This window comes from Ruegeria sp. YTSA144 (assembly GCF_059610125.1).
This window is the reverse complement of sequence record NZ_JBXWNA010000004.1, coordinates 229846-318757: the sequence shown is the minus strand read 5'-3', so window position 1 is coordinate 318757 and position 88912 is coordinate 229846. Positions and strand designations below refer to the sequence as shown.

Sequence of the window (88912 nt, the reverse complement as noted above, 5' to 3'; positions counted from 1 at the left end):
CACCCAGCAAAATCAACCATCTTGCCGCCAAGTGCGACGTGAAGGTCATACAAAGGCGTGCGCTTCGGTGTGGTCATTTCTTCAACCTTTCATTCAGCGGGACTGGTCGCGAACGACCATGACAGTGCAATGCGCATTGCGCACGACACGGGCCAGGTTCGGGCCAATCTCGTAGTTCGGGAAATCGCCCTTGGTCGATGCCATGACGATCAGATCAAAGCCTTCCTTGTAGGCAAGCTTCAGGATTTCGCGGTAGACGCTGCCTTCTTCCACATGAACCGGCACGTCGGAAGCATTGGCATGATCCAGAATCGCCTGAACCGCACCCCGCACGTGGTCTTTGGCGCCGGCACCATAGTTGGCGGGCAGGTTCGGCAGCTGGATGATCTCGGGGATGACGGCAACCGCATGCAGTGCGACGTCGTAGAATTTGGCCTGCTCCAGCGCGACCGGCAGGGCCAGTTTCCACGAGCGGTCGTCGGTGTGATCAATGGGCAGCAGGATTTTCGTGGCCATCACGTCTCTCCTCGAGATATGGAATTCTATGTCAAAGGCGGGGGGCCGGGTTGGCCCCCCGTTTTGGTGGGGCCGAGCTTATTCGGCAGGTGTGCCGCCCGGCTCTTCGGACTTGCCGCCCGAGGCGAAGAACTCTTTCGTCAGTTTGAAAACGATCGGGCTCAGCAGCGCCAGGGCGATCAGGTTCGGGATGGCCATCATGGCGTTCAGCGTGTCTGCCAGCAGCCAGATGAAGCCCAGATCCGCAGTTGCCCCGAAGTAGATCATGACGATCCACAGAACGCGGTAGGGCATCAGGGATTTCACACCCAGCAGGAACTCGACACATTTCTCGCCGTAGAACGACCAGCCGAGGATGGTGGTGAAGGCAAAGATCGACAGAGCGATGGCGATCAGATACCCACCGATACCCGGAAGCGACAATTCGAAGGCGTGGCTGGTCAGAGCCGCACCGGATTCACCCGATGTCCATGCCCCCGACGCGATGATTGCCAAACCGGTGATCGAGCAGACGATGATGGTATCGATGAACGTCCCCAGCATCGCGATCAGACCCTGGTTGACCGGACCCTTGGTCTCAGCCGCTGCGTGTGCGATTGGCGCAGAACCCAGACCGGCCTCGTTCGAGAACACACCCCGTGCCACGCCAAAGCGGATGGCGGCCCAGACGGCTGCACCCGCGAAACCACCTTCTGCGGCGGACGGGGTGAACGCATGGGTAAAGACCAGTGACAGCGCATGTCCGATGTTGCCAATGTTGATGAGCAGAACCAACAGGCCTGCGATGATATAAGCAACGGCCATGAAGGGAACCAGCTTACCGGCAACGGCACCGATGCGGGTGATGCCGCCCAGGATGACAGCTGCGGTCAGAACCATCAGAACAACGCCCGTGACCGAGGTGTTGAGACCGAAATTGGATTCCAGGACCTGCGCCACACCGTTGGCCTGCACACCGTTGCCGATGCCGAAGGCAGCAACCGCGCCGAACAGGGCAAATGCAACACCCAGCCAGGCCCATTTCGCGCCCAGACCGTTTTTGATGTAGTACATCGGGCCCCCGACATAGTTGCCCAATTCGTCTTTCTCACGGTATTTCACCGCCAGAACGGCTTCGGCATATTTGGTGGCCATGCCCACCAGGGCGGTCATCCACATCCAGAACAAGGCGCCTGGACCGCCCAGGAAGACAGCAGTGGCCACACCGGCGATGTTGCCTGTACCGATGGTCGCCGACAGCGAGGTCATCAGCGCGTTGAACGGGCTGATCTGCCCTTCGCCCTGCCCTTCACGGCCTTTGAACAACAGGCTGAAGCCCGTGCCGATGCGCAGGATCGGCATGAACTTCAGCCCGACCTGTAGAAAGAAGCCGACGCCAAGAATGAGGACCAGCATCATCGGCCCCCACACGACGCCATTGATGGCCCCTACGATTGAATTCAACGCTTCCATGGTTTCCCTCCCATTTGCGTTTGGTTTATGCCCCAGTCGCGATGGCCCGCTGGCGGGCTTGCTTGAGGGCAGTGAAATCTTCGTCGGCGTGGAACGACGAACGGGTCAGCGGCGTGGCTGACACGTGCAAAAAGCCCTTGGAACGTGCGATCTGCTCCAGTTGGGCGAACTCCTCGGGCGACCAGAACCGGTCAATCGGATGGTGTTTCGGGGTCGGTTGCAGATACTGCCCGACCGTCAGAAAATCGACATGTGCCGCGCGCAGATCATCCATCACCTGACGCACGTCGTTCAGGCTTTCACCCAAGCCCACCATCAGCCCCGACTTGGTGAAAACCTCGGGGTTTGAACGTTTGGCGTCGTCCAGCAGCCGCAGCGAGGCATAATAGCGCGCGCCGGGGCGAACCGTCGGATACAGGTGCGGGACGGTTTCCAGGTTGTGGTTGAACACGTCCGGTGCTGCGTCAAAGACGATATTTGCGGCGTCGCCCTTGCCCAGGAAGTCGGGGGTCAGAACCTCGACCGTGGTGCCGGGGTTCTGCTGGCGTACGGCGCGGATCGTCCGGGCGATATGCTCGGCCCCGCCATCGGCCAGATCATCCCGATCAACCGACGTGATCACCACGTGGCGCAGGCCCAGCTTCTTGACCGCCGCCGCAACCCGGCCGGGTTCGAACGCGTCCAGCGCATCGGGGCGGCCGGTGGCCACATTGCAGAACGAACAGCCCCGCGTGCAGATCTCGCCCATGATCATCATGGTTGCATGGCGTTTGGACCAGCATTCGCCGATATTGGGGCAGGCCGCTTCTTCGCAGACCGTTGCCAGATCGTGCTCACGCATCAGACGCCGGGTTTCGTAATACGCGGCGCTGTCGCCTTTTTTCTTGCGAATCCACGCAGGCTTACGCGGGATCACGCTGTCGGCCTTCTTGGCCTTTTCCGGGTGGCGTGGTCGAAGCTGGATGGTCATCTGGCTGTCCCTCGTTATGCGTGGATTGCGCGGCCCATGGCATCGAGGCAGGCTTCCTTGACCGCCTCGCCCATCGCCGGGTGCGCATGACAGGTTGCTGCAACCTCGGCGACGGTCGCGCCTTTGGTCATGGCCAGTACCAACTCGGCGATCAGATCGCCGCCATGGGCACCACAGATATGGGCTCCGAGGATCTCGCCGTCGGAACCGGCCAGAACCTTGACTGCGCCATCTGTCTCACCCGTCGAACGCGCCCGCGAGTTGGCCATGAAGGCGAATTTGCCGACAACATATTCGACGCCCGCGTCTTTCAGTGCCTCTTCGGTCTGACCAACCGAAGCCACTTCGGGATCGGTGTAGACCACACCCGGCACGGTGTTGTAATCGACGTGACCGGTTTCGCCGGCCAGCATCTCGACACAGGCAACACCGTCCTCTTCGGCCTTGTGGGCCAGCATCGGGCCGGGCACACAGTCGCCAATGGCATAGATGCCGGGCACAGACGTTTGGAATGCTTCATCGACTTCGATGAAACCACGCGGGTTCACGGCCACGCCCAATTCTTCCAACCCAAGCCCGCGGGTGACGGGGCGGCGTCCGACGGCGATCAGAACCTTGTCGGCCTCGATCACCTCTTGCTTGTCCTTGCCGACGCGGTCCACGGTCAGGGTCAGGCCAGCCGCGGTTTTCTCAACCGATTTGAGGGCTCGGCCCAGGTGGAACTTCAAACCGCGTTTGGACAGCGCGCGTTGCGCCAGCTTGGCGATCTCGCCATCGATGCCGGGCAGAACGCGATCCAGATATTCGACCACAGTGACCTTGGCGCCCAGACGTGCCCAGACCTGCCCCAGTTCCAGACCGATGACACCTGCACCGATCACCACCAGATGATCCGGAACGCTCTGCAACGCAATTGCGCCGGTCGAACTGAGGACATCCTGCTCATCAATTTCAATCCCCGGCAGTGAGGTCGGCTCGGATCCGGTCGCGATCAGGATGGTCTTTGTTTCGTATACGCTGTCGCCGACCTTGACCTGACCGGGGGCCGGAATGCTGGCCCAGCCTTCGATCAGATCGACGCCGTTCTTCTTGAACAGGAACGCGATGCCCTTGGTCAGATCACCAACGATCTTGTCCTTGCGCCCCATCATCGCGCCGACATCAATGCTGGCCCCCTCGACCGCAATGCCATGGGAGGAGAGATGTGCAAGCTCGGCATATTTGGCCGAGGAGGTCAGCAACGCTTTGGAGGGGATGCATCCAACGTTCAGACAGGTACCGCCAAGTGCGCCGCGCCCTTCGACACAGGCCACTTTCAGCCCCAGCTGAGCCGCGCGGATCGCGGCAACATAGCCGCCCGGTCCGCCCCCGATAACGATGAGGTCGTAGGTATTCATTTCACGTTCTTTCAGTAGATCGGGTAGTTTGCACAGAGCGCGCGAACCTGTTCGCGGGTTTCCTTTTCGACGGTTTCGTTCCCGTCAGGAGACTGCGCGAGCGCCTCCAGAACATCCCCGATCAGATGGCCGATCTGCTTGAACTCTTCCGGGCCAAAGCCACGGCTGCACCCGGCGGCGGTGCCCAGACGGATGCCGCTGGTGATGGTGGGTTTTTCCGGGTCTCCGGGAACGCTGTTCTTGTTGCAGGTAAAGCCGGCCCGCTCGAGCGCGGCTTCGGCGTCTTTGCCGGTCACGCCGATCGGGCGCAGGTCGACCAGCATCAGGTGGTTCTGGGTGCCGCCGGAAACGATGTCACATCCGCGCGCCATCATGACGTTTGCCAAGGCCGATGCGCTGTCAACGACACGCTGCATATATTCCTTGAATTCAGGCTTGAGTGCCTCGCCAAAGGCCACCGCCTTGCCTGCGATCACATGCATCAGCGGGCCGCCCTGCAAGCCGGGGAATACGGCCGAGTTGATCTTTTTCGCCAGCGCTTCATCATTGGTCAGGATGATGCCGCCACGAGGCCCGCGCAGGGTCTTGTGCGTGGTCGAGGTCACGACATGTGCGTGTCCTACAGGCGAGGGGTGCAGGCCGGTCGCCACCAACCCGGCGATATGAGCCATGTCGGCCAGCAGCCATGCGCCAACCTCGTCCGCGATTTCACGGAATCTGGCAAAGTCGATTTTCTGCGAGTAGGCCGACGCACCTGCGATGATCAGCCTGGGCTTTTCCGCCCGCGCCAATTCGGTGACCTGATCATAGTCGATCAGCCCTGCATCGGTCAGACCGTACTGTACGGGCCGGAACCATTTGCCGGACTGCGCCGGTTTTGCGCCGTGGGTCAGATGGCCACCGGCGTCCAGCGACATGCCAAGAATGGTATCGCCCGGGCTCAGCAACGCCAGCTTGACGGCTCCGTTGGCCTGTGCGCCTGAATGGGGCTGTACGTTGGCATATTCACAGCCAAACAGTTTCTTGAGGCGTTCGATGGCCTCGACTTCGACTTCGTCAACATATTCGCAGCCGCCATAATAGCGGCGGCCCGGATAGCCTTCGGCGTATTTGTTGGTCAATACCGAGCCCTGCGCTTCGATCACGGCCTTCGAGACAATGTTCTCCGAGGCGATCAACTCGATCTGCTCCGCCTGACGCTCTCCCTCGCGTGAGATGGATGCGGCAATGACGGGATCTGCCTCAATCAGCGACGTTTTGAACATGGTCTCCTCCATTTGCCCCGAATCCTCAGTACGAAACTTTGTTTCCTATAGGGGAAATAATGCGCTTTCGGCAACAAAAATCTCTTATTCAAGAAGTTGCGTATATACTGGGAGGCATGTAACCTTTGATAAAACAGGGGAATTCAATGGGCGACGAAGGCCGAAATGATGTTTCCGGACAGGAAGTTCCGGATGAAGGTGAGGCCCTGGGCCGCTCCATCCGCGATGCGCGGCGCGCGAAAGGGTGGACTCTGGAAGAAGCCGGTCGCGCTGCGGGTATCGGGCGGTCGACGCTGTCCAAGATCGAAAACAACCAGACAAAGCCAAGCTTTGACATTGTGCGGCGTCTGACGCAGGCCCTGGATATGAGCACCCCGCAGTTGTTTCTTCAGTCGGGTCAATCCGGCATTTCAGGCCGCCGTGATTTCACTCCGAAAGGCGAGGGGGAAATCAAGGATACGCCCACTTACCTGCATGAACTGCTTTGCCCCGAACTGACCAGCAAGCGAATGCTGCCCTATATCGCGACAATCAAGGCGCGCGACCTGTCGGAGTTCGAGACGTGGATCCGACATTCCGGAGAAGAATTCATGTATGTGCTCAGCGGTGAACTCATCTTCGTGTCTGAACACTACCGCCCTTTGCCAATGAAGGCCGGTGACTCGCTCTATTATGACAGCGGAATGGGGCATGGGTGTATTTCGACCAGCGAAGAAGACGCCAAGGTGCTGTGGGTCTCGCTGGAATAACCTCCGTGGTTTTCCTTGGTTCTTGAGGTAAGCGGGCATCGCCTTGCGCACCCCCTTCAGCCGTCCTACAGGCTTCGGTGGCGAAACGCAGTCGGCGTCTGGCCGAATTCTGCCTTGAATGCCCGCGTCATGGCGCTGGCGTTTTCATATCCGCAACGACCGGCGATTTCGGCGATGGATTGTTCGGTATCTTCTGCCAGATTGCGTGCAAGGTTCAGCCGCAGCCGGCGATACAGCGCTTGCGGCGTGGTTTTGAGTTCCGCCTGAACACGCATTTCGATCCGCTTTTGCGAACACCCGATCTTGCGGGCCAATTCCCTGATCGAAAGAGGTGTTTCAAGGTTCGCCTGCATAACAGCCAGTGCGCGATTGACCAAAGTGTCTTCGGATTTCAGAGGCAAAGGGTAATGATCCTGCCCATTTCGGCTCATCAGAAGATACCCGACTTCCATGGACAAAAGAGGCCCGTGATCCCGCCGGATCAAGGCCGAGGCCAGATCGAACGCGGCCATCGCCCCGGAACAGGTCAGCCTGTTGCCGTCGATGACAAAACGTTCCTGCACCGCATCCACGGCCGGAAAGCTTTCTTCGAACCGGGAAAGTTCGTCCCAGTGAATGGTTGCCCGGTGCTCATCCAGCAAACCGGCGCGGGCCAGCAGCCAACTGCCGGTATCCAATCCGGCCACTTGCCGGTGTTTTTTGGCAGCATCCAGCACGGTACGGGTGGTCGATCGCGTGTCCAGCTTGCGATACCCATAAGACGGCATGACCACCAGAACGTCGCCTTGCTGGTCAGAGATTGAACCATTGGGTGTAACGACAAGGCCGCTGGAACTTTGAACGGGGTCTCCGTCAATGGAACAGAAACACCACGAATACAAAACCTGCCTCGACAGGTTGTTCGCAGCCCTGAGCGGTTCGACCATGTTTGCAAGGCAATGGTTCGAAAACCCGTTGAAGAGCAGAATGTTGTATTGTCGCGTCAAAAAATTCGAATTTGGCATGATCAGGTGTCAACTCTGCATGTCGTGACCATGAGTGATGGCGTTTGGTTGGTCAACCACCGATCCAGGGAACACGCGCCATGCAGTTTGGTCTGACAGAAGAACAGGAAATGATCGTCTCGACGGTCCGCAGCTTTGTTGAAAACGAAATCTACCCGCATGAAGACGCGGTCGAGCGCTCGGGAACCGTGCCTCCTGAGTTGGGCGAGCAGATCAAGCAGAAATGTATCGATCTGGGCTTTTATGCCTGCAACTTCCCCGAGGAAGTCGGTGGTGCGGGCCTGTCTCATCTGGATTTCACCTTGGTCGAGCGCGAGCTTGGCCGTGGATCGATGGCGCTGACGCATTTCTTTGGGCGCCCGCAGAACATCCTGATGGCCTGCAACGACGAACAGCGCGAACGTTATCTTCTGCCTGCCATACGTGGCGACAAGATGGACGCCCTGGCGATGACCGAACCGGATGCGGGGTCGGATGTGCGTGGTATGAAATGCCAGGCGGTGCGCGATGGCGGCGACTGGGTTGTCAACGGATCGAAACACTTCATCTCGGGCGCGGAACACGCGGATTTCTTCATCGTCTTCATCGCGACCGGCGTGGACGAAACCCCCAAAGGCCCGAAGAAACGCATCACCACTTTCCTGGTGGATCGCGGTACGCCGGGGTTCGAAGTGCGCGAGGGCTACAACTCGGTCAGCCACAAGGGCTACAAGAACTACATCCTGTATTTCGACAACTGCCGTCTGCCCGACGCACAGGTTCTGGGCGAGGTCGATGGCGGCTTTGCCGTGATGAATGAATGGCTTTATGCAACCCGCCTGACGGTTGCGGCATTCTCGGTCGGGCGCGCACGGCGCTGCTTTGACTATGCGCTGAACTATGCGGCCGAGCGCAAGCAGTTCGGCCAGCCCATCGGCAAGTTTCAGGGCGTTGGCTTCCAGATCGCCGACATGATCACGGAAATTGATGCCGCCGATTGGCTGACACTCGCCGCCGCATGGCGTCTGGATCAAAACCTTCCATCGAACCGCGAGATTGCCTCGGCCAAGCTCTATGCCTCGGAAACGCTGGCGCGGGTTACGGATGCCACACTGCAAATCTTCGGGGGGATGGGCTTGATGGACGATTTCCCGATCGAACGGTTCTGGCGCGATGCCCGGGTCGAACGCATCTGGGACGGCACCAGCGAAATCCAGCGCCACATCATCAGCCGCGATCTTCTTCGTCCCCTGGGCGCCTGACCATGAACAAAGACCTGACCCGGCTGCTGCGCCCGAAAACCATCGCCGTCATCGGTGGCGGCGCGTGGTGCCAGCAGGTTATTCTGCAATCCGAACGCATGGGCTATGCCGGCCAAATCTGGCCGGTGCATCCCAAAGCGTCGGAAATTGCAGGCCACAGGATTTTTGGCCACATCGAAGACCTGCCCGAAGCCCCGGATGCGGTTTTCATCGGTATCAACCGCCACGCCACCATCGAGGCCGTTCGTGTCCTGTCCAGTATGGGCGCAGGCGGGGCGGTGTGTTTTGCCTCGGGCTTTTCCGAGGCAGTTGCCGAAGATGACACCGGTGGGGACTTGCAGGATCAACTGATTGCCGCAGCCGGAGACATGCCCATTCTTGGCCCGAACTGCTATGGCTTCATCAACGCGCTGGACGGGGCGCTGTTGTGGCCGGACCAGCACGGGGCGACCCCGGTTGACAAGGGCGTGGCGATCCTGACGCAAAGCTCGAACATCTCGATCAACCTGACCATGCAGAAACGTGGGTTGCCGATCGCCTATATGATGGCCTGCGGAAACATGGCCCAGACCAGCCAGGCCGAAATCGCCTCGGCCTTGATCGACGATCCGCGCGTAACCGCGGTGGGTCTGCATATCGAAGGGTTCAAGGACATCCGGCAATGGGAGGCGCTGGCCGCCAAGGCCTATTCCAAAGGCATCCCGCTGGTCGCCCTCAAAGTGGGCGCATCGGAACAGGCGCAGGCGGCCACCATTTCGCATACCGCGTCTCTTGCGGGCAGCGATGCGGGCGCACAGGCCCTTTTGGACCGGCTGGGCATTCCGCGTCTGTCCGCGTTGCCCGACTTTCTTGAAACGCTGAAACTGTTGCACTGCTATGGACCGCTGCCGGGTGGCAGCATCGCTTCGATCAGTTGTTCAGGGGGTGAGGCCAGCCTGATCGCGGATATGGCCGTTGGTACGGGACTGCGTTTCCCGCAGTTGAGCGATGACAAAAGGGCGCGTCTGCGCGACGCGCTCGGCCCCATGGTCGCGCTGAACAACCCGCTGGATTATCACACTTATATCTGGCGCGACGAAGAGGCGATGGCACAGGCATGGTCGGGCATGACGGGTGAAGACATCGACCTGACGTTCTCGATCGTCGACTATCCGACGACGGATCCGACTGACTGGAGTTGCGCGACCCGCGCTGCGTTGAGAGTGCGTGCCGAAACCGGTGCTCGGTTTGCGATTGTTGCGACGCTGCCTGAACTTCTGCCTGAAGACGTCGCGCAGGACCTGATGGCCGGTGGTGTCGTTCCGTTCATGGGTCTGCGCGAGGCACTGGCGGCCACCTGCGCGGCTGGTCAGATCTCGTCCCCGTCCGCGCATCCTGTCTGGTTGCCTGGAACGGCTGAGGCGACCCAAACCCTGACCGAAGGCGAGTCGAAGCAGGCGCTGGCTGAATGTGGCCTGCATATCCCCCGAACCTGCACGGTTTCTGGGCCAGCGGCAGCCCTCGCAGCAGCGCAGGATATGGAAGCCCCCTTTGCCGTGAAAGGTGTTGGGCTTGCGCATAAATCCGAACACGCCGCTGTTCGGCTGGGCATTCAAACCAAAGACGTGGCCAGTGTGGCCGCTGACATCGGCACCGAAGATATCCTGATCGAAGAGATGATCACCGGAACCGTTGTTGAATTGCTGGTCGGTGTCGTCCGTGACCCGGCGCATGGGTTTGTCCTGACATTGGGGGCGGGGGGCGTGCTGACTGAAATCCTGCGCAATACGGCGTCGGTGCTGGTGCCAAGCGCGCCCGAGGACATCCGTGCCGCGCTTGGCAAACTGAAAATCGCCCCGCTTTTGGCAGGCTATCGCGGCCAACGGGCGGCTGATATGGATGCAATCATCGCCGCAGTCGACGCCGTTCAGGCCTATGTCATGCAAAATGCCGACACGCTTGGCGAGGTCGAGATTAACCCGCTCCTGTGCACGCCGGACAAGGCCGTTGCCGTGGATGCACTGATAAGAAAGGCCTGAGATATGGACCCGATCAAAACCCGCCGCGACGGAGCGATCCTTGAGGTGACGCTGGACCGGCCCAAGGCCAACGCCATCGATCTTGTCACCAGCCGCAGGATGGGTGAGGTGTTCGCTGCGTTTCGCGACGATCCAGAGCTGCGCGTGGCCATTCTGACGGGCGGCGGAGAGAAGTTTTTTTGTCCGGGCTGGGACCTGAAAGCAGCGGCCGACGGGGATGCGGTAGACGGGGACTATGGCGTCGGAGGGTTCGGCGGCCTGCAAGAGCTGCGCGACCTGAACAAACCCGTGATCGCGGCCGTCAACGGCATCGCCTGTGGCGGCGGGCTGGAGCTGGCCTTGTCAGCCGACATGATTCTTGCCGCCGATCACGCCACATTCGCCCTGCCGGAAATCCGCTCGGGGACTGTCGCGGATGCGGCCAGCGTCAAACTGCCCAAGCGCATCCCTTACCACATCGCGATGGAGTTGCTGCTTACCGGCCGTTGGTTCGACGCAGAGGAAGCCAATCGCTGGGGTCTGGTGAACGAGATCGTCGCCGCGGATCAACTGATGGACCGCGCCTGGGAACTGGCCCGGCTGTTGGCCTCGGGACCGCCCCTGGTTTATGCCGCTATCAAGGAAATCGTACGCGATGCCGAAGATGCCAAGTTTCAGGATGCCATGAATCGCATCACCAAGCGCCAGCTCAGAACCGTGGACGTTCTCTATGCCAGCGAAGATCAACTGGAAGGCGCGCGCGCTTTCGCCGAGAAAAGAGATCCGGTCTGGAAAGGGAAGTGAACTCTGATCGCAGAACGTGAATTTGCCATTTACTGATCCGCACAGCACGTGCACAGTTAGGCATGCCGTATTTCGAACGAAAACCATATGTTAGTGCATCTCGGGCGGTCAGCCCGATTGCTCCGCAGCCTGACAATCAACCGATTTCCGATATAGCGCGCCGCGTGCTCGACAGGGAACGGGGCCCGCAGCAGCATCTGGACGGTCCGTTCAGGTGCCGCAAAACCTGTCATCCGGGCGGCACCGCCACCATTCTGCTGTCCTTTGAAGCACCGGAAGGCGCGGCCCCTGTTCAGATGCAGTTCGAACCGGGGGATCTGACCAACCCGAACGGTGACATTCTGCCGGCCAACCGCATCAATGTGATCCCGCCACAAATCCAACTTGAACCGGGGGAAGCAACGGATGTTGCTGTTGCCGTCACTATACCCGATCTCACCGAACCCGGTGAATATCATGGCCGGATCGTCTGTACCGGAACGGACCAGACTTCGGTCGTGGTGGTGTTCGAGGTGGCGGGCGCTCAGACCTGACGGGTCACGAGATAGTCCATGAACTGTCCCAGAAACGCGCGCGGCGCGTCTTCTGTACCCGCGAACACCCGCGCGAACTCACTCCGGGCCGAGGCCAGCAGATCATTTGCCGCGTCTTGTGCATAGCGGATGCTGCCGTAATGGTTCATGCGCTCCAGCACCCAGGCGACATCTTGCGTCGACCGGGCATCGCGTGGGTTTGACAGCATCTCGGCCAACCGTGCCTGTTCGGGCTCTTCCGCCTTCAGGCCAAGCTGGCCCAGCATCAGCGTGCGTTTGCCTTCATAGATGTCCCCGCCGATTTCCTTGCCGTAACTGTCCTGAGAGCCGACGAGATTCAAGACGTCGTCCTGAATCTGAAACGCTGCACCCAGGAAAAAGCCAAAGGCATTGAAATCATCCAGATTAAGCGCACCGGACTCGACATCATGTGGCCGCGCAATCAGGGCCCCGATGCGCATCGGGTGAATGAAACTGTACCAACAGGTCTTTTTCAGACACATCCTCAGATAATCTGATGCATCGACGTTCAAACGATTGTCGCGAATCCAGCCAAGTTCCAACGCCTGACCTTCGATGGATTGCTGCAACAGATGGTCGAACTCATCCACCACGCGCATCCCGGTTTCCGGGCCCAACGGTCCCAGGTTCTGACGCAGCAGGCGCAGGGCCAGCGATTGCATCCCGTCGCCGGTATTGATCGCCAGGGGAACCCCAAGCCGCTTGTGCATACATTCGCGCCCGCGCCGGAAATCGCTTTGATCTTCGATGTCGTCATGGATCAGAAAGGCATTGTGCAGCAACTCAAGAACTGCGGCCGAGACCCTCGCATTCTCGCTGTTTCCACCGAAGGCTTCGCATGTCGCCAGTAACAGCGCAGGCCTCAGACCCTTGCCCGAGGTTTCGATGTAATCGCGCATCGGGCCATACAGATAGGCCTGAGGCTCACCCGTCGGCAACAGGCCCAACAGCGTTTCGCGCGCCTGATCCCCGTAGGAGGTCAGGGTTTTCAGAAAATCCTGTTTCGCCGCAGGATCCAAATGCGCGGTTCCGGGTTTCACAGGCTCAGCCCTTCTGGGTGATGATCACGCGACTTTTGTTTTCCCGCGCACCGGATCGTTCCGAACCGGCGCCAAAAGCAGAAAGCGGTGCATCCGAAACGGGCAAGGCCCTGGACAGGGCACCTGATTGACCGCTGTCCCGACCCAGATCATACGCGACATCTTCTGCCAACTCATCCCCCGGGATCGGCAGATCGGCAGTGGGCTCGTAATTCGCGATGAGGTCGAACAGCTCTTTCGGGGGGCAGATCATTCGAAGCGCTTCGGCAATGGCTGGCTCCTCGGTGATACCGCCAGGTTTTGAATATTCCGTTGCCGGTTCTCCTATGGCGGCAAGGGGGCCATCACCGCCACGATCAACTCCTGCCGTGTCCTGACCCATTTTCAGCGCGGCTTCGACCGCGACCGCGAACCGGTTGTCCCACGGAAGGCCAGCCTGATAGCGGGCGTAATCATAGGCCCGCAACGGTTTGAGGATGTCGGGCTCGTGCAGATCCCAAATCTGGCAGGGCTCTGCATCCGATCCACTGCGCTGGAGGATGGCGTTGACGGCACGGCGCGCGGCCTCGTTCGCCCCTTCCATCGTGGCAAGGTCGGTGAAAGTGCGCACGTAATCCGATGCCAGAAAGAAATTCGGGATCAATGTGGCCGCATCCGGGCGCAAGCGCCAGCTGTTGATACGGTTGACCAGCAAGGGTTCGACATTGCTTTGACGCTTGGGGTCGTTCGGGTCTTGAACGATATCGGGATCGAGGAACCAGTAATGCATATCCTCGTCCCGCAGAACGGTTTGGCCATCCACGTTGATGCCGCGCTTGACCTGTTCCCAAACCTCGCTTGCAATCTCTTCCCGGCTGCAATTTCGCGCTGTCTTCCCGTTCAGACCGGGTTTGTCCCATTCGGAAATGTCGATCGACAGCAGGCCTTTGGTCTTTCCTTCAGCCCAGTTGTCGAAATCAATCTGGTGCCAGAACTGTTTTTGCGACACAGCCGTCAAAGCCCATGGGCTGTCGATGAAAATGACGTGGCCATGGGTCAGTTCAACTTCCTTGGTCAGATAGAACTGAATGCCGTTCATCCATTGCACGTCATTGGCCAGCAAGGGCAACTTGGCAAGTGCGGGGTCAACCGCCATCATTTCCGGGGTCACAAGCGGTGCCATGCGTTCAATCGGCATGGCGCTGATGAACCAGTCCCCCGTGACCTGCTTTTCTTTACCATCCTGTTCGACTGTCGCGCCGATAATCCGCCCGTTCCGGCACTCGATTCCGGTGACTTTGGAGTCAAAATTGTACACGACCCCCTTGCTTGTCAGATAATCCAGCCACGGTTGAATCCAGACAAGATTGGTGGGCCCGTTCAGCAGCCTGTTGCAGTGTGGCTCGGGCGTGGCAATGCCCAGCTGAAGCTGAATAGCAATGTCCCCCACTGTCTTCGTGCTTGCCGTCGTGGCCTTGGCGGCCACCAGCGAACGGGTCAGGCCGATGGCAAGGAACTTCTGATAGGCTTCCGAACGGTCCTGCGCGCCGATGAAATCCCACCAACCGATCCGTTCGTATTCGTCGAACCGGCGTTCCTTGCAGGAACTCGCGATCCGCCACATGCAGGCGACAAAATGTTCGACATCCTCATACGCGATCTGGTCCCTCGGCGACAGCGCGAAGGCAATGGTCTTGAAGGCATCCGCAACATCCTTGAGCGTGCGGGGAAACCGTTCCGGGACAATGATGCCGGGCTTGTCGAACTGGCTGACCAGAACCTGAGTGGTCGGGACCAGATTGTCAAAGCATGTGCCCTTGTCGTAATACGGCGTGCGGGTCATCGTGTCGGTGATATGCCGATAAAAGTTCGGAAAGAACCTGAACCCATGTTCGCCGGGCAGCCAGGGGCGTTTCACGCCGGGCGGATAACTGGCCCCATCCATCTCGGCCCATTTCTCCAGTGCCTTGATGTGTTTTGCTTTTGAGCCATGATCCCCTTCACCCTTCATTACGGGGATGCTGCGGGCCTTGCCGCCGGGGATCAGCTGGCGTTCGTGGACTTCGACCTCGAACCCGCGTTCAATCAGTTCGTGCGCGGCGCTCATTCCGGCCACGCCGCCTCCAAGAATGACAACCTTGTCAGGCATCGGAAATTCCTTTCGCGGAATAGACGTCAAAGCGCAGGGTGATGTCTGACAGGCTGGCTTCGCCAATGCCAAAACCCTGCACCCGATTCATCCAGCTGAAATGCGGATTCGAGGTCAGGTAACGCGGCGCAAGCCGTACCGGAGCCGAAGCGGGCAGATTGCCCTTGGCCAAGGCCGCATATCCGTCCGGGCCGAAGTCACACACACCCGTATCTTCGAACAGGATCGGAGCTTTCCCGGTGGACGGTCTGATAAGCGCCTTTGCATGAAGCAGCCCCACGCCATCGGGCCGAACGCGCATCCAGTCTCCTCCGATCGGTTCGATCACCCCTTTCAGATGCGGGCCTTCGACGGTGCCACCTTCTTTGATGGCGAAATGCAGCCAGATCCCATCCGGTGTTTCTCCCGACGGGTGAAAGCTGCTTTCGAACGGCACCACAAATTTGGCAACATGTTCCAGTATCGGCGACGTCACTGCGGTTTTTGTCGGTTCCGGTGCGGCAGGTTGAACTGCTTTTTCCGGCCCGGGATCATATTCGCGCCCTCCCGACGTCAGCACCGGACGCCAGGACAGGGTTTTTTCCTGTGTCACGGACGGCAAAATGGCTGCGAATTGTTGAAACCCGGTTTGCGGGTCTCGCAACACGGGCCACCCGCGAATGGCACGCTCGGGGCCGCCTTCTTCCGAACAGATCAGACGTAGCGAGTCATGCGACGACACGGATGGACCTGCTTCCACCAGTACCCGACTGAGACCGTCTGCGTTGATCGCCTCGGACCAACGCAGGGTAACGCCCCGATCTGTAAACTCGCGCACGACCCGATCTCCGGTCAACAGGTTATCGTGCGGACGGCCTCAGCTTCTTTGATCCTGAGATGGAACTTCTGCTGCACGCGGAAGACGTGCTCGCCCTCGGCAGAGGTTTGCAGGTACTTCACGGCGATATCCGAAGGCACGACGATTTCAACCGGTGCACCCAGCAGGGACACAAGCACTGCCTTGTTCGCGGGCAGGGTGCTGGAACGCAGCAACGGCCCGTCCAGGAACGGAAGAATGCTGTCACGCGGCAGCACCATCGAATTCGGCAGCGGAGTCGTGACCGCACGGAACAGACCATTGCCCATCACACAGGCATAGGGGCCCAGATAGCCATGCGTTTCCAGCTTGCTGATGCCCTCGACGACGGCCTCGAAAACCTCGGTTCCGGTATAGTTCTTTTTGGTCGCGGAATTGGTTTTGCCTTCGCCTGCTTCAAGCAATCCCGGATATTTGCCACCGCCGCTGATCGTATAGATCTGCGGCAATGAGTCGGGCGCGCCGCCAGCGTGTTTGGGGGCCTGTCCGGTGCCGGGTTGACCGTTGAAAATGATGTCATCCTCTACCCGTGCCACAACGGCGGCCGCTCGGCGGAACATGATCTGAGCAGCCGTCAGTTCCGGATCAGCCACCTGTGCGCCTTTCAGGTACACGTTCACCGATACGGTGGTAAGGCGCAGCGTGTCATAATCGTTCACGTCAAGCCGCTGCTTGGATGCACCAGATGAGTTGTCGACCAGATCCAGCTTGTTCAGCGGAACGGACTGCGTGTCAGCGGGCAGCGGTCCGTACAGGGGCAGGAAACTGGCGGCCACCCGGGCGCGCAGTGCCTCGTCATGAACGGCCTTGTTCACGGCGCTCCACTGATCTTCGTTCCAATCCAATGCATCGGTCATTGTAAATCCCTCTCGGTGCTGCTGCCCAATTCGGCGGGGCAGTCAATCTTGTTCATTTTGCTTCTTTCAATCTGTCCAGCAGATCGCGGGCCCGCTGCTCCTGAACAACTCCACGGCAATCCCGGGCAAGCGAAAGCGCTTGTTCCGCCTCGCTGATTGCAGCGTCCAAGTCCCCTTTTGCGGCAAAAGCCTTTGCTCGCACACGGTGATATTCAGGTTTGTTCAACGTCTCGCCGCGTTCCCAGCCGGGAATGCAGACGGCTTCGAGCCGGTCCAAAGCCTGATCAACATCTCCGTGATCAATCATCAACTCAGACAGAACAATCTGATTCTGTGGAAAAGTAAAGTTTCCACCAGATTTGGAGATCAGGTTCATGCATGCCTCGATGCGTTCCGGAACGCCTGCAATATCGCCTTTCCCGGCCTGCGCGAGACCCATATAGATGTCCTGCATCGCGTGAAGGTAAAGAAACCCTTCCTCATCCGCGACTTTTCTGGCTTCTTTCATCGTCACATCAAGCCGGTCCCATTCCCCCGCATAGGGCAGGAACATGCTGCAAGCGCCCATGACGTAGACAAGGTTGGGTGCGTGGTTCAGCGGCCTGCTGACCTCGATGGCTTCCAGGCGCGCGGCCTCGGCTTTTTCGAGCTTTCCCTGCTGCCACAGCAGGCATCCCTGAATGGCCAGCAATGACGCGGCCGTGGAAGACTGGGTCATGGGCATCATGGCCATATCCAGCTCGGGCGTGATCAGGGCGAATGCGCGCTCCAGCTGTTGTTCGCATTCCGCAAATTCCCCGCGGAAGTAATGCGTAAAGCTCAGGGCCCGTGCCGCAAGCACATTTGCGACGGGGTCTTCGGTCATGCCGGCCATCATATCCAGCGCCTGTCCCATTTCCATCGCTCGGTTCATCTGACCGGCAACAAAGAAATGGGTCCAACGGCAGAAGGTTGCGGCGAAAAGCGTCTCGCCGTCGCCCAAAGTCTGGGCCAGTTCCATCGCCCGGGCGGCAGTTTCGCCGACCTGATCGGACGACCACCCGTAGATCGCCATATACGCCGGCAGAATATTCATCTGAACCCGAAGCTCGAAGCCATCGCGATCTGCGTTGGCCTTCATGGTTCCGATGTTGCGCAGGGCGGCCCGGAAAGCGGAAATCGCAGGCAGGTTCGCCAGCCGGGACAACGCCAGTTCACCTGCCGTGACCCAATTCGCAACGGCCTCATCCTTCAATCCGCCGAGATCGCAATGATGCGCGACGGTATCGGGGGCCGGGGTGCCGAATGCGTTGTGACCGTCCAGCAAGGCCCGGGCGATTTTCAGATGCACCTTCTGCCGGTCTTCCCGCAGCAACGAGTTATAGGCCGTATCCTGAACCAGCGCGTGGTTGAACGTGTATGTGGCCGACCCTGAATCGCTGGTGATCAGCACGACGCCAGCGGCCATAAGCTGCATGAGGGCGCTTTCCACATCCATGTCTTCATGCGCGACCGCGTGGATCATCTGAGCGGTGAAACTGCGCCCGATAACCGATCCGAGCTGAGCGACTGGCTTGGCATGTTCCATTCGGTCAAGACGCGACATCAGCGAGTCCTGAAGGGTGGCCGGGACGCTTAGTGTATCCAGAACCTCGGCATTGATCGGGGCATCCTGGGGCAGCTGGTCCAGAACCGCCTTTGTCATTTCTTCGATATACAGCGGCACGCCATCCGCCTTTTCGATGATCTGCCTGATCAGGATGACAGGCAAGCTGTACGGCTCGGCCACGCGCCGGACCAGTTCGGATGCCTCGGTGTTGCCAAGCGGAGACAGATCAATGCGCGCGGCTCGGCTCTCGAAATGTTCCGGAGGTTCGTATTCAGGTCGGTGCGACAGAACCACCAGTACCGGAAAGTTGCTCAAGGCGGATGCAAGCGCATCCAGTACATCCAACGTGGTTGCATCGGCCCAATGAACGTCTTCGACAACCAGCAACAACGTGCCGCGCCTGTCACACAGGCTGCCCAGACTGCGCAGCATCACGTCAAGGGATTTGCGCGCCTTCTTCAACGGGTCGGATTCTGTCGGGGCGCCGGCCTCGACACCTGCCAGATCCAGAAGAACGGGCAAGTCCGCGTCACTCAGCCGTGAGGCCGATTGCACGAAGTCCGAAATCGCAGCCCGGATGCTGTCATTTGATTTATCGCCAGAAACGCGCCTCAGTTCCCCTACGATCGGGTGCAGGGGAAGACTGGTCAGGTGCGGGATGCACTGCAATGTAAAGGGTTTGACCCCTATTGATTCAGACAGTGACTTGATCAGCCTCGACTTGCCGATTCCCGCAGCCCCCCTGACAAGCGCAAGCCGGCCCGAGCCTTTCTGCGCTTCGTTCCAAAGCCGGGTCAGGGTTGAAAGATCGTCATGCCGGGCGACAAGATCGACCGCAGATTGACCCACCCGTGCGTCGAAGCGGCTGGAGGACATGATTTCCGACACCACGCGATAGACTTTGCGCTGATTGTCAAAGCCTTTCAGCTCGTGGCTGCCACGTGGTTCGAATTCAAAGGCACCCTGAGTCAGCCTCCAGGTATCTGAAGAAATGATCACTTCACCCGGTTCGGCCAGCCCCTGAAGGCGGGATGCAAGATTCGCCGTTTCACCCACCAGAAAGTCCTGAGACCCCAGGCTTTTCGAGGAAACGACGCCCACGACTACCATACCGGTCGCAATGCCTGCGCGCAGGTCGAGCTTTTCTCCAAACTCGTTTTCAAGGTTCTGAACGGCCTCGATGGTCTCCAATACGGCTCGTACGGCCCGTTCGGCATCATCTTCCATGGCCTTGGGGTATCCGAAATACACCATGATGCCGTCGCCCTGCCGATAGGCCAGATGGCAGCCGTGCTGTTTCAGGGTGCCGATCGCCGTATCCAGATACAGGTTCATGATCTGCATCAGGTCTTCCGGATCATATCGCTGAGCCAGCCGGGTCGACCCCACAAGATCGCAGAAAACCAAAGTCAGCTGCCGCCGCTCGGCCTTGGACTGGACTTCGGGCCGCTTCGACGCTTCCTGCGATTTCAGCCTGGCCTGCGCCTTTCGAAAGCGCTTCCTTTCACCAACCGTCAACCCGAGATCACGCAGTTCCGGATCCGTCAATTCGTCCAGAATCTCGTCGTCTACGCCCTCTCTCTGAAACAGAGTGGCATAGTCATTCAGATCTGCCAGATGAAGGACTTTTGAAATACGTGGTGATGCCTCAAGGACTCGCGTCATTGTCTTGCGACTCCTTCCATAACTGTCCCCCTGTTTTCCCCTTAATACATATACATAATGTATATGTATAATCCAAAAGTAGAGAGGTATTCATGCTGAATCCATAGCAGGAACAGGCGGCACTGTTAACTTGTTACATTGATTGACCGGTTTACTTCAGAATTTCCACGTCGTCACGCGCATTTCCTTGGAAATCATAAGGTTCAAGTCTCAAGTTGACTTTGTTGGCAAGGTTTCAGGGCGGCCGAACGACCGGATAGGCAGGGCTGCGCCTGACGTCACGTCAAGGCTGACAGAGGTGCAAAAGTGCCGTGGCCGACATGAGATACCGGACAGAAAGGCAGACTCAACCCGAGCACCAGCAAGAAGCCGACGCCCGAACGTGCTTCGAATGGAAACATCTAAGCTCCAGGCGCATCCCGTGTTTTGCCCGGCCCGTTCTGCCCGTTCTGCCCGGGCATCCCGGCACCATGGAAAGCGGCTCAAAGATCTGAGACGAGGCAGGAAACATCCGGTATCTAGGGCGGATCCGGCCGTGGATGAAACCCTACTCCTCGGCCACGGCTTTCACATGGGCCGCAAAGGACGGGGCCAGCATCAGTGCTTTGCACCGCTCGAACCGGTTGGTGGCATAGGCCCAGAAATCTTCGGCGGGGTTTTCATCCGCATGCTGGATCAATCCCCACAGCGTCCACAGCAGGTCGCACATGGCTTTGTAGATCACCATGCGCCCGATCTGAGCCTCGCTCGGCGGGCCGTCGAAATAGGCCGTCAACATTTCTAGTTCCTGTTCGTCGTTCAGCCCGGCTTCGACCGACAGATCACCCAGATCCCAAAGGGCATCGTTCATGCCTGAATACTCGTAATCCACGATCCACATGCGCTGGCCGTCATCCAGAAAATTCTCGCACAGCGGGTCGCAATGACTCGGGACCAATGCTCCGGGTTTGTCCCGCAGCACCTCGCGGATCGGGGCCGCCTCGGCCACGACGTCCGCGTAACCCTCTGGCAGGGTCGCGTTTTTGTCCGCAAGCACCTTCATGTAGTCGTTGATCATCGAAAACAGCTCGAACCGAAACTTGAACGGCTCGGGGGCATCATGAAGCTGTCTCAGCGCCTTACCCGCTCGGGCGGCAGACCCGGGACGCGTCGCAAACATCTCGGGTGTCATCGTGACGATGTCGGGTACGCAATCACTGATCATCACGCCGGATGCCGCGTCTGCCCACAGAACTTCGGGGCCGACCCCGGTTTTCGCCGCCACCCGTGCGTTGTGGATTTCAACCGCGCGGTCGATATAGGCTTCGGTGCCTTCACCGGGGATGCGCACGATCACCGTCCTTGGCCCGCCTTCGACGCGATAGACCAGATTGGTCAACCCGCCCAGCCGCTGGGTGTGAATGTCCGCCTCGGCAAGGGTTTCGAACCCCGCCACGTTGCGAAGGGCCTGAATAATCTCATTTTTTGGTTCATTCTGCATCGCTCTCTCCCTCAGGCTTTCAAACGGCTGTTTGCCGGGTCGTAAAGCGGCCCGTCCACGCGGCGGATGGCGTGGCGTTCGCCGAACACCTCCACTTCGAAATCTGACCCACCAGCCAGTCCCGCAGGCAGATAACCGTAGAGGATGCTCTTGCCGACGGTAAACCCATAGCCACCGCTGCACGCAAGCGAGACTGTTTTGCCGCAATGCAGTATGGTCTCCCCTCCGGTGATCGGCAGCCGCACGTCGGTGATGAATGTACAGAGCCGCCGGTCGGGACCCTTCGCTTTCTGCGCCTCCAGCTCCGGTCGCCCGATGAAGTCCTGTTTGGATTTCAGATGTACCCGCGCGCCAAGGCCCGCTTCGATTGGCGAATAGTCGGGAGTGATGTCGGCGCTCCAATAAAGATAGCCTTTTTCCAGCCGCAAGGACTCGATCGTGCGGTAGCCGATGTCGCGGATGCCATGGCTCTGACCGGCTTGCCAAAGCAGGTCATAGACATGCAGGGCGAACTCGGTCGGAATATGCAGCTCCCATCCCAGCTCTCCGACATAGCCTATGCGGATCGCGCGGACCTTTGCCGTTCCCAAGGTGATCTCTCGGGCCGTTGCAAAGGGAAACGCAACGTTCGAGACGTCTTCTTCCGCAACGGCCTGCATCACATCTCGCGCTTTGGGGCCGCAGATGTTGATGACGGCGCGTGCCGACGTCATTTCGATCAGCTGCGCGCACCCGTCGCGGGGCAGGTGGCGTCGGATCCAGTCCGCGTCATGCACGCCGAATCCGGACCCGGTGACGATGTAAAAATGGTTCCGCCCCAATCGGGTGACGGTGATATCGGCTTCAACGCCGCCGCGATCATTGCACAATTGGGTGTAGATCACCGCGCCATCCGGCTTGTTCATGTTTGAAACGGCGAGGTTTTGAAGGGCCTCCAGCGCGCCGGGGCCGATCAGTTCGAACTTTGAAAAACTGGTTTGATCGATCAGAACGACCCCGTCGCGCGCGGCCTTGTGTTCCTGCTCGGCATAGGCTTTCCAACCCGGAGACAGGAAATCCAACTGATCCACCGGCTCTACACCGGCCGGAGCAAACCAGAGCGGCCGTTCCCAGCCATTCTTGGACCCGAATACGGCACCATGTTGTTTCAGCCGCTCATGCAGGGGCGACAGACGCAGGTTTCTGGCCGTTTCCGCCTCCTGCCCCGGATATCGCATCTTGTAATGATGCGCGTAATGCTCGACCGCGCGGGGATACATGAAGGCGCGCGTGGCGTGATGCGGACTGAACCGGCGCACGTCCAGAGGCCACAGATCAAGACTCGGGCGGCCATCGACAATCCACTCGGCGATCATCTCTCCTGCGCCACCACCTGCCGCGATGCCGTACAGAAATCCGGTCGCCAGCATCAGGTTTCGCAGCTCGGGCGCCCATCCCATGACAAAATCGCCATCCGCGGAGTAAGGGATGGGGCCGTTGATGACCTGCCGGAGTCCAACCGTGTTGACGACCGGCGTTACCTGACCTGCCAGTTCGGCAAGGGGGGCAAACCGCTCCAGGTTGTCGGGCAACAACTGCCGGACAAACGCGCCCGGAATGCCCCTGTCGCCGAACGGCAGCGTGTTGTCCTCATACCCGCCGATCACAAGCCTCCCGCCTGCATCCGGTTTGTAATACACCAGCCGCTCGGGATCCCGCAGGGTTGGCAGGCGTTTTACAAGATCGGGGTCGGGCAGGGGTTCTGTTACGATGTATTGATGCTCGACGGCGCAGGCCGGGACAACGACCCCGAGTTTGGCGGCCAGTTCCCGGCTCCACATTCCGGCGGCCAGAACGACGGTGTCCGCTTCATAATCCCCTTCCGATGTCATCACTTTGGTGATGCGATCGTTGTGGATTTCAAAATCGGTGACCTCTACGGATTGGCGGATCCGGGCACCGTGCATCCGGGCGCCGGTCGCGATTGCCTGACACAGGCCTGCGGGATCGACATGACCGTCCGAGGGGATAAAGGCCGCGCCTTCCAATCCCTTCGCGTCGATATAGGGAAACAGTGCTTTGGCTTCTGCCGCCGAGATTATCTCCATCTCCAGATCAAAGCTGCGGGCCATTGTCGCCAGACGCTTGGCTTCCAGAAGCCGCTCTTTGGTTGCCGCCAGGCGCAGGCTTCCGACTTTCTTCCAGTCGAACTCCATCCCGGTTTCTTCGGCCAGACGATCATACAGCGCCACGGACCGTTTCAGCATCCGCGTCGTGTTGCGTGATGACCGCAACTGCCCGACAAGCCCCGCCGCATGCCAGGTGGCCCCCTCGGTCAGGGACGCCCTTTCCAAGAGAACAACATCCGTCTCACCGGACCGTGCGAGGTGATACGCGATGGAGCATCCGATGATGCCGCCGCCAATGATGAGATGTCTGACCGACTGCGTTGTCATGCGTTCACTCACTTCAGGTGATATGCTGTCATCAAAAATCTCAAAACAACAAAAAGCAACATAAATGTTTGAAAAGTGTTGAAGTAAGTCGCTTGAACAGCGTCATTCTTGCAAGTAACCTGATGAAATCAACAAATAACGCGGCGCTATATGTCGAAATACGAGCAAGAGATTCTCAGCACGGTAAACCTGCATGGGCGAATTTCGGTCATGGAACTGGCGCGCATTCTCCGGGTGTCGGACCAGACAGTAAGGCGAATCGTGAAGCCGATGGTCGCCAAAGGCAGCCTGTCCAAGGTGCATGGTGCATTGGTCAGCACTCAAAACGTGTTGGATCCACCGTTTCTGGCCCGCATGACAAAGAACCGCGCCGCCAAAGTCGCGATAGCCGATGCCGTTGCGGGGCGGATACCGGACGGTTCGGCCATCGCCATCGACACGGGTTCGACCTCGGGCTTCATTGCTCAGGCACTTCGCGCGCGCAAAAACCTCACGGTGGTGACAAATTCGGCCTTCATCGCCGCCACGTTATCGATGGAAGAGGGCAACAGGGTGTTCATGGCGGGTACACAGTTGCGCAACCACGACGGCGCCGCTTTCGACCGGGCCGCTTATGACGTCATCGCAGGGTTCTCGGCCGGAACGGCCATATTGTCGGCATCACTGGTGCATCCCAGCAAGGGCTTCATGGTCTATGATCAATGCGAAGCTGACATGGCCCGCGCGATGTCCGATATCGCTGACCAGACCTTCATGGCGGTTGATTCAACAAAATTCAACGAGGCCCAGACCAGCCCGGCATTGCGCCTGCCCGGGTTGACGGAAAAGGACGTGCTTTTCACCGATCGCACATTGCCCGCAGCCTTCCGGTCCTTGCCCGGAGACGCGGAATTGGTGATAGCGGGCGTGAAAACACAAGCAGACAGCAATTGACTTGGTGACGAAACTGCCCGGCCCGACGTAACAAGCCGGTTCCACCGAAACGGTGAAACCGGCTGTGTTTCAGGCCGTCGCGCCCTTGATGCGAATGGCAGTGCCCAGACTTCCTGCACAGATGCCGACCACAATAGCGATGATCAGTTCCAGTGGCTCTACATGCGCAAACTGGAAGCCTGCAAAAACCAGCGTTTCAAGTACGCCGACTGCGCCGCCCAATGCCGCGCCCAGCCACAGCTTGCGGGTCATCATGCCCAGCGCCAGACCGAGTATGCCGGGCAAGCTCAGGACGTTTCCACCGATGGTTCCAAGTAACTCTAACATCTCTGCCCCCACATCAATTCGAGCTGTTGTTCAGGAAATCGCGGATGTCGTCACCCGTGGCAGCAGCGTGCTCCTGCGCATCTTCCTCTTCCAGTGCGGCAGTCACCTTTTCGTATGTTTCCAGGTAGTTGGGTGGCAGGCTGTGGGCGATGCCCTGGTGGCAATCGATACAGGTCATGCCGCTGTCAATGGCGCGTTGGTGTTCCGACGCGGCGCGTGTTTCCTGAATGGTGAAGTCCATGTAGTCAAAGTTGTGACAGTTGCGGCACTCGCGGCTGTCAGACGCTTTCATCTTCTTCCACACGGCCGAGGCCATCGCCAGGCGATGTTCCTCGTACTTCTCGGGTGTGCTGATCGTGCCCGCCAGTTCATGATAGACGTCCTTCACGGCCATGATCTTGGCTTTGATCTTGTGGTTCCACTCATCCGGAACGTGGCAATCGGAACAGATCGCACGCACGCCCGAGTGGTTGTTGTAGTGGACCGTCTCGCGATACTCGCCCAGGTTCGTTTCCATCGTGTGACAGGACACACAGAACTCTTCGGTGTTGGTCAGTTCCAGCGTCCAGTGAAACCCACCCCAGAACAGGATACCGGCCAGAAAACCGGCGAGGATCAGAAAGCCCGAACTGAACATCACTGCCGGTGTCCAGATCGCGTTCCAGAGGCGACCAAGCAAGCCGCGTTTTTCAGGGGAGTCTGCCATGTCGGTGCTCCTTTCAGTCTTGCGTTGGATCAGTTGCCGGCGGAGGGCTGGAACACGTTGTCGACCAGCGGCGGTGCGTCCGCCTGCGGTACGTGGCACTGATTGCAGAAGTACCGGGTTCCGGCAATCTTATCCAGTTCGTTGCCATCGCGATCCAGGTAGTGGGTCATCGACAGGGTCGGTGCGTTGCGCTCGCCCGCCTTGGTCCAGTCATGACAGGACAGGCATTGGTTGGTCCGAACGTCGATCTGGTATTGTTCGACCGAATGGGGGATCAACGGTGGCTGCTGGCGATAATTGCGCTGCTGCCGCCCTTCGACGTTGCGGTGGATCTGATCCAGTGGCACCGGCTCGTCAACGCCGGCCCCGCGCAGGGATTCGACCTGTGCGGATTGCGCAAGGGCCCATCCGCTCAGCAACACTACGGGTAGAAGGGCAATTCCGCCTGTAACGATTGTTCTTTTCATCTTGGCACTCCCCTAGATAGGTCTGGCAGCGCGCGGCTCAGGCGCGGCAACTGGATCGGAAGGTTGAACGACATGGTCGTCGAACCGGTGAGTAAAGTTGAAGACGTCGACTGCGCAGACATCGATGCAGCGCCCGCAGTTTGTGCAGTCAGGTGACAGGATCAGGGGCGAGCTTCCCGGCTTGCCTTTCAGCGCGGGTGAGATCACCTGGTTTTCAGGACAGACCGCATAGCAATCCATACAGTCATCACAGGCCGTGCGATTGGCTGCACTGACCCGCAGCAGGCTTTTCGACCCGATCAGCCCGTAGAACGCGCCCACGGGGCACAGATGGCCGCACCAGCCATGGCGTGAGACGAATACGTCAAACACGAAGATGGCCGCGATCATGGCCCAGACAAAGCCCATGCCGAATACCAGCCCGCGATGCAGCATGGTGATCGGGTTGACCAGCTCCCACGCGATGACGCCACTCAGGCCCGAGACCAGCAGCACGGTTGCCAGAATCCACAGCCGGGTGCCGCGCTTGGGTTGCCAGCCTTTCGGCAGGTCCAATTTGCGATGCACCCAATTGGCCGCGTCCGTTACCGGATTTATCGGGCAAACCCAGGAACAATAGACACGCCCGCCAATCAGGGCATAGACCACCAGAACGATCAGCCCACCGATCAGCGCGGTCACCTCGGGCCAATGGCCCGCGACGAAGCTTTGCAACAAGATGAACGGATCGGTCAACGGCAACACGCCAAGCGTCAGTGACCCCGCCAAAGTGCCCTCGACAATCCAGATGCCGAACCATGGGCCCAGCAGAAACAGAACCAGAAAGAACAGCTGACTTGCACGACGCATCAGCAAAAAACGATGCGCCCCGATCCACCCTTTGCCTTCAACGGCCTCCTGACCTACGGGCATATGTGTGCGGGCACTCATTGTCCCACCCCCGGCAGATCATATTCCGGCGCAAACCCGCCGGGTGCGGCAAGATTGTCGGTTCCCGGCCCCGGCAAACGGTCGGGCAGATCGATGATCCCCTCGACGACCGGCGCACCTTTGGCGGCCTTTTCCTCCCACCCCTTACGGTAATGCTCTGCCGAGCTGCCGCGCGCCAGCCGGGCAGGCAGAACCTTGATGGCGGCCTCGGGCAGAACACAGCTTTTTTCGCACATGCCGCAACCCGTACAGTGGTCGGCATGGACGGTGGGTATGAATAACGCGTGATGACCCGACCGGGTATTGTGCGCCGTCTCCAAAGTGATCGCCTCGTCAATGACGGGGCAGACGCGGTAACAGACGTCGCAACGCAGACCGAGGAAATTCAGGCAGTTTTCCTGATCGACCAGTACGGCAGTCCCCATTTCGGCGTCGTCTATATTCTCCAGCCCGGGGTCAAGTGCCCCGGTCGGACATGCAGCGACACACGGAATGTCGTCGCACATTTCGCAGGGAACATCCCGGGCGGTGAAGAATGGTGTTCCCGTCGCCACCGCATCCGAGCCGAGCTCGGCCAGTTTCAGGGTATCGTACGGGCAGTCCCGCACGCATAGACCGCAACGGATGCAGGCTGACAGGAACTCTTTCTCCGGCAATGCGCCGGGCGGGCGCAAGGCATCGGCCGGCAGGGCGCGGGCGTCGCGGGCCAGATAGGCCAGCAACGATCCGGCGACCACGCAGCCGCCCGCCGCCCGCGCCGAGTCCTGAAGGAACCGGCGCCGCTGCGGCGAAAGGGGTTTATCGACAAGAGACATGGGAACGACCCCTACGATCCTTTCTGGTTACGCGCGCTCGACTTTACATGCGCACTTCTTGAAATCGGTCTCTTTCGACAGCGGGCAGGTCGCATCCAACGTCAACTTGTTGGTCAGCTGGCTTTCGTCGAACCAGGGCATGAAGACCAGACCGCGCGGCACCTTGTTCCGACCCCGGGTTTCGACACGGCTGGTGACCTCACCGCGACGGGTTGACAGAACAATCTCCTGGCCCCGGCGCAAGCCGCGATCCTTGGCGTCCTGCGGATGCATGTAGACCACAGCGGCGGGGTAGGCGCGGTGCAGTTCCGGCACCCGGCGTGTCATCGACCCTGAATGCCAGTGTTCCAGCACGCGACCGGTGCACAGCCACAGATCGAACTCTTCGTCCGGCTCTTCTGCCGCAGGTTCATAGGGCGCGAAGATGATCTTGGCCTTGCCATCCTTGTGGCCATAGAATTCCACGCCGGCACCCTCGGACACGTAGGGGTCGTAACCCTCGCGGAAACGATAGAGCGTTTCCTTGCCGTCCACGACCGGCCAGCGCAGACCGCGGGCCTGGTGATAGGTTTCGAAGGGTGCCAGATCGTGCGCATGGCCGCGCCCGAAGTTGGCGTATTCCTCGAACAGACCTTTCTGCACGTAAAAGCCGAAATGCTCGGATTCGTCATTGTCAAAGCCTTCGGCGGTTTCCGACAGCGGGAACTTGTCGACGCTGCCATTGGCAAACAGGACGTCATACATGGTCTTGCCGCGGTGCTCGGGCATGGTGGCCAGCAATTCTTCGCCCCAGACCTCTTCGACGGTGAAGCGCTTCGAGAACTCCATCACCTGCCACAGGTCCGATTTGGCCTCGCCCGGGGCCTTGACCTGTTGCCGCCAGAACTGGGTGCGGCGCTCGGCGTTGCCATAGGCGCCTTCCTTCTCGACCCACATGGCGGTGGGCAGGATCAGGTCGGCGGAAACCGCAGTGACCGTCGGGTAGGGGTCTGAAACAGTGATGAAGTTTTCCGGGTTGCGATAGCCCGGATAGCCTTCCTCGTTGATGTTCGGCGCAGCCTGCATGTTGTTGGTGCACTGAACCCAATAGGCGTTCAGATCGCCATCCTTCAGCTTGCGGTGTTGCAGCACGGCGTGGAAGCCGGGCTTGGCCGGAATGGTGCCCGCAGGCACATTCCAGGCGGTTTCGCAAATCTCGCGGTGCTTGTCATTCATGACCACCATGTCGGCGGGCAGGCGGTGCGCAAAGGTGCCAACCTCGCGCGCGGTACCGCAGGCCGACGGCTGACCAGTCAGCGAGAAGGGCGAGTTGCCGGGTTCCGAAATCTTGCCCACCAGCAGGTGCACGTTGTACATCAGCGAGTTCACCCAGGACCCGCGGGTATGCTGGTTGAAGCCCATGGTCCACAGGCTCATCACCTTGCGGTCGGGGTCGGCATATTGCTTGGCCAGACGCTCCAGCTTGTCAGCCGGAACACCGGACAGCTCCGAGGTGTATTCCAGCGTGTATTTCGAAACGGCCTCGGCATATTCCTCGAAGCTGATCGGCTCCAACTTGCCCGAGTTCGGGTTTTCAGCCTCTTGTTGCAGGGGGTTGTTCTCCCGCAGGCCGTAACCGATATCGGTGGCGGTTTTGGTGATGTTGACGTGGTTCTTGACGAACTCTTCGTTCACCGCACCATTCTGGATGATGTAATTGGCGATATAGTTCAGGATCGCCAGATCGGTTTGCGGTTTGAACACCATGCCATTGTCGGCCAGCTCGAACGAGCGGTGTTCGAAAGTCGACAGCACATGCACTTCGCAACCCGGTTTCGTCAGGCGGGTGTCGGTCAGGCGCGACCACAGGATCGGGTGCATCTCGGCCATGTTCGACCCCCACAGCACGAAGGTGTCGGCGTGCTCAAGGTCGTCATAGCACCCCATCGGCTCGTCAATGCCGAAGGTGCGCATGAAACCAACCACGGCCGAGGCCATGCAGTGACGCGCATTGGGATCAATGTTGTTCGACCGGAACCCGGCCTTCATCATCTTGGCGGCGGCATAGCCTTCCCAGACCGTCCACTGCCCCGAGCCGAACATGCCCACGCTGGTCGGGCCTTTCTTGGCAAGGGCCTCTTTCCATTTGGCGGCCATCACGTCGAAGGCTTCATCCCAGCTGACCGGCTCGAACTCGCCATTCTTGTCATACTGGCCGTTGGTCTTGCGCAGAAGCGGAGTGGTCAGGCGGTCTTTGCCGTACATGATCTTGGACAGGAAATAGCCCTTGATACAGTTCAGGCCCCGGTTCACCGGTGCGTCCGGGTCACCTTGCGTGGCGACCACGCGGCCGTCCTTGGTGCCCACCAGAACCGAACAGCCTGTGCCACAGAACCGGCAGGCAGCCTTGTCCCAGCGAATATCGGGTGCGCCGACCTGAGCGCTGGCCTGACCTGCGGCCATGGGAATGCCCGCAGCCGAGGCAGTGGCTGCCGCTGCGGACGCTTTCAGGAATGTACGACGGGATTCAGAGATGGTCATTGCATGGGCCTCCTGCTGGACGGTTGGCTTGGAGCATCAGGACGCGGAGCCGTCTCCGCGAGATCTTCGAAATGGTGATAAGTCAGTGACAGTGAGATCACTCCGGGGATCTGGTGCAGATCCATGATGGTGTCCGAGGCCAGCCGGTCGGCCGTATCCTCGACAACAACTACAAAACGGCCGTCCTCGGCTTCGGCATGAAGCTCGACGCCCTGGGTTCCGGCCATCGCCGCGCGTGCGGCATCGGTGTAATCGGGGGCGATGTGGACCAGGCAGCCACAGATGTTCATTGGTTCACCTCCGGGTGTTGTAGGGTGGGGCGGTGCATCACGATCGCCCCGGCGGGGCAGGCGGAGGAACAGCTTCCGCAGCCGATGCAGGTTTCTGTTTCAAGCGCCGGTTCCGCGCGTCCGCCCAGTTGCAGGCGAAAGCGGATGGCATCCTGTTCGCAATTGTCCTGACACAGACGGCAGCTTACGCCGTTCGTCGACAGACAGCTTGCGTCGTCGATCTGCGCGCGCCATGGCCATTCGGCAACGCGTTCGGGCAGCAACGCCGGTGTCGGGCAAATGTCAGCGCAGTCACCACACAAGGTGCAACCGCCTGCGGACAGGTCCAGAACGGGGAAACCGCTGTCGTCGAATGTGATGATGTCTTCAGGGCAAGCCGCGGCGCAATCTTCGCAACGCGTGCACAAATCGCCGAAACCAGTTGCGACTGCCCCCGGCGGACGGATCGCATCTGGGTCCTCCCGCAGGACACGCGCGCTCAGAAAAGCGCGTCTGCTTGTCAACTGGCTCATGGCTGGCGACTCGTATTTGGATAGATAGGTTCGCGTCTTTACTTCCTAGCTGCCTTCAGCAGCGCACGAATTGACCTATATCATACTTTTCGCGAATTTTTTTTGATCGGGCTGAGATTTCTACCTGTTCGTCATACGTTCAACTCGATACGGGCGTCGGGGAAACGTACTACGATCTCACTCGCTTTGTCGGCGGATGCCGCGCAAAGTGCAGTGGACAGCCCATCCGCGAGTGCCGCTTTCGGGGCAGAAACCGAAACGGTCCTGTCGTGGCTTGAGGGCCCATCCAGGGTAATGATGTGCCCGACTCCCGGGCTGAGCTGAGTCGCCAGCGTTGAAGATGTCGCCACTGCCCGATCGCTCAATTCAATCCGCTTCAGAACCGTTTGGTCCGGCGCCGCCAATCCAACTTTCCAGGGCGCACCGTCGCCACGCGCGCCCAGGGCGGCTATTTCCCCCATATCAACCATAACATCACGCAGACCATGGCCACGCAGCAGTGCGGCGATCCGATCAGTGATCGCGCCCTGCGCAATACCGTTCAACGTCAGCGCGGATTTTCCGGGCGCAGGCAGACGAATGGCCGAGACGTCGAAAGATACCTGTTCCCAGCCTATTACCTGTTGAACTTCAACCAGATCGTCAGCACGCGCGCCCGTAGCCAATGCATACCAAAGGGGCTGAATGCTCGGATCAAAGGCGCCATCCGATGCCTGATGCAGCGCGGTGCAGAGACTCAGCACGTTCAACAATTCAGGAGCAGGCGCCGTCAGAACACCGTCGCGATTCAACCGGCTGAGCTGCGATTGCGGGCGATACAGGCTGAAAATGTCTTCCAGCCGGGCAACCTCGGTCTCAACGGCGGCTATGATGGGTGCAGCTTCGACATCCGTCAGCCCGACCAAACGCAGGCTTGCAGCGGCACCCAGCGCGGTGCCGTGCCAACGCGCGTCAGAGGCTGCGGCCGGTGTGGCCGCAGCGCAGGCGGCTGAGATGATCAGAAATCGGCGGCGGGACAGGGCGGTCATACGGGGGTCTCCAATGACAGTTCAAGATCGACAGGGCCAAGCACTTCGGTATCCGGGATGTCCGGAAGGCCCAGTGCCGTCCCGCCGTAAATCTCAATGAATGCCTGAGCATCGGCAGGATCGGCAAATGGCACCACTTCGCGCGCACCCATGCCGCCCGCCACATTGGCGCCAACAACAAAGGTCGCGTCATCCGCGGCGATCCAGTTCGAGATACCCGGCTGCCGCCAGCTTGGCGCAATGCCCATGTCGCTGACATAGACGGCTGTGATGTCGGCATCACGCTCAGGGCTTTTGAGATATGCCACCATGTCGCGCACCTGCGCGAAGAACAGCGGTGCGGGATATCCCTTCAGATGGATCTGGCCCTTGGGGCCGCCGTGCTCGGCGATGTTCATCTGGCAGAAATAGCTCAGCGCGTCCGGGGTCAGATCCACCGGATCGGGGGCTTCGGCCAGGTCTTCCTTGCAGGCCGCCAACGCGATCAGGGCAACCAGAACGAGAGGTTTCATGGCTCGACCCTCCGGAATGCAAGCCGCGCGAGGGCAAAACCGATCACTGGCCAGATCAACAAAGATGCCGGCGCGGCCCACACAGGCAGGGCCTGCGCGGCCCCGGTCATGCCCGAAGCCATTGCGACTCCTTCGGTCGCGGCGATGTTCCACAGACGGAATGCGTCGGCCGGGTTGGCCACCATCACCCATGGAAAGACGGATTGGGTAAAGGTGCCGCCCTTGTCCATGACGACAGCCCCCAACAGGCCCAGATCATACAGGACAACAAAAACCAGCCAGAGCCCGGCCGACAGACCTGCCGCCGCCGTGGCCCCCTTAGCCAGGGCAGACAGCAGGTATCCCAGCGCCAGAAACACGGCGCCCAGAAGGATGGATGTGAGGATGAGACGGACCAACGCCATCAGGCTTTCCGGCCCGGCACCACCAAAGAAGGCCGCCACCGCGCCGGCGGTACCGAAACCGACCGTCATGGCGAAGGCCAGCGCTGCAAGGTGTGCGGTGAATTTGCCCAACAGGATTTCTCCGCGTCCCGCAGGGTAGGACAACAGCAGCGACAGGCTGCCCCGGTCCACGTCACCGGCGATGGCGTCGAACGAGATCATCAGCGCCAGAAGGGGCGCGAGGTAGACCGAAAGCGTGGTCATCGACGCAACCGAAACGGTCAGCATGTCAACGCCCAGCGTGCCGGTAGGCGCGCTGCCCGCAAAGGTCAGCGCCAATGCGAACAGCACCATGATAACCGTGGCGACCAGTAACCAGCGGTTGCGGCGCAGGATCAGCATTTCGGTACGGGTGATGGCGAGAAAGCGGGTCATTGCAATCCCTCCTGCGCGTAGTGACGATAGAGATCTTCAAGCTTGGGCGGGGTCATTTCCACATCCGCGACCGCGTCGCCCATTCCGGCGATGCGGCGCAGAGCCTCCATCTTGTCAGCGGGGGTGCAAAGCAGTTCCACCAACGCACCGTTGATCCGGTTGCCACCCAATTCAGCAGCCAAGGCATCGGCGTTGGCACTAGCGCGCACTTTCAGACGGATCGGCAGGCCTGCAAGGGCCGACAGATTGTTCAGCGTGTCATCAGCCACCATCCGGCCCTTGCGCATGATTGCGATCCGGTCGGTACGGGCCTCGACCTCGGTCAGCGCGTGGCTGGCGATCAGCACGGCGATGCCCTGCGCGGCCAACTCGTCGATGATGGCATAGAGGTCCTGGCGCGAGATCGGGTCCAATCCACTGGTAGGTTCGTCCAGCAAAGCCACTTTCGGTTGACCCAGCAGCACCTGTGCCAGACCCAGACGTTGTCGCATCCCTTTGGAATAGGTGCCGATCCGGCGATCCAGCGCATCGCTCAGACCTACGCGCTCCAGCAGGCCAGCTACATCCGCCCTGGCACCGGACAATTTCGCAAACAGGGTCAGTTGCTCGCGCCCGGTCAATGCGGGATGAAACGAGACCGCCTCGGGCAGATACGCCGTTTCCCGCCGCGCCTGGGCGCTGCCGGGGGTGGCGTCTCCGATCCGAATTGCTCCGCCTTGGATCGGCGTCAGGCCAAGGATGGATTTGATCAGGGTCGACTTGCCTGCGCCGTTATGGCCCAGCAGCGCAACGCGCTGACCGGGGGCAAGAGACAGGGTGATATCGTCAAGAACGCGGGTTTTGCCCCGGTCCTTGCTGACATGGTCAATAGTCAGGGCCTTATCCGTCATGAGGCACCTTTTTCATAGCTGGGGGTTCAGGGGGTTGCATCAATGGATTGCTGTCCATCACGCCACCGGGCAACAGTGCCGGAAAGGCGGATTGCGACCAGCGCACCAGCTGCACGGCAGGAGAGCCGAGCAGCAGTTTGGCTGCGGGTTGGGTCCACAGCACATGGTCCATACTGTCATTAGGGCGATAGGGGGCATCGGCGATGCCGTTGCCATCCACATCATAGGCGGCAAAATCGGACCAGTAGTTGCCGCGCCCGTCTTCCGACCACTCGACCCATTTGGTCGAGACGTATTTCACCTGTGTCCGGTTCCCGATGAAGGAATTGCCAACGATGCGGTTGCGTTCGCTGCCGGCGGTGAAATGGATTCCGATGCCGCAGCCCTGGAACCAGTTGTCGGTGAATTCGTTCTTGTTGGAGTTATAAAGGAAGGTGCACTTTTCCTTGGCGCCGATCACCACGTTTCCGGTGATCTCACTCTTGTTGGCGTAGTTCAGCATCACGCCATGTTCACGGTCACCGATCGAGACGTTGTCTGCGACCTTCACATTGGTCGTGAACATGACCGCATAGCCCAGATCGTTGCCGATCGAGACATTGTCGCTGACCACTGAATTGTCGGCATACATGTAGTGCACCGCGAACCGAAGGTCGCGGAACAGGTTGCCTGTAAAGGTGTTCTTCTTGGACGAGTTCACGAAGATCCCGTCGCGTCCATAGCGGATGTCATTGCCCTCGACCACCGCGCCCGGCGCATTCCAGACATAGACTCCATTGCCGCGGTCATTCATCCGCTGGTCCAACCGTCCTTCAATACGGTTGCCGCGCACGATGCTGTCCTTGGCACCGTGAATGTCGATGCCGTAAAGATTGCCCAGCAGCACATTGTCTTCGACCACCGGCGCGCGGGCCGTCTTGGTCAGTTGGATTCCGCTGTCGATCCCGTCATGACTTGAGCCCGAGCCGATCACAGTCAGACCGCGCACGGTCACGCCCGGCCCGGTCACGGTGATGACGCTGCCGGTGCCTTGCCCGTCAATGGTGGCCTGGCCCTGCCCGTCGATGGTGACGGGCCGGTCCAGAACCAGATGCTCGGCATAGACGCCGGCGCTCAGGCGGAGGGTGTCTCCATCCGCCGCCTGCGCCAGTATTTCATTGATGGCCCCCGCCCGGTTGGGCACATCCCAATCCGCCGCCCAAAGGGGCGAGCCGAGCAGGAGCGGTATGAGCAGGGACCAGCGCATGGGTCAGGCTCCTTGCGGTTCGACCAGCATCCGGCCGCGCATTTCCATGTGCAGCGCATGGCAGAACCACTGGCAATAGAACCAGTGCACGCCCGGACGGTCGGCGGTAAAGGTGACCGAGGCGGTGGCCTGTGGCGCCACTTCCATCGCGATACCGTAATTGCCCAGGCAGAAGCCGTGGGTCACGTCGTCCACGTCATCCAGGTTGGTGACGTAGATCGTGACCTCGTCGCCCTGTTTGACGGTGAACTTCTCAAGGCTGAAGGTCGGCGCCTGCGAGGTCATGTAGACCCGCACCTTGTTGCCGTCCCGGATCGGTTCTTCCGCACCTTCTTCCAGATCGATGCCATCGGCCTCGGCCTGTTTGCGGGCGTCTTCCCAGGTAACATCGTTGCGATCCCAGACGTTGACCGGGTTTACGATGTCGCTGCGAACGATGATCGAATCGTGCGGTTCGGCAAAGGTCGGGCCGTCATGCACCACTTTCATCTCATCCGACGAAATGTCGATCAGCTGTTCGTTCTCGGGTTTCAGAGGACCAACGTTCAGGAAGCGGTCTTTCGAGAACTTGTTCATCGAAATCAGCCACTTGCCATCGGCTTCCTTGGTTTCACCCATGGAGGTGGAGTTGTGACCCGGCTGATAATGCACGTCGACCTTCGAGATGATCGGGTCCACGTCCTCGCCATTGTAGGCGCGGATGGCCTTGTCGATGTTCCACTTCACGATCTGGCTGTCCAGGAACAGCGTGGTGAACGCGTTGCCCTGACCGTCATAGGCGGTGTGAAGCGGGCCAAGACCCAGCTGCGGCTCACCCACGATGCAGGACCGCGGGTCGGCATCGCTTTCGAACAGCGCGTCCAGCTTGGTGACGTCCATCACCGACACGGTCGGCGACAGCTTGCCGTTGATGCAGACGTGCTTGCCGTCGGGCGCGGTGTTGATGCCGTGCGGAGAGTTCGGGATCGGGATGTAACGGGTGTATTTCTTGTTCTGACCCTTGCGCCCGTCCAGAACCTTGACGCCTTTCAGCTCCTGATAATCGCCGGCTTCGATGCCTTTTTCGATCTCGGCAAGGTTGAAGACAACGACGTGGTCCAGCTCGTTCTCGGTCATCTCGGCCAGGTTCATGCCCATTTCCGAGTTGTACGAGGTCGAGAAGGCGTATTTGCCCTGATAGTCGCAGTCGGTGTTGTCGAGGTTGCCCGACACGATCACCTGCCACGCCACTTCCATGGTGTCGCCGTCCAGCGCGGTGAAGATGTTCACGTATTGCGACGGATCATCCAGCACGCTGCCATCGTTGACCAGCGGTGTTTCATCTTCACCATTGGCAAAGACATAGCCGGTGCGCGGGAATTTCTGCGGACGCAGACCGTGGATCGCCTTGGCGTTCGGGATCTCGGTGATCTTGTCGCATTTCATCACGTCACAGCGCACACGGGCGACGCGGGTATTGGCCTTGTCGTTCATGAACAGATAGCGACCGTCATAGGTGCCGTCGGTGAAGGACATATGCGGGTGGTGAAGGTCGCCGTTGTCATAGGTCTTCATGCCGCGCTTGGCGAGAAACTCCTTGGTTTCAGGCAGCAACCCTTCGGTCATGATCTTGAGTGACTCGTTGGTCTGACCCCAGCCCGTAGCCGAGCAGCGGTTGAACACCGGCACCCGCATCAGTTCGCGCATGGACGGGAAGCCCAGGATGCGCAGCTCGCCGGTCTGACCCGAAGACCAGAAGCCGTAATACTCGTCTAGCTCGCCGGGTTCGAGATTGGCATTGGCCGCGGCGCTCGCCTGTTTCGCGGTCATCAGGGTCGAGCCCAGACCGGTCCCGGCCAGCACGGCGCCGGTTGCAGTTGCACCCAGCATCCCGCGGCGTGTGACGGTTAGCTTGTTGTCATGTTCCGACATGTTCGTTCCTCCTTTTAGGAAACGGATTGCGGTTTGGCGTTCGGATGGTTCGCCGGTGGTTGTCCGAGTGGGGTCTTCATCTGGACCGACCCTGTCTTGGCCCGCCGTTTCAGTTGGCGGATAACGACGGGACATTTGTCCTCGGACTGGTAGAGCACCTGACAATGCAGGCAGGTGACGCACTCGTTCGGATTGATCTCACCGGTGGGGTGGATCGCCTGAACGGGGCATTCGTTGGCGCAGGTCTGACAGGGGGAGCCGCAATCCTTGTAGCGGCGCAGCCAGTCGAACATGCGGATACGGGCAGGGATCGCCAGTGCTCCACCCAGCGGGCAGAGATAGCGGCAGTAGAACCGTTCGATGAACAGCCCGATTCCCAGCAGGGCCAGCGCAAAGACCACAAAGGGCCAGTCGCGCATGAATTTCAGAATGATCGCCGTTTTGAACGGCTCGACCTCGGCGTATTTCTCGGCCAACGGGATCGAGACAAAGCTGAGGCCGAAGAGACCGAGGAAGATCATGTATTTTGCAGGCCACAGGCGCTCGTTCAGTCCCCAGGGCAGCGTCCATTGCGGTACTTTCAGCGCGCGGGCGATCTTGTTGGTCAACTCCTGCAACGCGCCAAACGGGCACAACCAGCCGCAATAGGCGCCTCGCCCCCAGAACAGCAGCGCGGCAGCGACAGCGAACCACTGGATAAAGACCAGCGGGTCCAGCAGGAATGCATCCCACGAGAACCCTGTGCGCAAGCTGCCCGCCAGCGCCATCAGGTTCACCACGCTCAGCTGCGCGTTGGCGTACCAGCCGATGAAGAACAGGGTCATGGTCAGATAGCCGATGCGGAACCAGTAGAAGACCCGCGCATTCATCGTCGCGTGGAATTGGAAGAAGAACGTCGCGGTCAGGACCAGCAGCATGACGCCGAGAATGGCGATTTCGACGGTGCGATCCTTCCAGATGCGTTGCCACAGGGCGGCCTTGGCGGCGGCTTCGCCGGTTGCATCCTCGACAACTGTTGGGGCTGCAACGGGCAGCAGGTAATGGTCGGGCAGTTTGTAGCCCAGATCGAATGTCAGAAAGGTTTTCTCAACGGCACCCACGGCACGCTGTACCAGCAGTTGCAGGCGGAACGGCTCGGTCGGGTCAAACTCGGCATCGGCGGGAATCTTGAAGATGTCCAACTCGGTGAAACTGGGCGCATCCGGGGCTGCAACCTTGCCAAGGCGTACTTGCTGTTTGTCGAAGAACCGGACCGAGTTGTCGCCCTGGATCAACTGGATCCGATCGAAAATCCCGCCGCGCACATAGCCTGATCCCTTGAAGCTGTAGGATCCGCGACCCAGCACCAGAATGGCCTGTTCGCCCTCGTCCAACCAGTTCACAAGGTTCCGGTATTCGGCGTCGCCCAGCAGTGACTTGCCGATCGACGGAACCGAGACAAGCGCCATATGCATGTCGATGAAGGTGTCATCCGGTTCGCCCGGCTCGGGGCGCTTGATCGCGCGCTGGTCGCCGGTGGCCTCGAAGGCGGCGTTGACTTGCCCGACATCCAGCGTCAACCGTCGGATCGAGCCGTCACCTGACAGGGTCGACCAGTCATAGACCGCATTCTGCGCCATATCAACTTCGCGCTTTGGCCCGTCGGCCTGCAACGGCGACAAGCCGCCCAGACCCAATGCACGCGCCACTTTGATGCCGCCACGCACAAGGCTGTCGTCGATCACCATGATCGTGACGGTCGCGCCCGAGATGATGTCGAGGTCGTGCCCCTCACCCCCGGTTTCAGCTTCAACCTTCAGGTCAAGGCCGGCATAGCCTTCGGTCAATTCAACCATGCGGGAATTGGGGATGCCGATCAGCACGATGGGTTCCGAGTGCTTGACCAGTTGCACTCCGGTCAACACGGCATCGTTATCGATGGCGGCAACGACATGGATCGGCTTGCCGGAATAACCGGTCGTACCAACAAAGTCCGAGGTCAGGAATGCCCAGGCAACGGTCTCGCCGCCCTTCAGGACGGGGGCGACCTTGACGTCATCGCGTACCGGGCCAAAGGCATCGGCACCGGGGGCCAGATCGGCAGGTTCGATGTCGGGCAGGAAGCTGGCCAGGCTGTCGGCATGGGCGCTGATCGCCATCAGGCAGGACAGGGTAAAAGCCAGTAGGAAATGGATTGCGCGACTTACGACCACGGCGCACCTCCGTTTACTTGAGTGAACGCCACGGACGCGCGCAGGGCGCGTTCAGATTTTTCTTGGGTCGCAACCGGGGGCCCTCGGGTTTCGGGCCACAGTCGCCTTGAGTTGTACAAAATGCACAGATCCCCGATTGCAGCGGGTACAATCTGTACATTTCCGGATTGCGTCAGCAGCGGCAGGTCTGGCAGCGGGGCTGCCACTGTCACCGCGCACAGCGCGCAATCGGCGCATTTCGGGCAAGGTGCGGTCGGGTCATCAGTGCCTTCCTCAAGGTCCACTTCAACCCAGACCGCCCCTGCCTCCGAGCAGATCTCGATCCACATGCTTCCCCCGGGACTCGCCAGCACCGGGCCAAGCATCTGCAAAAGCAACAGGAAAATACCCACCAAACCGCACACCGCGCGGGACACGCGATCAAACAGGCTATGCGGGGGGCGGACGGTGGGCATTGAGAATCCAGCTCGGCGTTCTTTTCTGAACCGTAGGGGATTCTTCCAGGCGAAGACTTGACTTAGGTCAGGTGCCTGAAAATTTGAATCTACCCGTCGGCCTCGTCCATCAATCCGCGCAGCCACCGACCGGCCAGCCATGCCGCAGGAATGCCCAGCGGAATCGACCAGAGGAGAGCCGGCACCGGTTCGATTGCACCGAACCCGACGCTGTGCAGGATAAGCCCGAGCAAAAACAGGTTGATGGCCACGGTCAACGCCGTGGCCGGATACAGCAGAATGGCCAGTTTCCAAACCGGCCATTTTCCCTCAGTGGCTGGTTCCTTCCGAGAAGGTGATCTTGTTCCAGACATTGTATTTCCCCGAAGGTTTGCGCATCGGCAGGCGGCGGATTTCTTCCAACGTCTGCGCGTCATAAACGATCACCGAGCCGTCATCTTCCCAGATCGAAACCAGCGCGTGGCTGCCATCCCTGGTGAACTCGACATGGGCCACGGTTTTTCCGGGAGCGGGGCGCAGGGTCTTTACGATTTCAAGGCTTTGCTTGTCGATGACATGCATTGCGTCCTTGTTTGGGCCAAAGAAAACATCGGCCCAGACATAAGGCGAGTTCTCATGGCTGCGCATGAAGAACCCGGGGCCCTCGGTCTTGATCCGTTTGACGGTTTCCCAGCTTTCCATGTCGATCACCGACACGGCGCCGTCTGTCAGGTGCGGCGTGGCCATCACGGTCGTATCGCCGTGTTTCCATGTGATGCCCGAGCCCAGATGCGGCATTCCGGGCAAATCCAGATCGGCCACCTTGTGCCCGATCACCAGATCAATCACTTGTCCGCCCTTGCCATCGCGGGACGCTCCCATGACATATTCATAACTCTGGTCGAAAAAGAAATCGTCCAGATAGTCAGGCGTGGTGATCTTGCGCACCGGGAAGGGGTCGGGGTTCTTGAACTGACCTTCGATGCGGAAATCATGACCAAGCCCGGATTGCGGGGGATTTGCGCCGTAGAACACTTCCCAAATCTCGGGCACATCCTTCAGCGCCAGAACAAAGCTTTCTCGCGGAGGGGCCTGATAGACAGCCGAAACGCGGCTGGGCACGCCCTTCTTGCTTTTGACCTCGATGACCTTTGCGACTGAAAGGTCTTCGGTGGACAACACCGTCAGGCTGTTGGGCAGATAGTTGGCTACAGCCACCCATTTGCCATCGCCGGACATGGCGATGTTACGGCTGTTCAGGCCGGCACGCACACGGCCCACCTGCTTCAGGGCCCAAATGTCGTACTTCTGGACCCATCCGTCGCGGGACATGATGAAGACATACCGCCCATCCGGGCTGAATTTTGGACCGCCATGCACGGCGAAGGGGGTTTCGAACCGGTCCAGAACCTCGAACGTGTCGCCATCCAGAACGCTGACATGGTGATCTCCGGTTTCCACCACCAGCGTGATGTTCATCGGGTCGCTGTCCCAGACGGGCGCATCCACCGGCACATATTCCTCGTCCAGCGTCCGGCTGGCCAATATCTCGGCCTCGCCCCATTCGGGGTCGGATTCCAAAGGCGATTTCAACCAACCGGCCAGCTCTTCGATTCGCAGGGCATCCAGCTCGTGCGAGAAGGCCGGCATTTGTGTCGCCGCGCGCCCTTCCGCGATTACCGCGGCAACCCGGGGACCCCGCATGCGTTTGAGCGTTTCAGGGATCAACGCGGGGCCAACACCGCCCAGACGGTTCTCGCCATGACAGGATGCACAATGCTCCGCATAGTCCGAAGGCGCGTCGGCCCAGGCGACACCCGCGCCAAGGATCGAGCATAATGCCCCAATCTTCATCTTTTCGAAAATACTCCCGCCGGAGGTTCCCGCACGCTTCACAGGCGCAGCGGTTGAAAGCCTCGCACTTACGGTGTCAAAAGAACTGATGCGCCGGATCATGGCTTTTCCCCCGAAACGGTGTGACCTGAAGGCGTTCCCCTGCTTCATCCACACCGATTTCCTGGTTGGACAGGTAACAGGCCGGATCCTCGGCCCATGGATCACCGGTCAATTGCAAGGCGCGGATGCGGGTATTGCCGCCGCACACGTCCTTGAGTTCGCAGGCTCCGCAGCGCCCCTTCAGCGGGCGTGGGCGGGTGCGGAGCATGGCAAGCATCGGATCATCGCTGGTCCAGAGTTCGGAAAACGATTTGGTCTTTACGTTGCCCACCGTGTAATCGGACCAGTAAGTGTCTGGATGGACCCGGCCAAGGTTGTCGATATTGGCGACGCCCAAACCACTTGAGTTCCCGCCCCACGCGGCCAGGTGCGCGCGCACATGTGCCGCTTTTTCGGCGTCGAAATGCGTGCGAATCCAGTTCAGGAAATACCCGGCATCAGCGTCATTGTTCCCCGTCACGATATCCAGCGGACGACCGCCCGATGCGGCTTCCCAGGCGCGTTCCAGCAACAGATCCAGGCCTTTGCGCGTGCGCTGATGCGCGGCATCTTCGCCCCGGTTCTTGTCGCCGCGCCCCGCATAGACAAGATGCGACAGGTAGAACTTGTCGACACCTTCATCATCACAAAGGCTCAGCAAGTCAGGCAAGTGATGTTGCGTGCCTTCGGTCAGGCAGAACCGCAGACCAACCTTGATGCCGCGCTTTTTGCATTCTCGCACGCCGCGCAGGGCGTCTGCAAAAGCCCCTTCGACGCCACGGAACCAGTCATTCGTCGCTCCGATCCCGTCCAGCGAGATGCCGACGTAGTTGAAGCCCACATCCGCAATCATATCGGCGGTTTCGTCGTAAACCCGGGTCCCGTTGGTCGACAAGGCCAGCATTGGTACCAGATCACGGGCCCGTTTTGCGATGTCGAAGAAATCGAACCGGTCCAGCGGTTCCCCACCCGAGAGGATCAGGGCCGGGACGCGAAATTGGCCCAGATCCTCAAGGGTTACCATGGCTTGCTCATGGCTGAGCTCACCCGGGAACGCGACATCCGCCGAGACGGTGTAGCAATGGCGGCACTTCAGGTTACAGCGCCGCGTCAAATTCCAGATCACAACCGGCTTTACCGGGCCGGGGCGACGCTTGCGCACCGGAGTCGGTTTGACCAGTTGATGCATGTATTCGGTCAGGCGGAACATGTCTCAGGCTTTCTGTCTCAGGCGCAGCCCGGTCTTTTTCAGGATGCGCGTGGAATAGAGGATATCGCTGCCCCGGCAGGCCGATCCCAGAATAGCGGCGATCTGGCCGCGTTTCTCTTCGACCTCGTCGCGCGAGCTGCCATGAACCATGGCGAACAGGTTGTAGGGCCAGTCGGGCAGGGCACGGGGCCGTTCATAACAATGGGTGACGAAGGGCAGTGCCCCGATATGAGCGCCCAGTTCGGTGATCAGGTTATCCTGAACATCCCAGACGGTCATGCCGTTCGACGTCATGCCCAGCTTGTAATGATTGGGGGCTGCGGCGATCCGTCGGATCACCCCGCGCGCTTTCAGCACGGCCAGCCGGTCCAGCAGGGTGGCTTCGGTCAGGCCCAGATCGGCAGCGACCTGCGCATAGGGCGCGGACACCAGGGGCAATCCCCCCTGGAGCGACTCGATAATCTGTCTGTCTGTTGCGTCGATCATGCCGCCACCCGGAAGCCGATGAAAAATTCCTGAAGTTTGGGGAAACGGAGAACACTGATCCCCGTTTCCCGTTCGATGGCATCGGCGGCGGCCTCGATCCCCTCGGGTGTTTCGGTGGCCAGCACGAACCACATGTTCAGCCGGTGCGTGCGTTCATAATTATGGGCCACCTCGGGATGTGCATTGACTTTGGTCAGGACGGTTTCGAAATCTTCGGCTGGAACGGCCATTGCGCAAAGGCAGAAAGCCCCACCCATGGCCGCGGCGTCGAAAAATGGACCGAAGCGCGTAATGGTGCGGTCATCTTTCATACGGCTCAGACGCGTCAGCAATTCGGCCTCGGACAGGCCAAGCTCGGCGGCGACGGTTGCGTAAGGGTGCGAAGTAAGCGGCAGATCCTCTTGCATACGATTCAGGATCGCGCGATCCGTTTGGTCCAGCGTCATGCGGCAGCCTCCTTGGCCTGAATCAGCGCGCCGGTCTGCTTGAAACAGCGGGTTGAGAAGAGAACCTTGTGTCGCGCTCCGGCCAGTTCGGGCAATGCAATCGCGCCGGCCAGAACATCCAAAGCCTCATTGCGTGTGCGGGCGTGGATCATGGAATACAGGCGATATGGCCAGACATCGGGAACCGGATTGCGCTCGTAGCACAAAGTCACCCCCGGGAAGGCCGCCAAAGCGGGACCAGCGGTTTCAATCTGTTCTGCCGGCAGATCCCAGACCACCATCGCATTGGCCGACCAGCCAAGCGCACGGTGACGCACAATGACGCCGAGCCGCGAGATTATTCCGGCGGCATGCAGGGCTTCGACCCGCTCCATCAAGTCTGTCACATCCCGTTTCAGCGAACGAGCCAGCGCGGCATAGGGTTCTGAGACCAAAGATAGCCCGGAACTCAGAGACTGTAGCAGGCAACGATCGCCTTCGCGCATGACGGATGCATCGACCTTTCGCGCCGTGGGCACGTTTTTGGCCCCGCCAGTCATTCGAAAACCAAGATCCACGTTGAAGGGGCGCACCAGCCGCAGGTCCAGCACCTGCAATCCGGTGGATCGACTGATCCGCGCCAGGGTATCGTTGACATGCGCGCGGTCCGGCCCGGTCGCGACAAACCACAGGTTCCACGCGTCTTCGCGTTGATAATTGTGGTTCACCCCGGGTTCGGCATCGATCAGGGCGGCGACCTCCTCCAACCGATCTTCCGGAGCCGCCACGGCAGCCAAAGTGCTGGCCGTCACCGCGCCGGGTGTGATGGTTGCGCCAACCCGTGTAATGCGGCCTGTGGCGCGCATCCGGGACAGGCGATGAATGACTTCGGCTTCGTCCAGCCCGAGAGCGTTACCCAGTATCTGAAACGGTCTTTCGGTGATCGGGAAGTCGCGCTGAAACTCGTCCAGCAGACGGCGGTCGATCGGGTCCGTGATATGTCGCATCGGTTACAGCCCTGTTCTGTGGGCGCGAGCAGTGAAGAAAATGCCGGACGGGCTGTCCGCGTCGATCTCGCGCAGTTTTTCAAAACTATGCGTGTCGTAGACCATGACCTTGTTGGCATCGCGCACGCTGATCCAGACCTCATGTCCGCGCGGCGTGAACTCCATGTGCAACACGGCCGGGCCGGGTTTGAATTCGTGGATGATCTCCTTGCTGACGCTGTCGATCACCTGAATCGTATCGTTCAACGGGTGGGCGAAATTGACCCAGACCTGCCGCCCATCCGGACGCGCCATTGCAAAGACCGGTTGCCCGTGGGTTTTGGTCCGGCCCGTTTCGGACAGGGTATCGGCGTCGATCCACAGAACCTCGTGATGGCCGACAGCCGGCAAAACGAATTCGCGGCCCGTCAGCGCCCAGCCTTCCAGATGAGGCATCTTGTAGACCGGCATTTCTTCCTGCCCGCGCCCGTAATCGGGCAGAACCCGGATCGGTTCGGGTGTTTCGGCCCACAGATCCAGCGCGGTCAGGCCGTCCTCGCCAAACAGGCCGGTGATATAGGTACGGCCATTGGCAGTGATCAGCGCGTCATAGGGGTTCTTGCCCATGTCCGGGATCTTGGTGATCTCTGGTGCGCCCTTTGCGAAATCGGCAATCCAGGTTTCCCCAGTGTCCCACATCGTGAAAACGAACCGCCGACCCGGCGCATCGACCAGACCGATGGTTTTGCTGCCGGTCGGGATGTCAGCGACCATCTCAAGCGTGTCCGCATCGAATACGCGCACGCCACCGGGTTCATAGTTCGACACCGCCACAAGCTTGCCATCGTCCGAAATCGCCCCGCCAATGGCGTTGCCGGCCTGCACGACGCGGTTCACGATCTGGCGGGTCACGATGTCGATCTTGGTCAACCCTCCGTCGCGGCCAAACACATAGGCAAACCGTTCATCGGGTGAATAGACCAAGGACGCGTGCGACAGATCACCCAACCCCTCGATCCGGGCCAGAGCTGCACGGTCGGATTGATCCACCAGCAGAACCGAGCCCTTGGCGCGTTCGATGACCAGACCAAGGTCGCCTGTCGCGGTTGGTTCAGCCTGGGCGGTGGACATCATCAATGTGGCTGCAAGGCCAAGGATAAAGTGTTTCATTGTGACTCCTGTTCCAGCAGGTAACGGGCGATCCACTCGGCTTCTTCTTCACTGATCAGAGGCCGCCACGGGGGCATCGCGGTGTCAGGGATGCCGTCAAGGATGACGCTGGTCAAAACATCCGCGTCGTAGTGTTCAAGCGTCTCACTGCGCAGATCGGGACCAAGGCCGCCCTTCAGGGACAGTCCGTGACAGGAACCGCAATCCTGATGCACAAGTCTTTTCAGGGTATCGGGATCGATGACATCCGCCGCGAAGGCGGAGGTCGCGGCCAGAACCGCAATGGTCAGACAGGTTCGCGCCACCCATCCCGAACGCCCCGGCGACCTGTCGGTGTGTGTTGGGTCAATCCCTCGGTCTCGTCTTCCCAGCTTAGCCATGGGCCTGTTCCAGAAGCTCGGCCACAGGCCGTTCGGCATAAAGCGAAACCACCTTGCCAATGATAAACAGCGTCGGCGCCTTCAGGTCGGCTGCGCGCACATCCGTGGCCAGCTGGTCAAGCCGTGACACAAGACGACGCTCATCAGGTGTCGTGGCCTTGCCCACCGCCAGAACCGGCGTCGAGCCCGGCAGGTTTTCGGTCATCAACCCCATGGCGATCTGACCGATATTGGCAACGCCCATATAGACCACCAGCGTCGAGTCCGGGTCGGCAAGGCGTTTCCAGTCCAGATCCAGCACTTTGTCGGCCTGCCGATGCCCGGTGACATATTGAACCGAGGTTGCCAGCCCGCGATGGGTCAGCGGCACACCCGTCGAACAAGACGCCCCCTGGGCTGCCGTAATGCCCGGTGCGTATTCAACAGCAACACCGCGGGCCATCAGATAGGCAGCCTCTTCCGAGCCGCGACCAAAGATCATGGGGTCGCCACCCTTCAGCCGGGCAACCGTGTGACCAGCGCGGGCTTCTTCCAGCAGTATTTCGTTGATGCGGTCCTGCGGAACGGTGTGGCATTTGGGCGCTTTGCCGACAGGGATCAGCCGGGCGCCTTCCGCGTGCAAGTTCAGAATGTCGGCGGACACCAGCCGGTCATAAACCACGACATCCGCTTCTTGCAGCATCCGCAGTGCGCGCAGGGTCATCAGCTCGGGGTCGCCGGGGCCTGCGCCAATCAGAAAAACCTTACCGCTCATGTGCAAACTCGCTTGGTCTGAAAGTCTTCGAGGTCCGGTATCCCATGCAGATCGATTGCGTTTGCAAGACGTTGCTGGGTGAGCCGGGCGTGTCATGGGGGAAGATTGGCCCAATCGAAAACCAACCTCCTTGACATAAGTTAAGGAGCGCGGGATTTGCGCCCGCGCTCCTTCATCTTGCCTGTATTGTGCCTTGTTTCAGGGTTCGACGGTGATCATTCCGATCATGTTCTGTGTCTTCCAATGCGGGCCGCACAGATAGTCCTGTGGACCGGGCGTGAGAAAAGTCAGTTCAACGGATTCCTCGGGGAACAGGCGATCACTTTCAGGTTGGCTGCCATCCTTCAACAGAACGGAATGGCTGGTGCGTTTGTCGACATTCACCCACCGGACAGTTGTGCCTGCCTTTACGGTCAATTCGGCTGGGCAGAAATTGTATTTGTACATCAGCACCACTTCAGCGTCTTCGACGGCCGACGAAGGCTGACCGAACAACTCGACATAGCGCTCTTCGGCCTCGGCGCAGATTTCGGCGGTTTCGTCCGCCCAGGCGGGCGCGGCCAGAAGCAGCAGCGCGGGAAGAAGGCGTTGGGGTTTCATGGTCCATGTCTCCTTTCCAAAAGTGGCCGGGGCCGCTTGACCCGGCCCCGATCCGTTATTGTTTGACCACGTTGATGAGCGCGCTGTCATCATCCAGCGCCAGGCTGGTATTCAGCGTCACGTGGTGGAACCTTGCGGCAGCAAAATCGTCGTGGATGGCAAAGCCAACGGTATAGGTCTTGCCTGCCTCCAAAGGCACATCACCGGGCGCACCCGAATTCAGGGGGCGCGTAAACACCACGGTCCACATGCCACCGGACAGTTCGGCCGATGCGGCGATTTCACCATCATTGACCACGCGCTGCTCCAACAGATAGCCATTGGTGGCGCTTCCGTCGGCGTAGACACGCATCAGGTCAAGATAGGTGCCGTCGGCCAGATACTGCTCGATCTGTTCCTCGGCCTTCAGCTTGTCCCAGCCACCCAGGGCCTTGCCGCGGCGACCTTTGACCTCAACATCGGTGCGGCTTTCGCTGATGTATTTGGTAATGGTGTCCGTGGCATTGAGGCGACCGGCAACATCCGCATTTGCCGCGATCGCATCCGCTTCGGGCGCAAAAGGCATATAGGTGTTGTCGGCGTGGCACGAGGCCCAGCAGCCCACCTGATCGCCCAGCTCGATGCCAGTGCCGGTAATCATCATGGCAACCTTGATCTGGTTGTCCGGGTCCATCTTGCCGCCATCGACGAACGGGGCAGGGTTGTGACCCGCGTCCGGCCATTGCAGACGAATGTAGAGGTTTTCGTCGTCATGTGCCGCCTGAACGGTTGCGTCGATGACACCCCGTTTGCCCGGAATGGGAGTCGGTTCAAGATCGCCACCTGCAACGATCTTGTTGCCGATGGTGTCCAGTTCCTTGGCGTGGCAGGTGGTGCACTGATCCCCGCCTTTGGTCAGGGGGCGTGCGCCACCATGGAACTTGCCGTTCTGGACCCATTCGAAAGAGGCCTGACCGGGGTAGAACAGCTTCAGATCCGCCGCGGCCACTGCGTTCCAGTCAATGTTGGACGCAACGTCGCTTGCTCCGCCAGAGGGCGCTGCGGCCTCTTCACCGGAGGCTTTTGCGCGTTCTTCTTCCAAAGCAGCGTCAACAGCCGCTGCGATCTGGGCCTGAACGGCCTCTTGCTGAGCCTTCTTGGCGGCTTTTTCCGCTTCTGCTTCAGCGGCCTCTTTGGCTTCGATCTTTTCAAGGCTGGCCAGGTATTCCGGGGGTATCGGCCGGATGAAGTCCGGGTTCGGTGCTTCAAGCTTTTCCAGATACTCTTCGTCCGCCCTGTCGCGTGCATCCGAGTGTGCAATCCCCTTGTGGCAGTCGATACAGGTCTGTCCGACGGTCATCGCATTGAGGTGCTGCTGACGGGCGCGTGGTTTCTGGAATTCGGGCATCATCGATTCGAAATCGTGACAGTTGCGGCATTCGCGCGAATCGGTGGCCTTCATCCGCTCCCACTCGTTCATCGCCAGATGCACACGTTTGGCTTCGAACTTTTCGCGGGTGTTGATGGTGCCGACCAATTTGCCATAAAGCTCTTTGGACGCCTTGATCTTGCGGATCATCTTATGGGTCCAGTCTTTGGGCACGTGGCAGTCGGAACAGACAGCCCCCACGCCCGACCGGTTCACGTCGTGAATCGTGCCGGTATATTCTTCGTAGACAAAATCACGCATCTCGTGACACGAGATACAGAATTCCTTGGTATTCGTGGCTTCCATTGCGGTGTTGAACCCGCCCCAGAAGATGATGCCGGCGGCAAAGGCCGCGGCGATACCGGCCACAGGCATTCCCCATAGGAAATACCGGCGCCAGATCGGTTTTTTCTTATCCGGTTCGGAGGTCATATCCGGGCTCCGTTTTGGCTGTATTGTCTGGCCCTTGGTGGCAGGCCGGTGAGTTTGGCTGATGCCTCGAACAAGGAAAGGGCGGGCGAGGGGCCCGCCCTTTCCTGTGATGGTCTCACCCTCGTCAGGTGACGTGGTTCGACCGGTTGTAGACGTTGAACTTGCCGGTCGGGGCATAAAGCCCGTCGATGCGGCCGATCTCTTCCAGCGTCTTGGCGTCGAAGATCACGATCTGACCGTTGGGTTCTTTCGAGTCCGACAGGTTCCACTTGGAGACCCAGACCTCGGTGCCGTCGGCGTTGAATTCGAAGTGAACAGCAGCGCTGCCTTCGTCTTCGGTGATCTGGATCGTTTTCACGATCTCGCCGGTTTCTTTCGAAATGACCTGTACGGATTGCTGCACTTCCGGTTCCGGATGCTTGGTCTGGTCAGCCCAGATGTAATCCGAGTTCGGGTGGGTGCGGACGAACAGGCCGGGGCCGTCGGTTTCCACTTCGTAGCAGACTTTCCAGGCGTCATCCGGACGGTTTTCAGGATCGTTGCCCCAAACGGTCACGGTACCGACACCAAGGTGGGTCGTGCCGGCCACAGGGCCACAGTTCGGGTCGACCCAGTTGGCGCCCGGACCCGGGTGCGGCAGGGCGGCGGTGTCGATCATCGCCTCAAGCTTGTGGGTTTCGGTATCGACAACCACCATCTTGTTCGACGCGTTCGCGGCGATCTGGAAATAGCGGCCCGTCGGGTCAAAGAACCCGTCATGCAGGAACTTGGCGCTGTCGATCTTGTCGATCCGAAGGTTGTCCAGATCGGTGTAATCGACCTGCCATAGCTGTCCCAGCTCTTTCACGGCGACGATCCAGGTCGGTTCGTTCGGCGTGGTGTAGATGGCGGCCACGCGGCTTTCTTCGACATACTCGCCGTCCACGTTCACGCCGCGGGTCGATACGACCTTGAGCGGTTCCATGGTTTGCGCATCAACGATTGCAAAGTGCGGCGGCCAGTAGCCACCACCGATGACGTATTTGCCATCGCCGGACACGGCAACGTCGCGGGCGTCATAGGCGATCTTGACTTCGGATACCAACATCTTGTCCGGCGTCTGCCAGAGGTCGATTTTGGTCATCTTGCCGTCGCGGCCCATGGTGTACCAGAAGCGCCCGGGTTGTTCCGGCTCTTCCAGCGAGTGGTGCTCGGATGCTTTCAGAACGTGCACCGCATAGCCGGTCGGAATGTGGGTCAGGACCTCTTTGGTGTCACCGTCGATCACGGCCACCTTGCCTACGTCACGTTCGATGACGACAAAGAAGTTTTCCCAGTTGCGGCCGTGCAGCGGCTCGGTCGGATAGTCCTCTTCTTCGACGTAAACCTTGCGGGTCGCCTTCATCTGTTCCAGCGACATTTCAGGCGGTTTCGGCGGCTCCATCATGATGTAGGTCGCCATGTCCTTGATTTCCTGCTCGGTCATGATGTCCGAGAAGTTGTTCATGCCGCCTTCGGTTCCCCAGGCGATAATCTTTTCAAGGCGTTCCTGCCCCAGTTTAAGGGTGCCGCCTTCGGTGACCGTGCCGTCGGCTGCGGTCTTCTTCCAATGCGGTTCCAGGTTTTTACCCGTGGCACCTTTGCGCAAAACGCCGTGGCAGCCTGCGCATTGTTCGAAATAGAGCTGTTTAGACGATTCAAAGGCTTCTTCGCTCAAAGTTGGCTCTTCGGCGAAGGTCGGAGCAGCGACGCTGCCCAACAACATTGCCAATCCGACCCCAAAGGCGCGGCCGGGTTTGTTGTAGCTGATTCCAAGTGACATGATCACTCTCCATATGCGTGGTGAGGCGCTGCCGAGAGTGAAACATCACGTGGATGTCATCCTTGACCAAAGTCAACGGGAAGGGCGCAGACCAGGCACTTTGGACAGAAAACACGGATCAAAAACCCCAATAAAACTTGTGTTTTTCACACATGTTTAAGCCCGGTCTTGATTTTGGTTAAGGGCGCCGGGTCGTGAAGGAACTACACATTGCTCAACGGCGGGAAAAGCTATGGAGAGCAGGCATGACAGCTGTAATCGCACGTGTTTTCAGTGAGGGGTTCCGGGTCTTTTTCCTTTCGGCGGGTCTTTACGGCGTGTTTGCAGGGGTCGCGTGGGGCGTGTGGTTGGCGTCGCTCGACGGGCTGATGCCTTACATGGACCAAAGCTATGCGATGCCCCCGGTCATGTGGCACGCGCATGAGATGATTTTTGGGTATGCAACGGCCGCTTTGGGGGGGTTTTTTCTGACCGCCTTGCCGAACTGGACCGGTGCGCCCGAGGCGCGGGCCCGCTTTATCACGCTTGTCGCATTGATCTGGATGGCCGGGCGTCTGGCGGTCTGGTTTTCCGGAGTGTTGCCTCCCTTGTTCGTCGCAGTCGTGGACCTGATCTTTGTTCCCATTCTGGCGCTGAAAATTGCCAGTCAACTGGTTCGTCGACCCAAGCCCCAGAATATGGTGTTTCTGTATCTTCTGGTTCTGATGCTGGCCTCGAATGTAATGGTCCATTTGGAATGGATGGGGGTCACGGTGGATACGTTGAACACCGGCATCCGGGCCGGGCTTTTGACATTGTGTTCGATGATCGCGATCCTGGGCGGCCGGATTACGCCCGCTTTTACTCGCAATGCCATGAAAAGAGCGGGTCAACCCGAAGCATCGTGGCCGGTAACCGTGGCCTGGCTGGACAGGGCGACGATGATTCTGGCGCTGCTGCTGCCCCTGCTTGTGCTTGCACTTGATGTCGGGCCTGTTGCGGGAGCCGTAGCTTTGGTGATGGGCTTTGTTCAACTGATACGCATGGCGCGTTGGAGAACAGGCTGGGCTTTGCGTCAACCGATCCTGATCGCCCTGCATCTGGGCCTCGGGATGCTGGCCCTGGGTCTGGTTCTCTGGGGGATGGCTGCCATTGGAATGGGAAATGAGATCGGCGCGCTCCACGTTCTGGGCATTGGTTGCGTTGGAGGCATGACCCTGGCCGTAATGAGCCGCGCCGCCTTGGGCCATAGCGGTCGACCCCTTGTCGCGCCAAGGCCCATGGCGATTGCCTATGGCTTGATGGCGGTTGCTGCGCTTGTGCGTTGGTTGGGATCCGACATGGCAGCAGGTTACATGGCGGCGATGCTGACTGCGGATGGATTTTGGATCGCGGCAATGGGGCTGTATCTGTTCGCCATGTGGCCTGCCCTGACCGGCCCTCGCGCCGTGCAACAGACCTGACGCCTGTTCGGGCGGCGTCTATCGTCCAGCGATCAGAGGCCGCGCGTTCTTGATATGACGATGGACCAAAGCCCGAGCGCGTTTCCCTTTTTCCGGGATCCGTCTTGCGGCCGGCGGAACGTAATTGCGCTGATCCAATTCAGGGAACAGTGCAAGAATCTCCGCCCTTGCGTCCGGGTGAACACTGGACAGGGCCTGTGCGCCGGTGAGCAGGCTTTCGGAAGGTGCACTTTCCGCATAGATGATTTCATGACGGTCAAACAAAAGATGGACATAGGTCACCGCACGGGTGTCATCAGCGATTGAAATGCCAGGCACGCCGACAAGAATGTGAGCAGGAACAAGAACTTCTTCGGCGTCGAACATTCTGACCGCAATCGGCGACCGGACCAGCATGCGGTGTTGCGGTGACACGAATAGATCACCCTCGGGCAACTGATCGCCCAGTGAACCGGCCTCGATCCGGATGGGCTTCAGCCTGGGACGGGCGCGAAGCGCCGCTTGGTCCAGATGTCGCGTGCCAATCCAGCGTATGTGTTGCGGCCCATTGTCCGCGGTCAAAACGACATCGCCAACTTTCAGATCCTCGATCGGAGTTGGACCGGTTGGGGTCATGATCCGTGTTCCGGCAACAAAGCAGGGTACATCGACAATCGTGGTTGGGTCCGTCGTGTCAGGGGCGTTGGTCGGGGTAACGTTCGAAACCTGGAACGTATAGGTCAGGCCCGGAACCAGGGGCTCGGACGTGATGTATCCGACCAATGTGCCCTCGACTTCGACCCGAAACACATCGATCGTTCCGCCCGATGGATTGGTCAGGGAATAGGATTCTTCAAGGTAGATGTCTCCGTTGGCAAAAGTGGTCGATCCGTCCAGGTTGGTCACCACACCTGTTTGCGTGGCGTCGTCACCGTTTTCGTTGTTGAATCGGTCACCATTGAACACAGTGCCGGTATCGGGCAGAGGGTTCGCCCCGTTCAGGATCGTTCCGCCAGCTGCATCGGTTACATCAAATACACGACGGTCTGTTGCGGGGTCGAAATTGGGGTCAAGCGTAATGAAATCGGGGCCGAAGTTGAAATCGACCGTAATGACCCCGGGTGCGTAACCAATATAGGAATAGTTTGCCATATTCGTACCTTTTAACCATTGGCGCTACCGAGGCACCGGAAATCTTGACACAGCAAGGAAAGTGCGCTGACTTTCCTTCCTTCCATACTGCTTGGCAAATACTTGCGTCAATTCAATGGCCATTCAATGGAGAGAACACTCAATACGGAAATGCTGTTCGCAAATTGACTGGCAGCTCTTCTTCTCCTGACGATCAGCCGGTCCAAATCGTTCAATTCTGAACCGTCCGGTTGATCTCGTGACAGGTCTTGACTTTCGTTAAGGCACTACCGCGTCCCGCCCGTCATGTTGCTGACACTAGCTAATCTGCGCAAAGGAGAGCGCAATGCGAGACGTCATGACAAAGAGCATGGCCCGCAATATTTTTTATGGCGGGTCACTGTTCTTCATTCTCATCTTTCTGGCCCTTTCGGCCCATTCCCACTGGTATATCGTCAATTCTGAAAATGCCGCGAAACTCGATGACAGTGTGGTTCGGGGTAAACATGTCTGGGAAAAACACGCCTGTGTGAACTGTCATTCGATTCTGGGTGAAGGGGCCTACTTTGCCCCCGAAGTCGGCAACGTGATGACCCGCTGGGGCGTGCTGGACGACCCGGAATCAGCCTTTGAATCCCTCAAGGGCTGGATGGAAGCACAACCGACCGGCATTCCCGGTCGTCGGCAGATGCCCAATTTCAACCTCAGCGACGAAGAACTCCGTGACCTGACCAACTTCCTGATCTGGACGGACAATATCGACGCGCAGGGTTGGCCGCCCAACGAGGCAGGCTGAGAAAGGGAACGAAACAATGAAATACGAATCCCAAAAAATCGCCTATGCCTACTTTGCGGTAGCTATGGCGTTGTTCGCGATACAGGTGATTGGCGGCCTTCTGGCCGGTTTCATCTATGTATTCCCCAATTTCCTGAGTGAGCTTCTGCCGTTCAACATCGTGCGGATGCTGCACACCAACTCTCTGATCGTCTGGCTGATCCTGGGCTTCTTCGGTGCGGCCTACTTCCTGATCCCGGAAGAAGCCGAGCGCGAGATCCACTCGCCCAAGCTGGCCTATCTGCAACTGATCATCCTTGTTGTCGGTACGTTGGGCGTGGTCGTCACCTATGTCTTCAACCTGTTCGAAGGCAACTGGCTGCTTGGCAAAGAGGGGCGCGAATTCCTTGAGCAACCCAAATGGGTCAAGGCCGGCATCGTCGTGGCTGCATTGATCTTCCTTTACAACGTGTCGATGACCGTTCTGAAAGGCAAAAAGACAGCCATTACCAACATCCTGCTTCTGGGCCTTTGGGGTCTGGCGCTGCTGTTCCTGTTCGCCTTCTACAACCCGGGCAACCTGTCGCTGGACAAGCAATACTGGTGGTATGTCGTCCACCTGTGGGTCGAAGGCGTGTGGGAGCTGATCATGGCCTCGATCCTGGCCTATCTGATGCTCAAGCTGACCGGTGTTGACCGCGAAGTGGTCGAAAAATGGCTCTATGTCATCGTCGCCGCCGCGCTGTTCTCGGGCATCCTCGGCACCGGCCACCACTATTACTGGATCGGCACGCCGGCATACTGGCAGTGGATCGGTTCGATCTTCTCGAGCCTCGAGGTGATCCCCTTCTTCGCGATGATGGCCTTTGCCTTCGTCATGGTCTGGAAGGGCCGCCGGGACCACCCCAACAAGGCCGCGCTGCTGTGGTCGCTGGGCTGTGCCACGCTGGCCTTCTTCGGTGCCGGTGTCTGGGGCTTCCTGCACACGCTGCACGGGGTTAACTACTACACCCACGGCACGCAGATCACCGCAGCCCACGGTCACCTGGCTTTCTACGGCGCCTATGTCTGCCTCAACCTTGCGATCTTCAGCTACGCTATGCCGATCCTGAAGAACCGTGATCCCTATAATCAGGTTCTGAATATGGGTTCGTTCTGGCTGATGACCAGCGGCATGGTCTTCATGACTTTCGTGCTGACCTTCGGGGGAACCGTGCAGACTCACATGCAACGTGTCGTCGGAGACTACTTCATGGACGTACAGGACCAGATCGCGATCTTCTACTGGATGCGTCTTGGCTCTGGTCTGGTCGTTGTCCTTGGGGCGCTGCTGTTCATCTACTCGATCTGGGTTCCTCGCAAAGAGGTCATTGAACCCGGCGCAGCCGAAACCCCAGCGGAGTGATGGATATGGATGGCTCCATGAACCTGAAAGAGGGGGCGGCAAACGCCCCCTTCTACCTGGCCCAGGGCGATGAATGCGATGTCTTCACCGCCGCTTTCAACAACGATCTGCCGGTTCTGCTGAAAGGTCCGACGGGTTGCGGCAAGACCCGGTTTGTGGCCCACATGGCCGCGAAACTTGGCCGCCCGCTCTATACCGTAGCGTGCCACGACGATCTCGCCGCCGCCGACCTGATCGGACGCTATCTGCTGAAGGGCGGCGAAACCGTCTGGGTCGATGGTCCCCTGACCCGCGCGGTGCGCGAAGGCGCGATCTGCTATCTCGACGAGGTGGTCGAGGCGCGCAAGGACGTGACCGTGGTGCTGCACCCGCTGACCGACGACCGGCGCATCCTGCCGATCGATCGCACCGGAGAAGAGCTTGAGGCCGCGCCCGGCTTCATGCTGGTGGCCTCGTACAACCCCGGCTATCAGAATATCCTGAAAACCCTCAAACCCTCGACCCGGCAGCGGTTCATCTCGCTGGAGTTCGACTTTCCCTCGCCTCAGATGGAAGCCGAGGTGGTCGCGCAGGAAAGCGGCCTGCCGCTGGAACGCTGCAAGCCGCTGGTGCGGCTGGCGGGCAAGCTGCGCGGGCTCAAGGGTCAGGACCTCGAGGAAGGCGTGTCCACCCGGCTGGTCGTCTATGCTGCGACGCTGATCGCGCAGGGCATGTCCACCGACCGCGCCATCCTTGCCGCCATGATCGAACCTCTGACCGATGACGAGGATATCAAACGCGGGCTCCTCGATCTTGTCACCGCCGTCTTTGGGTGAGGCCGGTGATGGTCAGGATCGACTTTGAGCCATGGGAACCCGAAGAAACGATCGGGAAACTGTGGCACACCCTTGCCAGCCGCCTCGATGCACCCCAGGTGCATGTTGGAGCCGCGGTCGACCTTTCCGAGGTCGCGGGGCGGCTGGCAGTCCTCTTTCGGGGGCTTGGGGGTAGTCCGGGCGTTGAATTGCGCCCGGTCTCACCCGAGGTTTCGCGTCACCGCCTGAGTTGGCGCCGCAAACTTGCAACCGAAGTGGAATTGATGCCGCGCGCCTCGTTCGATGGCGAGGTTTTGCGCCTGCCCGACCGTCTGGCTGTATTCCCGGCGCGCGAGGCAAACGGCGCGCTCTATGTCTGGTTGGCCGCCGCCGCTGCCCATGCCGGAACCCGAATTGACGAAGACGATCCACTGCGTGCCGACCTGCGTGCCTTGGTTGCCGCCCGGTACATGGTCGAGGCGACTCTGGACGACGCGCCTGGCTTGCGTCCGCTTTACACCGAACTTTGCAAGGGCGTGCTGTATCAGCGCGATATCCCCAGTCTGCCGCCTGCCGAGGCTGCGGTCGAAGAACTGATCCGTCATATGCTGGGCGATCCCAAACCCTTGTCGGATCAGGCCGAGCAACTTCTGGCACTTGACGACGACCTGATCGCTCCGCGCGGCTATCAGCCGATGCGCCCGGTTCCCCTGTGGCCGGAATTGCGGGCCGTCGGGTTCTCGGAACACAACGAGGTTGAAAACCCCGATACTGAAGGCCCGCCAGAGGAATCCGGCGAAAAGACACACCGCGCCCGACGCCGCAAATCGGATCAGGCCGAGCGCAGCGACAGTTTCATTCTGCACAAATTCGAAGCCATCCTCAGCTGGGCCGAATTCCTGAATATCAACCGTCGCATCGATGACGACGATCCCGACAACGCCAAGAAGGCGGCTGACGATCAGGAAGAGATCGGTCTTGGCCAGATCTCAAAAGCGCCGCCTACCAAGTTGAAGCTTCACCTTGACCTGGCGCCCGAAGACGTCAACCGCGAACGACTGTCAGGCCGTATTCTATATCCCGAATGGGATGTGCGGACGGGTCAGTACCTGCCGGATCATGTGAACGTTCTGCTTTCGGATGCCGATATCCGCGACGATGCCGCCGAGTTCGGCAAGGATCCGGCCACTGCGCGGCGCATTCGTGCCGTCAAGCGCCAATTCGAGGCGCTGCGCCCGGGGCGTGTGATGACCCGGGGCCATCTGGACGGAGACCAGCTGGATGTGGAAGCCGCCGTTCGGGCGCAGGTTGACCGCTGCGCAAATGGTGAAGGGACGGAACGCGTCTGGATGCAATCCCGCCCCGAGGCCCGCGATCTGGCGGTCTCGATCCTGCTGGATGTCAGCCGCTCGACTGAAAGCGCCGTTACTGGTCGCGCCGTGATCGATATCGAACGCGAGGCGCTGGCGGCCTTGGCCTGGGGCCTGAACGCTTGTGGCGACGATTTCGCCATTCATGCATTCAGCTCCCTCAAGCGTCAGCGCGTCTATGTGCAACGTTGCAAACGGTTTGACGAGAAGATGGGAACCAAAGTTGAACAGCGCATCGCGTCGCTGCGCCCCGGACATTACACAAGGTTGGGCGCGGCAATCCGGCACTGTTCCGCAGATCTGGCAAGCCAGTCCCGCAAGCGCCGATTGCTGCTGGTCATAACGGACGGCAAGCCAAACGACCTGGATCACTACGAGGGGCGCCACGGCATCGAAGATACCTGCATGGCCACACGCGAGGCGCGTCGGGCCGGACAGTCAGTGTTCGGCGTCACCATCGATAAAACCGGCAAAAGCTGGTTTCCTCGCATGTTCGGGCAGGGCGGTTTCGCCGTCATTCCAGATCCGCATCGCCTGACCATGGCCCTGCCGCAGATCTATCGCCAGTTGGTCGGCGCATGAGTGATACCTCTCTGATAGACGAACTGCCGGGCGAGTTCCTGATGTGGGTTCTGATCATTTCGGAACTGCTGGTTTTTGGCGCGGGGATGATCGCTTTCATGGGGGTGCGCCTGACGGATCCGGCAGGTTTTGCCGAGGCGCAGTCGCATCTGCATCGCACGGGTGCGGCCTTGAACACGGCGGTTTTGGTGACATCCGGCTATCTGGCCGCACAGGCGCTGCAATGGCGGCGGAACATGCAACGTTTGCGGGCCCGTTTGGCGTTGATCCTTGCCGCGCTTCTGGGTGTCGTGTTCCTGATCATCAAGGGTGCGGAATATGCCGACAAGGCGTCTCAGGGGATAGGATATGAAACGCATCCATTCTTCCTGTTCTACTATATGCTGACCGGCTTTCATGCCGCGCATGTCCTGGCCGGGGTTGGTATTCTGTTGCTGGTGGCCTGGCGCGACGACCCCAGTAGCGTCGAAGCGGGCGCGCAGTTCTGGCACATGGTGGACCTGGTTTGGATCATGCTGTTTCCAGTGATCTATCTGCTGGGATAGTCAGATGGCCCAACCTTCATCTTTGACCAACATTTCACGTCAGAGGTCGTCGAACCCTTTGATCCAGGCGTGGCTTGCGCTCTTGGGCCTCAGCGTGGGATCCGCGCTGCTGACCCTGATTGGGGCGCCAAGCGCGATCATTGCTGGCGGTATCCTGTTGCTTGCGCTGATCAAGGCCCGCGTGATCCTGAAACACTACCTGGATTTGGAAAACAGCCAAAGCTGGCTGCGTGGGTTCACCATGGTGTTGACCGGGTTTTCGGTTGTGGTTTTTGCGCTCTATCTGGTCTGAAGAAAAAAATGCCGCCCCGAGAGGCGGCAGTATTCAAGCAAAGGGGGTCCTGATTACTGAGCGGCCTGGGGGATCCGCGCGATCTGACAACGCTGCCAGAGCGCCGACAAGGCACCGACCAGATGATCGATATCCTCATCCGTGTGGACCGGGGACGGCGTGATCCGCAAACGCTCGGTGCCCTTGGGAACAGTGGGATAGTTGATCGGCTGGATGTAGATGCCGAATTCTTCAAGAAGCGTATCCGAGATGAACTTGCACTTCACCGGGTCGCCCACCATCACCGGAATGATATGGCTGGGGTTCGGCAGATGCGGTATCCCTTCCGCATCCAGCCGGGTGCGCACCTGTTCCACACGGGCCTTTTGCAGATCACGCTCGGCGCTTGACTGCTTCAGATGTTGGATGGATGCGGCGGCACCGGCGGCGATCGAAGGTGGCAGGGCAGTGGTGAAGATGAAGCCGCTGGCAAAGCTGCGAACGAAATCGCACAGCGCTGCCGAGGCTGCGATGTAGCCACCAACCACGCCGAAGGCCTTGCCCAACGTGCCCTCGATCACGGTCAGGCGATCCATCAGGCCCTCGCGCTCGGCAATGCCACCGCCGCGCGGGCCATAGAGGCCGACGGCGTGAACTTCGTCCAGATAGGTCATCGCGCCGTATTTGTCGGCCAGGTCGCAGATTTCCCTGATCGGCGCGATATCACCATCCATGGAATACACGGATTCAAAGGCGATCATCTTGGGCGCGTCGGGGTCGGCGGCGGCCAGCTTGGCCTCCAGATCCGCAAGGTCGTTGTGTTTCCATATCACCTTCTGCGCCCGTGAGTGGCGGATGCCTTCGATCATCGAGGCATGGTTCAGCGCATCAGAGAAAACGATCAGACCGGGGATCTTCGCAGCCAGCGTTCCCAGAGCGGCCCAGTTGGACACATAGCCCGAGGTGAACAGCAGAGCGGCCTCCTTGCCATGGAGATCTGCCAACTCTGCCTCAAGCAGAACGTGGTCATGCGTCGTGCCCGAGATGTTGCGCGTTCCGCCTGCACCGGCGCCACAACGTTCCAGCGCATCGTGCATGGCGTTGATGACCGCAGGGTGTTGCCCCATTCCCAGGTAGTCATTCGAGCACCAGATGCGAACATCCCGCTGGATTGACCCATCGGTCTGGCGTGCGTTCGGGAAAGCTCCGCAATGTCGCTGCAAGTCGATGAAAACCCGATAGTTCCCTTCCTCTTTCAAAGCGTCGAGGCTCTGGCTGAAAAATCGCTCGAAATCCATCTGACATGCTCCCCGGATAACTGGCTGTGAACCGACCCTAGGGCAGCGACGGGCGCTACGACATGACAATTGTCAAGTTGATCTTCAAGAAAAAGACTGGCCCTGACACGCCGACTTTGGCATAGCAGGGCATTGGGGATGATTACCCGGGCCATCGCCCGGACTGGATGAAGAAGGGAGTGCCTTCATGCCACACGAGGCACAAAAGGCGATTGCGCGGCAGTCTCTGCTTCTGCGCAGCCTGCCGGATCAGCATGTGGATACTTTGCTGCGGCAAGCGATTTGGCGGCAATATGACCGTGGCGAGACGATCTTTCTGCAAGAGGAAGAAGCCAAGGCTGTACACGTTGTCCTGGCCGGATGGGTCAAGCTGTTCCGCATCTCTCCGACCGGGGCGGAAGCGGTGGTGAGCGTTTTCACCCGCGGAGAAAGCTTTGGTGAGGCCGTTGCGCTGCGCAACGTACCGTATCCCGTGTCCGCCGAAGCCGTTTCAGCCTGTGAAGTGATGCATATTCCCAGCCCTGTGCTGTTGTCCCTTATGAAGGAAGACCCGGAAATCGGCGTTTCAATTCTGGCTGCGACGTTCACGCATCTGCATGCTCTGGTGGCGCAGCTGGAGCAATTGAAAGCGCAAACCGGGGCGCAACGCGTTGCAGAGTTTCTGTTGAACCTGTGCGATTGTGATTCCGGTCGGTGCGAGGTGGAACTGCCCTACGACAAGATGCTGATCGCCGGACGTCTGGGGATGAAGCCCGAAAGCCTGAGCCGCGCGTTTTCGCGATTGAAACCCGTTGGCGTCAAGATCGACAGGAACCACGCGGATATCGCCGACATGGACGATTTGCGCAACTACGCCGAAAGCGACACCAGCGAGAGGTGATTGATCACCGGCGGCCGGCCCCTTCGGCGCCGGCCCGCTTCAGCAAGGGGTTCAGTCGGGCGCTTTTGCGCGTGACCTGCTGTCTTTCACGCTTTCCAAAACCTCATTATCCTGATCAGCAGTGCCATCCATCGGCACGAGTCGTTTGCATGAAAATGAAGGGCACCTGGTCCATGATAGACGCAGCGCTTTCAAACTATCCCCGCGCAAGGTTGATGACATCGGTCACACCGGTCGAACGGCTAGAGCGACTTTCTGACCAATTGGGGCTGGATTTGTGGATCAAGCGCGACGACCTGACCGGTCTCAGCTTCGGCGGAAACAAGACCCGTCAGCTGGAATTTTACATGGGGGAGGCGCTGAGGCAGGGGGCGGACACCATCCTGATCACGGGTGCCGTGCAATCCAATTTCGTGCGCACTGCGGCGGCAGCGGCGGCAAAACTGGGAATGTCATCCGTTCTTCAATTGGAAGACCGCGTGGCGCATATGGGAGAATTCTACCATCGATCCGGAAATGTTCTTCTGGCCCAGCTTTTGGGGGCGGAACACATGAGCTACCCCAAGGGTGAGGACGAGGCGGGCGCCGACAACGCTCTTCACGAACGCGCCGATCAACTGGTGGCTGAGGGCCGAAAACCATACGTGATCCATCTGGGCATCGATCACCCTCCGCTGGGGGCGTTGGGCTATGTGGCGGGGGCGGCCGAGTTGCATACTCAGATCAGCGATTTCGACGCGGCGGTGGTGCCGTCTGGCAGCGGGTCTACCCATGCGGGGTTTTTGGCCGGATTGCGTTTGGTCGGGCAGTCTGCACCAGTCTACGGCATATGCGTGCGTCGCGATCAGAACCAGCAGAAAGCGCGTCTGCAAAAGGTCCTGGGGCGATTGGCAACCATGATGGGTTTCGACCCTGCCTTGGTCATGGAAGACATTTGTACCTGGGGCGGCGCCTTGGCTCCCGGATATGGGCGGATCGGTCCGGCAACCCGCGAGGCGTTGACCCTGATGGCGCGCTCCGAGGGCATCTTTCTTGACCCTGTTTATTCCGCCAAAACCTTTGCAGGGCTTCTTGGGCTGCTTGAACAAGGCGTCATCGAAAAAGGCCAGAAAGTTGTTCTGCTGCACACAGGTGGCCAACCGGCGTTGTTCGGATATCAGGACGAGTTGCAACCGAGTTGACGCAGCGAAGCATTGCGCCTGTGGTCCTACGGGGCGACGGGATGGATGAAAGGCTGTTGCCCGCTGAACTGGCCGGGAAAGTACTCTACGACGCTTTCGAGTGATTGAGCAAAGACATGGCTTGCACGACATCGCGGGATTGCGCGCCATCAACGATCGTGGCCAGAATCTTTCCAAGATCAGGCGGCGAGGCCGGTGTGCAGCCAAAGTGGCCGCAGGTTTGCACGTAATCCACCGCTGTGCGCAGTTCGAACATTCTTGCCCGCTGTTTGCGCGCGGTTTCCAGAGCCTCCGCGAACAGATCATCTGCGGCAGTTTCCATGGACCGCGCCAACGCCTGTATCCGATCTGTTTCCGCTTGAGCCCACCCTTCATGGGTCAGTGCCTGCTGTTCACGTGCTTCATCCAGCAGGCGCTGCGCGGCCTTCGGTTCGCCCGCTTTCAGTGACGCTTCGGCAAGGGCCGTCAGGAACACCGGCTTGTAGTTTCCAGCCCCGCTGGCCCACCAGGCTTCGGACGCCTCGCGCATTGCTCGGATCGTTTCCGGGCCAGGCGTGATCTGCGCGTCTGCCCAGCATCGCCAGACATTCGCCGTCAGTATCATGAAGGGGAAGGTGTGTTTGGTCGCCACTTCTTCAAGGCGGGCGACAACGTCGTAAACCTGTTCCGGTTCACGCCGCAACAGGTGCAGCATACACAGATACGTCAGGGTCTGGGCCAGACTATGTGCGTGATTGAGTTTCCGCGCCGCCGAGATCGCCCGCTGCTGGATTTCGAGCGCGCGGTCCGGTTCTCCGCGCAACCAGGCCGTTATGCTCAGGAAACAGGATGTAATGGCGGCATGATCCGTTCCATAGACATAGGCGAGGCGGCTGTGCTGCTGTGGATCATACAAGTGCAGCGCTTGCAGCAGATGATCGTGGGCCGCGTCCAGATGTCCGATATGCAACAAGACGGCACCCATGGCCCGGAGCGCAATCATAGTGTGATGCGTTTCCCCGGTCAGATTGGCCAGCTCCAACAACTGCGCCGCGACGTCCTTGGCAAGGTCGTATTCACCGCGGACAAGATGATACGCGTAGAGCCCATTGAGCACAGGAAACAATTGTTCCGTTTCACCCAGCCGATTACACAAGTCGCGGATCCGGGCATATACGGCCCCCGTTTCGTCGGCCGCGATGCCAGCGGTCGAACGAAGAACGCCAGCCCGCAACGTTTGAATTCTGGTTTCCTTGCGATCGCGGTCAACCGAGTCTTCCTGCCGTTCCAACAGCGCGATGGCACGCCCCAGTTGAGTGGCCGCTTCGATCCCGGCCGAGCGTTCTACGGCACGTTGTCCGGCCAGATACCATTGTTCAATCGCTTCATCCGGTAAATCTGCCATCGTGTAGTGATGAGCCAGAATTTCCGGTTCGGCGAAATCGTCATGCAATGACGAAGAGTTCAGTGCTTCGACCACACGCGCATGAAGCGTTCGCCTCTCGCGTTTCAGCAGGCTGTTGTAAGCGGTGTCACGAATGAGTGCGTGACGGTAACTGAACGTTTCCTCGGGCTCTGAAGCTGAGACAATCACGATCCCGGCATCCACCAATGAATCCAGGCCGGAACGTAACGCCCCCTCATCGAAACGGGAAACGCTTGCAATCATCGGATAAGAGAATTGCGGGCCAATGACAGCACCAATCTGTGCGACTTCCTTGGCCGAGCTCAGTCGGTCAAGACGAGCCATCAACGCGTCATGCAGTGTTTTCGGCACAGTTGGTGATGGCGTGGACCGGTCGATCGTATAGGCGTCGGCGCGTTCAGTCAGAAGATCGGATTCCAGCAGATCTTTCGTCACCTCTTCTACGAAAAGCGGGACACCGTTGGATCTGGCAGCAATCAGATGGTGAACTTCGTCCGGGACGGTTTTGCCTTTGGCAACGTCGTTCACGATCTCTTTGACCTGCGCAAAGTCCAGTTGTTGGAGTGCGACGTGCACCAGGTTGTGTGATTGTGGCCAGCCCGGATCAAAGCCTGTCCGAAAACTCGTGACCATCAGCAGGCGCGCGTCCTCTATCCGGGTCACAAGCTGATCAAGCAGAGTCTTCGTCGTTGGATCGATCCAATGTGCATCTTCAAACAGCAAGAGGGTCGGGGTTTCCTGCGCTAAGCCGATCACATGATTGACCAGCATGTCCAGCGTCTGCTTCATGATCTGCTCAGGCGTCAGATCCAGCGGGCCAAGCCTGTCTTCAAACGGGATCGACAACAGTGCCGCAGCCAGTTTCAGTGACCCTTCAGAAGGATCGCCCAGGACGCTGTGGATCTTGTCCAGTTTTTCGTTCGCACTGTCACCGGCCCGCAGGTCGGCCGCGCTTTCAAGCTGGCGAATGATCGGGTAGAGCGCACTTGCGTCATGGAAGGGTGAACACTGAAATCGAAGCTGTCGGTGTTTTGCGCCCGGCATCGTACGGCAAAGCTCTTCGATCAGCCTGGACTTTCCTATGCCCGCCTCGCCCGAGACCAGCACCACCTGACCTTGACCCTGACGGGCCAGCCTCCACTTGCTTTGAAGGGTTTCGTGCTCCTGCGCGCGCCCGACCAGTGAACTCATCCGGGCGCCGTCTGCCGCGAGGAAGCGGCTGAGAGTCTGGCGCGTGCCGGTGACCTGCCAGGCTTCGACCTCTTTGGCAAAGCCTTTCAATTGAAAAGTGCCACGGCGCACATATTCGAACGCATCACCCGCCAGTTCCCGTGTCGTCGGCGCGACGATCATAGTCCCCGGATCAGCCATCGACTGGAGCCGTGCGGCCAGGTTCGGGGTCTCGCCCATGGCGGTGCCATCCTCGAACATCTTCTCTCCCCGCAGGTCACCGACGACAACCAAGCCGGTCGCGACCCCGATGCGGACTTCAAGATGTGCATGCGTGCGGATTTCCGGAATTTCGCGAACGATCCGAAGACCTGCATGAATGGCGCGTTCCGGATCGTCCTCGTGCGCGTGCGGAAAGCCAAAAAACACCATGATGCCATCGCCATAGTAACTGGCGATATGCCCGTCAAAAGCGGCGACCGCGGCGGCGCAGGTTTCCTTGAACAGTCTCAGAACGTCGGCCAGATCTTCAGGGTCCAGCTTCTGCGATATCGCTGTCGACCCAACAAGATCGATGAACATGACCGTCAGCTGTCTGCGCTCGGCAACGATGTTGGGTTCCTGACTTGCGCGTTGTGTTGCTGCGGGCCCTTGGTTTTCTTCCCGCATGGCTTTCAGAAAGCGGCGTCTGGGTCCCAGGGGCAGGCCGATCGTGACGAGGTCATCGTCACTCAGTTCCGGAAGATCGCCCAGCTCGATCTCGTGCCGAGAAAAGGCATCGACATATTTGGACAAGCCGTGCCTGGCCAGCCAGTCCTTAATCTCAGTCATTCGACTGCCATGCATGTCGGCGGTGACGCGATGCCATGCAGCCCCCATTTCTTTTTGGCCAGTACAATTTACCCGGGAGTAGTCAGGAGAAATCAAACCCTATCAAGGACGACCCAGCAATTCGGGTCAAGTCTTCAAATTGAGAGAGAAACTGTTTACTGGCCAGAAATACCGGCGGCTATCGCCCTTATTCGTCAGCCGGAAAATCGATGTGGACATGATTGCCGTCCGGATCCCAGACATTCAACTGCACTATATCGACTGCCGTCAGATCCGCACGATGATAGCGAACATCGTTTGTTTTGAGGTGAGCTTCGAAACTGTCCAAACCGTTCGCCGAAAAGGCGAAATGCTCGAGCTTCAACTCGGTCTCCGATCCCGCGGCTGCGGTCTCGACACCGACCAGATGCACGTACGCGTGTTCACCGACATAAAGCCAGGCTCCGGGAAAGGGGAAGGGCGGGCGTGGCCCGACCCGCATCCCCAGCATGTTGCAGTACCATTCGATCATCTCATCCAAACGCGTGGTGCGCAGGTTGACATGATCCAGTGAAGCGATCCCCATGACCTAACCTCGGGTCCACTTGATCGAACATCCCATTGATGGAATCTGGTCCTGGGGGCCTTGTCCGATCTCTGCAATTTGCAGCATCGCATTGACCAGCTCCGGTTCGCGCTCGCCTGTCTGGCCGCGGCCGAGATTGTCCAGACGGCCCCGGTACTGCAACTTTCCATCCGCATTCAACCCAAAGAAATCGGGTGTGCAAACAGCACCATAAGCCTTGCCTACGGATTGATCTTCGTCCACGAGATAGGGAAAGTTGAAGCCATTCTGCCTTGCGAATTCCAGCATGTTCTGCGGTGAATCTTCGGCGTAATCGCGATAGTCGTTCGACATGACCGCCAACACGCCGATCCCTTTGGACATCAGCAGATCCGTGTCCTGCGCAAGCCGATCCGTGATCGTTTTGACATAGGGGCAATGATTGCAGATGAAGGCGATCAGCAACCCGTTTTGCAGGTGATCGGACATCGTGAACGCCTGACCGTTCGGGTCTTTGAGCGTGAAGTCCGGGGCTTTCCAACCGAAATCGCAGACTGGAGTGTCGAGCAGCATGATTATCCTTTTATGTGACCAATTTCCGTGTTCAGACCAGCTTAGCTGACGGGCACCGATAAGTAGAGCGTGATTTCCGGCGCCATGTCTGCGACGGAATGCGCCTGCAAACGCATCTGACTCAGATCAGCAGCGTTGACAGGCTTGGGTAATAGCTGAGCAGAAGCAACACCAAAGTTACCGCGACCAGGAAAGGCCAAAGTGATTTCAGGATTGAACCGGGCGATGTGCCGCTCATGGATGAGGCGATGTACAATCCGATCCCGACCGGGGGCGTCAGCAGCCCAAGCACAAGGTTCAGGCAGGCAACAATGCCGAACTGATAGGGGCTGATATCGTATGAACCGGTTGCAATCGGCAGCAGGATCGGCGTGATCAGGATGATCGCGGCGATGCCATCGATCACCATTCCAACCAGCAAAAGCGCAAGGTTCACGATCAGCAGGAACACGAACGGGTCTGAAGTGACGGAGGTGATCAGCCCTGCCAGTTGCTGTGGTATTTCCTCATAGATGATGACCCAGCCGAACACGCTGGCGGCCGCGATCATGAACAGGATCATCGAGGCATTGGCCGCCGTGCGTTTGAACATCTGTGCCAGGTTGCTCGGCTTCAGATCCCCGTAGACCAACCAGCCCACCAGAAACGCGATCAGGGACGCGATTGCGGCGGATTCGGTCGGTGTGGCGATCCCGAACAGAATACCTCCTATGATCGACATCGGGATCAGCAGGGCAGGGGCGGCGCTGATCACGGCCTTGATGGTTTCGCTGCGTGTCATCCAGTTCCCCTTTGGGAACTGCTGCCGCCACCCAATCAAGGTAATGACCAAAGCGAATGAAGCAGCCAAGATAAAACCGGGCAGGATTCCTGCAATGAACATGTCACCAATCGGGATCTGAGCCAGAACACCGAAGATGACAAACATCATCGACGGCGGGATGACCGGAGCCAGCAGTCCGCCAGCGGCCGTCGTGGCAGCGGCGAAACCCTTGTCATAGCCTTCTTCCTCCATCGCGGGGACCATGGCGCGCGACATCACCGCGATCTGCGCCGTCGCAGACCCGATGATTGCCGCCATGAACATGTTTGCCAGCAAGTTGATATAGGCCAGCCCGCCGCGAAACCCGCCGACAAACACCCGCGCCAGCGCGACAAGGCGCCGGGTCATGCCGCCTTCGTTCATCAATTCCCCGGTCAACATGAACAGAGGAATTGCCAGCAGGCCGTAATTCTCAAGACCGCCGAACATCTTCTGCGCGAAGCTGTCATAAAGAACCGTGTTGCCGCTTTCCCAGATGTACCAGATGGCCGTGATTGCCAGCACGATCGCCACGGGCACGGACAGAAGTAAAGTGGCCAGAAAGACGATGGGGCTCATGGCTGTGCCTCTTGCTCTGGGGTGCTCAGCAGATGCATGGTGGAATGCAGCGTTGCACCCAGTGCGAAAAGCCACATCACCAACCAGAACAGGTACTTCGGCAGGCCCAGGGTCAATGTCGGCTCGGCATAGATGAAATTGAATGTCTGACCTTGAAACGCCGCCACGTCAAATCCGCTACTGGCGATGTCCAGCGGAAGGAACCAGCGCCAGCAGAACCACAGCATCGCAAGGGAAAAAGCAAACACGACCACGTCCACACTCTTGCGGATCAATCGTTTCGCGCGCTCCGGCACGTTTTCGGAAACGATGGAGATCGACACCGAACTGCGATGATGCAATGCGGAAGACGCGCCCAGAAGAGTCATCCAGACCATCGCGTAGATCGCCAGCTCATCGACCCAGAACAGGGCGTTGCCCGCCGTGCGCGTCACGACATTCAGCAAAATCAAAACCGTTATGCAAACCGCCAGAAAGGCAGCGCACCACAACTCGACCCGCGCCAAGCCTGCCGACAGCCGATACAACATCGCTGTTCTCCCGCGAAAAAGGGCGCAGGATCGAGCTGCGCCCCTTTCGTCATGTCGTTTTCGTTATTTTGTTTCTGCCGCAGTCTGCCGCAAAGCGTCAAGGGAAGAGGTCTTCTGGGACCAGATCCCGTTCCATTCTTCGATTGCGTCGCCGAAGAACGAGGCGTCGACCTTTTTGTAGGCTTTGCCAGTGCCCTCGATCTGCTCCAGCCATTTGGCATCGTTTTCAACGTAGGCATCAATGGTGCTGTCGACATGCTTGGCCATAAGGTCCGCAATCATCGCGCGGTCTTCTTCGGACAAACCAGCCCAGACCTTGGCCGAAACCAGACCGACCATCGGGAACATCATGTGATCCGACTGCACGATCGTGTCGGCGTGTTCATAATATTTCAGTACCCAGATCAGTTCGGCGTCCATGTCGATGGCGTCGACCTGACCATTGGCCAGCGCATCATAGACGGCAGGCAAGGGCATGGGCGTGGGAGCTGCGCCCACCGCGTTGTAGAAATCCAGGATCGGCGTGAAGGGTGTGATCCGCAGTTTCAGGCCCGCCAAGTCTTCGGCGGATGATACCTCGCCCCGGCTGACGATCTGGCGCAATCCGGCCATCCCGTATCCCAGCCCAACGACGCCTACCTGCCCCGGCAAGGGTTCCAGCATGGATTTGGCGGTGTCAGACCGCAGAATGCGCCCTGCGTGCCCTATGTCATCTGCCAGATAGGGCGCATAAAACGCCCCCAACTCGGGCGCGCGGTTGGAGACCTCGGCCACAGTCATGAAGGCCATGTCCAACGCGCCGGTCTGCAATTGTTGCAGCATTTCGGCCTCGTTCCCCAACTGGCGGGCCGGGAAAACCGATACCGAATGCGCGCCACCACTGGCCTCATTCAACTCTGCCCCGAACGCTTCGGCGGCCTTGGTCCAGATATGCGGTGGCGGCGTGATCAGACCCAACCGAAACTCTTCGGCGTGAACGGCCACAGCCGACAGTGCCAACGCAGCCGCAGCGGCGGCGGTTTTTGCGAAATGTTTCATTACTTCCCCTGTTTGATCTTGTTTTACAACGTGACCCAACCCTCGGGCGGTTCCTTTCCCGGGTGCACAGCCTGACAATTGGGGCAGGTGCGGTCTTGTTCCGAGGCATAGAACTTCTGATAAACCGGAGGCAGGTCATCAACGATGGACTTTAGCTGCATTTCTGCACGATGCACCAGTGATCCGCATTCGAAACAATACCATTCGATGGCGTCCAGCTCTCCGGTCTGGCGCTTGGGTTCAATTACAAGCCCGATCGAGCCTTCCTGAGGGCGCTGTGGTGAATGGCGCACATGCGGAGGCAGCAGGAAAACCTCGCCTTCACGGATCGGAACATCATAGAACTCCTCTCCGTCATAGATTTTCAGCACCATGTCGCCTTCAAGCTGGTAGAAGAATTCTTCCACCGGATCATCGTGATAGTCGGTTCTCTTGTTCGGACCACCCACAACAGTGACCATCAGATCGGCGTCTTCCCAAACCTGACGATTCCCGACGGGCGGCTTGAGCAGATGGCGATGCTCGTCGATCCAGGCCTTAAAGTTGAACGCTTTCAGTTTTGACATGTCCCACTCCCTATCCCGGAAAGTTTGGCGCGTTTTTCCACAACCGCAAAGAAATTATCAGCATCTCGCTATCCGATTTCCTTATACTGCCGGGCCTCACTCGGCTCAGACGCGCAGCCCGCTTTCATCAAATGCTTTGCGAATGATCGCTTTTTCCGCGTCGGTCAGTTCCAGCATCGGCGGGCGCACACGGCCACCAACCTGACCCAGCAACTCTTGCCAGTATTTTCCGAATGCAGTGGGTTTGCCCGCGGGACGCGCGCGTTTCATCGCATCGCGGACAGGGTTCAGGCTGTCAAAGACACGCCGCGCTTCATCGGCCTGTCCCGCAAAGGCCAGGCGCGTGTATTCGTTCATCCGCTGATCGACCTTGCTTTGCAACTGATAGGGCGGGGACGAACAGAGATACAGCTTCCAGTCCAGTTCCAGTATGTTGTCCAGCCATTCATGTTCGGCCGAGGTCGAGACGTGTATCCTGTCGCCCACCATATGGGTCAGCTTCACGTACATCTCACGCGGAACCGAGTACTTAATGGCGACGATATTCGGCAAATCCGCAATGCGGGCGCATTCTTCAGGTTGCATCAAATAGCCGCTGTCAGGATGGCTCCACATGGCGATGCCGATATCCAACTCATCGCAGAAGCGCTTGTAATACCGGTACAAGACCTCGCCACGATCCTGTACGAAACTCAGAACTGGGGCGTGAAGTACGATGTAATCGGCACCGCAATTCTGAGCGTGATGGGCCAGTTCCAAGGCCGTATTCATGTTCTGATCCGAAACCGAGACAATTACTCCGGCTTTGCCCGCGCATTCGTCAACGGCAATTTCGAAGTTGCGTTTGCGCTCTTCGATGCTCATTGAAAAAAACTCGCCCTGTTTGCCGGCGACGAAGAGGCCCTGAATATCCAGATCGTCGATCCAATGGCGGATATTGGCGCGCAGTCCCGATTCATCCAGAGTCAGATCATCTTTGAACGGGTTCAGTGCCGCTGCCCATATCCCCGTCATATGTTCGCGGGCATAGGCCTTCGCGTCGTGTTTTGAGTATTTCATTTCCAACGTGGTCCCCGTGGCTTCTACGGGAACAAAACACACCAGGCGGGTCGGTCCAGTGCCATTTCAGGGAAATGGCTATCGGAAAAAAATATACCACCAAGTTACCAATTCAGATTTTTTCAATGCTGGTCTAGGGTCCAGACATGAAGATCGCAGTCATCGGAACCGGCGCAATCGCGCAATATGTGCAGCGCATGTTGCCAGAACATGGGCATGAGTTGACAGCCATTCTGGTCAGACCACAGCGCGTTGATCCTAAATCGCCCAAGTCAGTTGGTTCGGTTGATGACCTGCCGGCCGGAATCGAATTGGTACTGGATTGCGCGGGGCACGAGGCATTGGCCGGGTTGGGTCCGGACATTCTGGCGCGAGGGCTGGATATCATCAGTGTCTCTGCCGGTGCGCTTGCGGATCAGCAGGTCAGTGACCGGCTGGACAGGGCCGCGCGAAAGGGTGGGGGGCGGCTGCATCTGGCAAGCGGCGCCATAGGCGGGCTGGACTGCCTCAGCGCCGCAGCGGTCGGTCCGCTCAAATCCGTCACATATGTGGGGCGCAAGCCGCCGGCGGGGTGGAAGGGGTCACTTGCCGAACACAGTCTTGACCTCTGCAGTATCACTGAGGCTGAAACTCATTTTCAGGGTTCCGCGCGAGAGGCGGCGCTTGCCTACCCCAAGAACGCAAATGTCGCTGCCGCCGTCGCCTTGGCGGGTGTGGGGTTCGATAACACACAGGTTCGTCTGATCGCTGATCCGACGATCCACAAGAACATTCACGAGGTCGAGGCCGAAGGCGATTTCGGCACGTTTCAGTTCCGGATCAGCGGCACCGCGCTGCCCGACAACCCAAGAAGTTCGGCGCTTGCGGCCATGAGCGTGCTGTCCAAGCTGGATCAGCTTTGCAAGCCGATTGTGCTGTAGCCATGGTGGGGCGTCATTCTCGCATCGTGGACCGCGCCTTGACCCGCCTGAAACTGCGACAGCTGCGTCTGCTGGTTGCAGTTGGCGCGCATGGAAACATTCAGAATGCCGCGCGTGAGCTGGGAATATCTCAGCCAGCGGCAACCAAGATGATTCAAGATCTTGAACTGGACTTCGAAGTCAAGCTGTTCACGCGCACCAACCGAGGCGTCGTGCCAACGGTTTTTGGCGAAACTCTCATACGTCACGGGAAGCTGATATTTGCGCAGGTGTCGAATGCCGCGCAGGAACTGGACGATCTGAACGAAGGAAATTCCGGCCGCGTCGTGGTGGGAACACTGCTTGCGGCGTCAACCAGCCTGTTGCCTGCCGCCATCGAGCTGCTGCTGGAAGACCGCCCGAACGTTGCAGTCAAGATCAGCGAAGGGACCAACGAGGTGCTCATGCCCCGGCTGCTGTCGGGTGAGATCGACATGGTTGTGGGACGCCTGCCGTCGCACCGGCATCGCGACAAGATTCGACAGGAAAAACTGTTCGAGGATCGGATATTGGCCATTGTCGGCCCTCAACACCCTTTGGCGGGGCGGGACGCCGTGACCTTTGCGCAAACCAAACCGTTTGGCTGGATCCTCCCCCCGCAAGAGACCACGTTGCGACGTCAGGCGGATCATTTTTTTGTCGGCCAGCAGCAATATGTGCCACCGGTCGCGATTGAATCCGTGTCCTACCTGACGAACCGGGCGCTGCTGCAATCCCGCGACCTGATCGGCCTTATGCCTGCCGAGGTCGTCGTCCAGGATATCGAAAACAACCATCTTGCCCAGCTTGCCTGGGAGGTTCCGTTCGGGCAGGGGCCAATTGGAGTGTCCTTCCGCGCCGACGACGATCTGTCGCCTGCGGGGCGCGCTTTCAAAACGGCTCTGCATCGGGCGGCACAGAGCAGACAGACCAGATATTCGCCGATTTGATATCCGTATTCGCGCAAAGCGCTTGAACTCATACGAGGCATCGCGCGATCAAAAAAGCAAGGCAAACGGAGGCGCCGGTTTCATGTATCCAGAACTCAAGCTGTTCATCGGTGGCACGTGGCGAAAAACCGGGCGCGATATCCCGGTTGTCAACCCGGCGACCGAGGAAGAACTCGGCCGATTGCCTTGCGCATCGGTGAAAGACCTGGATGACGCTCTGCAATCGGCTGTCGAAGGCTTTCGGCTGTGGCGCCGCACATCGCCGCGGGAACGCGCGGATACGATTATGCGGGCGGCAGCCCTCATGCGCCAGCGACAGGAAGAGATCGCGCAGTCGATAACTCTCGAACATGGCAAGCCCCTGAAACAGGCCCGGCTGGAGGTCATTCGCGGCGCCGAGTTTTTTGAATGGGATGCGGGCGAGGCGATGCGGACCTATGGACGGATCATTCCGGCCGCTCAGGGCCACAAGTTTGCAGTTCATCACCAGCCCGTCGGCGTTGTTGCGGCATTTTCGCCGTGGAACTTCCCCATGAGCCAACCTGCCCGGAAAATCGCCGGTGCTTTGGCCTCTGGCTGTTCGGTGATCCTGAAAGCGGCAGAAGAAACGCCTGCCGGAGCTTTGCACATAGCAAAAGCGTTCGAAGATGCCGGTCTGCCAGCAGGGGTTCTGAATTTGGTGTTCGGTGAACCGTCCGAGATATCCGGCCACCTGATCCCGCAGGACCCCGTTCGCTTGGTGGCCTTCACGGGCTCGACAACCGTCGGGCGCCATTTGACCACTTTGGCGGCCCGGCACGACACCCGTGTGCTCATGGAGTTGGGCGGCCACGCGCCGGTCATTGTTTGCGAAGATACGGATGTGCAATCGGCGGCTGTTTCAGGCGCGGTCCGCAAAATGCGCAATGCCGGTCAGGTCTGCACGTCGCCAACCCGTTTCTTCGCGCATGAGAGTATTTTTGACGCCTATGCGGCCGGGTTTGTTGCAAGGGCCAAAGCCACGGTCGTCGGCAATGGGCTTGACGCAACCGTTGAAATGGGCCCAACGGCCAACGACCGGCGCGTGCCGGCCTTGTCAGATCTGGTTGAAGACGCGGTGGCACAGGGGGCGACGCTTGCCACAGGCGGATCGCGGCTTGGTGAACGGGGATATTTCTTTGAACCCACGGTGCTATTGAACGTCCCCGAAACGGCGCGGATCATGCGCGAAGAGCCGTTTGGACCGGTTGCGGTGATCAACTCGGTGGCTTCGCTGGATGAGGCGATCGATCTGGCGAATTCAGTTCCCTACGGGCTGGCGGGTTACGCTTTCACCAACCGGGCGGATTACATCGACCGTCTGATCGACGAGGTCGAGGTCGGCAATCTGTCGATCAACACACTTGAAGCATCCATGCCTGAAACGCCTTTTGGGGGCGTGAAATCCAGTGGTTACGGCCGGGAAGGCGGAACCGAAGGCCTTGAGAATTACATGACGGTCAAGAACGTCTGGCATTCGGCCGGGATCTGCTGAAAAAGATCCCGACATCTGCACTTGTCGACTTTTTTGCGACCAAGCCAGCCTATTTCCTTTCGAAACCGACCAAAGGGCCAGCGCAACGCTGCGGGTGTGATTTCAATTCCTGCGGAACCAACAGAGGCGGCAATGTACCCTTCCTGATGGAGCGCCCGAACAGCGGATCATGACCTATGTCAATGACAGTTAACCCGCCGTGTTGTCCATTGGCCGGGAATTTCCGGCCGGACTGTGCGACAAAAGCCATCGCTTCCTTTTGCCGGTGATGATCAGCGTTTCGGCTGACCTGCTGGGGGGGTCCCGCCGGGCGGCCTGAACTCCGGAGGGACGGATGAACACTTGGCTGACGCTATCTGCACCAATCCCTGCCTGGGATACCGTGGGCTTCAAGAGGTCGTCGAGAGGGCCCACCGTAACGTCCACCCTTGGCATGGGCTCTGACTGCGCGCGCGTATTTGAGCTTCGCGGCCAACCCGAGCCGGATTTGTCGTCCGGAAAAGAAGGCGGCGACGGCATAGGTCGCGCCGCGCATGGTCTGCATAACATGGGTACGCTGCCGGTCGTTGGTGATCCCAACTCGGATTTGGAAGCGGTCAAAGCCGGTCTGCCCAATCTTGATCCGGCCGAACGGCCGGGATTCGCAGAACCCTTTGTGTTTTCGGAGACTCAAAATGGCTGATGGATGCGCCTGTGACCGCCGCGCCCACATGTATCTGACTGTCGAGGACGCCCTTCAGCGCGGTCTTTCCGTCGCCGATCCTGTTGCCGAAACCGAGATTTTGCCGTTGGAACAGGCAATAGGCCGGGTTCTGGCCGAGGATTGCGCCAGCAAGGTCGACATGCCTGCCTTCGACAACTCGGCCATGGATGGCTATGCCATCCGCACCGGTGATCTGGGCGATGGGCCGGTGTTCGAACTGCCCATCGCCGGGCGCGTGGCTGCGGGCGACTGCGGTGACCATGATGCCCCTGAAGGCAGCGCTTTGCGCATTTTCACGGGCGCTCCGGTGCCGCCTGAATTCGATGCCGTGTTGATGCAGGAAGACTGCGATCTTCTGATCGACGGGATTCGCTTCAGCCGACGCCCGAAACCCGGCCAGCATATCCGGCGCGCGGGAGAAGATCTTTGTGCCGGGGGGCTGGTCCTGCGAGGCGGCTGTGAAATTGGACCGCGTGAGGTGGCAGCCCTGGCATCCGCCGGGTACGGCGAGGTCCTGGTGTTCCGAAAACTGAAGGTCACGATCTTTTCGACAGGCAGCGAACTGCGCCAACCGGGTGAGCCCCTTGGCCCCGGCCAAATCTACAACTCGAACCGATATATGCTGCTGGCGATGTTGCAAAAACCCTGGATCGAACTGACCGACCGGGGGCCGGTCGTGGATGACCCGACCCGTCTGGAACAGGTTCTGCGCGAGGCGTGCGATGCCTCGGATCTGATCGTTACAACCGGGGGGGTGTCTGTTGGGGATGAAGACCACATGCCCAGACTGTTCAGTGAGATCGGCGGCGAAACCGATGTCATGAAAGTGGCGATGAAGCCGGGTAAACCGGTCATGTTCGGGAGGCGCGGGCATGCTCTCTATGTTGGTCTGCCGGGCAACCCTGTTTCGGCCTATGTGACATGGCAGATAATCGGATCGCAGATGATGGCGCGCCGTGCGGGTCTGCGCCACAGGCCTCAGATACCTGTTCAGGCCGTGCTGGCTGAACCCGCGCAGCGCCACGCGGGCCGGCAGGAATACCGTCCGGTCCAGATTGACGGCACCTCGCCCGATGGCCTTCCCAAAGTGCGTCTGATGGCACCATCCTATAGCGGCCGTGTTGCCTTGCTGGCGCAGGCAGACGGGTTGGCGATCATACCCGCTGAGATCGAAGACCTGCCCGCCGGGCATACGCTTGAATTGTTGCGGTTCTGATCCCCGCTAGACAGGTGCGTTGCCTTTATTCCTGCAACTGCAACGCCGCGGTCATGGTGGGCAACCGGAGATCGGCCGGATGGTTGGCATCGCGTTCTTCGCGCGATGGCTGTGCCGGCCCGTGTTGCATGCACCGGAAAACCGTCAGGTGGCGCGACAATCAAACCGAATACCGGCCTGAAAATTGTCGCAACCGATAAACTCCGTGACGGATTACGTCGTGACTGGGGCTTTCCCAGCGGCACATGATGCTTCGGCGCACTGAGGGTTAAGGACACAAATTCATGCGGTATTCGGCACTCGCGATCATGCGGCAGGTTTTGAACGGGCACCGGGGCTGGAAACCGGCATGGCGCGATCCCGAGCCTCAATCAAGCTATGATTTCATCGTGATCGGCGGCGGCGGTCATGGCCTTGCGACGGCATATTATCTGGCCAAGGAACACAACGCCGCCAGGGTGGCGGTTCTGGAAAAAGGCTGGATCGGTGGCGGCAACGTCGGGCGGAACACAACGATCATTCGCGCCAATTACCTGTTGGATGGGAACCAGCCATTCTATGAGCTGTCGCTGAAGCTGTGGGAAAACCTTGAACAGGACCTGAACTACAATGCGATGGTCAGTCAGCGCGGTATTCTGAACCTCTGTCATACGGACGCGCAGCGTGACGCGTATCGTCGCCGCGGCAACGCGATGATGTTCACCGGCTCTGGGGCGGAACTGCTGGATGCAGAGGGCGTTCGCGCGATGTATCCGTTCCTGAACTTTGACGATGCGCGGTTTCCGATCAAGGGCGGTCTGTTGCATCGCCGCGGTGGTACGGCGCGTCATGACGGTGTGGCCTGGGGCTATGCCCGTGCCGCGGATCAACGGGGGGTCGACATCATCCAAAATTGCGAAGTCACCGGGTTCCGCATCGAAAACGGAAAACTGCTGGGCGTTGAAACCACACGGGGTTACATCGGCGCCAAGAAGGTGGGCGTGGCGGTTGCCGGGTCTTCCGGGCGCGTGATGGCAAAGGCAGGGATGCGCCTGCCGATCGAAAGCCACGTGCTCCAGGCCTTTGTGACCGAAGGGCTGAAACCGGTGCTTGACGGGGTGATCACTTATGGTGCCGGACATTTCTATGTCAGCCAATCGGACAAGGGCGGTCTGGTCTTTGGCGGCGATATCGATGGCTACAACACCTATGCGCAACGCGGCAACCTGCCTGTGGTCGAGGACGTGGCCGAAGGCGGTATGTCCCTTATGCCGATGATCGGTCGCGCGCGTCTGCTGCGAATGTGGGGCGGCGTGATGGATATGTCGATGGATGGCTCGCCATTCATAGATCACACCGGAATTGACGGGCTCTACTTCAATGGTGGCTGGTGCTATGGCGGGTTCAAGGCAACGCCGGCATCTGGTTTTTGTTTCGCGCATCTTATGGCCACCGACCGACCGCATGACGTTGCAACTGCCTATCGGCTGGACCGGTTCAGAACCGGCCGGATGATTGACGAAAAAGGTGTGGGCGCACAGCCCAACCTGCACTGAGGAGGCCCGCACATGATCATCAATCATCCACTGCTTGGCCCGCGAGACGCGTCCGAATTCACCTATCTGGGCGACGCGAGCCTGATCAATCGGCCCGACTGGCAATCCGACACGGCCGCCGCTGAGTTTCACGACTATCTCTACCTGCGCGACAACCCGGCAGGAACCCACCGCGAGTTGTGGTTTCACGAGCAGGGCGACCGCTCGTGGCTTGTTGTGACACGCGACACGCTGACCCATGAAATTCTGGCAACAGAACTGGCGCGGGATGTAGCCCGCAAGACGGGGCGGGGAAAATGACCCAGAACAATCGTTTGCAGGGCGGTCTGATCGACCGGTCCAAAAAGCTGCGCTTTACCTTCGATGGCAAATCCTACGAAGGCTATCAGGGTGATACGCTGGCCTCGGCTCTGCTGGCCAATGACGTGCGGTTGGTTGGCCGCTCGTTCAAGTACCACCGTCCACGCGGTGTGCTGGCCTCGGGCTCGGAAGAGCCCAACGCGCTGGTCGAGCTGCGCACGGGCAACCGTCAGGAGCCCAACACACGCGCGACCACGGTCGAGTTGTTCGACGGGCTCGAGGCGACATCGCAGAACCGCTGGCCCTCGCTCGCCTTCGATGCGCTGTCGATCAATGATCGGCTCTCACCGTTTTTGACGGCGGGTTTCTATTACAAGACCTTCATGTGGCCCAAGGCGTTCTGGGAAAAGCTCTATGAACCGATGATCCGCAAGGCGGCCGGTCTGGGCAGCCTGACGCAGGAGGCTGACCCGGATATCTACGACAAAGGCTATTTGCATTGCGATGTCCTGGTTATCGGTGCCGGTCCTTCCGGCCTGATCGCAGCATTGACGGCGGCGCGGTCTGGCGCGCGGGTCATTCTGGCCGACGAAGACAGCCGGATGGGCGGGCGTCTGTTGTCTGACTGTGACCGGTTCGAGGGCATTTCGAATGCGGATTGGGTCGCGCAGACACTGGGAGAGCTGGCGTCGATGGACAATGTGCGCCTTCTGACGCGCACCACCGTGTTCGGCGCCTATGATCACGGCATTCACGGCGCGCTTGAGCGGGTCTCGGATCACCTTGCAATGCCCGAAGCGGGGAAACCACGCCAGATTCTGTGGCGCATTTACGCGAAACACTCGGTGCTTTGTGCCGGCTCTACCGAACGTCCGATTGCTTTCGAAAACAACGACCGACCGGGCATAATGCTCGCGGGCGCGATGCGGGCCTATGCAAACCGCTGGGCTGTGACGCCGGGCCAGCGCGTGGCGATTTTTACCAACAACGATGAAGGACACCGCGCCGCTCAGGATCTGATCAAAGCCGGGATCAAGGTTGTTGCCGTGATCGACCCGCGCCGCGATGCTCCGCGCATCGCCGAGTGTGAGTTGCTGGCCGGGGCGCATGTGACCAACGCGCAGGGTCGTCTGGGGCTGAAATCGATCACCGTGCAGATGGCCGATGGTCAGTCCCGCCCCATCGAAGTCAGCGGTCTGGGCGTTTCGGGTGGGTGGAATCCGAATGTGCAACTGACATGCCACCAACGCGGCCGCCCGCAATGGTTCGAACCGCTTGCAACCTTCATCCCGCCGGCCGAACTGCCGAAGGGTATGGTGGTCGCCGGTGCCGCCGCTGGCAACCTGACCAGCCACGGGGCGGTCGCCTCGGGCACCAATGCGGCACTTGCGGCGCTTGACGGGCTGGGGATCAGGGCCTGCCCGGTCGACCTGCCGAAAGCCGAGGATAATGCGATCCGTATCACCCCGTTGTGGCACGTGCCCGGCAAAGGCCGCGCCTGGCTGGACTTCCAGAATGACGTGACCGTCAAGGACGTCAAACTGGCCGAACAGGAAGGCTTCCGCAGTGTCGAGCATCTGAAACGCTATACCACTCTTGGCATGGCGACCGATCAGGGCAAAACCGCGAATGTCGGCGCGCTGGCCGTGATGGCCGAGATCACCGGCAAGAGCATTCCCGAAACCGGCACAACCATCTTCCGGCCACCTTACACGCCGGTGGCGATGGGGGCCTGGGCCGGGCGCTCGGTCGGGAAAGAATTCAAACCGACGCGACTGACGCCCAGCCACCAATGGGCCGAAGAACAGGGCGCGGTATTCGTCGAGGTGGGCCCCTGGTTGCGTGCGCAGTGGTTCCCCAAGGCTGGTGAGACCCATTGGCGCGAATCCGTGGATCGCGAAGTTCTGGCCGTACGCAGCGGTGTCGGCGTCTGCGACGTGACCACGCTGGGCAAAATCGACGTGCAGGGCGCGGATGCGGCAGAGTTCCTCAACAAGATCTATTGCAACGGCTTTGCCAAACTGCCGGTGGGCAAGACCCGTTATGGTCTGATGCTGCGCGAAGACGGTATAGCCATGGATGACGGCACCGCCGCCCGCCTGGCCGAGGATCACTTTGTGGTAACCACGACAACCGCAAACGCGGTTGGTATCTATCGCCACATGGAGTTCGTGCGCCAATGCCTGTTTCCGGACATGGATGTGCAAATGATCTCGACCACCGACGCCTGGGCACAATATGCCATAGCGGGCCCGAAATCCCGTGAGTTGCTGCAAAAGGTCGTTGATGACGGCTATGACATCAGCAACGAAGGTTTCCCCTTCATGGCGTGTGGCGAGGTGACCATTGCCGGGGGGATCCCGGCGCGGCTGTTCCGTATCTCGTTCTCGGGTGAACTGGCCTATGAGCTGGCCGTGCCAACCCGTTACGGTGACGCGCTGATCCGACATTTGATGGCGCTTGGGGAACCCTTTGGCGTAACGCCGTATGGCACCGAAGCGCTTGGTGTTCTGCGTATCGAAAAGGGGCACGCCACCGGAAACGAACTGAACGGAACCACCAGCGCCCACAACCTGGGCATGGGGCGCATGGTCTCGGCCAAGAAAGACAGTATCGGTGCGACGCTCAGCGCTCGCGAAGCTCTGACGGATCCGGATGGCCTGGCTTTGGTCGGCATTCAGCCGGTCAACACTGCCGATACCGTGCTGGCCGGTGGCCATGTGTTCGACGAAGATGCGCCGCACGTGCCGGAAAACGATCTGGGCTATGTCACATCGGCTGCCTATTCGCCGCACCTGTCCAGCAGCATCGGCCTGGCCTTTGTAAAACGCGGGGCGCAGCGATTGGGCGACACCGTACAGATTGTCAGCCCGGTGGATGACACCAACATCAAAGCGACGCTTGTCAGCGCGCATTTCCTTGACCCCGAAGGAGAACGGCTCCGTGCGTGATTTTGTTGCCAAGACCGCCATTGGCGGCACCGAACCAAAACGGAACGTGGTCGGACCTCTGACATTTCAGGAACGAGGGGATGTGGCACTGGCATCCGTCTCGGCCCGGCTGGGACAGGAGGAAGCCGTCAAAGCCAAACTTCAAACCGTTTGCGGAACCCCTGCGCCTGAGGCGGGGCAATGGGAAAAGGGCGAAACCAGAAACCTGCACTGGCTGGGCCCGGATCAGTATCTTTGCGAGGAAGCTTTTGCAGGCCCGTTGGAGTTGGCCAGGCGTATGGAAGCCGAGCTGGCCGGCATGGCGTCGGTGACCGATCAGTCTGACGCGTTCACACGCATCGACATGACCGGGCAGGGTGCCACAGGCTTGTTGCAACGCCTGACCGTTCTGGATGTCGAGCAGATGCAGGTCGGAGCTTTCAACCGCACTGCAATCCACCATGTGGGGTGCCTGCTGCGCTGCAATGAGGCGGGAACGGATTTCTCGGTCTACGCGCCACGCAGCTATGCGATTTCAGTTCACCACATGCTGATCGAGGTGGCCAAGGCCCTGTGAAGGACGGTGCCCAAAGGACAAAGCCGCGTGTCTGGCGCCGCGGCTTCGTTCCTTGCGTTCCTGTGTCGGCGGCAGACCGAATTCACGCCGATAGTTGCTTGAAAACGAACTGGCGCTGTCATACCCGACCGAAAGCGCGATTTCCTGCAAAGACTGGTCGGTGTAAAGCAGCTTCTGCCGCGCCGCATCCAGTCGCAGCCTGCGATAGTACCCTCCGGGACTGATCCCGGTTTCCTTCTTGAAATGCCGTTCCAATTGCCGGATGGACATGCCAACGCGTTTCGAAACCTGCTCGATCGAGATCTTGTTTTCGATGTTGTTTGCAAACAACTCGATGGCCCGTCGAACCGGGCGCGGCAGGGCATTGCGGGTCTGATTTTTGCTGTAGCCCGGCAAAACCTGCAACGTATCCGCATCGCGCAAAGTCGCGTATTGGAACCAGCAGGCGGTTTCGACGGCAACTGCATCAGACACCTCGTCCGAAATCACGCCCAGCATGAATTCAAACACCGCTGAAGTCCCAGCAAAGGACATTCGGTTGCGATCTATCGTATAGAGCGTGTCACACAGGTTCACCCTGTCGAATTGTTCCTTCAAAGCAGCGGTATAGCAGAAATGTGCGCTACAACTGTAACCATCGAAGAATTTTTCTTCCGCCAGCGCAAAAAGTGAGCCGCTGACCGAACCGATCCGCGCGCCATGTGACAAAAGCCGCCGCAGCGCTCCGCCCGAAGCCTTGCGATCCTTCAACCGGGCCGAGGCCCCGGCAAAGACCAGCACGACGTCGGTTTCCTCCACCTCGGACAACGCCTTGTCAGGGTTGATGCTGAGGCGTGAACTGGACATGACCTGTTGCCCATCTTCCGATACGACAGTCCAGCCAAGACCATCGCTGCGGCTGATCTCATTGGCCACGCGCAGCGGGTCGATGGCCATGGACAGGGCAGCAAGCGGGAAATCTTCGAGGCACAGAAAGGTGAAATGGGTCATGCTTTGTCTCTTTGCCAGCACGATACCCCAACTACACCGATTTCGTCAGAACACCAAACGATGGGCGCGACCGCGTTCGAACAGTTTTCGGTTCAACTCATCCGCTTCGGGCGCACCGTATTCCAGCGCGAACACAAACGCATGCGTAAGGTAAAAACAAGCAGCGTCGAGATCCTGATTTTGTTCGGCCCTGTCGGCTGCTTCGTGGTACAGCCGGATCAGCGCAGGCACATCATTATCCGCATGAGCCTGCAACAGTTGCTTGTCGAGTTCTTGCAGATCCAAGGTCAGCCTCTTACCGGAAACGCGAAGTGTGTTGGTTTGTACGCAATCATTTGCTTTCTACCTTTTTGCGCCTGAATCCTGGTTTTTCGACGCCATCAACGATGCGAACCGTCCCTTGATTAACCCATCACACGCAGCCGCATGCGTCTTTCCGCAATCGCGGAACATCGCCTGCATCTGCGATGTTCCTGATTGCAAATGACAGAGCAGGGCGCATCCGTGGCGCCCTCAACCCATGGTCCGGCCGGAAAGCCGCTCATGCCTCGGCACGGGCTTTTTCGATCTGAGTGGCCACCCAGTGGTGGAAACAATGCGTTGGGCCATCCATCGCGGGCGAAAAGCGACCACCGTCGAATTTGACGCCATGACGGCCTTTCTGCATGCCCTCGACCACGAATACATCCTCTTCGAAAACGGTTTTCCAAAGCTGCGCGTTCTTTGCGCGCAACGCTTCGTGCTCGGGTGCGTCTTCCGGTTTTTTGGCGTAGTACAGCTCGATCCTTTCGTTCGACCGCTCATGGGTGATCGGATCGATGATGAAGGCAAAGCCATGGTCGCGTTGAACACCCAGCAAGGTGTTCGGGTACACGACGATGTATTCCGCCCCTTCATTCCACTTTTCGCTCAGGTTCTGGAAGTCATCCAGTTTCTCGCCGTTCTGACCTTCGAACTGACGATAGACGTAGGTGCCCTGACCCGAGTACTTGCCCAGTTCATTGATGTTGTAGTGGTCTTCCAGACGCGAATAGCTGTTAAGGCCCGGGTGAACCCAAGGCAGGTGATAGCTTTCGCAGAAGTTTTCGACCGCCAGTTTCCAGTTCGACTCCAGCTTCAGCCGGACAGACGCGCCCGCACCGCCATGATACATCGGCTGATCGAAATCTTTCCAGCGCTCCATCAGTTCGCCATGAACCTCTTCGAAGTCCGGGGCGTTGCCATCCACATTCACGAAGACGACATCGCGCCAGACATAGGAACGAATGCGGATCAGGCCCAGTTCAGCAAAGTCCAGATCTTCATGCGTGTTCCGTCCGGGGCCGCCAACGTGGGGCGCAGTGCGCAGCTCGCCATTCAGGCCATAACACCAGCTGTGATAGGGGCAGCGGATCGCGCCGCGGATTTTCTGTGGCTTGTCGACCAAAATCATTCCGCGATGGCGGCAGGTGTTCTGGAAAACGCCGATCTGTCCGTCACGGTCGCGCACCATCAGAAGCGGCATGCCGAGAAAGTCGATCGGAAAGGCATCACCTGCTTCGGGAATGTCCTTGCCAAAACCGATGCCCGACCAGTTCGCGAACAGGACCGCCTCCCGTTCCTCGGCAAAGACAGCGGGATCGACATAATGCTCGTTCGGCAGGCCCTTGGCGGTGTTTACCGGGGTCAGAACAGACGAAAGCGCTGAATGCTTGTTCATCGGTTGCTCCTGAGTAATTCGGAATGGGTTGAACGTTTCCCCCATTGGCCGGTCGAGCCGGCTTCATTCAATATCAAAAAACCTAATGGCCGATTGAGGCAGACTAAACCGAACCCCCGGACAATTCATCCAGCAACCAGTTTTTCAGCGCCAGGGCACCTTCTGTCAGCTGGTCGTCCGGGCGACCGACGAGGTAAAAATTGTTCGGGGCAGGGAGGCTGAATTCTTCCAGCGCAACAAGTTTTCCTGATGCCAGCATGGGCTGGATCAAGCGTTTCCACCCCAATGCAAGCCCGGCCCCTTTCCGGGCCAACTGCAACGCCAACGCATAGCTGTTCACGCGCGACTGCACCGGTACAACTCCGGTGTATCCAAGGTCGTGAAACCAAGATGGCCAGGTGGTCCAGGTGTTGTCCTGCGTTTCAAGGTGGATCAGGCGACGTTCGACCAGGTCGTCCAGGCTTGCCCCCTTCAGTTCCAGGGCCATCTCGGGGCTACAGACCGGCGTCAGAGTATCACGGTACAGTTTGGTATGGTTCAACTGCGAGTTCACGTCGCGACCGTAGCGGATGAAAAAATCGATATCCGGTCTGTCCGAGAATGGCTTGTCCTGTGCCATCTGGTTCACTTTTACGTGCGGGTAGTCCTGCCAGAACCGGATGACCGACGGGGAAAGCCACAACGCCGCCACAGCGGTAGTTGACCCGACCGTCACCGGATTTTCGGAATCCCCGCTGCGAATCTTTTCAAGCATCTTCGATATCTGCCGGAACGACGAGCCGAGCACTTCGAACAGGTCCTGGCCATCCTCGGTCAGTTCCACGCCCCTGTGTTTTCTGACGAACAGCGCTGAACCCAGTTCACTTTCCAGCGCTTTTATCTGGTGGCTGACAGCACCCGGCGTAACCGACAGTTCGCCGGCCGCTTCTTTGAAACTGAGATGCCGCGCGGCGGCCTCGAAGGCCGACAAAGTCGTGAGAGGTGGAAGATTATAGTGGCGTCGTGACATGGCTGCTGCGTTGCTCAAGAGATAGAGGTGAGCTACATTCATCCGAATGTGAGAAATTTTGCAATTGAAATCTATGTTTTTTCCTGCTGTTTGCGATCGGGTACAGGACCAAAGTCGACCGAGAACGAACAGGATGTGTGATGGATACACAAGTTGCCCGCCTCGTGCGCAAAACACAGCTGAGCCCGGACACGTCCGATTTTTGCTTTGAAATCGAAAACGGCCGCTTCACAAGTCTTCAACCCGGCGCACATGTCGATATCCATCTGGCCGACGATCTGGTGCGGCAGTATTCACTGTGGAGCTGGAGCCAGGACGGCCGCGTACTCAATGTCGCCGTCAAACGCGAAGATGAAGGGCGTGGCGGCTCGGTGGCGATGCACGCGCTGCAAGATGGGTCGATGGTCGAAATCGGTGGGCCGCGTAATCACTTCAAACTCGAAAGTCACGATCGGCACGTCACGTTGATTGCAGGCGGTATTGGGGCGACGCCGCTGGTGGCAATGGCGCGGGAACTGTTGAACCGAGGGCAGGATTTTCGGGTTTATTACCTGGTACGGTCAAGGGAATATGCCGCGATGGATGCGCAGTTTCGTTCGCTTGGATTGGATGAATGGTATCATTTGCACTGCGATGATACTGACGGTCAGTTTGATTTTGCATCGGTCATGCAATCGACGCCGATGGGTGCGGATGTGTATACCTGCGGACCTGAACCGATGCTGAATGCTGTTCTCGAAGCAAGTGCATCCTTGCGCGGCGGTGCCATCCATTTTGAACGATTTGCAGCCGCATCTGATATCGAGCACGACACAAACGCCGAATTCCGGGTCGAAATTCAGTCAACCGGCGCGGTCTACCCGGTCGGAAAGGAGGAAACCATTCTCGAAGTATTGCAAAACAACGGCGTGCAGGTCGATTTCGGGTGCTCTGAAGGGTTGTGCGGGTCATGCATTGTTGACGTAGTGTCAGGTCAGGTCGACCACCGCGACGGAATACTGACACCGCAAGAGCGGGAAAGCCACGAATTCCTGTGCACCTGCGTTTCGCGGGCCAAGTCCGAGAAACTGGTCCTGAAGCTATAGACAGTATGATGGCTACCGCAATTCATAGCATTGCACTGTTCTCGCTAACATGGGAAACGAGTGAGTTTTATAGTCGTTTCACGTAATCGAAGTGTCGGATTCTCAAATCAGAACACTTAACCCATGCTATAGGTGTTTCGAAACTGGAAGCCCAATAACCACTTACGACGCTGCGATTATGTTTAAAGACATGCTGACTTATCACTAGGACCAGGGATGTCGGCTGGCAGCGAATAACCCGGAGGAGATCTGCAGTAAGAAACGTAATGGGAGCACGCGTTGTTACTGCAAGCCCAAGTTTGGGCTGAACACAACTCACCATCGGTTTGCGCATCGTGCATGATTGTCCGCGTCGTGCAACGCGATGGTTTCCAGCACTTTTCCAGAAGAACAAAAACGACACACTCGAGGAGGAACGCGCGATATGTCGATACCCGAACCTTTCACGGACGTTGAAATAGAAACGGCTGATTCCGGATTCTATGAAAACTACAGCGTCCCAATTGCCCTGATCAGCAAGGCCATCATGGTCGGGCTGGTCCTGTGGGCCCTGGTTTTCCCTGCGAATGCAAACAGCACGTTGGGCAGCCTGAACAGCCAG

81 protein-coding genes (1 of these 81 cut by a window edge) are annotated in these 88912 nt (G+C 59.2%); 26 read left to right on the top strand and 55 right to left on the bottom strand.

What is annotated here, in order from left to right; genetic code table 11:
- Nucleotides 1-93 precede the first annotated feature (93 nt).
- The 5 genes from AC2FF8_RS11905 to glyA all read right to left on the bottom strand — a co-directional run bounded on the left by AC2FF8_RS11905 (nt 94) and on the right by glyA (nt 5600).
- A complete protein-coding gene (locus AC2FF8_RS11905; RefSeq protein WP_496879787.1) occupies nt 94-516 on the bottom strand; it encodes a universal stress protein in 423 nt (140 codons plus the stop codon).
- A gap of 78 nt (nt 517-594) precedes the next feature.
- A complete protein-coding gene (locus AC2FF8_RS11900) occupies nt 595-1968 on the bottom strand; it encodes an alanine/glycine:cation symporter family protein (protein ID WP_170345519.1) in 1374 nt (457 codons plus the stop codon).
- A 25-nt stretch (nt 1969-1993) separates the two neighbouring features.
- Complete coding sequence (lipA, locus tag AC2FF8_RS11895; protein ID WP_496879786.1) at nt 1994-2938, bottom strand: lipoyl synthase; 945 nt, start codon at nt 2936-2938, stop codon at nt 1994-1996.
- A 14-nt stretch (nt 2939-2952) separates the two neighbouring features.
- Entirely contained in the window at nt 2953-4335 is a 1383-nt protein-coding gene (gene lpdA / locus AC2FF8_RS11890) for a dihydrolipoyl dehydrogenase (RefSeq protein ID WP_496879785.1), read from the bottom strand.
- Nucleotides 4336-4346: 11 nt separating this feature from the next.
- Nucleotides 4347-5600: a serine hydroxymethyltransferase gene (gene glyA / locus AC2FF8_RS11885; protein ID WP_480684793.1), complete on the bottom strand. Its 1254-nt coding sequence runs from the start codon at nt 5598-5600 to the stop codon at nt 4347-4349.
- 146 nt (nt 5601-5746) lie between these two features.
- Here glyA and AC2FF8_RS11880 point away from each other — a divergent pair, with 146 nt between their 5' ends.
- Entirely contained in the window at nt 5747-6349 is a 603-nt protein-coding gene (locus tag AC2FF8_RS11880; protein WP_257601341.1) for a helix-turn-helix domain-containing protein, read from the top strand.
- A 65-nt stretch (nt 6350-6414) separates the two neighbouring features.
- Here the strand turns inward: AC2FF8_RS11880 and AC2FF8_RS11875 are convergent, their stop codons facing one another.
- The gene (locus AC2FF8_RS11875; RefSeq protein WP_425079517.1) at nt 6415-7353 is read right to left on the bottom strand and encodes a GlxA family transcriptional regulator; all 939 of its coding nucleotides are present in this window, start codon (nt 7351-7353) and stop codon (nt 6415-6417) included.
- Between the two features lie 80 nt (nt 7354-7433).
- On the opposite strand from AC2FF8_RS11875, the gene AC2FF8_RS11870 reads away from it, so the two are divergent.
- From AC2FF8_RS11870 to AC2FF8_RS11855, 4 genes are all read left to right on the top strand, one after another.
- The gene (locus AC2FF8_RS11870) at nt 7434-8594 is read left to right on the top strand and encodes an acyl-CoA dehydrogenase family protein (protein WP_496879784.1); all 1161 of its coding nucleotides are present in this window, start codon (nt 7434-7436) and stop codon (nt 8592-8594) included.
- Nucleotides 8595-8596: 2 nt separating this feature from the next.
- A complete protein-coding gene (locus tag AC2FF8_RS11865) occupies nt 8597-10612 on the top strand; it encodes an acetate--CoA ligase family protein (RefSeq protein ID WP_496879783.1) in 2016 nt (671 codons plus the stop codon).
- A gap of 3 nt (nt 10613-10615) precedes the next feature.
- The gene (locus AC2FF8_RS11860) at nt 10616-11395 is read left to right on the top strand and encodes a carnitinyl-CoA dehydratase (protein ID WP_170345511.1); all 780 of its coding nucleotides are present in this window, start codon (nt 10616-10618) and stop codon (nt 11393-11395) included.
- Between the two features lie 62 nt (nt 11396-11457).
- Complete coding sequence (locus AC2FF8_RS11855) at nt 11458-11928, top strand: hypothetical protein (protein ID WP_496879782.1); 471 nt, start codon at nt 11458-11460, stop codon at nt 11926-11928.
- Here AC2FF8_RS11855 and AC2FF8_RS11850 read toward each other — a convergent pair.
- From AC2FF8_RS11850 to AC2FF8_RS11820, 7 genes are all read right to left on the bottom strand, one after another.
- A complete protein-coding gene (locus AC2FF8_RS11850) occupies nt 11919-12989 on the bottom strand; it encodes a polyprenyl synthetase family protein (RefSeq protein ID WP_480836835.1) in 1071 nt (356 codons plus the stop codon). The genes AC2FF8_RS11855 and AC2FF8_RS11850 overlap by 10 nt on opposite strands.
- A gap of 4 nt (nt 12990-12993) precedes the next feature.
- Entirely contained in the window at nt 12994-15117 is a 2124-nt protein-coding gene (locus AC2FF8_RS11845; protein ID WP_496879781.1) for a hydroxysqualene dehydroxylase, read from the bottom strand.
- Nucleotides 15110-15934: a DUF3237 domain-containing protein gene (locus AC2FF8_RS11840; RefSeq protein ID WP_496879780.1), complete on the bottom strand. Its 825-nt coding sequence runs from the start codon at nt 15932-15934 to the stop codon at nt 15110-15112. Before AC2FF8_RS11840 ends, AC2FF8_RS11845 begins: the two co-directional genes overlap by 8 nt.
- 14 nt (nt 15935-15948) lie before the next feature.
- Nucleotides 15949-16830, bottom strand: a complete 882-nt coding sequence (locus AC2FF8_RS11835; RefSeq protein ID WP_170345506.1) for an encapsulin — start codon at nt 16828-16830, stop codon at nt 15949-15951.
- Between the two features lie 52 nt (nt 16831-16882).
- Nucleotides 16883-20083, bottom strand: coding sequence for an adenylate/guanylate cyclase domain-containing protein (locus AC2FF8_RS11830; protein WP_496879779.1), 3201 nt, complete (start codon nt 20081-20083; stop codon nt 16883-16885).
- A gap of 547 nt (nt 20084-20630) precedes the next feature.
- Entirely contained in the window at nt 20631-21563 is a 933-nt protein-coding gene (locus AC2FF8_RS11825) for a phosphotransferase (RefSeq protein ID WP_496879778.1), read from the bottom strand.
- An 11-nt stretch (nt 21564-21574) separates the two neighbouring features.
- A complete protein-coding gene (locus AC2FF8_RS11820; protein WP_496879777.1) occupies nt 21575-23998 on the bottom strand; it encodes a GcvT family protein in 2424 nt (807 codons plus the stop codon).
- Nucleotides 23999-24148: 150 nt separating this feature from the next.
- Between AC2FF8_RS11820 and AC2FF8_RS11815 the strand changes: the two genes are divergently transcribed.
- Nucleotides 24149-24931: a DeoR/GlpR family DNA-binding transcription regulator gene (locus AC2FF8_RS11815; RefSeq protein WP_496879776.1), complete on the top strand. Its 783-nt coding sequence runs from the start codon at nt 24149-24151 to the stop codon at nt 24929-24931.
- Between the two features lie 69 nt (nt 24932-25000).
- Here AC2FF8_RS11815 and AC2FF8_RS11810 read toward each other — a convergent pair whose 3' ends face one another.
- The 28 genes from AC2FF8_RS11810 to AC2FF8_RS11675 form a co-directional block, all read right to left on the bottom strand.
- Nucleotides 25001-25258, bottom strand: coding sequence for a hypothetical protein (locus tag AC2FF8_RS11810; protein ID WP_425079527.1), 258 nt, complete (start codon nt 25256-25258; stop codon nt 25001-25003).
- A gap of 13 nt (nt 25259-25271) precedes the next feature.
- Nucleotides 25272-25964: a NapC/NirT family cytochrome c gene (locus AC2FF8_RS11805; protein WP_170345500.1), complete on the bottom strand. Its 693-nt coding sequence runs from the start codon at nt 25962-25964 to the stop codon at nt 25272-25274.
- Nucleotides 25965-25993: 29 nt separating this feature from the next.
- Nucleotides 25994-26431 carry a nitrate reductase cytochrome c-type subunit gene (locus tag AC2FF8_RS11800; protein ID WP_170345499.1) on the bottom strand — a complete coding sequence of 146 codons (438 nt, stop codon included), beginning with the start codon at nt 26429-26431 and terminating at the stop codon, nt 25994-25996.
- Between the two features lie 12 nt (nt 26432-26443).
- Nucleotides 26444-27361, bottom strand: coding sequence for a quinol dehydrogenase ferredoxin subunit NapH (gene napH / locus AC2FF8_RS11795; RefSeq protein WP_257601353.1), 918 nt, complete (start codon nt 27359-27361; stop codon nt 26444-26446).
- Nucleotides 27358-28176 carry a ferredoxin-type protein NapG gene (gene napG, locus AC2FF8_RS11790; protein WP_257601354.1) on the bottom strand — a complete coding sequence of 273 codons (819 nt, stop codon included), beginning with the start codon at nt 28174-28176 and terminating at the stop codon, nt 27358-27360. The genes napH and napG overlap by 4 nt, the downstream gene beginning before the upstream one ends.
- Nucleotides 28177-28203: 27 nt before the next feature.
- Nucleotides 28204-30696: a nitrate reductase catalytic subunit NapA gene (gene napA, locus AC2FF8_RS11785; protein ID WP_425079529.1), complete on the bottom strand. Its 2493-nt coding sequence runs from the start codon at nt 30694-30696 to the stop codon at nt 28204-28206.
- The gene (locus AC2FF8_RS11780) at nt 30693-30986 is read right to left on the bottom strand and encodes a chaperone NapD (RefSeq protein ID WP_170345495.1); all 294 of its coding nucleotides are present in this window, start codon (nt 30984-30986) and stop codon (nt 30693-30695) included. The genes napA and AC2FF8_RS11780 overlap by 4 nt, the downstream gene beginning before the upstream one ends.
- Nucleotides 30983-31498, bottom strand: coding sequence for a ferredoxin-type protein NapF (gene napF, locus AC2FF8_RS11775; RefSeq protein ID WP_480684806.1), 516 nt, complete (start codon nt 31496-31498; stop codon nt 30983-30985). Before napF ends, AC2FF8_RS11780 begins: the two co-directional genes overlap by 4 nt.
- Nucleotides 31499-31629: 131 nt before the next feature.
- On the bottom strand, nt 31630-32526 hold the full coding sequence (locus tag AC2FF8_RS11770) for an FAD:protein FMN transferase (protein ID WP_496879775.1): 897 nt from the start codon (nt 32524-32526) through the stop codon (nt 31630-31632).
- Nucleotides 32523-33038: a nitrous oxide reductase accessory protein NosL gene (locus AC2FF8_RS11765; RefSeq protein WP_170345492.1), complete on the bottom strand. Its 516-nt coding sequence runs from the start codon at nt 33036-33038 to the stop codon at nt 32523-32525. Before AC2FF8_RS11765 ends, AC2FF8_RS11770 begins: the two co-directional genes overlap by 4 nt.
- On the bottom strand, nt 33035-33856 hold the full coding sequence (locus tag AC2FF8_RS11760) for an ABC transporter permease (RefSeq protein ID WP_170345491.1): 822 nt from the start codon (nt 33854-33856) through the stop codon (nt 33035-33037). Before AC2FF8_RS11760 ends, AC2FF8_RS11765 begins: the two co-directional genes overlap by 4 nt.
- Nucleotides 33853-34746: an ABC transporter ATP-binding protein gene (locus AC2FF8_RS11755; protein WP_170345490.1), complete on the bottom strand. Its 894-nt coding sequence runs from the start codon at nt 34744-34746 to the stop codon at nt 33853-33855. The genes AC2FF8_RS11760 and AC2FF8_RS11755 overlap by 4 nt, the downstream gene beginning before the upstream one ends.
- A complete protein-coding gene (locus AC2FF8_RS11750; RefSeq protein ID WP_496879774.1) occupies nt 34736-35992 on the bottom strand; it encodes a nitrous oxide reductase family maturation protein NosD in 1257 nt (418 codons plus the stop codon). The genes AC2FF8_RS11755 and AC2FF8_RS11750 overlap by 11 nt, the downstream gene beginning before the upstream one ends.
- A 3-nt stretch (nt 35993-35995) precedes the next feature.
- On the bottom strand, nt 35996-37903 hold the full coding sequence (gene nosZ / locus AC2FF8_RS11745) for a TAT-dependent nitrous-oxide reductase (protein WP_496879773.1): 1908 nt from the start codon (nt 37901-37903) through the stop codon (nt 35996-35998).
- A 14-nt stretch (nt 37904-37917) separates the two neighbouring features.
- Nucleotides 37918-40041 carry a NosR/NirI family protein gene (locus AC2FF8_RS11740; protein WP_174818423.1) on the bottom strand — a complete coding sequence of 708 codons (2124 nt, stop codon included), beginning with the start codon at nt 40039-40041 and terminating at the stop codon, nt 37918-37920.
- Between the two features lie 44 nt (nt 40042-40085).
- On the bottom strand, nt 40086-40550 hold the full coding sequence (locus AC2FF8_RS11735) for a DUF2946 family protein (RefSeq protein WP_496879772.1): 465 nt from the start codon (nt 40548-40550) through the stop codon (nt 40086-40088).
- Nucleotides 40551-40639: 89 nt separating this feature from the next.
- The gene (locus AC2FF8_RS11730; protein ID WP_170345486.1) at nt 40640-40903 is read right to left on the bottom strand and encodes a hypothetical protein; all 264 of its coding nucleotides are present in this window, start codon (nt 40901-40903) and stop codon (nt 40640-40642) included.
- Entirely contained in the window at nt 40860-42383 is a 1524-nt protein-coding gene (locus tag AC2FF8_RS11725; RefSeq protein ID WP_496879771.1) for a cytochrome D1 domain-containing protein, read from the bottom strand. Before AC2FF8_RS11725 ends, AC2FF8_RS11730 begins: the two co-directional genes overlap by 44 nt.
- A 76-nt stretch (nt 42384-42459) precedes the next feature.
- Nucleotides 42460-43674 carry a heme d1 biosynthesis radical SAM protein NirJ gene (gene nirJ, locus AC2FF8_RS11720; protein ID WP_496879770.1) on the bottom strand — a complete coding sequence of 405 codons (1215 nt, stop codon included), beginning with the start codon at nt 43672-43674 and terminating at the stop codon, nt 42460-42462.
- A 3-nt stretch (nt 43675-43677) separates the two neighbouring features.
- Complete coding sequence (ahbB, locus tag AC2FF8_RS11715) at nt 43678-44160, bottom strand: siroheme decarboxylase subunit beta (protein WP_496879769.1); 483 nt, start codon at nt 44158-44160, stop codon at nt 43678-43680.
- Nucleotides 44157-44606, bottom strand: coding sequence for an Lrp/AsnC family transcriptional regulator (locus AC2FF8_RS11710; protein ID WP_170345482.1), 450 nt, complete (start codon nt 44604-44606; stop codon nt 44157-44159). Before AC2FF8_RS11710 ends, ahbB (AC2FF8_RS11715) begins: the two co-directional genes overlap by 4 nt.
- Nucleotides 44603-45592 carry a siroheme decarboxylase subunit beta gene (ahbB, locus tag AC2FF8_RS11705; RefSeq protein WP_496879768.1) on the bottom strand — a complete coding sequence of 330 codons (990 nt, stop codon included), beginning with the start codon at nt 45590-45592 and terminating at the stop codon, nt 44603-44605. The genes AC2FF8_RS11710 and ahbB (AC2FF8_RS11705) overlap by 4 nt, the downstream gene beginning before the upstream one ends.
- Nucleotides 45593-45595: 3 nt before the next feature.
- A complete protein-coding gene (locus AC2FF8_RS11700; protein ID WP_170345480.1) occupies nt 45596-46741 on the bottom strand; it encodes a cytochrome D1 domain-containing protein in 1146 nt (381 codons plus the stop codon).
- Nucleotides 46738-47121: a c-type cytochrome gene (locus tag AC2FF8_RS11695; RefSeq protein ID WP_306980750.1), complete on the bottom strand. Its 384-nt coding sequence runs from the start codon at nt 47119-47121 to the stop codon at nt 46738-46740. Before AC2FF8_RS11695 ends, AC2FF8_RS11700 begins: the two co-directional genes overlap by 4 nt.
- The gene (cobA, locus tag AC2FF8_RS11690; RefSeq protein ID WP_170345478.1) at nt 47114-47875 is read right to left on the bottom strand and encodes a uroporphyrinogen-III C-methyltransferase; all 762 of its coding nucleotides are present in this window, start codon (nt 47873-47875) and stop codon (nt 47114-47116) included. The genes AC2FF8_RS11695 and cobA overlap by 8 nt, the downstream gene beginning before the upstream one ends.
- 198 nt (nt 47876-48073) lie before the next feature.
- Nucleotides 48074-48475 carry a cupredoxin domain-containing protein gene (locus AC2FF8_RS11685; RefSeq protein WP_496879767.1) on the bottom strand — a complete coding sequence of 134 codons (402 nt, stop codon included), beginning with the start codon at nt 48473-48475 and terminating at the stop codon, nt 48074-48076.
- 55 nt (nt 48476-48530) lie between these two features.
- Nucleotides 48531-50315 (bottom strand): NapC/NirT family cytochrome c, encoded by a 1785-nt coding sequence (locus tag AC2FF8_RS11680; protein ID WP_425079540.1) that lies wholly within the window; start codon nt 50313-50315, stop codon nt 48531-48533.
- A gap of 124 nt (nt 50316-50439) precedes the next feature.
- Entirely contained in the window at nt 50440-52116 is a 1677-nt protein-coding gene (locus tag AC2FF8_RS11675; RefSeq protein WP_257601365.1) for a cytochrome D1 domain-containing protein, read from the bottom strand.
- Between the two features lie 245 nt (nt 52117-52361).
- Here AC2FF8_RS11675 and AC2FF8_RS11670 point away from each other — a divergent pair, with 245 nt between their 5' ends.
- On the top strand, nt 52362-53558 hold the full coding sequence (locus tag AC2FF8_RS11670) for an NnrS family protein (protein ID WP_496879766.1): 1197 nt from the start codon (nt 52362-52364) through the stop codon (nt 53556-53558).
- A gap of 18 nt (nt 53559-53576) precedes the next feature.
- Here AC2FF8_RS11670 and AC2FF8_RS11665 read toward each other — a convergent pair whose 3' ends face one another.
- The gene (locus tag AC2FF8_RS11665) at nt 53577-54689 is read right to left on the bottom strand and encodes a Hint domain-containing protein (RefSeq protein ID WP_496879765.1); all 1113 of its coding nucleotides are present in this window, start codon (nt 54687-54689) and stop codon (nt 53577-53579) included.
- 325 nt (nt 54690-55014) lie between these two features.
- Between AC2FF8_RS11665 and AC2FF8_RS11660 the strand changes: the two genes are divergently transcribed.
- From AC2FF8_RS11660 to AC2FF8_RS11635, 6 genes are read left to right on the top strand one after another with little or no spacing between them, the layout of a single operon-like run.
- Entirely contained in the window at nt 55015-55464 is a 450-nt protein-coding gene (locus AC2FF8_RS11660) for a c-type cytochrome (RefSeq protein WP_152460362.1), read from the top strand.
- A gap of 16 nt (nt 55465-55480) precedes the next feature.
- Complete coding sequence (locus AC2FF8_RS11655) at nt 55481-56848, top strand: cbb3-type cytochrome c oxidase subunit I (protein ID WP_152460361.1); 1368 nt, start codon at nt 55481-55483, stop codon at nt 56846-56848.
- 5 nt (nt 56849-56853) lie between these two features.
- The gene (locus AC2FF8_RS11650) at nt 56854-57663 is read left to right on the top strand and encodes a CbbQ/NirQ/NorQ/GpvN family protein (RefSeq protein WP_496879764.1); all 810 of its coding nucleotides are present in this window, start codon (nt 56854-56856) and stop codon (nt 57661-57663) included.
- 8 nt (nt 57664-57671) lie between these two features.
- The gene (locus AC2FF8_RS11645; protein ID WP_496879763.1) at nt 57672-59594 is read left to right on the top strand and encodes a nitric oxide reductase activation protein NorD; all 1923 of its coding nucleotides are present in this window, start codon (nt 57672-57674) and stop codon (nt 59592-59594) included.
- Nucleotides 59591-60139 (top strand): cytochrome c oxidase subunit 3, encoded by a 549-nt coding sequence (locus tag AC2FF8_RS11640; protein ID WP_170345471.1) that lies wholly within the window; start codon nt 59591-59593, stop codon nt 60137-60139. Before AC2FF8_RS11645 ends, AC2FF8_RS11640 begins: the two co-directional genes overlap by 4 nt.
- Nucleotides 60140-60143: 4 nt before the next feature.
- Entirely contained in the window at nt 60144-60431 is a 288-nt protein-coding gene (locus AC2FF8_RS11635) for a cytochrome C oxidase subunit IV family protein (RefSeq protein WP_170345470.1), read from the top strand.
- Nucleotides 60432-60484: 53 nt separating this feature from the next.
- On the opposite strand, the gene hemA is transcribed toward AC2FF8_RS11635, so the two are convergent.
- Nucleotides 60485-61708 (bottom strand): 5-aminolevulinate synthase, encoded by a 1224-nt coding sequence (gene hemA / locus AC2FF8_RS11630; RefSeq protein WP_496879762.1) that lies wholly within the window; start codon nt 61706-61708, stop codon nt 60485-60487.
- 187 nt (nt 61709-61895) lie between these two features.
- Here hemA and AC2FF8_RS11625 point away from each other — a divergent pair, with 187 nt between their 5' ends.
- Together AC2FF8_RS11625 and AC2FF8_RS11620 are read left to right on the top strand one after the other, a co-directional pair.
- A complete protein-coding gene (locus tag AC2FF8_RS11625; protein WP_170345468.1) occupies nt 61896-62588 on the top strand; it encodes a Crp/Fnr family transcriptional regulator in 693 nt (230 codons plus the stop codon).
- Between the two features lie 149 nt (nt 62589-62737).
- Nucleotides 62738-63769: a D-cysteine desulfhydrase family protein gene (locus AC2FF8_RS11620; RefSeq protein ID WP_496879761.1), complete on the top strand. Its 1032-nt coding sequence runs from the start codon at nt 62738-62740 to the stop codon at nt 63767-63769.
- Nucleotides 63770-63854: 85 nt separating this feature from the next.
- On the opposite strand, the gene AC2FF8_RS11615 is transcribed toward AC2FF8_RS11620, so the two are convergent.
- From AC2FF8_RS11615 to AC2FF8_RS11580, 8 genes are all read right to left on the bottom strand, one after another.
- A complete protein-coding gene (locus AC2FF8_RS11615; RefSeq protein ID WP_496879760.1) occupies nt 63855-67175 on the bottom strand; it encodes an ATP-binding protein in 3321 nt (1106 codons plus the stop codon).
- Between the two features lie 187 nt (nt 67176-67362).
- Nucleotides 67363-67740, bottom strand: coding sequence for a VOC family protein (locus tag AC2FF8_RS11610; RefSeq protein ID WP_496879759.1), 378 nt, complete (start codon nt 67738-67740; stop codon nt 67363-67365).
- Nucleotides 67741-67743: 3 nt separating this feature from the next.
- Nucleotides 67744-68292 carry a thioredoxin family protein gene (locus AC2FF8_RS11605; protein ID WP_496879758.1) on the bottom strand — a complete coding sequence of 183 codons (549 nt, stop codon included), beginning with the start codon at nt 68290-68292 and terminating at the stop codon, nt 67744-67746.
- 121 nt (nt 68293-68413) lie between these two features.
- Nucleotides 68414-69673 carry a TRAP transporter large permease gene (locus AC2FF8_RS11600; protein ID WP_496879757.1) on the bottom strand — a complete coding sequence of 420 codons (1260 nt, stop codon included), beginning with the start codon at nt 69671-69673 and terminating at the stop codon, nt 68414-68416.
- The gene (locus AC2FF8_RS11595; RefSeq protein WP_496879756.1) at nt 69670-70203 is read right to left on the bottom strand and encodes a TRAP transporter small permease; all 534 of its coding nucleotides are present in this window, start codon (nt 70201-70203) and stop codon (nt 69670-69672) included. The genes AC2FF8_RS11600 and AC2FF8_RS11595 overlap by 4 nt, the downstream gene beginning before the upstream one ends.
- A 63-nt stretch (nt 70204-70266) precedes the next feature.
- Complete coding sequence (locus AC2FF8_RS11590; RefSeq protein ID WP_170345462.1) at nt 70267-71241, bottom strand: TRAP transporter substrate-binding protein; 975 nt, start codon at nt 71239-71241, stop codon at nt 70267-70269.
- A gap of 23 nt (nt 71242-71264) precedes the next feature.
- Entirely contained in the window at nt 71265-71807 is a 543-nt protein-coding gene (locus tag AC2FF8_RS11585; RefSeq protein WP_152460347.1) for a 3-hydroxyanthranilate 3,4-dioxygenase, read from the bottom strand.
- Nucleotides 71808-71912: 105 nt separating this feature from the next.
- On the bottom strand, nt 71913-72866 hold the full coding sequence (locus AC2FF8_RS11580) for a dihydrodipicolinate synthase family protein (RefSeq protein ID WP_496879755.1): 954 nt from the start codon (nt 72864-72866) through the stop codon (nt 71913-71915).
- 146 nt (nt 72867-73012) lie between these two features.
- Between AC2FF8_RS11580 and AC2FF8_RS11575 the strand changes: the two genes are divergently transcribed.
- The 9 genes from AC2FF8_RS11575 (at nt 73013) to AC2FF8_RS11535 (ending at nt 83528) form a co-directional block, all read left to right on the top strand.
- Nucleotides 73013-73786, top strand: coding sequence for an aspartate dehydrogenase (locus AC2FF8_RS11575; protein ID WP_496879754.1), 774 nt, complete (start codon nt 73013-73015; stop codon nt 73784-73786).
- Nucleotides 73787-73788: 2 nt separating this feature from the next.
- Complete coding sequence (locus tag AC2FF8_RS11570) at nt 73789-74754, top strand: LysR substrate-binding domain-containing protein (protein ID WP_480446430.1); 966 nt, start codon at nt 73789-73791, stop codon at nt 74752-74754.
- A gap of 82 nt (nt 74755-74836) precedes the next feature.
- Nucleotides 74837-76267 carry an NAD-dependent succinate-semialdehyde dehydrogenase gene (locus AC2FF8_RS11565; protein WP_496879753.1) on the top strand — a complete coding sequence of 477 codons (1431 nt, stop codon included), beginning with the start codon at nt 74837-74839 and terminating at the stop codon, nt 76265-76267.
- 334 nt (nt 76268-76601) lie between these two features.
- The gene (locus tag AC2FF8_RS11560; RefSeq protein ID WP_496879752.1) at nt 76602-76949 is read left to right on the top strand and encodes a hypothetical protein; all 348 of its coding nucleotides are present in this window, start codon (nt 76602-76604) and stop codon (nt 76947-76949) included.
- Complete coding sequence (locus AC2FF8_RS11555; RefSeq protein WP_496879751.1) at nt 76942-78186, top strand: molybdopterin molybdotransferase MoeA; 1245 nt, start codon at nt 76942-76944, stop codon at nt 78184-78186. The genes AC2FF8_RS11560 and AC2FF8_RS11555 overlap by 8 nt, the downstream gene beginning before the upstream one ends.
- A 284-nt stretch (nt 78187-78470) precedes the next feature.
- Nucleotides 78471-79721 carry a sarcosine oxidase subunit beta family protein gene (locus tag AC2FF8_RS11550; protein WP_170345456.1) on the top strand — a complete coding sequence of 417 codons (1251 nt, stop codon included), beginning with the start codon at nt 78471-78473 and terminating at the stop codon, nt 79719-79721.
- Nucleotides 79722-79733: 12 nt separating this feature from the next.
- A complete protein-coding gene (locus AC2FF8_RS11545) occupies nt 79734-80021 on the top strand; it encodes a sarcosine oxidase subunit delta (protein ID WP_171119335.1) in 288 nt (95 codons plus the stop codon).
- Complete coding sequence (locus tag AC2FF8_RS11540) at nt 80018-82972, top strand: sarcosine oxidase subunit alpha family protein (protein WP_496879750.1); 2955 nt, start codon at nt 80018-80020, stop codon at nt 82970-82972. Before AC2FF8_RS11545 ends, AC2FF8_RS11540 begins: the two co-directional genes overlap by 4 nt.
- A complete protein-coding gene (locus AC2FF8_RS11535; RefSeq protein WP_425079561.1) occupies nt 82965-83528 on the top strand; it encodes a sarcosine oxidase subunit gamma in 564 nt (187 codons plus the stop codon). Before AC2FF8_RS11540 ends, AC2FF8_RS11535 begins: the two co-directional genes overlap by 8 nt.
- Here the strand turns inward: AC2FF8_RS11535 and AC2FF8_RS11530 are convergent.
- The 4 genes from AC2FF8_RS11530 to AC2FF8_RS11515 form a co-directional block, all read right to left on the bottom strand.
- Entirely contained in the window at nt 83487-84518 is a 1032-nt protein-coding gene (locus tag AC2FF8_RS11530; protein ID WP_496879749.1) for a GlxA family transcriptional regulator, read from the bottom strand. The genes AC2FF8_RS11535 and AC2FF8_RS11530 overlap by 42 nt on opposite strands.
- 45 nt (nt 84519-84563) lie before the next feature.
- Entirely contained in the window at nt 84564-84803 is a 240-nt protein-coding gene (locus tag AC2FF8_RS11525; protein WP_425079562.1) for a hypothetical protein, read from the bottom strand.
- Between the two features lie 256 nt (nt 84804-85059).
- On the bottom strand, nt 85060-86217 hold the full coding sequence (locus AC2FF8_RS11520; RefSeq protein WP_496879748.1) for an aromatic ring-hydroxylating oxygenase subunit alpha: 1158 nt from the start codon (nt 86215-86217) through the stop codon (nt 85060-85062).
- A gap of 103 nt (nt 86218-86320) precedes the next feature.
- Nucleotides 86321-87226, bottom strand: a complete 906-nt coding sequence (locus AC2FF8_RS11515) for a LysR substrate-binding domain-containing protein (protein WP_496879747.1) — start codon at nt 87224-87226, stop codon at nt 86321-86323.
- A 140-nt stretch (nt 87227-87366) separates the two neighbouring features.
- Here AC2FF8_RS11515 and AC2FF8_RS11510 point away from each other — a divergent pair, with 140 nt between their 5' ends.
- Together AC2FF8_RS11510 and AC2FF8_RS11505 are read left to right on the top strand one after the other, a co-directional pair.
- Nucleotides 87367-88311: a PDR/VanB family oxidoreductase gene (locus AC2FF8_RS11510; protein WP_170345449.1), complete on the top strand. Its 945-nt coding sequence runs from the start codon at nt 87367-87369 to the stop codon at nt 88309-88311.
- A gap of 424 nt (nt 88312-88735) precedes the next feature.
- Nucleotides 88736-88912: the beginning of a BCCT family transporter gene (locus AC2FF8_RS11505; protein ID WP_425079566.1), read on the top strand. It continues 1650 nt past the right edge of the window; only the first 177 of its 1827 coding nucleotides appear in the window; the start codon lies at nt 88736-88738; the stop codon falls past the right edge of the window.

Bases quoted from the DNA above. Each gene is read 5' to 3' on its own strand.
- AC2FF8_RS11820 (WP_496879777.1), bottom strand. From the start codon at position 23,998: ATGACAACGCAGTCGGTCAGACATCTCATCATTGGCGGCGGCATCATC.
- AC2FF8_RS11825 (WP_496879778.1), bottom strand. From the start codon at position 21,563: ATGCAGAATGAACCAAAAAATGAGATTATTCAGGCCCTTCGCAACGTG.
- AC2FF8_RS11730 (WP_170345486.1), bottom strand. From the start codon at position 40,903: ATGTCTGGAACAAGATCACCTTCTCGGAAGGAACCAGCCACTGAGGGA.
- AC2FF8_RS11520 (WP_496879748.1), bottom strand. From the start codon at position 86,217: ATGAACAAGCATTCAGCGCTTTCGTCTGTTCTGACCCCGGTAAACACC.
- AC2FF8_RS11710 (WP_170345482.1), bottom strand. From the start codon at position 44,606: ATGACGCTGGACCAAACGGATCGCGCGATCCTGAATCGTATGCAAGAG.
- AC2FF8_RS11870 (WP_496879784.1), top strand. From the start codon at position 7,434: ATGCAGTTTGGTCTGACAGAAGAACAGGAAATGATCGTCTCGACGGTC.
- AC2FF8_RS11650 (WP_496879764.1), top strand. From the start codon at position 56,854: ATGGATGGCTCCATGAACCTGAAAGAGGGGGCGGCAAACGCCCCCTTC.
- AC2FF8_RS11665 (WP_496879765.1), bottom strand. From the start codon at position 54,689: ATGGCAAACTATTCCTATATTGGTTACGCACCCGGGGTCATTACGGTC.
- AC2FF8_RS11560 (WP_496879752.1), top strand. From the start codon at position 76,602: ATGAACACTTGGCTGACGCTATCTGCACCAATCCCTGCCTGGGATACC.
- AC2FF8_RS11605 (WP_496879758.1), bottom strand. From the start codon at position 68,292: ATGCTGCTCGACACTCCAGTCTGCGATTTCGGTTGGAAAGCCCCGGAC.
- AC2FF8_RS11675 (WP_257601365.1), bottom strand. From the start codon at position 52,116: ATGTCACTTGGAATCAGCTACAACAAACCCGGCCGCGCCTTTGGGGTC.
- AC2FF8_RS11815 (WP_496879776.1), top strand. From the start codon at position 24,149: ATGTCGAAATACGAGCAAGAGATTCTCAGCACGGTAAACCTGCATGGG.
- AC2FF8_RS11805 (WP_170345500.1), bottom strand. From the start codon at position 25,964: ATGGCAGACTCCCCTGAAAAACGCGGCTTGCTTGGTCGCCTCTGGAAC.
- AC2FF8_RS11595 (WP_496879756.1), bottom strand. From the start codon at position 70,203: ATGTTGTATCGGCTGTCGGCAGGCTTGGCGCGGGTCGAGTTGTGGTGC.
- AC2FF8_RS11860 (WP_170345511.1), top strand. From the start codon at position 10,616: ATGGACCCGATCAAAACCCGCCGCGACGGAGCGATCCTTGAGGTGACG.
- AC2FF8_RS11590 (WP_170345462.1), bottom strand. From the start codon at position 71,241: ATGAAACATTTCGCAAAAACCGCCGCCGCTGCGGCTGCGTTGGCACTG.
- AC2FF8_RS11880 (WP_257601341.1), top strand. From the start codon at position 5,747: ATGGGCGACGAAGGCCGAAATGATGTTTCCGGACAGGAAGTTCCGGAT.
- AC2FF8_RS11760 (WP_170345491.1), bottom strand. From the start codon at position 33,856: ATGACCCGCTTTCTCGCCATCACCCGTACCGAAATGCTGATCCTGCGC.
- AC2FF8_RS11615 (WP_496879760.1), bottom strand. From the start codon at position 67,175: ATGACTGAGATTAAGGACTGGCTGGCCAGGCACGGCTTGTCCAAATAT.
- AC2FF8_RS11600 (WP_496879757.1), bottom strand. From the start codon at position 69,673: ATGAGCCCCATCGTCTTTCTGGCCACTTTACTTCTGTCCGTGCCCGTG.
- lipA (WP_496879786.1), bottom strand. From the start codon at position 2,938: ATGACCATCCAGCTTCGACCACGCCACCCGGAAAAGGCCAAGAAGGCC.
- AC2FF8_RS11750 (WP_496879774.1), bottom strand. From the start codon at position 35,992: ATGCGCTGGTCCCTGCTCATACCGCTCCTGCTCGGCTCGCCCCTTTGG.
- AC2FF8_RS11875 (WP_425079517.1), bottom strand. From the start codon at position 7,353: ATGCCAAATTCGAATTTTTTGACGCGACAATACAACATTCTGCTCTTC.
- AC2FF8_RS11655 (WP_152460361.1), top strand. From the start codon at position 55,481: ATGAAATACGAATCCCAAAAAATCGCCTATGCCTACTTTGCGGTAGCT.
- AC2FF8_RS11905 (WP_496879787.1), bottom strand. From the start codon at position 516: ATGGCCACGAAAATCCTGCTGCCCATTGATCACACCGACGACCGCTCG.
- napF (WP_480684806.1), bottom strand. From the start codon at position 31,498: ATGAGCCAGTTGACAAGCAGACGCGCTTTTCTGAGCGCGCGTGTCCTG.
- AC2FF8_RS11900 (WP_170345519.1), bottom strand. From the start codon at position 1,968: ATGGAAGCGTTGAATTCAATCGTAGGGGCCATCAATGGCGTCGTGTGG.
- AC2FF8_RS11865 (WP_496879783.1), top strand. From the start codon at position 8,597: ATGAACAAAGACCTGACCCGGCTGCTGCGCCCGAAAACCATCGCCGTC.
- AC2FF8_RS11810 (WP_425079527.1), bottom strand. From the start codon at position 25,258: ATGTTAGAGTTACTTGGAACCATCGGTGGAAACGTCCTGAGCTTGCCC.
- AC2FF8_RS11660 (WP_152460362.1), top strand. From the start codon at position 55,015: ATGCGAGACGTCATGACAAAGAGCATGGCCCGCAATATTTTTTATGGC.
- AC2FF8_RS11680 (WP_425079540.1), bottom strand. From the start codon at position 50,315: ATGACCTCCGAACCGGATAAGAAAAAACCGATCTGGCGCCGGTATTTC.
- AC2FF8_RS11755 (WP_170345490.1), bottom strand. From the start codon at position 34,746: ATGACGGATAAGGCCCTGACTATTGACCATGTCAGCAAGGACCGGGGC.
- AC2FF8_RS11700 (WP_170345480.1), bottom strand. From the start codon at position 46,741: ATGAAACACTTTATCCTTGGCCTTGCAGCCACATTGATGATGTCCACC.
- AC2FF8_RS11845 (WP_496879781.1), bottom strand. From the start codon at position 15,117: ATGCCTGACAAGGTTGTCATTCTTGGAGGCGGCGTGGCCGGAATGAGC.
- AC2FF8_RS11575 (WP_496879754.1), top strand. From the start codon at position 73,013: ATGAAGATCGCAGTCATCGGAACCGGCGCAATCGCGCAATATGTGCAG.
- AC2FF8_RS11570 (WP_480446430.1), top strand. From the start codon at position 73,789: ATGGTGGGGCGTCATTCTCGCATCGTGGACCGCGCCTTGACCCGCCTG.
- ahbB (WP_496879769.1), bottom strand. From the start codon at position 44,160: ATGATCGACGCAACAGACAGACAGATTATCGAGTCGCTCCAGGGGGGA.
- AC2FF8_RS11625 (WP_170345468.1), top strand. From the start codon at position 61,896: ATGCCACACGAGGCACAAAAGGCGATTGCGCGGCAGTCTCTGCTTCTG.
- ahbB (WP_496879768.1), bottom strand. From the start codon at position 45,592: ATGCGACATATCACGGACCCGATCGACCGCCGTCTGCTGGACGAGTTT.
- AC2FF8_RS11555 (WP_496879751.1), top strand. From the start codon at position 76,942: ATGGCTGATGGATGCGCCTGTGACCGCCGCGCCCACATGTATCTGACT.
- AC2FF8_RS11830 (WP_496879779.1), bottom strand. From the start codon at position 20,083: ATGACGCGAGTCCTTGAGGCATCACCACGTATTTCAAAAGTCCTTCAT.
- AC2FF8_RS11645 (WP_496879763.1), top strand. From the start codon at position 57,672: ATGGTCAGGATCGACTTTGAGCCATGGGAACCCGAAGAAACGATCGGG.
- AC2FF8_RS11740 (WP_174818423.1), bottom strand. From the start codon at position 40,041: ATGGCGATCAGCGCCCATGCCGACAGCCTGGCCAGCTTCCTGCCCGAC.
- nosZ (WP_496879773.1), bottom strand. From the start codon at position 37,903: ATGTCGGAACATGACAACAAGCTAACCGTCACACGCCGCGGGATGCTG.
- AC2FF8_RS11610 (WP_496879759.1), bottom strand. From the start codon at position 67,740: ATGGGGATCGCTTCACTGGATCATGTCAACCTGCGCACCACGCGTTTG.
- napG (WP_257601354.1), bottom strand. From the start codon at position 28,176: ATGTCTCTTGTCGATAAACCCCTTTCGCCGCAGCGGCGCCGGTTCCTT.
- AC2FF8_RS11855 (WP_496879782.1), top strand. From the start codon at position 11,458: ATGCCGTATTTCGAACGAAAACCATATGTTAGTGCATCTCGGGCGGTC.
- AC2FF8_RS11670 (WP_496879766.1), top strand. From the start codon at position 52,362: ATGACAGCTGTAATCGCACGTGTTTTCAGTGAGGGGTTCCGGGTCTTT.
- AC2FF8_RS11545 (WP_171119335.1), top strand. From the start codon at position 79,734: ATGATCATCAATCATCCACTGCTTGGCCCGCGAGACGCGTCCGAATTC.
- AC2FF8_RS11550 (WP_170345456.1), top strand. From the start codon at position 78,471: ATGCGGTATTCGGCACTCGCGATCATGCGGCAGGTTTTGAACGGGCAC.
- AC2FF8_RS11515 (WP_496879747.1), bottom strand. From the start codon at position 87,226: ATGTCACGACGCCACTATAATCTTCCACCTCTCACGACTTTGTCGGCC.
- cobA (WP_170345478.1), bottom strand. From the start codon at position 47,875: ATGAGCGGTAAGGTTTTTCTGATTGGCGCAGGCCCCGGCGACCCCGAG.
- AC2FF8_RS11835 (WP_170345506.1), bottom strand. From the start codon at position 16,830: ATGACCGATGCATTGGATTGGAACGAAGATCAGTGGAGCGCCGTGAAC.
- AC2FF8_RS11770 (WP_496879775.1), bottom strand. From the start codon at position 32,526: ATGACCGCCCTGTCCCGCCGCCGATTTCTGATCATCTCAGCCGCCTGC.
- AC2FF8_RS11765 (WP_170345492.1), bottom strand. From the start codon at position 33,038: ATGAAACCTCTCGTTCTGGTTGCCCTGATCGCGTTGGCGGCCTGCAAG.
- lpdA (WP_496879785.1), bottom strand. From the start codon at position 4,335: ATGAATACCTACGACCTCATCGTTATCGGGGGCGGACCGGGCGGCTAT.
- AC2FF8_RS11685 (WP_496879767.1), bottom strand. From the start codon at position 48,475: ATGAAACCCCAACGCCTTCTTCCCGCGCTGCTGCTTCTGGCCGCGCCC.
- AC2FF8_RS11565 (WP_496879753.1), top strand. From the start codon at position 74,837: ATGTATCCAGAACTCAAGCTGTTCATCGGTGGCACGTGGCGAAAAACC.
- AC2FF8_RS11695 (WP_306980750.1), bottom strand. From the start codon at position 47,121: ATGGCTAAGCTGGGAAGACGAGACCGAGGGATTGACCCAACACACACC.
- AC2FF8_RS11735 (WP_496879772.1), bottom strand. From the start codon at position 40,550: ATGCCCACCGTCCGCCCCCCGCATAGCCTGTTTGATCGCGTGTCCCGC.
- AC2FF8_RS11585 (WP_152460347.1), bottom strand. From the start codon at position 71,807: ATGTCAAAACTGAAAGCGTTCAACTTTAAGGCCTGGATCGACGAGCAT.
- AC2FF8_RS11635 (WP_170345470.1), top strand. From the start codon at position 60,144: ATGGCCCAACCTTCATCTTTGACCAACATTTCACGTCAGAGGTCGTCG.
- napH (WP_257601353.1), bottom strand. From the start codon at position 27,361: ATGAGTGCCCGCACACATATGCCCGTAGGTCAGGAGGCCGTTGAAGGC.
- hemA (WP_496879762.1), bottom strand. From the start codon at position 61,708: ATGGATTTCGAGCGATTTTTCAGCCAGAGCCTCGACGCTTTGAAAGAG.
- AC2FF8_RS11620 (WP_496879761.1), top strand. From the start codon at position 62,738: ATGAAAATGAAGGGCACCTGGTCCATGATAGACGCAGCGCTTTCAAAC.
- AC2FF8_RS11510 (WP_170345449.1), top strand. From the start codon at position 87,367: ATGGATACACAAGTTGCCCGCCTCGTGCGCAAAACACAGCTGAGCCCG.
- napA (WP_425079529.1), bottom strand. From the start codon at position 30,696: ATGACCATCTCTGAATCCCGTCGTACATTCCTGAAAGCGTCCGCAGCG.
- AC2FF8_RS11800 (WP_170345499.1), bottom strand. From the start codon at position 26,431: ATGAAAAGAACAATCGTTACAGGCGGAATTGCCCTTCTACCCGTAGTG.
- AC2FF8_RS11725 (WP_496879771.1), bottom strand. From the start codon at position 42,383: ATGAAGATTGGGGCATTATGCTCGATCCTTGGCGCGGGTGTCGCCTGG.
- nirJ (WP_496879770.1), bottom strand. From the start codon at position 43,674: ATGTTCCGCCTGACCGAATACATGCATCAACTGGTCAAACCGACTCCG.
- AC2FF8_RS11530 (WP_496879749.1), bottom strand. From the start codon at position 84,518: ATGACCCATTTCACCTTTCTGTGCCTCGAAGATTTCCCGCTTGCTGCC.
- AC2FF8_RS11640 (WP_170345471.1), top strand. From the start codon at position 59,591: ATGAGTGATACCTCTCTGATAGACGAACTGCCGGGCGAGTTCCTGATG.
- glyA (WP_480684793.1), bottom strand. From the start codon at position 5,600: ATGTTCAAAACGTCGCTGATTGAGGCAGATCCCGTCATTGCCGCATCC.
- AC2FF8_RS11780 (WP_170345495.1), bottom strand. From the start codon at position 30,986: ATGAACATCTGTGGCTGCCTGGTCCACATCGCCCCCGATTACACCGAT.
- AC2FF8_RS11580 (WP_496879755.1), bottom strand. From the start codon at position 72,866: ATGAAATACTCAAAACACGACGCGAAGGCCTATGCCCGCGAACATATG.
- AC2FF8_RS11540 (WP_496879750.1), top strand. From the start codon at position 80,018: ATGACCCAGAACAATCGTTTGCAGGGCGGTCTGATCGACCGGTCCAAA.